This window comes from Pantoea sp. At-9b, assembly GCF_000175935.2.
Classification (GTDB): domain Bacteria; phylum Pseudomonadota; class Gammaproteobacteria; order Enterobacterales; family Enterobacteriaceae; genus Pantoea.
This window is the reverse complement of the sequence record NC_014837.1, coordinates 1,671,979-1,787,321: the sequence shown is the minus strand read 5'-3', so window position 1 is coordinate 1,787,321 and position 115,343 is coordinate 1,671,979. Positions and strand designations below refer to the sequence as shown.

The window sequence follows — 115,343 nt, the reverse complement described above, 5'->3', positions numbered from 1 at the left end:
CGATGTTGGTCATGGTTTCACCCGCGCTTTCTACCAGTACGGAACCGGTATCGACACGGCTTACCGAGTCTTCGATCAAGCCTTTGATCTCTTTGGCCGCCTGGGCACTGCGCTGTGCCAGGCTGCGCACTTCTCCGGCCACCACGGCAAAACCACGGCCCTGTTCACCGGCACGTGCCGCTTCCACTGCGGCGTTGAGCGCGAGGATGTTGGTCTGGAAGGCGATGCCATCAATCACGCTGGTGATATCGGCAATTTTCTTCGAGCTACCGGCAATCTCTTTCATGGTGGTCACGACGCCATCCACCACTTTGCCGCCCTGTTGTGCGGTTTCTGATGCGGTCAGCGCCAGCTGCGACGCCTGACGGGCGTTTTCGGCGTTCTGTTTCACCGTGGCCGTCAACTGCTCCATGCTGGCCGCGGTCTCTTCCAGTGATGCCGCCTGCTGCTCGGTTCGTGAGGAGAGGTCATTGTTGCCCATGGCAATTTCGCTGGCACCGGTATAAATGGCATCAGAGCCATCACGCACGGTACGGACGGTGCGCGCCAGTTCCTGCTGCATATGTTGCAGCGAGCTGAGCAGATCGCCCATCTCGTTGCGGACATTCACCTCGACCTGCTGTGTCAAATCACCGCGTGCAATATGACGGATATGTTCGATACTCTGCTGCAACGGACGGATCAGCGCGGCACGCATCCCGCTCCATACCAGCGCAATCAGCACCAGCGTGACCAGCAGCATGGCGACAATCATCCACACCGACTGGTGATATGCGGCGAGGTTGTCATCAATGCCACGCAGGGCGAGGATTTTGTTGTAGCCCAGCCAGGCGTCATAATCCTTCGCAAATTTGTCCTGGAAGCCTTGGGTTGGCTGGTCGACAAATCCTTTGAAGTTGCCGGTGTTCAGAAAATCGATCAGTTCCTGTAACGCGCCGTGATAAGCGTTGTAGTTCGCCTGCAACGTCAGCACGTTTTCTGCCGTTTTACCCTTTTCCGACAGGTTGGCGTTAAATTCGGCGAAGCCCTGGTCAGCGACTTTCAATTCCTCACTGGCCAGTGCCACCAACTCTTTCACGGTAGCGCCCGAGCCTGCCTGCTGGGTGTCCAGCAGATAGCGGATCCCGGCACGGTTCAGCGTGTTACGCGCCTGAACCAGCGAAACCCATGAGGTGCCCATCGCCCGCTGCAACGTGCTGAGGCGCTGGTTATAGGCAAAATTGTCCTTATCGGCTTTCACCGTTTGAAAAAACATCCCTCCGGAAAACAGCTGCAGTAAGGCAAACAGTGCCAGCACACACAGCAGGCCGGAAACGACACGAATACGACTAAACATAAACACCTCATTGGTTGGCGGATCGCTTCTGTTATCGGCGTAGGGGGAGTGATCTTTATGTTGGAGAGAAGGGGTTGGACCAGCTACGCGTGCCATATCTGCGCGCTGCCGTGGCACATTTCGTAGCGGCGCGATTTATCGCGCAATTCCGAGCACGATGTTGAAAAAATCCGCGCGATAAATCGCGCCGCTACGTATATGCCTGTCAGTCAGCGCGGGGTTAGAACGTTTCCCAGTTACTGTCGCTGACCGGGGCGGTCAGCGCTTTGCGCGGCGTATCCAGTACTTTTGGTGCAATCTGCGGATGGCGCGTCACCCCATCCGCTGCCTGCACACGCGGGATATTAAACACCGATACCGACTGGCTTAAGCGGCTGGCCTGCTCTTCCAGCGAGGCCGCGGCCGCCGCTGACTGTTCCACCAGCGAGGCGTTCTGCTGCGTCACGCGGTCCATCTCGGTCACCGCCTGACCAACCTGATCGATACCGCGGCTCTGCTCGTCTGACGCCGAGGCAATCTCGCCCATGATGTCCGTCACGCGGGTGACCGCATTGACAATATCACTCATGGTTTCTCCGGCGGTGCCCACCAGCTCAGAGCCGGTATTGACGCGATTCACCGAGTCTTCAATCAGACCTTTAATCTCTTTCGCCGCCTGGGCGCTGCGCTGTGCCAGGCTGCGCACCTCACCGGCCACCACCGCGAAACCACGCCCCTGCTCACCGGCACGTGCTGCTTCCACCGCGGCGTTAAGCGCGAGGATATTGGTCTGGAAGGCGATACCGTCGATCACGCTGATAATATCGGCGATCTTCTTCGAACTGCCGGCGATATCCTGCATGGTCCGCACCACGCCATCCACCACCGTGCCACCCTTCTGCGCGGTTTCCGAGGCACTGAGCGCCAGCTGCGACGCCTGGCGCGCATTCTCGGCGTTCTGTTTTACCGTGGCGGTCAGCTGTTCCATGCTGGCAGCGGTCTGCTCCAGCGAAGCGGCCTGTTCTTCCGTGCGCGCCGACAGATCATTGTTTCCGGCAGAGATCTCGCTGGCACCGGTAAAGATGGCGTCAGAGCCGTCGCGCACGTTACTGACGGTACGCACCAGCTCCTGTTGCATCTCCAGCAGACCTTCCGCCAGCTGGCTCATCTCGTTACGCCCTTCCACCTGAATCGTCTGGGTCAAATCGCCCGCAGCAATATGGCGAATGTGCGCCAGCAACTGTTGCAACGGCTGAATCAACACACTACGCAGGCCAAACCAGCACCCGACGATCACCGCAATCACCACCGCCACCATTGTGCCCAACAACCACATCATGGTGGTAAAAGCGCGTTCATTCTGTGCCACCCCAGCGGCGGCCAGTTCACCCTGTTTGGTGCGCCAGGTTTCATACGTCCCTTTCATTGCTACCTGTTTGGCCTCGATGTTCTGCGCAAACATACCTTGCAGATCATCGGCTTTTAACCGCGCCAGCATCGCCTTCAGACCGTTGTTATAGGCGGCATAATCCGCTTCCAAGCGATCACGCAGCTCAACCGGGAACCCCGGTGTGGCCGGTAAATTGTAGTAACGCTGGAAATAGCCATCGGCTGCTTTAAGCTGCTTTTCCGTCTGTGCAATCAGTGCTGCCAACTGGCCGCCATTGGTTTGCGCCGCCATGCTGCCCTGCATACGTAACATCGCCCGGTTCAGCACGGTACGGGTTTGGTTGAGTTCAATCCAGGCATCACTCATCGCCGCAACATTGTTGGTAGACACCTGTGCGACCGCAAATGCCTCCTTATCTTTTTGTAAGGCCGACCAGAACAGGCCGCCCGAAATTAACTGCAAAGCACCAAAGACCAGCAGCACGGCGATCAGGCTGGTCACTACATTGATTCGTTTTAACATGGGTTCTCCAAAAAAGTGATTCGGCTTCCCCTGTTATCGACCGTACCGCTCAGTTTCTGAGGGTGTTTAACTGACTTTACAAATTAAAACTCTGTCTTTTATGTTGATTGCAGAGTTTTATAACTAAAAAAATTAACAACAAAAAAAATGCGCCTTTATCTGGCGCATGTTTTTTTCGTACCGGGATGCGTCTGCAAAAGAATCAGAACGTTTCCCAGTTGCTGTCGCCGACCGGGGCGGTGACCGCTTTGCGCGGCGTAGCCAGCACTTTTGGCGCAATCTGCGGATGACGCGTCACCCCACCTGTCGCCTGGGTACGCGGGATATTAAACACCGATACCGACTGGCTTAAGCGACTGGCCTGCTCTTCCAGCGAGGCTGCGGCCGCCGCTGACTGTTCCACCAGCGAGGCGTTCTGCTGCGTCACGCGGTCCATCTCGGTCACCGCCTGACCGACCTGATCGATACCGCGGCTCTGCTCGTCTGACGCCGAGGCAATTTCGCCCATGATGTCCGTCACGCGGGTGACCGCATTGACGATATCGCTCATGGTTTCCCCCGCCGTACCCACCAGTTCAGAGCCGGTATTGACGCGATTCACCGAGTCTTCAATCAGACCTTTGATCTCTTTCGCCGCCTGGGCGCTGCGCTGTGCCAGGCTGCGCACCTCACCGGCCACCACCGCGAAACCACGCCCCTGCTCACCGGCACGTGCCGCTTCCACCGCGGCGTTGAGCGCGAGGATATTGGTCTGGAAGGCGATACCGTCGATCACGCTGGTAATATCAGCGATTTTCTTCGAACTGCCGGCGATATCCTGCATGGTCCGCACCACGCCATCCACCACCGTGCCGCCTTTCTGCGCAGTTTCCGAGGCGCTGAGCGCCAACTGCGACGCCTGGCGCGCATTCTCGGCGTTCTGTTTTACCGTGGCGGTCAGCTGTTCCATGCTGGCAGCGGTCTGCTCCAGCGAGGCGGCCTGTTCTTCCGTGCGCGCCGACAGATCATTGTTTCCGGCAGAGATCTCGCTGGCACCGGTAAAGATGGCGTCAGAGCCGTCGCGCACGTTACTGACGGTGCGTACCAGCGACTGCTGCATCTCATGCAGGTTGGTCGCCAGTTGGGTCATTTCATTGCGTCCTTCGATGGCGATGGTTTGCGTCAGGTCACCCTGCGCGATGTGCTGAATATGACGGATATTGCTGTTCAGCGGGTTGATCAGCACCTTACGCAGACCAAACCAGCACAGCACAATCACCGCGACCACCACCGCCATCACCAGCCCAAGCAGCCACATCATACGTTTGTAAGCAGTAAGGTTGGCCGCCACTCCGGCTTCAGTCAGGCGATCCTGGTCGGCACGCCACTGCGTGTAATCCAGTAAAAACGCACTCTGGGACGGTGCCACCGGAAGTTGACCGGCTTTCTCAATCTCGTTGGCCTGCAAGGCAGCCTGCATCTGGTTTAACGCACTGGCGTAAGCGGCGTAGGTCTCATCCAGATGTTTGTTCAGTTGTACATCCTGGCCTGGGGTATCCGGCGTGTTTTTGAACAGCTGGTAATTATCTGCGGCTTTATCCTGAAAACCTTTGCTTTGCTGATACAGCGAGGTGAGATCGGCGGTTTCGCCCGACAATTTGCTGTTAGCCATGCGAAGCATAATGCGCGTCAGCAGTACCCGGCTCTGGTTGAGGCTCATATACGCATCATTGATCGCTGCGGTATTTTTGCTCGCCAACTGCGCGACATTGAAACTGGTTTTGTCATCACTCAATGCTTTAAAAAACAGCGAGCCTGACGCGAGCTGCAAAAAGCCAAAGATCAACAACACCAGCAATAAGCTGGTGACAACACGGATTTTCGTAAACATACCTTGCCCTGAAAAGTGAAAAAAATGCAGTGGGGTTATCGGCGTGGTATTGATGAAATTGAGAGCAAAAGGTGAATTAATTGCAAAATTGTTGTTGATTTATAAGGGATTATTTCTATGGGAAATGATAACGGGCCGGACGCGCCGACCCGCTAATTGATCCGGTCTTATACGCTACGCAGCGTATCAACCAGCGCCATCTCTTCGCTGCTCAGCAGCTTTTCGATATCCACCAGAATCAACATGCGCTCACCCAACGCGCCGAGGCCGGTCAGATACTCCGTAGACATGGTCACGGCGAATTCCGGTGCCGGGCGGATTTGATCTTGTGTCAGCGACAGTACGTCAGAGACACCATCCACCACGATACCCACCACGCGATGCTCCAGATTCAGCACGATCACCACGGTGTTCTCGTTGTAATCCACATCCGGCTGGGAAAACTTCACACGCAGATCGATAATCGGCACAATCACGCCGCGCAGGTTGGTCACACCTTTGATAAATTCCGGCGTGTTAGCGATGCGCGTTACCTGATCGTAGCCACGAATTTCCTGCACTTTCAGGATATCGATACCGTACTCTTCATCTCCCAGGGTGAAGACTAAGAACTCCTGGCCCACGGTTTCGCCAGCGATTTTCGTCACGGTTGCCATTCCAGTCATTGTATTTACCTTTTCATTATCGATTACGCTGCGGCACCGGCCACACGTTTTTCACGGTTCAGCGATTGCAGGGCTGAGACATCCACAATCAGCGCCACGCTGCCATCGCCAAGGATGGTGGCGGCTGAAATGCCCGGCACTTTGCGATAGTTACTTTCGAGGTTTTTCACCACCACCTGATGCTGACCAATCAGCTGATCAACCAGCAACGCATAGCGACGGCCTGCGCTTTGCAGGATCACCACAATGCCCTGCGTGGCATCGGTTTTGGCGTGTTGCACATCGAACACATTCCACAACTCCACCAGCGGCAGATACTCGCCACGCACTTCCAGCACGCGCTCGCCACCGGCCAGCGGTTTCAGTTCTTCCGCGCGCGGTTGCAGCGATTCCATCACCGCGTTGAGTGGCAGAATGAAGACTTCATCCGCGACACGTACCGACATCCCGTCGAGGATAGCCAGCGTCAGCGGCAGCAGAATGCGAATGGTGGTGCCTTTGCCCTGCTTCGAGGCGATTTCGACGTGGCCGCCCATCTCCTGAATATTACGTTTCACCACATCCATGCCCACGCCACGGCCCGACACATCGGTAACCTGCTCGGCGGTGGAGAAGCCCGGCGCAAAGATCAGCATGCCGACTTCTTCGTCACTCATGCTTTCACTGACCGGCAGGCCAGACGACATCGCTTTCGCCAGAATGCGTTCGCGGTTAAGGCCTGCGCCATCATCGACCACTTCAATACAGATGTTGCCACCCTGATGTTCCGCAGACAGCGTCAGGTTGCCCACACCGCTTTTGCCCGCCGCCAGGCGTTTTTCCGGCGATTCGATACCGTGGTCAAGGCTGTTACGTACCAGGTGAGTTAACGGATCGATAATACGTTCGATCAGGCTCTTATCCAGTTCGGTCGAACTGCCGAGCAGCGTCAGTTCCACTTCTTTGCCCAGCTTGCTGGCCAGATCGCGCACCAAACGCGGGAAGCGGCTGAAGACATACTCCATCGGCATCATACGGATCGACATCACCGATTCCTGGAGGTCACGTGCGTTACGCTCCAGTTGTCCCATGCTGTTCAGCAGATCGCCATGTGCCACCGGGTCCAGTTCGCCGGAACGCTGTGCCAGCATCGACTGGGTAATCACCAGTTCACCCACCAGGTTAATCAACTGATCAACTTTCTCTACCGCAACGCGGATACTGCTGGATTCGCTGGCTTTGGCCGGTGCCGCGGCACGTTTGGTTTCGCGCTTAGCCGGTGTGATGTCGGTAACGGTAGCGCTGGGTGCCGGTTCAACGGCCACCTCCGGCTCAGCGACTGGCGCGGCAACCGGTGCAGCAGCCCCTTCCGGGAAGCGAATCTGTGCTTCTTCGATCACAAAGCACAGTACGGCGACGATGTCATCTTTACCTACGCCGTCGATGGTGGCTTCCAGCGTGTTAGCGCCTTTTACCACATCGCTCAATGTGCCGAGATTGCCCAGTTCTTCCAGCAACAATTCTGGCTCTTTCTCTTTCAGGTCAACCAGTTGCAGGCGCAGCCCCGCACTGCTGGCAGCCGGTGCGGCAGGCACGTCGTTCACCACCACGGCAGCCACCGCCGGTGCGGCAGGTGCTACCCCTTTGGCTTCCAGCGCCAGCTGACGCAGGGCTTCGCAGATGTAGTTAAAGCTTTCTGCGTTCGGTTCCTGCGCGGTTTTATAGGCATCGAGCTGTTCCTGCATAATATCTTTGGTTTCCAAAAACAGGTTGATGATGTCAGTGCTGAGCGCCATTTCGCCACGACGCGCACCATCCAGAATGTTTTCCAGGATGTGAGTGGTTTCCTGTAAAACGGTAAAGCCGAACGTACCGGCTCCGCCCTTAATCGAGTGGGCGGCGCGGAAGATGGCATTCAACTGTTCGGAATCTGGCTCCTGCGGGTCCAGTCCCAACAGATGTTGCTCCATGTCCGCTAACAGCTCATCGGCCTCATCAAAAAACGTCTGGTAAAAATCGCTGATGTCCATGCTCACGGGATCACCTCGGCTGTGAGGAGTGGTCAGTAGTCACCGCACTTGCGCCCGGATTGGCCGGAGCAGCAGGCGTCGCCGAGGCAGCCGGCGCAGCCGGTGTCGTTGAAGCTGCGGGTGCTGTCGGCGCAGCCGGAACGGCGGGCGCGGTAATATCGGGGATTATCTGTGCCGGGTCGCTAACCTGGACGGCGTCGCTCTCGGCGTTCTCTTTTTCAATTGCTGCTTCAGTGTCGTGGTTCAACACCAACAGGCTAATGCGGCGGTTAACAGCATCATTACCCCCGCGATTTTTCAGTTTCATGGTGTCGGCCATACCGACTACACGCAGCATTTTGCTGCCATCCAGGCCGCCCATCATCAGTTCACGGCGTGACGCGTTGGCGCGATCCGCCGACAGTTCCCAGTTGCTGTACCCACGATCGCCGGTGGCATACTGGAAATCATCGGTATGGCCCGCGAGGCTGATTTTGTTCGGAATATCGTTCAGCACAGGCGCAATCGCGCGCAAAATATCGCGCATGTAGGGCTCCACCTCGGCGCTGCCGGTTTTAAACATCGGTCGGTTCTGGCTATCGATAATCTGAATACGCAGCCCCTCCTCCACCATGTTGATAATCAGATGCGGACGCAGCGCTTTCAAACGCGGATCGGCCTCAATCAACTGGTCAAGTTTTTCACGCAGGCGATTCAGGCGAATATCATCCAGCTGACGTTTCTGCGCATCCATATCAACCACTTTTTTGACTTCACCGTCTTTTTTGGTCGGATCGTCACCGCCGCCAGGAATCGGGCTGTCGCTGTCGCTACTGCGCTGCCCACCGGTCAACGCAACTTTCAACGGCGTTCTGAAGTATTCTGCTATTTGTACCAGCTGCTGCGGGTTTGCAATCGACAGCAGCCACATCACCATAAAGAACGCCATCATCGCCGTCATAAAGTCGGCATAGGCAATCTTCCACGAGCCATGGCCTCCTTCATGTCTTTTATGTTTGCGCCGTTTAATCAGCACAATGGGGCGATTGCCATGCTTCATGAGGCTTCATCCGAGGTCTGTTTGGCCGGGTTTTTCGCGTTACGCACGTGTTCTTCCAGCTCCTGGAATGACGGACGCTCAGTGGAGTACAGGGTTTTACGACCAAACTCCACCGCGATCTGCGGCGCATAACCGTTAAGGCTGGAGAGCAACGTCACCTTAATGCACTGCATCATCTTGGTGGATTCAGCACATTTCTGACGTAACACCGAAGCCAGCGGCGAAATAAAACCGTAAGCCAGCAGGATGCCGAGGAAGGTTCCCACCATCGCATGGGCAACCAACGCGCCCAGCTCGGCCGCCGGACGATCCGCCGACGCCAGTGCGTGTACCACACCCATTACTGCCGCCACGATACCAAAGGCCGGTAAGCCATCGCCGACCGCCGATAAACTTTGAGCTGGCACTTCACACTCGTGTTCATAGGTCTCAATTTCTTCGTCCATCAACGCTTCGATTTCGAACGCGTTCATATTTCCGCTGACCATTAAACGCAAATAATCGGTAATAAAATCCACTAACTGTTTATCGGCCAGAATACGGGGATAGTTAGCGAAAATTTCACTCTGGCTGGGGTCTTCAATATCACGTTCCAGTGACAGCATCCCCTGCTGACGGGATTTCGCCATCAGGCGATACAGCAGAGCCATTAAATCCATGTAAACGGCTTTGTTATATTTCGAGCCGCGCATTAACAAAGGAAATGCTTTTAAGGTCTTTTTAATTGCCTTGCCATTGTTACCGACCAAAAAAGCACCAACAGCGGCACCGCCAATTATCAGCAACTCTGACGGCTGATAAAGCGCGCCCAGATGGCCGCCAACCAACAAGTAGCCGCCTAACACGGACCCGAGGACCACGATATAACCCAGAATAATCAGCACAAAAAAATCCTTACGTCCGTAACGTGTTGGTGGAAGTTAAGCCAGAGAGCCGCAGGTGTTATTCACAAACGTAGCGCAAAAAAAAAGCAGCGGATTAACCGCTGCTGGATGGCTTCCACGATGCGAACAAACTTAAACGGCGTGTTTAACCTGTTCATCCAGCAGTTGTGGAAAGGTATCGGCAGAATCTGCAGAAAGTTTACGTCTTTTTACGGCGCGTGATGGCGGCTGGCACAGGCTGCACACAAAGCTGCCTGCTGGCTGATGTGCATGGTTGATAAAGCTACCGTTGCAGCATTTGCAGTCGGAGAGTTCCAGCATGCCGCTTTCGACAAAGCGTACCAGCGTCCAGGCGCGCGTCAGCGCCAGTAGCGGGCCGTCATCAGATTGTGGGCACTGCTCAAGATAGAGACGATACGCTTTGATCACGGCTTCCACGCCGTTGCTCAACCCGGTTTTCAACAGGAACTGCCAGGCGTTGCAGAACATTGACGCGTGAATGTTTTGTTCCCAGGTCATGAACCAGTCAGTAGAGAATGGCAACATCCCTTTTGGCGGCGGGCTACCACGAAGTTCTTTGTACAGCTTAATCAGACGACCACGGCTCAGCTGCGTTTCGCTTTCCAGCATTTGCAGTCGCGCGCCCAGCGTAATCAACTCCATGGCGAGTTGAATGTCACGCGCTTCCTGAACAATACTTTTTTCGCTCATTATACCGCCCTCTTTTTCGTGCCAACGTCGTCCTTGGACGCGTTACGCAATAAACGGCTGGATAATAAAATACCGGTGTGGATTTGCTGTAAATCATCCACGCGAGATTCTTGTGTCAGGCGATTAATAATGTTGTGGTCAGTAAAGCGGAACTGGCAAACCAGTTGATTGGTTTCCGCTAATTTTACCATCTCAGGTAGAGTTAATTGTGACAATGCATCGGCCATCGACTCATCGATGCCCAAACGAAACATTGCTGAAGCTTTTTCCTGGTTAATTAAACGCTGAGCAAGTAACAAATATGACAAGTTGATGTCATAAATATGTTTTAGTAATTCTGATGTACCCATTTTTTCCATCCTGATAGACGCGACATATATACGGCCACAGAAAGAATATCTCTATGGTTCGGGTTGCTGGTTGGTAAATCTAAAGATGGCAAAAAATATTCAGGCATAAGCCAAACGTGTACTGAACTGTTTCACTTCCCACCGGGACACTGATCAGTAGTAGTCATAACTCCAGGCCAATCTTTTCTTGAGTTCTAACCATCTTCCGTGACGTCTGCTTACAGTTTTTTAAGACTATTCTGAAAACAAGGCAAATCTATATCGTCTGATTTCGACATACAACGTGATAAGTGTGAAATTTTAGATAAAGTGTGATCTACGTCACACTTTTAAGGCAAATTTTTTCTCCAACCCTTCAGCTTTGCTTTTCTGTTGCTCATTTTTTGAGCAAAAATGCATTATTTCGCTAATATTTCCCTGCCGATTCGCTTACAAATCGCTATCGGGTAAATCGCCGCGTTAAAGCGATCTTTTATCTGCCTCATTGCGATTAGGTCATGGTAACGCACCAGGATTAAACCGATAGCCAGCATAAAATGCTAAATTAAGTCGAAATTATTCGCTTTCAAATTAATCACTTACAGGGAATATTGCAGAAAGGCATGAACAACCGGTCGCAAACGTTATGTGAATAGTCGGCGTAGAGCGGCAACGTAGCGTTAACGGTTCGTAGGGAGTGTTTAGTGAACGACAGTGGATGTAACAATGCGTTACATTAGGGATATGAATGAATCGCTGCGCTTACGCATTGATGTATCCAAACTATCGGCAAATGCCTGGGGATCTTTAGGATTGCATCGCGAAAAAAACCGTTTTTACTCTCGAATGCTGCTTTTTTGAGCAAAAATAAGCCAATTGCCTGATATATCGTATATTCGCTGGTTAACGAAAAAGCATCGATTGCGGGGCGTAATAATGAGAGAGGAAAGTGAATGTAAACGCTGTCAGCGTAGCGGCACGATTTATCGCGCGTTTTTTACCGACAGCGCAGCACAGGACGCGATAAATCGCGCCCTGTGCTCTGAGCGTGCATTATGCCAGCTTAGGGAAGGTGGCGACTTTATGCGCCATACCGTGATCCGCACTGCGTGCTGGCAGCGCGTTTAAATCCGCCAGAAAACGCTCACGCCAGTGCGAGATATCATGTTGCCGCAATACCGCCATCATGTCGTTATAGCGCGATATACGCTCGGTACGCGGCATAGTCAGCGCCCGGTCCAGCGCGGCGGCGACTTCATCACGATCATAGGGGTTGACGATCAAGGCCGACGTCAGCTCGTTGGCGGCACCGGCAAACCGCGACAAAATCAGCACCCCAGGATCATCCGGGTCTTGCGCCGCCACGTACTCTTTCGCCACCAGATTCATCCCATCACGCAACGGGGTGATCAGACCGACATCCGTCAGACGGAAAATCTTCATCAACAGTCGACGATCAAAGTGCTGATTGAGGTAATACAGCGGCGTCCAGCCCAGCGTGCCATATTTCCCGTTGATGCGACCGGCTTCGGTCTCCAGCTGATGCCGAATATCCTGGTAAGCCTGTACCTCGCCGCGTGAGGTCGGCGCAATCTGCGAATAACGGATGTTGCCGCGATGCTGCGGGTAGTGCTCCAGCAACGCTTCATAGGCAAGAAAGCGCTCCGGCAATCCTTTGGAATAATCCAGCCGCTCACAGGCGATAATATTTTGCACATCCCCCAGTTCACGCTTCATCGCGGCCATTTTCGGGGGCAACGGCCCTTCCGCCATCTCTTTAATGCTGTCCGGCTCAATACCGATGGGATAGACCTCGGTCATAAAGGTATTGCCGAACGCCCGATGCTTCTTCTCCCCTTTATTCTGTAACTGCGTCAGCTGACTCAGGCTATCGAGGAAAGCCACGCGATCGGATTCTGTCTGGAAACCCAACAAGTCATAATCGCACAGCATCTCCAGCAGCGCCTGATGAGGCGGCAAGGCATTGAAGATTTCCGGCGTCGGGAACGGGATATGCAGAAAGAATCCGATGCGGTTATTAATGCCCTGTTTGCGCAACTCGGCGGCAAAGGGCAGCAGATGATAATCGTGAATCCATAAAATATCGTCCGGTTGTAACAGCGGTTTCAGGCGATTCGCCAACAGGGTATTGACGCGGCAATATCCCTCCCAGGCTTCGCGCTGAAATTGCACCAGATCGAGACGATAGTGAAACGCAGGCCAGATAACGGTATTGGAGAACTGGCAATAATAGAGATCATAATCATTTTGATTCAACGGCATCGCGGCATAGGTGATGCCGTCATACTCGCTGACACTCACCTCATCCTCTTCTTCACCGGAAATCTCGCTGATCTCGCCGTTCCAGCCAAACCATAATCCTCCGGTGGTTTTCAGCGCATCCAGTAACCCAACGGCGAGGCCGCCAGCACTGGCTTTGCTCCCATCAGGAATGGCGATACGGTTAGATACGACTACTAAGCGACTCATAACCTTGACTCCTTACCGACGTTGTCATGCTTTGATTGTAATAGTAATTGTTCCAGCCAGCTCCAGACCGCATCCACACTGCTGAGGCGGTAACGGGCATGGCTTGCCCCTTCTCCGACCTTGACGGAAATCCCACCCAGCGCGTTCACCGCCAGGAAGCCTTGTTCGTCTGTCAGGTCATCACCCACAAATACCGGAATGCGTCCGGCAAAAGGCGCTTCGCGCATAAAGTCACGAATCGCCGCACCTTTATCGATGCCCTGCGGTTTCAGTTCCACCACGCATTTTCCCGGTTGCAGTGCCAACCCCGGAAAACGTGCGACGGCATCCTCCGCCAGCTTGATCACCGCCTGTTCGTACTCCATCGCCCGGCGATAATGCAGCGCAAACGCCATCCCTTTGGCCTCAAGCTGGGTGCCGGGCCATTGATCCAGCGTGTCCTGCAATTCCTGATGCAGCGTTTGCGCAACGTCGGCAGGCAGTGACTGGCGATGAATACGGCCACTGGCATCGCGGCGTTCGGCGCCATGGACGCCTGCCGCTGAGGCTTCCAGCGGCGCAACCAATTCATCCAGTTGCGCAATCGGACGGCCCGATACCAGCGCCAGTGCGCCATGGTTGAGATTGGAGAGTTGTTGCAGATGCTGGCGCACCGATGCGGGTATGGCAACCAACTCGGGCTGCGGCTGAATAGTGGCCAGCGTGCCATCAACATCAAAAAAGAAGGCATAAAGCCCGCCGCTCAACGACGGTAGGGTGCTGTTTTCATGTACCGCTGGGGTCACGTCACTCCTCCTGGGCGAATGGCTGATAGCAATAGCGATGTTCGGAGGCAGGTTGCGTGCAGGAAATGATACGTAGAACGGGGAGGGTTTTCCGACAGGATGGTATTTCGATGGGTAACGCTCCACAAATAAACAAGTTTATTGTCAACACAGTAACCAGACTGCGAACATCATCGCAGTTAAGTGTAGACACGGATGAGGATTTTGCCAAAAACAGCGGGCGGAAGCAGCAATGCTCAGGTGACTAACGCGCAATATTTGCTTGCATTTGCCGGGCAAAAATACATAGAAAAAACAAATACTCAATAAAACGCCGCCCCACGACACGGCTTTCTTCTACTCACCTTTTGCTCACAACGGTAAATTGACGTGATGTGCTCAACTTCCACGGATTAACGTCAATATTATGAAGAAAACAGCCCTTGGTTTTGCCTGCGCCGCCGTCAGTGTTACCCCCTTGTTCGCCGTTGCCGCGCCCTTCCATTGCTCCCCCGCTGATTTCGGTGGCAAGGGCGATGATAGCACGCTGGCTACCCGAGCGATTCAGCAGGCGATTGATCGCTGTGCGCAACAAGGCGGAGGTCACGTCACACTGGGGCCTGGCGTGTGGCTTTCTGGCCCGATCGTGTTAAAGAGCAACGTGACACTCGTGATTCCCGACGGCGTCACGCTGAAGGCCACACCTGATACCGCTCAGTTCGTGGATGCATTTCTTGGCAGGCCCACCCAGCCGAATGAAGCGTTTATCCTCGCCAATGGTGTCAGGCATGTCGCCATTGAGGGCGGCGGAACCATTGATGGCAACGGCGCGCAAGCCTGGTGGCCAGCGGCGATCGCGTTGCGCAACACCGTGAGGTCCGGTCATCCCGAGGCTTTTACGGCAAAATATCAAGGAATACCGCTGGCAAATGGCATGCCCAGGCCCTGGCTGGTAGAAATGAATAATGTGACCTCTTCAGAGATTCATAATATCCGGCTGACCAACTCGCCGATGTGGAACCTGGTACTGAGAAACAGCCAACACCTGAAGATTGATCAGCTGACTGTCGACAACCCCAGCACCGCGCCCAATACCGATGGTATCGATATCGTTTCTTCTTCAGACATCCTGATAAAACACGCCGACATCAGTACCGGTGATGATCATATCGCCATCAAATCCGGGATCAGCGCGGGCAGCGGAGTAAAATCTGAAAATATCGCTATTCAGGATTCGGTGATGAGACAAGGGCATGGGATCTCCCTGGGGAGCGAGACCATCAACGGCATTGGCAAAGTCACCGTTTCACATGTGAGATTTGTCGGGGCGGAAAATGGCCTGCGCGTGAAATCAGGTCGTGACCGGGGTAACAAGATTGGGCCATTGCAGGTTGACCACGTGACGATGACGGATGTTGCCACGCCGCTGCTGGTGACCGACAGCTACTCCGGCCAGGCGGGCGCGGCCGGTCATGCTCTGATTGCGCCGATCGCGGCTGCGCCCGTGACGCCGACCACGCCTGTTATATCGGGTATTGAGGTCAACCACCTTGCGGCGACGGGCGCTAAATACGCCATGATCTTGAGCGGATTGCCGGAAGCCCCGGTCACCGATGTCCGTCTGCGCCATATCGCGATCACCGCTGAATACGGCGTGCAGGCCCGATACGTCAACGCCAGCCTGGATCAGGTGTCCATTACCACCGATAAAGGAAAAGCCCTGGCGGTGGGACCGGCAGTGACCTTGCGGGGAGAAAAACTCGACAATTGATTGATATTTCTACGTTTTACAAAATTATATCGGGATGACGTATTGCGATCTCAGAATTGGCTGATAATAATACTGTATATACATACAGTTTTGTTCTTGAGAATTCGCCATGAAAGTTTATCCCTTTTCTCCCCTGGTGATGCGTCCGATGCCTGGTGCACCGCCGCATCAATTACCTCTCTTTCTTGAGCGGGTACGCTGCGGCTTCCCTTCCCCGGCGGCGGATTATATTGAACGCAAGCTGGATCTGAACGAGCATCTGGTCCCCCATCCCAGCGCCACCTATTTTGTGCGGGTGGAAGGTGATTCGATGCGCGACGCGAATATCAGTGAAGGAGATTTGCTGGTGGTCGACAGTGCGCTGGATGCGAAACACGGTGATATCGTGGTGGCAGCCATTAATGGCGAGTTTACAGTTAAACGGTTACAACAGTTTCCGCGCGTGCAGCTGCTTGCCATGAACCCGCGCTACGCGCCGATTACACCGGGAGAAGAAGAGGAACTGGAGATCTTCGGGGTGGTGACTTTTATTATTTATGCGGCACGTTGAATGAAAACGCCCGGCTCATTGCGCCGGGCGTTTTCAGCGTTACGCTTTGTCTGGCAAGGCGTAAGCAATCAGGTAATCACCCACATCCGGCGAGTGCGCGGCACCGCCTGCGGAGATCACGATGTACTCTTTACCGGTTTTCGCGGACTGATAAATCAGCGGCGAGGCGGTCGCTCCCACCGGCAGACGCACTTTCCACACCTCTTTCCCGGTTTTGCTGTCCAGCGCACGCAGGTAATTATCCTGGCTACCGGCAAAGAACACTAAACCGCTTTTGGTGGTGGTCGGGCCGCCCAGGGTCGGCATGCCCACCGGCATCGGCAGATGCGTTTTCACCCCCAGCGGACCGGTATCTTCCACCGTACCCATTGGCACCTGCCAGACGATCTTCTTACTGTGCAGATCGATGGCCGTCATGGTACCAAACGGCGGGTGCTGACACGGCACTTGCAGGAAGGAGGCAAAGTTATCCATCCGTACCCCAACGTAAGGCCCACTGATCTGCGGACGGATGGTGCCTGCCCATTGTGGGACTTCGTTCAGGGAGATTTTCTGCCCCTGCGCGGCTTCTTTACTCTTCAGCGCCATCAGCATACCCAGACGGATATCATTGACGTAAAGAATGCCGGAAGTTTCATCGATAGACACCCCACCCCAGTTCATGCCCCCCATGGTTGCCGGGAATTCCAGGTAGGTTTTTTCGCTGTTCGGCTGGAAGATGCCGGAATAGAGCGCCGATTTGAACAGAATGCGGCAGTAGAGCTGGTCAAACATGCTGACGCCCCACATTTTCTGCTCGTTCAGTTGCTCCAGGCCGATCGTCGGCATATCCACCGAGAACGGTTGGGTCGGTGACAGATGTTCTTCCTGCGCCGCCGGAGAGGTCGGCACCGCTTTCTCTTCGACTTTGCTCACCGGCTTACCGGTGCGGCGATCCAGTACGAAGATTTCACCCATTTTGCTGGTCTGAATCAGCGCAGGCACCACTTCGCCCTGCTCATTCTTCATGTTGTACATCACCGGCTGCGACGGTAAGTCGTAGTCCCAAATATCGTGATGTACCGTCTGGAAGACCCATTTGGTTTTACCGGTGTTAACGTCAAGCGCAATCACCGATGAACCGAATTTCTCTTTCGCCGCGTTGCGGTTGCCGCCCCAATAGTCCGGCGGACCATTACCGGTGGAGACATACACCAGGCCGAGATCTTTATCATAGGTTGGGATGGCCCAGACATTCGGGGTACTCAGGGTATAGTGATCATCACCCTGCTTCGCCCCTTCGACGTTGCCCACATCCCATGCCCACGCCAGCGAACCGTCACGGACATCGTAGGCACGCAGCACACCTGATGGTTCATCTTCCGTGATATCACGCACCCAGGAACCGAACACCGTCAGGTGGCCCATGATCACTGGCACACTGGTCGGGTGATAACGGCGGCTATCGGCGGTATCTCCCATGCCCTGTTGCAGATTCACCATACCGTTCTGACCGAAGTTCGGACACAACGCGCCGGTATGCGCATCCAATGCAATCAGGCGGGCATCAACGGTGGAAACGATAATACGCTGACGACAGGCGGTATCGGTATACGCCGCTTTCTGCTCCGCGCTCAGGGTTTCGTCGCTGTCATAGTCGTAATAACCGACGCTGCGGCAAGTGACGTGTTCATAGGTACGCGCATGGGGATCGAATTTCCAGATGGGCTTGCCGGTATCGGCATCCACTGCCGCAATCAGGTTTTCCGGCGTACAGGTATAAAGGACGGAGCCAATCTGAATCGGCGTGTTTTCATCGACACCCGCCGCATTACCCGTCAGGCGACGCCCAGTATGATAGGTCCAGGCCACCTGCAAATCTTTAACGTTATCCGCGTTGATCTGATCGAGCGGCACAAAACGGGTGCCGCTGGCGTTACGGCTGATATAGCGCCAGTCTTGACCCGCTTTGGAAGCATCGCTATCGGTTGGCTGCAATGGCTCGGCGGAGACCGCTTCCGGGTTATAGACGGTGTTGTGCGGGAAAAAACCCCCAATAAACGTGGCGATCAGCGCCACAAACACCACCAGGCTAAGTCCACCGGAGAGACGGCGTTGTAGTGACAAGGCACCTTTATCCGTGGCCGTCACCAGCAGGCTCAGCAGGAATAACAGCGCAGGCACCACCAGACGCGGTAACAGATCCCAATAAATGAAGCCCCCCACTTCCGCCAGCGACCAGATAAGCGTCAGCGCAAAGATCAGGCAAGAAAAATAAAAACCCGTGACTGGCTTTTTAAAATAGAGCACCACCAGCACGATATAGGCGATACCGGCAATCAGATAATATGCCGATCCCCCGAGTGAAATAAGTTTCCCGCCGCCAATAATAATGGCGATGGCGGTCGCCAGCGTGAGCAACGCAAAAATAATGCTCAGGACAAATGACAAGCCTGAACGCCGTCCAGACCGTTGTTCCTTAATATCCATACACTCCCCGATTATTTACAATGGTGACATGTTAGTTAAAATCGTAAGGACTGTATGTTTGTGTTAAGCAGATGTCAATAAATGTAAATCCACATATATTTCATCACTACTTGAAAACAAAACAATAACATTTAACACCATAACCAGCATAATGCGCCCCACCTAATTAACTACCGTAATTAATTATCAGGCTGAAAAAGACATCATCCCGTTTATTAATGGTTTAAGAATGAATACCCTGACATTTTACAGGTTAAAATATTTGCGTTTGCTGGTTATTCTCGGGCGGGGATAATTTCAGGAAGTCATTACATCAGGTGGGCTATCGCGGTAAATAACCGCACTTTTTATACTTTCCGTAGCGGTGCAATTGATCACACCGCTACGGCAGCAGCTAACCCGCCATCTCACGTTTAAACACGGCGAGCGTATGCGCTTTCACCCGTACAAATTCCGGGTGGCTCATCATCTCAGCAGTGCGTGGGCGTGGCAGTTCAAACGGGACAATCTCGGCCACGCGCGTAGGCCGCCGCGTCAGTAACAGGATTTCATCCGCCAGAAACACCGCATCCTCCAGATCATGTGAGACGATCAGCATGGTAACACCGGTCGCCAACTGTACCTGCTGTAATTTATCGCGGATGAACAGCGTCATCTCAAAGTCGAGAGCGGAGAACGGCTCATCAAGGAACATCACTTCGGGTTTGGTTGCCAGCGCGCGCATAATACACACCGTTTGCTGTTGTCCGCCGGACAGCTCATACGGATAACGTTGCAGATCGAAGCGAATATCAAACATCTCCGTCAATTCAGTCACGCGTTGTTTAACCGCCGCCGCCTTCATCCCCTGACGTTTTAACGGATAAGCAATATTGTGCCAGGCGGTTAACCAGGGAAAAAGCGCATCACGGTAATTCTGGAACACGTACCCGATATTGGTTTCCGCCAGGGTTTTGCCGTCGAACAGAATTTGCCCACGATCGACCGGAATCAATCCGGCAATCATGTTCATCAACGTCGATTTACCGCAGCCATTGGGACCAAATATCGAGACGATCTTCCCTTTGGGAAAATCGAGGTTGAGATCCTGGTACAACGGCTGTCCGGCGAAGCTTTTATCGAGTCCACGCAGGGTGACATGGGTATTGGGTTGCGGATAATCGGGTTTCTTCATGATTTGCCACTCCAGTGCACACAGCGTTTTTCAATCAGCAGAAAACCCAGGTTCAGCAGATAGCCAAAGGCACCGGTGATCAGAATCGAGGCATACATATCTTTAATGTTGAACAGCTGCTGCGCATCAATAATGCGGTGCCCCAGCCCGGTTTCAGAACCAATAAACATTTCGGCGACGATGACGATCACCAGCGCCATCGACACGCCGGTGCGCAATCCGACAAAGGTTTGCGGCAGGCTTTCCATCAGCATGATGTCTTTGAACACATGCCAGCGAGAAACGCCCATCACCTGCGCTGCCATAATGCGGGTTTTCCTCGCGTTCATCACGCCGTAGGCGCTGTTAAACAGGATCACCAGCACCGCCGCAAAGGCGGCGATGGCGATTTTGTTGGTATCGGTAATGCCGAAGATCAGCATAAACAAGGGGATGAGGGCGGATGAGGGGGTGGAGCGGAAAAAATCCACCAGAAACTCGACGCTGCGATACAAACGTTCACTACTGCCGAGCATAACCCCCAGCGGTACGCCGATAACCGCCGCCACCACAAAGGCCATCAGGGTACGGTAAAGCGTATCGCCGATATCCTGATTCATGCTGCCATCCGCCAGCGCGCTAAACAGATAGCCAAGGGTTTCCCCCGGCGAGGGCAACAGCACCGGGTTAAGCCATTTGGCGCTGACCGCCGTCTGCCAGAGAAGAAATAACAGCAACGGTCCGATCAGTGGCAACAACCTGCGACGCCAACTCTGCATCATGGCACCTCTCCTTATGCGCGATAGATCAGGGGTTCAACCTGCAGTGGCTTGCTGAAAATTTTCCGCTCGGCAAACACATCATAAAACTTCTGGAACCATTGCAGATTGGTGCCGGTTAACTGGTCATACATCACAAAGCCGGGCAACGGCACTTCTTTCACCAGCGCCGCTTCAATACCGGTGTAACCGGCCACATATTGCCGCGCCTCTTCCGGCTGTTGCTGGATAAATTTGACCGCAACACCGTAGGCATCAATCACCTGTTGCGCGCGGGCCTTGTCGGCATTGATAAAACTGCTGGTCAGCGCTGCCGCACCGCCAAACCACGGCGCACTGGCATCGCCCAGCACATATTTAGCAATCACCCCGGTTTCCAGCACTTTGCCCATGCCTTTCATGCGGGCCACCGTGCCGGTCGGTTCCAGCGTGTACACCCCATCAATCTGCCCGGCAGCTAACGATGGCGCATGTTGCCCAACCGGCAGCTCGATCACCTTGGTATCCGTAAAACCATTCTTCTCCAGAATAATTTTCGCCATGGTGACGTTCTGAATACCCGGACCGCTGGCAATGCGTTTACCCTTCAGATCGCTGATCGATTTGGCGCTACTGTTGACCGGCACCAGAAACTCATCCAGTACCATTTTTTCATTGGAAGGATTCGAACAGATAATTTTGAACAGGTCCGGGCTGGTAATCGCCCCCAAGCCCAACGCCCCGGTAGCGGTGCCGTTGGCGCAACCATGGATTCGCCCGGTAATCATCGCTTCCACCACCTGCTGCGGGCTGGCGAATTTGACGGCACGCACCTTCAAACCCGCTTGTTTGAATATCCCTTTCTCAATACCGGCATATAAAGGCAGACCGCCGACAATCGGCCAGTAGCCAATCAGAATCTCATCGTCTGCGGCCATCGCCGCTGGACTGCCCAGCATGCCACTGAGCGCGACACCACCTAATGCCAGCATCGAATATTTCATCATCTGGCGACGCTGAGCGTTAATTTTCTCTTTATCATTGTTGCGCACGGTGATTCCCCCAAGTGGTTGACTGGTATGCGGCCTTGTATACAAGCCACTGGCAACTATGCAGAAGTTGTGCCAGATCACAGAATTACCGTGCGTTAAGGTTTTCTCACTGTAGCTTAATCAATGAGGGAAAGTTAATGGTGCATCCGGCGCACCATCGCGGGACAGTCTTGTTGCGAATCAGAGCTTGACGGATACTGCTAACTTGCAAATACTGTATATAAACACAGTTATCAAGATGTTCACCATGTACGCACTTGTCGACGTCAACTCCTTCTACGCCTCCTGCGAAACCGTGTTCCGCCCGGACCTGCGTGGCAAACCGATTGTGGTGCTGTCCAACAATGACGGCTGCATTATCTCGCTCAGCAAAGAGGCAAAGAAACTCGGTATCAAAATGGGTGCACCTTATTTTAAGCAGCGTGAAGCCTTACAACGCCATCAGGTAGTGGTGTTCTCCTCCAACTATGCGTTGTATGGCGATATGTCGCGACGGGTGATGGAGACGCTGGAACAGATGGCTCCACGCGTTGATGAGTATTCCATCGATGAAGCCTTTGTTGATGTAACCGGTGTCGATAACTGCATGACGCTGGAGGCGTTTGGTCGCCAGATGCGCAATCGTCTGTATAAAGAAACCCATCTGCGCGTCGGCGTCGGCATCGCCCCGACAAAGACGCTGGCGAAACTGGCAAACTGGGCGGCCAAACGCTGGACCCGGGCAGAGGGGGTGCTGGATCTCTCCGCCCCGCTGCGTCAACGTAAGCTGATGGCCATGGTGCCGGTGGACGAAGTCTGGGGCGTCGGGCGGCGGCTGGCGAAACGGCTCAACCTGATGGGCATCGAGCGTGCCTTACAACTGGCCGACACGCCCACGGCATTGATCCGCAAACAGTTTGGCGTGGTGCTGGAACGCACGGTGCGCGAGTTGCGCGGCGAGGCGTGTCTGGCGTTTGAAGAGGTGATCCCGCAGCGGCAAAATATTCTTTGCTCGCGATCCTTTGGCGACCGGGTGACCGAATATGACGATATGCGCGAAGCCATCAGTAACTACGCAGCACGTGCCGCCGAGAAGCTACGCAGCGAGCGCCAGTATTGCCGCCATATCGGCACCTTTATCCGCACCAGCCCACACGATCCACATCATCCTTACTATGCCAACTCCGCCACAACCACCCTGGTGACACCGACCCAGGATAGCCGCGACATCATGCACGCGGCACTCCGCTGTCTGGATAAGATCTGGATCCCCGGCAAACGTTATATGAAAGGCGGCGTGATGCTGGGGGATTTTTTCAGTGATGGCGTAGCGCAGTTTGACCTGTTTGCCGACTATCAGCCACGGCGCAATAGCGAGCAGCTGATGCAGTTAATCGATCAGATGAATGGCCACCAGCGTGGTGCGTTGTGGTTTGCCGGTCAGGGGATGCAGAAAGCCTGGTCGATGAAACGTGAAATGCTGTCGCCCGCCTACACCACCCGATTTTCTGATGTGCCGGTGGTGCGCTAGAGAGGGCGCACTAATGATGGATTACCGTAAACCCTTCATCCGGCTGCGGTGCCACAAAGTAGCTGCTGATCAGCGCAAATTGCGCATCGGTGGCGGCGAAATCATGTTCACCCGTCGCATTGCGCGCATGTAGCCGCGCTTTGCACTCCTCATCGGAAACATCGAGGAAATGGAGCTGGTGTGCCGCATCAGCAGCCTGAATCACCGCTTTCATCCATTGGCGGTTTTGCAGCGTGTTGGCCGGGAAATCCAGCACCACCGAGACACCGCAGCGCAGCAGTGAGATCAGGTGCGGCGTCATCGCATTACGCAGCTTCGCCGCACAGCGCACATAATCCGTCACCTCACGCATTTCATCGGCAAACAGGTGCGCCAGCCAGGCATCCTCGCTAATGATCACCGCCCCGGTTTCCTGGGCCAGCCGATGGGCCAGCGTCGATTTTCCTGCCGCAATTTTGCCGCACAGCAGATGCAAGGTCGCAGGGGATTGTGTTAACGCACGCGCAGACGCCATAGAACCGCTCCTTTTAAGATGACTGCATACCATGCCTGTAATTGGCGCGCAGGTAAAGACCTGCGCAGGTTCGCTACACTTACCACATCCTGCGAGAAAAGGAGCAACGCAATGAGTCAGAATCTCCATAAAATCGATTTTCCGGTCAGCAAAGCGCGGAAATATCTGGAACCCGGGCCGGTGGTGCTGGTCAGCTCGCAATATGAAGGTCAGCACGACATCATGACACTCGGCTGGCATACCATGCTGGAGTTCTCGCCGTCGTTAGTCGGCTGCATGATCGCCAATGGCAACGTGAGCCATGACCTGATCCGCCATAGCGGTCAGTGCGTGATCAACGTGCCCGCCGCCGATTTGATCGACAGTGTGGTGGCGATTGGCAACAGTCACGGTGACAGTATCGACAAGTTCGACGCCTGCAAACTGACCGCAGAACCCGCCAGCAAGGTCAATGCGCCGCTGATTAAGGAGTGCTTCGCCAGTTTTGAATGTCAGTTGTACGACGATACGATGGTGGATAACTACAATCTGTTTATCTTTGAGATCGTTAAAGCGCATGTGGCGGACAAGCCGGAGTTTCCTCCCACCCTGCACTACACCGGGGAAGGACGTTTTACCGTGATGAGCAACCTGCTGCTCGATAAACACCGCGACTTTAAGCCAGAAATGTTAATTTAAGCATGGTTGAATTCCCGAAAGCGCGCCCCCACAGTAACGCTTTCGCCCTGACAGGAGTAAAGACATGGCAATTGAATACGCGGTGATCGCGGGTGGCTGTTTCTGGTGTACCGAAGCAGTGTTTAAAAGTCTGATTGGCGTTGAGTCAGTTGAGAGTGGTTATACTGGCGGCACACGTGCCAATCCGACCTACGAGCAGGTATGCAGCGGTGCCACCGGCCACGCAGAAGCGATCCGCATCGGTTTTGATCCGGCGCAGATCAGCTTTGGCGATCTGCTGGATGTCAGCTTTGTCACCCATGACCCTACCCAACTGAACCGCCAGGGCAACGACATCGGTACCCAGTACCGTTCCGCTATCTTCCCGGCCAATGCCGAGCAGGAAGCCGAAGCTATCGCGGCCATCGCCCGTGCTCAGGAAGAGAACAAAGATCCGATCGTGACCACCATTGAGCCGCTGGGCGAATGGTATCCGGCAGAAGATTATCACCAGGATTACTGGGATGGTGCCGGTCAGCGTAACGGCTACTGCCTGGCGGTGATCCCACCAAAATTGCAGAAGCTGAAGAAAAATTTTGCCAATCGGGTAAAATCGCAGGGCTAATGCGATCCGGGTGCGCGAAATGCGCACCCGTTATAAAAACCCGCGCAATATCTTGCGCCGCGACGATACCAGCCGAATGTCTGAACCCTACTCTCCGCCGGATTCTCCACCGCGTAAGCGGCCAATCAAATTGAATACCCTGGTCACGCTGATGCTCAGCGCGGTGATCGCCTTAGTGCTGCTCAGCGTCCATCTGATCTATTTCTTCCAAATTGGTGCAATGACGCGCATGCAACTGGAAGACAAAGCGATGGCCGTGGCGCGCACCCTGGCGGATTCGCCGGAAATCCAGCGCGCAGTACTCCTGCCGCCTGGCACCCTGCCCATCCAGCCGATCGCTCAGGAGATTCAGCAAAGTAATAACTTGCTGTTCGTGGTGGTCACCAATATGCAGGGTATCCGTTATTCACATCTCAACCCGGAGCTGGTCGGCCAACATTTTATTGGCGACGATATCGAACCGGCCCTGAGGGGTCATGAGAACGTCTCAGTGAATAAAGGCGCGCTGGTCAAAGCACTGCGCGTGTTTACCCCGATCTTTAACGCCCAGCATCAGCAAATTGGCGTGGTGGTGATAGGTATCTCGCTCAGCGCAGTAACCGATCAAATCAACCAGAGCCGCTGGAGTGTGTTGTGGACGGTGCTGATTGGCGCACTGGTCGGCGCACTGGGCACCTTAATCCTGGTGCGTGTACTAAAACGCATTCTGTTTGGTCTCGAACCCTATGAAATCTCGACGCTGTTTGAACAGCGTCAGGCCATTCTCAACTCGGTCAAAGAGGGCGTGGTGGCGGTCGACGATCAGGGTGAAGTGACGCTGGTCAATCAGGCGGCGCAGAAGCTGTTGAATGCCGAGATCGCCACCAGTGCCATCAGTGCCGAACGGATTTACGATGCCTCGGTGATCAATGCCCATTTGCAGGATGTGTTGCAGAGCGGCCGACCACGTCGTGACGAAGAACTGAACGTCAACGGTCACGTACTGCTGAGCAACACCGTGCCGGTACGCAGCCAGGGACGCACTATCGGCGCGGTTTGTACCTTCAGGGATAAAACCGAGATCAGCCAGCTAATGCAGCGCCTGAGCGGCATGGTAAACTATGTCGATGCGCTGCGTGAGCGTTCGCATGAATTTATGAATAAGCTGCACGTGATCCTCGGCCTGCTGCATATGAAAAACTATGCGCAGGTCGAAGCCTATGTGCTGAAGACCGCCAATAACTATCAGACCGAAATTGGCTCGCTGGTGCAGAAAATTAAGTCACCGGTGATTGCCGGGTTCTTGCTCAGTAAGATCAATCGGGCATCCGATCGCGGTCATCGCCTGACTATCAGTGACGCCAGCTTCTTACCCGACAGCGGTAACGAGCAGCAGATGGCGGTATTGATTACCGTGATTGGTAACCTGGTGGAGAATGCGCTGGATGCACTGAGCGAGCAGACGGACGGAGAGATCCATGTGATGTTGCACTACCAGAATGGCTGGCTGGCGTGTGAAGTGAGCGATGATGGCCCCGGCATTGACCCTGACGTGCTACCGACCATTTTTGACAAAGGCTTCTCCACCAAAGGTGACGATCGCGGTGTCGGTCTGTTCCTGCTGAAGCAGCAAACCGAAAGCCTGGGCGGCGACGTCAGCGTGGAATCAGAACCCGGCGTTTATACTCAATTTTTAGTCCAGCTCCCCTGGGATGGAGGAAATCAAACCGCATGATCAACGTGTTAGTCGTCGACGATGATGCCATGGTGGCAGAGCTTAATCGCTGCTATATCGGCCAGGTACCCGGCTTTAGCTGCTGTGGCACCGCCTCAACGTTGCAGCAGGCCAAAGAGAAGATCCTCAACAGTGAACCGCCCGTGGATCTGGTGTTGCTGGATATTTATATGCAACAGGAAAACGGTCTCGATCTGCTGCCGGAGCTGCGCACCGCCAACAGTCCGGTAGAGGTCATTATCATCTCTTCTGCCGCCGATGCCGCGACCATCAAAACCTCGTTGCACTACGGCGTGGTGGATTACCTGATTAAGCCCTTCCAGTTCCCGCGTTTTGAAGAAGCGCTGACCCAATGGCGGCAGAAAAAATCGCTGATGGATAACCAACACTACTATCAGCAATCGGATGTCGACTTACTGATTCACGGCAGCCCGGCAACTCAGCACGATAGCAAACGCCTGCCCAAAGGGCTGACGCCGCAAACCTTGCGCACCCTGTGTCAGTGGATCGATGCCCATCCGGGTATTGAGTTTTCCACCGATGAACTGGCGGCCGAGGTGAATATCTCGCGCGTCTCCTGCCGTAAATATCTGATCTGGCTGGCACAGATCAACATCCTGTTCACCAGTATTCATTACGGTGCCACCGGCCGCCCGGTATACCGCTATCGTCTGCAACCGGAATACCATTCGCTGCTGCAACAATATTGTCAGTAACGCAGTTGCCACGCCGCATCCAGCGGCTCAAAGCTGAAGTGGCGCGCAGAGGAGCAGATAATCTGCCGATCGCGCGTCACAAACACCGCGTCCAGTTCGGGCTGGTCGGCAAGATACGCCAGCCCCTGCTCCACCCCCATGCCATACAGCAAGGTGGTGTAGATATCGCCATCAATCGAACGATCGGAAATCACCGTGATGCTCAGCAGTTCATTGTCGAGCGGATAACCGGTGCGTGGATCAAAGATATGGTGCCAGCAGCGACCTTCGTGCTCAAAGTAGCGTTCGTAGATACCGGAGGTCACCACCGATTTTCCCTGCACGCGCAGCACGCCGATCAGCTCATCCTCCCGGCCAAAGGGCTTTTTCAGGCCAATGCCCCAGCCTGCGGGGTCATGCGGCGGTGCCCCCAGCGTCTGCACATTGCCGCCGAGATTGATCAGCGCCTGCTGCACCCCCTGTTGGCGCAAAAAAGCCTGCACGCGATCGGCGATATAGCCCTTGGCGATGGCACCGAGGTCGATCTCCATCCCCGGCTGTTGCAGAAACACCGAACGTTCGGCCTCATTCAACACCACCTGATGCGGATCGGTCAGGTGCAGCAGCGCCGCGATCTCCGCTGCCGGTGGCACCTCATGGCCCTGAAAACCAATTTTCCAGCGTTTCACCACCGGCCCGATGGTGAAGTTAAAAGCGCTGTGCGGCAGCAGGCTCACCGCATGCGCCACGCTGATCAAGGCAAACACCGGCTCACTGACCACCACCGGATGGCGGCCCGCAGCGTGGTTGATCGCCATCACTTCAGAATCAGCACGATTGACGGTAAACAGATTCTCCTGCTGTTTGATCAGCCGGAACACCTGCGCCGCGAGGGATGCGTTGTCTTCGAAGAGTTTAAGCAGAATGGGCGAACCCATCAGAACGGCGGAATACGCATAGACGCCTGCGTCTGTAGTCATTATCGCCTCGTTCAGTTGTAGCGGCGCGATTTATCGCGCGGTTCTCAAAAGAGCGTGATAAATCACGCCGCTACGAATGGTTTTCCGTTATTTGTTGCTTAGCCTAACGCCAGCGCCGCAGCGTTACGTCCGGCTTTGATACCGAAGATAATGATATCAGCAACCGCGTTACCCCCGATACGGTTCGCACCGTGAATACCACCGACCACTTCACCGGCCGCCCAGGCACCCGGAATCACCTGTTTCTGAGCATCCAGCACCGCCGTGTCGGTGTTGATGGTCACGCCGCCCATGGTATGATGCACCCCGGGAGCGATACGGATCGCGTAGTAAGGACCGTGATTGAGCGGATGACGCAGCGCAGTTTTACGACCAAAATCTTCGTCGTTCTGCTGCTCAACAAACTGGTTGTAACGGTTCAGGGTGGTCTGCAACGTCTCCTGATCCATGTTCAGTTTCACCGCCAGTTCGTGTGGCGTTGGCGCACTGATAACAAAACCTTTGGCGATATACTCATCCGCCGCTTTGTTATTCAGGCGTACCTGCTCATCAAACATGATCCACGCGCTTTTCTCCGGCAGCGCGATAATCTCGGCTGAGACTTTGTCGCGCGTCTCCATCTCATTGAAGAAGCGTTTGCCCGCCTGACTGACCAGGATGGCACCGCCACCACGAATCGCTTCAGAAATCAGGTACGAGGTGGTTTGCTCCACGGTCGGGTGAATCTGGATCTCGCCCATATCGACGGTATCCGCACCAATTTTCTGCAACATGGCGATACCACTACCCGTGGCACCTTTGTGGTTGGTGGTGACGAAACCGTCCAGTTCCGGGCGATATTTCACCACCATCTCACGGTTGGCGCTGAACCCGCCGGTGGCAACAATCACGCTTTTCGCGTTGAGGACACGGCTGTCGTTGTACTCATCCACCACTTTCACGCCGCTGACGGCACCGTCTTCAAACAGGATTTCCGCCACCGAGGTTTCCAGCAGCACTTCGATATTGCGCTGGTTAACGTTTTTCACCAAGCCGCTGATCAGGAAGCCGCCCACCGCTGAACGGTCTTCCGGACGGTGGGTACGGTCAATGCTCATCCCACCGGTGATGGTGATATCGCACAGTTCGATACCTTTGTCGGTCAGCCAGTCGATGGCACCCGGAGCCTGTTCAACAAATTCACGCAACAGCACCGGGTTGTTTTTGAATTTGCCGCCTTTCAGCGTCTCGTCATAAAACAACTCTTTGCTGTCCTCAATGCCTTTCAGACGCTGGTAGCGGGTTTCCGCTGCGTTCATCCCGACCGAGGCTTTGATGGTGTTGCCACCGATGGTCGGCATCTTCTCGATGATCACCACGCGCGCGCCATCATCATGCGCCTGAATCGCCGCCGCCAGACCGGCACCGCCGCTGCCGACCACCACCACATCGTAGCTAACCGGGGCATTCGGGTTGCCGCCCTCTTCAATCACATGCTCCTTGCTGGAGGTAGCCAGCGCACGGGATACCGCTTTTTTCAGCGCCTCACTCTGGGTGGTGGCACCGGTGATGGCATCAACGTGGGGGCTGTTCGCCACCAGAATGCGTGAGCGCAGGCTCTCGAAGGTGCTGGTGAAGTCAACGTCCAGCGTGGCATCCGGCACCAGCGAGATGTCGGTGATACGGTCGGTATCCAGCGTAACGTTGATTTTCAGTTTCAGCGCTTCGGCTTCCACTTTCTCCTGGAACACGCCCGCTTTGTATTTACGGCCGGTGTCGCTCATGTCGCGGATCATCGCGTCCACCAGCGAGAAGCGCCACAAAGGTTCAGGGATGACCAATTCTTCGCGTTTGGTGCTGTCGATAAACAGCTCCATATGTTCGTTGCGGATGATCCGATCAGCCCAATCGGGGTAGGCGATGCAAGCTTTACCAATCGCCACCAGATCAAAACCGTGCTCCAGTGCACTCTCCGCATCTTCTTTATTCACCACGCCACCGACGCCAATCACCGGGACTTTAGCCAGCGTCGGTGAGCGCAGTGCCAGGTATTTGGTGATCAGGGGTGTTGGGTCCTTGGTATCGACAATCGACGGACGCAGCAGTTGTCCGACGGAGAAGTGCACATAGTCGAGACCGCGCGCCGCCAGTTTTTCCAGCAGGTACAGGGTGTCATCAAAACGGATACCCGGCACTTCCAGCTCTTCCGGCGAGAAGCGATACCCGATGATAAAGTCGGCCGCCGCAAAACGGTCTGCCATTTTATGGGTGATTTCCAGCACTTCCATCGGGAAACGGGCGCGGTTGTCGCGGCTGCCGCCCCATTTGTCATCGCGCTGGTTGGAGTTCGGTGAGTAGAACTGCTGAATCAGGTAAGTGTTCGCACCATGGATCTCGACACCATCAAAACCGGCTTTGATGGCACGGTTCACCGCATCACCGAATTTGGTGATCATCACATCCACTTCTTCCGCCGTCAGCGCCTGGGGGGTCGGTGCGCCTTCACGCGGTGCGGCCAGCGCGCTGGGCGCGACCGGCGTTTTGCCGCCAATCAGCGCAGGATCCACCATACGGCCACCGTGGTAGATCTGCAAAATGGCTTTGGAACCCTGCGATTTGATCGCATCCGCAATTTTCGCCAGGCCAGGGATTTTGTTGTCGCTATCGATGGCGATGGCACCTGGGAACGCCGGGCCACGGTTGTCGATAAAGCAGCATTCGACAATGACGGTGCCGATACTCCCCGCGCGAACGCGATAGTAGTCCACGAGGTCGCTGGTGACGCCGCCGTCAAAATAACCGGTACAGGTGGTCATCGGTGCCATCACCAGACGGTTTTTCAATACAGCGCCTTTCGGCAGAGTCAGTGGATTAAGAATCGGGGTGAGCGTATTCATGATAACAACTCCAAAATTTAAAAGTTTCGAATTCTGTCGCAGACGCAGTTATTTCAAATTTATTTAAGAGGTCCGATTTCATGTAAACAATATACCAATTTCTTTAGTTACATAATTAATAAGTTTAGTTTTTTAACTTTTAAATTATTCTGGAAATAAACACTAAGACTGAATATTCGCCACTTAAAATGTTAGCGAAAGGTTGTCAAAAATCAATTTTTTCATTTACATAGAAATTAATTTATGATAAATCATGACGTTATCAGACACATCCCAGACGACAACGCCGCCATCCTTGAGCTTTACGGCGTTCGGGCGGCAACAAAAATGAATTAAGTAAGAGTAAGAATATATGTCAAATACAAAAAGGATTTAATACTGAATCGATTTTTTGATCCAGATCAAAATGGAGTTTTTAATAAATCGCATCATATTTACATTACGCAATCTTCTCTCTTCAACATTGCAATTAAAGAAGCATTAAAAGACGTAACGGCAGCTTAAAAAGTATCATCTGTAGATTTGTCCCGGAACGTTAATCGCATTCTCCATAAACTTGCAGACCAAAACCATGAAAACACAAACTATCCAGAATGAACCCCCAAAAGCGCCGCCTGCCGCGCCGGGGAATAAAAATCGGCTGATAATGCTATTCCTGCCGATCGTTGTCGCGGTACTGTTGTTACTGGTGCCCACGCCTGAAGGACTCGAACCTTATGCCTGGCACTTCTTCGCCGTGTTTGTCGGCGTGATTGTCGGCTTGATCTTCGAACCCCTGCCCGGTGCGGTGATTGGCCTGACCGGCGTAGTGGTGATCGCGTTGTTCAGTCAGTATCTGCTGTTCAGCCCGGCGGAACTGGCCGATCCGAAGTTCAAAATGGCTGGCCAGTCGTTCAAATGGGCGGTGAGCGGCTTCGGCAACTCCACCGTGTGGCTGATCTTCGGTGCCTTTATGTTTGCCGCCGGTTACGATAAAACCCAGTTCGGTCGCCGTCTGGCGCTGATTCTGGTGAAATATCTTGGCCGTCGCAGCCTGACACTCGGCTACGCCATCACCTTCGCTGACCTGTTACTGGCACCTTTCACCCCCTCCAACACTGCACGCAGTGGCGGCACCATCTATCCGATTATCGCCAACCTGCCGCCGCTGTACGGTTCAAAACCTAATGACCCGAGCGCGCGCAAAATTGGTTCTTATCTGATGTGGGTTGCCATCACCGCCACCTGTATCACCAGTTCTATGTTCCTGTCTGCGCTGGCTCCAAACCTGCTGGCTTTAGCGCTGATAAAAAGTGTGGTTGGCTTCGATATCTCCTGGGGCATGTGGTTCCTTGCCTTCCTGCCGCTGGGTGTGTTGCTGATCCTCACCATGCCGTTGCTGGCCTACTGGCTCTATCCGCCAGAAGTGAAACTGAACGATGAAGTGCCTCGCTGGGCCACCGCTGAGCTGGCGAAACTGGGCAAACTGTCGCGCAATGAAATCCTGCTGCTGGTGTTCGTGATTTCTGCGCTGCTGATGTGGATCTTTGCCACCGCCTGGATTGAACCGGCAATGGCCGCCCTGCTGGTGATTGTGCTGATGTTGTGGACCGGCGTCCTTAACTGGAACGATATCACCAGTAATAAAGCCGCCTGGAACACCTTCGCCTGGTTTGCCACCCTGGTGGCACTCGCCGATGGTCTGGCGAAAGTGGGCTTTATCGCCTGGCTGGGTAAAGAAGGCGGACAGTTGCTGCACGGTTATGACCCGCAAGTGTCAGCTGTGGTGTTGTTGATTGCCTTCTACGTTCTGCACTACCTGTTTGCCAGCACCACCGCACACACGACTGCATTGTTACCTGCCATGCTGACCATTGCAGCGGCCATTCCGGGTATCAATATGCCGGTGTTCTGTCTGATGCTGGCAACGTCATTGGGTGTGATGGGCATCATCACCCCTTACGGTACCGGCCCCAGCCCGATCTACTACGGTAGCGGCTATCTGCCAACCAAAGACTACTGGCGTCTGGGCACCATCTTCGGTGCGCTGTTCCTGGTCCTGCTGATGGTGGTTGCGTATCCGTGGATGGTGCTGATGTTCTGATGATGTTGCTTCGATGTTAAAAATCGCAGCCGCGAAAGAATGTTAAAATGCTATGATACTCGCCAGTCAGCCCTGAGCTGGGCTGGCGAGAGAAAAAACCTATAACGAATCGCTAATGATGTTGCCTGTCTTCTCTGTACCAGACAGGCGACACATAACTGAGTGAGCCAACATGTCGAATAAACCCTTCTACTATCAAAACCCCTTTCCTCTCGCCAAAGATGATACTGAGTACTACCTGCTCAGCCGCGATTATGTTTCCGTGGCGAATTTCGATGGTGAGGAAGTATTAAAAGTTGATCCGCAAGCGCTGACCCTGCTGGCACAGCAGTCGTTCCACGACGCCTCTTTTATGCTGCGCGCCGCTCATCAGCAGCAGGTGGCTGCGATTCTGGCGGATGATGAAGCCAGCCAGAATGACAAATACGTCGCCTTGCAGTTCCTGCGCAACTCCGAGATTGCCGCCAAAGGCGTGTTGCCGACCTGTCAGGACACCGGCACCGCCATCATCATGGGCAAAAAAGGCCAGCGTGTATGGACCGGTGGCGGTGACGAAGCCGCGCTGTCTCAGGGGGTGTACAACACCTTTATCGAAGATAACCTGCGCTACTCACAAAACGCCGCGCTGGATATGTATAAAGAGGTCAATACCGGCACTAACCTGCCTGCGCAGATCGACCTCTACAGCGTCGACGGTGATGAGTACAAATTCCTGTGTATCGCCAAGGGTGGTGGCTCCGCCAACAAAACCTACCTCTATCAGGAAACCAAAGCGCTGATCACGCCGGCGAAGCTGAAGAACTACCTGATCGACAAAATGATGTCGCTCGGCACAGCCGCCTGCCCGCCTTACCATATTGCGTTTGTCATCGGCGGCACCTCGGCGGAAAGTACGCTGAAAACGGTGAAACTGGCCTCCACCCATTATTACGATTCGCTGCCGACCGAAGGTAACGAACACGGCCAGGCGTTCCGTGACGTGCAACTGGAGCAGGAATTGCTGGAAGCGTCGCAGAAGCTGGGCCTCGGTGCACAGTTTGGCGGTAAATACTTCGCCCACGATATCCGTGTCGTGCGTCTGCCGCGTCATGGCGCTTCCTGCCCGGTGGGCATGGGGGTTTCCTGCTCGGCTGACCGTAATATCAAGGCGAAGATTAACCGTGAAGGCATCTGGATTGAGCAACTGGAACATAATCCAGGCCGCTTTATCCCGGAAGAACTGCGTCAACAGGGTGAAGGCGAAGTGGTCAACGTGGACCTCAATCGCCCGATGTCCGAGATTCTGGCGCAACTCTCCTCCTACCCGGTATCGACCCGCTTGTCGCTGAACGGCACCATTATCGTGGCGCGTGATATTGCCCACGCCAAGTTGAAAGAACGTATTGATAACGGTGAAGGTCTGCCGCAGTACATCAAAGACCATCCGGTGTATTACGCCGGTCCGGCCAAGACGCCAGAAGGTTATGCGTCAGGTTCACTCGGCCCAACCACCGCAGGCCGTATGGATTCCTACGTTGACCTGTTGCAGGCCAACGGCGGCAGCATGGTGATGTTGGCGAAAGGTAACCGTAGCCAGCAGGTGACAGATGCCTGCCATAAACACGGCGGTTTCTATCTCGGCAGCATCGGTGGCCCGGCGGCGGTACTGGCGCAGCAGAGTATCAAGAGCCTCGAATGCGTGGAGTACGCAGAACTGGGTATGGAAGCGATCTGGAAAATTGAAGTAGAAAACTTCCCGGCGTTTATCCTGGTGGATGACAAAGGTAACGACTTCTTCCAGCAGATCCACAATCAGTGTGCGGCCTGCGTGAAGTAACCCCCAGGGGGCACAGTGATGTGCCCCCACAATACGCAAACCGTAGCGGCGCGATTTATCGCGCGTGTTGGCAACGAGCCACAAATCTTGCGCGATAAATCGCACCGCTACGTCATGGTGCAATCTGCACTGCAACACAACAACCTCACGTCGCTCAACCCCTCGCCCTGCCCGATTTTTAACCTAACCCACTATTAATTAACTGATTAATTTTTACCCTCCTAATGGCACAAAAATTGCTCACTTTTAATTATCTGATTAATTAAATTCGTGGCAACCGCCACATTCACGCCAACACCAGGAGAACGTTATGACGGTCGATGAAGCGATAGCGCTGTTTGACGCGCAGCGCGAAAAGATCTGGTTTGAACAACCGGCAGAAATTGCCGCACTCGGTAAGGGCGAAGTGCCACGCGGCACCGGATCCCGTGGTCAGTACCTCAGTACCATCATTTTCGCCGAAGGGGAAACCCGCACACTGGCTGATGAGATGCTATGGGGATTGATTCGCGTCGGTGAAGATCACCCGGCAGCCGATCTGAAAACCCTGCAACTGCTGATCAAAGAGATCATGGGTTACAAAGCCAACTTCTTTGATTTCGTCAGTCTGCCGGATGCGGCCCGGATGTTACACACCTACGTCGAGGTGGCAGGTGAATGTGAAACCCTGAGCGACCTGGTGCGTCTGTCGCACAGCGCCCTCTCCTGGGCCAACCGCCTGCATATGTGGGTCGATTTCATTCTTCCCTGGGGTCTCGGGGACGGTTTTCGTCGCGTCAACGCCTGATTGGGAGAGAGAAGATCATGAAACTGGCTATGCATGTTGCCGATAAGAAGATTTGTGTGATTGAAGTGTGGGAAGACAAAGTCCCCAACCTGGCGAAAGTGCTGCGCGAAAAGCTGCCGCTGAAAAGCGTGCTGCAACACGGCAAACTGATTGGCGACATGGTGTTTTTCACCCTGCCCATCGTTGCTCCGTGGGAAAACAAGTATCTGACGCAGGATGTCGGCAAACTGCGCCGGGAACAGTACGGCGAAGTGACCGGCGCGGTGTGTTACTACAGCCCACGCCAGCAGATGTGTGTGGTGTACGGTGACGATACCGCTGACGAGCCGCTGCCAATCTCCTATATCGGTCAGGTGATTGAGGGCAAACTGGAACTGCGCGTCACCGGTCTGGAAACCTGGTTTGATCAGGGGCGCACCGTCGAGCTGAGTATCATTGATTAAGGGTTCAGCAGCGCCTGCATGGCGCTGTCGATCTGTGCCGACGCGGCCGCAAATCGGGCGGGCGCGCCGGCACAATGCCCGTAGGGTGAGGCGATGATGCGTAACTCCCCCTGTGCTAATTCCGCCACCTCCAGCGCCGCCTCGGCAACGGTAAAATAACGATCGTTGTCGCATGGCATCACAATGCAACGCGCACTGATGCGCGCCAGGGCCGCACGCCAGTCGCCCTTTGCCAGCACCCCGACATCCGCGTGATACCAGCAGTGCAACGCACACAACAGATCATTGGCATCCAGCGCCTGATGATCCTGCTCCCAATCCACCAGCAGCGCCTCCAGCGAATCGAAGCCAAGATCGCGCCAGCGTTGTTCGCGAAAGAACGCCGCCGAATAGGCCCAACCGGCATAAACACGACCAAACGCCGCCAGCCCGCGCAGCGGTGGCTTGTCATAGTGACCCTCCGCAAACTGTACATCGCAGCGCAGCGCAGCCCGGACTCCCTCAAGGAACACCTGATTATTCGGCCAACAGCGCGCCGAACCACACACCGCCAGCAGAGTCCGCACCTGGTGCGGGCGCGCCACCGCCAGATGCCACGCCTGCATTGCCCCCATCGACCAGCCATATGCCAGCGCAATGCTGCGAATACCGAGATGTTCAAACAGCAGGCTTTCCTGAAGCCGCAGGTTATCCACCAGCGTCACCGTTGGAAAGGCAGCACCTGCCTGCCAACGCGAATTGGAGGGTGAGCTGGACACCCCATTGCCCAGTTTATTCACCAGCACAATAAACCAGCGCGCCGGGTCGAGGGTTTTGCCTGCGCCAATCAGTGGCAGATAACGTTCATGGTTGCCGCTGTAGTAGCTAAAAACCACCACTGCATTGTCGCGTGCGGCGTTAAGCTGCCCGAACGTCTGATAACCCATCGTCGCCTCCCGCAGCGTTTCTCCGCTTGCCAGCGGCAGATCGCCGGGCGTATAAAAAGCGCATAAACCCATGCTGTTCTCCTGACTCAATATGGTAAAGTTAATTAATTAGTTAATTTCATAAGGATGTCGCCATGAAGGAAGCCCCAGCCGCCGAACCCGGCAAGAAATCGCGTAAAACCCAGCGCGACGTCGCCGAGTTGTTGCAATCCTCCGCCTTCGATCTGTTCGCTACCCAGAACTATTCGTCAGTACGGATTAAAGATATCGCCACCGCCACCGGGCTGAATTCGGCGCTGATTTATTACTATTTCGGCTCCAAAGAAGACCTGTTTATCAAGGTGATCGAGTCAGCGGTGGAGCGTGCCTTTGTGCAGTTTGACGACATCAAAGCCAGCGCCAACGGCCCACGTGACCTGATTTTTCTGTGGATCGAGATCCATATTCTCCAGTTCCATCTGTTGCAGAAGCTGGCGAAAATCAGCCTGGACTACTCCAGCACCAACGGGCGTATTGCCAGCATTGATAAGGCGATTAAAAAGTTTTACGAAAAGGAATCGGTGATTCTGAAGAACACCATCAAAGAGGGCATCGCCAGTGGGTTGTTCCGTGAGGTGAATCCAGGCGATATGGCGATGCTGATCTCCACCTACCTTGATGGCGTGCTGTTCCGCAATGTGATGTTCCCCAATTTCAAATACAAACAAGCGATCAACGTGATGCGCAACTTTGTGTTTGAAAAGCTCGATGCCTGAATTGCCGGTTAAACCCGCGCGATAAATCGCGCCGCTACGGACCTGTGCCGACCGGCAACCCCGGATAATAACCACAGACTCATGTAGCGGCGCGATTCATCGCGCAATAGCATGCATGATGCCGATAAAACCATTAAAAAATGGTGCTGTAGCGATCAATTTCCCACTGGCTGACGTGCAGGTGATAGCTGTTCCACTCCTGCAACTTGTAGTGGATGAACTCTTTCTTCAGCGCGTCTCCCAACGTCGCCGCGACAAACGGATCGGCATCGAAGGCTTCCACCGCCTCCAGCAGGTTTTGCGGCAGAAAATCGATGCCCCGGGCGCGGCGCTCCGCTTCGCTGATGGCATACAGATTGTCTTCATTCGGTTGGCGGGGATCGATCTTCTCGCGAATACCTTCCAGCCCGGCAGCCAGGGCCAGCGTGGCCGCGAGATATGGATTGACTGCGCCATCAGCGTTGCGCGATTCACAGCGTCCACCACCGGCCGGAACGCGTACCGCGTTGGTACGGTTATTGGACCCCCAGGAGTTAAATACCGGTGCCCAGGAGAAATAACTCATCGCACCCTGGCGTACCAGGCGTTTATAGCTGTTCACCGTCGGGGCAAACGCGGCGCACAGCGCCCGGCCATGCTTCAGCAATCCACCGATAAAGTGATAGCCGGTATCGCTCAGCCCCAACCCCCAGGGATCGTCAGCACTGGTGGCGTCACGTTTAAACAGATTGTCACCGGTGTTGATGTCATATAACGACATATTGAAATGCGCACCGGTGCCGGTTTTATCGGCAAACGGCTTCGGCATGGTGGTGGCAATCAGCCCACGTTGTTTGGCGTAATGTTTCGCCATAAAGCGGAAGAAAATAAAACGGTCACAGGTGGTCAGCGCATCGGCGTAGTTAAAGTCGAACTCGTACTGCGAGTTGCCATCTTCGTGGTCGAGCGAGTAGAGATCCCAGCCCAGTGCGTTGATGGTGGAAGAAACCTCATCCAGCCAGCCAAACTGATCGACAAAGCCCTGTAAGTCGTAGCAAGGTTTGTTGAGCTTGTTATCCGCTTCCGGCACCACCAAGCGACCGTCCTGTTCCCGCTTGAGTAAATAAATTTCGCATTCAATGCCGAGGTTAAAACCAAACCCCATGGCATTCGCCTGTTTGATCACATTCTGCAACGCCACCCGCGTACTGAGCGCATAGGGTTCGCCCTGGAAGTGGTTATCGGCAGGCATCCACGCAATTTTCGGTTCCCACGGCAGTTGGATGATGTGGTCGAGATCCGGCACAGAAGTCAGTTCATCCTCATGCGGCGACTGACCCAAACCGTCCAGCGCATAGCCGGTATAACGCTCCGATCCCTGCGCCATCTGATCGAGGTGGCCAATCGGCACCACTTTGCCCTTAGGTACGCCGTGAATATCCACATACGCGCCCATGCAGTACTCCACCCCTTTAGCCATCAAGGCCTGTTTGATCTCGGCGATCTGTGCTGCGCTTTTCATTGGTGCCCTGCCTTAGTCATGTTCAACAATAGAATGAGGTATATAGGGAGCGTCGAGCGCTGCGATTTCATCAGCGCTTAACGTCAGATCCAGCGCCGCCAGTGCGTCGCTCAAATGCAGGGGACGGGTGGCCCCAATCACCGCCGCGACCACCGCCGGGCGGCTGTAGAGCCATGCCAGCGCTACCTGTGCCATCGGTACGCCACGCGCCTGTGCCACCTGCTCCACTACGTGGATCACCGCATTGTCGGCCTGTGCGGTGGCGGCATAGAGAAAATCGGTATAGCTGTCGTCTGCCCCCCGGCTACTGGCTTTCGCCGCCGCCACCGGACGCGCCAGCCGCCCGCGCGCCAGCGGGCTCCAGGGCGTCACCGCCACCCCTTCTGCCTGACACAACGCCAGCATTTCGCGCTCTTCTTCGCGATAGATCAGGTTGAGGTGATTCTGCATGGCGATAAATCGGCTCCAGCGTTCGTATTTCTGGATTTGCAGCGCCTTGCTGAACTGCCACGCGAACATTGACGATGCCCCGAGGTAACGCACTTTGCCGGCCTTCACCAGGTCGTGCAGGGCTTCCAGCGTCTCCTCGATCGGTGTGTCATTATCCCAACGGTGGATTTCATACAGGTCGATATAATCGGTGCCCAGACGGCGTAGGCTGTGGTCGCACTCCTGCATAATGGCCTTGCGCGATAAGCCTTTGCTGTTCGGCCCGCTGCGCATCGGGTTGTACAGTTTGCTGGTGATCACCACCTCATCACGTGAGGCGAAATCGTGCAGCGCACGGCCAAGGATCTCTTCACTCGCCCCTTTGGCGTAGATATTGGCGCTGTCGAAAAAGTTAATGCCCTGCTCCAGCGCGGCACGGATCAGCTCGCGGCTGGCGGCTTCGTCCAGTGTCCAGCTCCGGCCACTGCGCGCTGGTGGCGCATAGGTCACCGTACCCAGACAGAGCGCAGAGACCTCCAGGCCGGAGTGTCCCAGCTTCACATAACGCATTGCCTGCTCCTCACTCCGCCATGCGGATTTTCAGGTAATTGGCCAGATGCCAGACGGTGGTTTCGAGATGGCTGAGGCGTCCTGGCCGTGCGAGGCGAGAACGACTGCCGCGCTGCTGCTCGGCGTTGATCCACTGGTCTTCGTCGATAATCACCAGGCTGCCCTGCTTCATCGCGTCCGCAGTCTGGGGAAAATCGTCCCGGGCAGCAGACGCCCGCGACACCAGTACCACGCGGTGCCAGCGGGTGGCGTGCGGTGCCACCGGCAGAATGGCGCTGATGGAGAGACGATCCGGATTCAGGGAAATCAGGCAGTTGGGAAACAGCAGCAGCAATTCACTGAAACGCATCTGTTCGTCGTTCAGGCCATTGAAGGGTTCCAGCCCTGCGGTGAGGATCTCGCTCAGTTCACCGTTTTTACGCAGTGGCTGATGGCAGATGGTCCAGCCGGGTCCCTCATCAATGATCGAGCTGAGGCGGCCAGGAAAGCTATCCTCAAGCGTGGTGCGATGCACCGCCGCATGGTGATAGCACTCCATAAAGGTTTCGATCGCCATTTTCCAGTTGTACGGACAGTCGTAATCCAGCGTGTAAGCGGTCACCAGATCGGCCACGTGGTAGCGCTCAAAACGTTCAGTGAGCGGTGCCAACCGGGGTGCCAGCGGTGCAGCATCGGCGTTGAAGGTGACAAAAATCATGCCGAACACCACCTCATGACGGATCTTCGGCAGGCTGCACTGCTGGCGGTCAAAATCCTGCGCCTGGTTCATGGACGGCGCACCACTTAACTTGCCGTGGGTGTTGTAGGTCCAGTTATGGAACGGGCAGATAAATGAGCGGCTGTTGCCGCTGCCGTGCGCAATCGGTGCCCAGCGGTGCAAGCAGACGTTGGAGAACACCGCAATGCCCTCCTCGTTGCGCAGAATCAGTAACGGTTCGCCGACCACATCCAGGGTGAAAAAATCATTCAGGTTAGCGATTTGCGACTCATGGCCAACAAACAGCCAGTCCTGGCGGAACACCTTGTCCTCTTCGAGACGGAAAAAGCTGTCGCTGTTATAGGCTTCCGGCGGCAGGGTTTCTGAACGGCTGGCATCATGACGTTGCTGCTCCAACATGCGTTGCAAAATGCTGGTGCCGTCATCGAACACCACATCAATTTTCTCGCGATACATTTCACTCTCCTCTGGCGGTACGAAAGGTCAATGGACCAAGCTCTTTTTCCAGCAGCGGCACAACTCGCTCGCCAAACAGCGTCAGCGAACGACGCGCATCGGCGATCGGCATATCGCCAAACTGGAAGAAACAGTTGTAGTGGCTGGGACGAATGGCACGGATTTCCGTCAACATACGTTCGGCGACCGTCTCCGCATCGCCAATCATCAGGTTGTTACTCACCGTCTCCAGTGAGGGTTCATCCGCTAACGCTGGCGCGTGGATAAACGCCTGCTCACTGACGCTGGTGTTTTCACGCAGCGCGGCGATCATGCGCGCGACAAATAGCGCACGTTCCGCGGCGGCATGGGCTTGCTGGCGGTTATCGCAGACATGGATATATTGCTGCACTGCCACCGGCAACGCCGCATCAAGGCCCGCCTGCTGCCAGCCATGGCGCGCATCAGCGACCATTTGCTGCAATTTGTGCGTACCGCGGTAACCGGCGGTAAAAAACGGGGTCGCCTGCCAGCGCTGAAACTGGGCAATCAGTTGCGGATGGGAGGACGTGAGGTACAGCGGCGGCAGCGGTTGCTGTAGGGTGTCGAGCAGAAAATCGGTGCGGAGCGGCTGACCGAAGCGGTCTGGCGAGTGGGTATACCCCTGCGTCAGGGCCGCGCTGATAAACTGCCAGTGCGCCAGTAGCTGCTGCCCACGGGTTTCCACATCCAGCCCGTAACGATCAAACTCCCACGCCTGATAACCGCTGCCAATGCCCAGCACCAGGCGTCCTTCCGTCAGGCGATCAACCAGCGCAATCTCCTGCGCAATGCGCATCGGTTGATAGAGTGGCAACACCACTACTGCCGTTCCCAGGCGGATGCGCCGGGCATAACCGGCCATATGCGCCACCAGCATCAGCGGCGATACGCTGAGCGAGTAGTTGGTGAAGTGATGCTCGGCAAACCACGCGGTATCGAAGCCGATCTCCTCCGCCAGCAGCACCATGCTGCGCATATCCTCAATCACGCCCTGTACGCCGCGCGGGTTATCCTTGTACGACATCAGATTAAACAGACCGAGTTGCATGATTAGCCCCTTGTCCAGCGATAGTGGTGTTCCACCCGCGCCTGCACCAGACTGAGCACGGTGGTGGCGGCGAGATACCAGATACAGGCGACGATCAACAGCGGGATGTTTTCATAGGTGCGTGAGTAGATCGCCTGGGCCGAGTAGAGCAAATCGGACAGCGAAATCACGCTGACCAGCGAGGTGGTTTTCAGCATGCCAATCACCTGATTGCCGGTCGGGGGGATGATGAACGGAATGGCCTGCGGCAGGATCACCCGTTTCAGATACTGGCCGCGCGTCATGCCCAGCGCCCGTGCCGCCTCCTGCTGCCCATCATCCACCGAGGAGATCCCGGCACGGATGATCTCCGCCATATAGGCCGATTCATTCAGCCCGAGGCCGAGAATCGCCGCTGCCAGCGGGGTGATCAGATCGTTGGTGCTGCCACTCCACAGGGTAAACAGGCCGGGTATCCCCAGGCTGACCTGTGGATAGAGCGCCGCGAGGTTGTACCAGAAAATCAGTTGCACCAGCACCGGTGTGCCGCGAAAGAACCAGATCCAGCCACGGCTGAATCCCACCAGTAGCGGGTTACTGGCGAGGCGCATCACGGCCAGCAGTATACTAAGTACGATTGCCAGCACCATGATCACCAACGTCAGCCAGAAGGTGGTCCACAGGCCGAGCAGGATGGTTGGTGAGAACAGGTATTTGCCCACCGTTGCCCAGGCGAAGTTCGGGTTGGTGATCATCGAATGCGCCACCAGCACCAGCAGCACTGCCAGCACCAGTGCGGAGATCCAGCGACCGGGATAACGTTGTGCGACCACATGGCGGCCAGCATCCGCTGGGACGCGCGTCGCGTTCAGCGGGGAAGTCAGGGTTTTATCCGTCATCAGCGTTCTCTTCATCGTTTTAACCGGACAAATTTAATTAACTGATTAATTAAGATCTACAGTTTGCCAGCGCATCTGTCAATCACTCGCTGCTCACCGCCTGTACGCGGGCGAGAAAATCACGGGTACGCGGATGGCGCGGTGCAGCGAAAAAGTGTTTAGATTCCGCCACTTCGATAATGGCTCCGTTGTCCATAAACGCCACCCGATTGGCAACATCGCGTGCAAAACCCATCTCATGGGTGACGATCACCATCGTCATGCCGTCACGCGCCAGATCGCGCATTACCGCCAGCACCTCCCCCACCAATTCCGGATCCAGCGCGCTGGTGGGTTCATCAAACAGCATCAGTGATGGCTTCATCGCCATCGCACGGGCAATTGCCACTCGCTGCTGCTGTCCCCCCGACAGCGCCGCCGGACGCGAATGGTAACGATGGCTCAGCCCGACACGATCGAGCAGCGCTGTGGCTTCTGCCATCGCCTGAGCGCGCGGCACTTTTTTGACCGTCATCGGCGCTTCCATCACGTTTTCCAGCGCCGTCATATGGCCGAACAGGTTGAAGCGCTGAAACACCATGCCGATATTGACGCGATTGCGCGCCACCTCAGCCTCTTTCAGTTCGTACAGTTTTTCCCCCTGTAACCGGTAGCCGACCATGCCGCCATTGACCCACAATTCGCCGCCATCAATCTTTTCCAGATGATTGATACACCGGAGAAAGGTGGATTTGCCGGAACCGGAAGGACCAATCAGGCACACCACCTCGCCCTGTTCGACGCTGAGATCGACCCCTTTGAGGATCTCTACACCGTGAAATGATTTGGTGACCTGTTGTGCATCCACCATCAGCGTTTTACTCATCTCGCCTCCTGTTCGGTCATATACCAGGTATTCAGGCCACCGCTGTCGAGGATCAGCATCTGGCCAGTGAAAGCCGTTGTGGTGGCGAGAAACGCCACGCTGCGTGCCACCTCATCACTGCTGACCGGACGTTGCAGCGGCAAACGCGCAACCTCCTGTGCCAGCAACGGTTCCTGCGTGGCCCAGTCACTGTCCGGGTCACGAATCGGTCCCGGACTGATGCCGCACACCCGGATGCCACGCGACGCCCATTCAATCGACATCTGCGCCGTCAGATTGACAACGCCCGCCTTGGACGGGCCAAAGGCTCCGGCGTTGGGATAGCAGCGATGGGCAGAAGCACCGGCGATATTGATGATCACCCCGCCTGGCGCCATTCTGCGTACCGTTTCCACACTCATCACAAAGGTGCCGGTCAGTTGGGTATGCACCACCTGCTGCCACTGTTCATCACTCAGTTCCAGCAGCGGTGCGGCCGCGCTGGCCCCGGCGTTATTGACCAGCAAACCCGGTGCCCCAAGGGTGTTAACGATCGCGTCGAGCACCGACTGCACCGCACGGCGATCGGTGATATCGACCCGCCAGAACGCCGCGCTGGCTCCTTGCGCAGCCAGTTGACTCACCGCGTGTTGCGCCGCGTCGACATCGTTGCGCACCAGCAGCGCGATGGCATAGCCCTGCCGTGCCAGCTCGTGGGCGATACACAGGCCGACACCACGTGAACCGCCGGTGATCAACGCGGTTTTTACGTTGTGCATAATCTTGCCTCTTCAGTGAATGCCTGATGGCGTGCCAGCAGTGACGAGCCGCAGATATAGCCCCAGGTCAGATTCGGTCCGAGCGTCGTACCGGCACTGACCGCGTTGCTACCAATCGGATTGGCCATCGCCGCCCCGGCGCAATACAGACCCGCCAGCGGCCGGCCATCGCGATGCAGAACATTGCCGCTGGCATCGGTACGTGGTCCGCCTTTGGTGGCCAGGAAGGTGCGGTTGAACGGGATCGCGATAAAAGGGGCATGGCGGATCGCCACCAGCCCGCCCTGCAACCGTCGGTCGGCTTTACCGTGCGCCGTGCTGAGATGACGGGCGAAATCCTCATCCATGCCACGTTCACAACTGTGGTTAAACCGCGCCACGCTGCTTTCCAGCGACCCGGCAGGCAGTGCTAACTGCTGTTCCAGTTGCGCCAGCGTGGCGGCCTGTCGCAGCCAGCCGGGAGTCCGCCAGTGGTAATAGCGCAGTAACGGTGCTCGACGCAGCAGGCGTGCATCGCTGATCAGCCAGACCGGCAAATGGCGCGGCAACCCCTGCGCATCGCGCGCGTCGAGCGCAGCACCGAGATTGAAGACAAATTCATTGGTAAAACGCTGGCCGTGGCGATCGACCAGAATGGCGTTGGGTTCGTAATGGAAGAAGATCGACAAGCCGCTCCACGGCTGCCCCGGCGCGGCGGGAATGCCGCCCCCGATATTGGCCTGATCCATATGTGCCAGTAGCGCGCCCACGGCTTCGGCCATGCGCTGACCATCACCACTGTTGTCGCGCGGGCTGGCGATAAAATCATACGGACCGGGAAAATGCTGCTGGCGACGTTGGGCGTCCCATTCAAAACCACCGCTGGCGATCACCACGCCACAACGTGCCGCAACCTCCCGTTCCTCACCCTGATGCCGGTAACGCACGCCCGTGACCTGATGGCTGCCCTGCATCAGCAACTGCCGGACGTCCGCCTGCGTGATAAACTCGCAACCCGCTGCGTGGCAGCCATCAAGCAGACCGGCCACCAGCGCGGCTCCTTTGGTCAGCTCGCCACGCCACTGTCGCCGCAGCAGACGCGGCAAAGCACGCAGATATGTCCGCAGCGGTTGATGCCAGAGATCGTTCGCCAACAGTTCGTGATAGGAAAACAGGCGCGGCAAGGGCGTCGGACGTAAGCGCCACGGGCGTTGTGGTTGCAAGGGCGTTGGTGCCAGCATGCGCCCCTGCTGTTTGGCCCCCGCCAGCGGCCACAGCGGATCGCTCTCCGGCGTCAGGGTAAAACGCAGCGCGCTGTGCTGCTCAATAAACGCCAGCATCTGCGGTGCCTGTTGCGCCATCGCCTGCCAGAGCGCATCTTCGCTCGCCTGCCAGCCGTCGGGAGCACTGGCACGCAGATAATCAAGTGCCTCTTGCGGTGAATCGGCCAACCCGGCAGCCCGGCCATGGTGGTTGGCCGGTACCCAGGTAGCACCACCGGACATCGCCGTGGTGCCACCCAGCCAGGCGCTTTTCTCCAGCACCAGCACCGACAAACCGCCGACTGCGGCGCGCAGTGCGGCGCTGAGCGCCGCACCACCGGAACCGATCACCAGCACATCACACTGGCGACGCGCACTCATAATGGCTGTGTGCTGGTGAGGTTGATGCCGGGTTTATCCAATTTCATCGCCTCCAGATCCCACTTCTCCATGATCTTGTCGTAGGTGCCGGTTTCGTGCAGCACGTTGAGCGCCTTCAGCAGCACCTGCGCCAGTTGGGTGTTCTCTTTCGCCACCACAATGCCGAGGTAATATTTCGGCATCAGCGGCATTTGCACGGTGCGAATCGGATGCGGGGCTTTTTGCTTGATGTCATCCACCGAGGCGGCATCGTTCAGGACAAAATCCACCCGGCCAGAGTAGAGGCCGAGCAGGACCGCATCCGCCGACGGCAGTGTCACCTGTTGAATCGCCGGTTTGCCGTTTTTGGTGCAGTTCGGCGTGTAGATCTCACTGATGGCTTTTTCAAAGTCGGTGCCAGTCTGTACCCCGACTTTCAGACCACACAGGGTAAGCGGATCGTTCGTGATGGATTTCTCGCTTGCCAGCGTGTACACCTCGCTGGTGGCGTAGGCGTAGTTTACAAATGACACCTGCTTTTCACGTTCGGCGCTGTCGGAGATGCACTCCATCGCCACGTCATAGCGGCCACTTTTCACTCCCGGGATCAGCCCGGCGAAATCGATCGATACCGGTTTGATGTTGACCCCCAGTACCTGACCGATCGCATCCCACAGGTCCGGTTCGAACCCGACCATGGTTTTATTATCTTCCGCGAAAGATTCGCACGGTGGGTAGTGCGCATCGGTGACCAGATTGAGGGTTTTGCTGCTGCGGATTTTTTCGGGTAACTGCGCATGCAGATCGGCATGCATTTTGAGTGGCGCATCGGCGGCCTGCGAGGAAAATTGCGTCAGTGCAGAAACCAACAGCGATGCAGCAACAACCAGACTTTTCATTCTCATGCTTTTAACTCCAGTAGAAAGGCGCGATGCCTGAAGACCCTGATGATTTAAAAAAGCAAAAAAGGAAGACGGTGCGCAGGAAGAATTGCAAGCGCTATGCCAGTTTTTAAATAACTGATTAATTAATCATGAGAGCAGAAAGCACAAGGGATCGCGCCACAGACCACAAGTGATGCGGCCTGGCGCATTGCGCAGAGAATCACCAATGGAGTGCAAAAAGTGAGCTTGTGGTGCAAAAATGCGCAGCAGCGCGATCTCTCACGCTGCTGCCAAGTGGATCAGAAGAAACCGAGCGGTTGGGTGCTGTAGCTCACCAGCAGATTTTTGGTTTGCTGATAATGATCGAGCATCATTTTGTGGGTTTCGCGGCCAATACCCGATTTTTTATAGCCGCCAAACGCCGCATGCGCCGGATAGAGGTGGTAACAGTTGGTCCAGACACGCCCGGCTTTAATCGCGCGGCCCATACGGTAAGCGCGGTTGATGTCGCGAGTCCAGACGCCTGCGCCGAGACCATAAATCGAATCGTTCGCCAACGCGATGGCTTCCGCTTCATCTTTAAAGGTCAGGATGCCGACCACCGGGCCAAAGATTTCTTCCTGGAACACCCGCATGCTGTTGCTGCCTTTCAGCAGCGTCGGCTGAATATAGTAGCCGCTGGCAAACTCCTCGCCGACGCTCTCGATGCCACCACCGTGCAACACCTCAGCCCCCTCGCGCTGGGCAATTTCCAGGTAAGAGAGGATTTTGTCGAACTGCTGCTGTGACGCCTGCGCGCCGATCATGGTTTCGGTATCCAGTGGATTGCCACGTTTGATGGTTTTGATGCGTTTCATCACCGCCGCCATAAACGGCTCAAAAATGGATTCCTGCACCAGCGCGCGTGACGGGCAGGTACAGACTTCACCCTGATTGAGGAAGCCCAGCACCACCCCTTCCGCCGCTTTCTCAATAAAGCTCTCCTCGGCCTGCATAATATCTTCAAAGAAGATATTGGGTGATTTACCGCCCAGTTCGACCGTGGAGGGGATCAGGCTTTTTGCCGCCAGCTCAAGAATGTGGCCGCCGGTCGCGGTGGAACCGGTAAAGGCGATTTTGGCGATGCCCGGATGGGAAGCTAAAGCCTCACCGGCTTCTTTGCCGTAGCCATGCACCACATTGATCACCCCCGGTGGCACCAGGTCTTTGATCAAATCCAGGAACAGGGTGATCGACAGCGGCGTCTGCTCGGCCGGTTTCAGTACCACGCAGTTGCCTGCCCCGAGCGCCGGAGCCAGTTTCCACGCCGCCATCAGCAACGGGAAGTTCCACGGGATAATCTGCCCAACCACACCCAGCGGTTCATGGAAGTGGTAAGAGGCGGTGAACTCATCGATCTCCGAGGCCGTTCCTTCCTGTGCCCGGACGCAACCGGCAAAATAGCGGAAGTGGTCCACCGCCAGCGGCATATCTGCGGCGAGGGTCTCGCGTACCGGTTTACCGTTATCCCAGGTTTCATTAACCGCCAGATATTCGAGGTTTTCCTCCAGCCGATCGGCGATTTTCAACAAAACCAGCGAGCGCGTCTGCGGTGAGGTTTTGCCCCAGGCATCTGCTGCGGCATGGGCGGCGGCGACCGCGTTATCGATGTCCTCACGGTCGGAGCGCGGAAACTCGCCAATTGGTGAGGCATTAATCGGCGAGGTGTTGACGAAGTAGTTACCATTCACCGGTGCCACAAACTCACCGTTGATAAAGTTGCCATAACGTTGTTGTAGTTTGATCAGAGAACCTTGTTCTCCAGGTGCGGCGTAACGCATGATGTTTCTCCTTGCGGGACAGAGGTTGTTTGTAACAACTGCGAAACCTGTTATTAACATTGATCGATCAATGGCACGCTGTCAGATTTGCGGGTGGGAAACTGTGATATCGCGCGATAAATCGCGACACTACGCATCAGCGGGGCGACACCGGTCCGTAGCGGCGCAATTTATTGCGCCCGTTTTATGCCCGGAAAATTCTGACTTTTGCCGGTTATGCAGTAAAAAACGGAACATGTCCGATAAATAGGGTCAATATGAGGCAGGACACTAACCAGGAGAAAGAGATGTTGGCTTCAGCCCTGACGTTAATGCGCGCCAAAGCAAGTTTTGTTCATCAGTTCATTCGCAACCCCCGCAAGATGGGCAGTATCACCCCTTCCTCCGCGGCGCTATGCCGGACCATGACCGATGCGGTTAACTGGGATCGTAGTCTGCGTATTGCTGAACTGGGTGCGGGCGATGGGGTGCTGACACGACAGATTCTGCAACGCATGTCGCCACAGGCCCAACTGGATGTGTTTGAAATCAGCCCGGAACTGGTCAAGACGTTGCGCGCGCTGAATGATGATCGGATGCAGGTACGGGCCTGTTCGGCGGAATATTTGTCCGGCGAATATGATGCGATTTTTTCCGGCCTGCCTTTGCTGTCGCTGCCTGCGGATACCCGGGAAGCCATCTTACAGGCGGTGCATGATGCACTGGGGCCGCGCGGCGTGTTCGTCCAATTTCAGTACACCTCGCTCACGCAGCCCAGCCTGTCCCGTTATTTCACCTGGCAACGCCAGCGGGTGCTAAAAAACGTGCCACCCGCCTGGGTGTATCGTTGCACCCGACATTACGCGCCCTGAGCCTGCACGCGCGGCTGTGGCCGCGTTTGCTGCCAGAAGCGGTGCAGCAGTTCACGCGCCCAGTCTTCTCCCGTCAACTCACTCCCCTCATCTGTCACCCCTGCCGGTAAACAGGCGGTCATGATGTCACGGGTAAATTCGGGGTGAAATTGCACGGATAACGCCTGAGCGGAGTAACGCAGGATCTGGCAGCCATCCTGTTCGGAGGAGGCCAGCACCCGCGCCTGCACCGGCGGGGTCAGCACCGACTGGCGGTGTGACAGCCAGGCATGAAAATCGTCGGGTAGCGCCGCCAGCCAGGGGTCCTGTGCCGCCTGCGGGTGGCGGGTTAATGCTTTCAATCCCCGCTCCCAACCCTGCGGGTTATCCGCGACTTTCCCACCCAGCGCATAGGCCATCAGTTGGTGTCCATAGCAGACCCCAAGTAACGGCAGTTCCGCTTCCAGTGCCGCACGAATCCACGCGGCGGTGCGCTCACTCCACTCTTCATGGTCGGTCACCATCGCCCAGGAACCACTGAGGATCGCGCCACTGACGCGGTCAAACGCGGGCAGCTCATCACCAAGATGTGGACGCACAATCACATAATCGGCGGGCTGAAGGGCCAGCGCCTCAATAAACCAGACGGGTTGTTCACCAATTTGCGCCACAACTGCCGGTGGCGGAACTTCAAGTTGAATCAGGGCAAGGGGTAAAGCGCGGGTCTGTGTCATTCCGAAGACTGTCCTCTGCAAGGTCACGTTTCGGAAAACCAGTCTGACAGTAATTGCCTGCAATGTGTATATTTTTCGCGGTTAAGCGTCGATCGAAAATATTTTCGCCTGCGCTGCACCAACCCCATCGCTTCATGCCATGATTAGCCGGTGAGAACAGAATTTCCGTGAAGGATGACATTGTGGCTGTGCGGCATTTTTTTCTGGTCCTGCTGGTGGTTGCCATCTGGGCCTTCAACAACGTGGCGATAAAGTGGGGATTGCTGGAGCTTCCGCCGCTGTTTCTGACCTGGATGCGTTTTGTGGTCGTAGCGATCATGCTGATCCCTTTTTGCCGCATCACCCGTGAGCAGCTGCCATGGCTGCTGGTACTGGCCTTCACCTTTGGTTTTATGCACTTCTCGCTGCTGTTTGTCGGCATGCGCTACACCGATGCCGGAACCGGCGCGATTGTCGTCCAACTCGGCACACCGATTGCCATGCTGCTGGCGATGTTGGTGTTGAAAGAGAAGCTGCGGCTGGTGCAATTGCTGGGCATTGCGATTTCGCTGAGCGGTGTGGTGGTGCTTTCCGGTAGCCCAACCATTCCTGCCTGGTGGGTGCTGTGTATCCTGCTGTGTAGTGCCACTGGTTGGGCGGTGAGCAATATGATTGTGAAAAAATCGCCGCCGATTAAGCCGCTGACCCTGACCGGCTGGATTTCGTTTCTGGCAGTGCCGATTGTCGGAACCGCCTCCTGGCTCACGGAGTCACAACAATTCTACGCGCTGGGCCATGCCGGTTGGCGCGGTTGGTTCGCGATTCTTTACAGCGCCCTCGCCTCATCGATCATCGCTTATACCCTGTGGTACTCGCTGTTGAAGAAGTACAACGTCAATCTGATCATGCCCTACTCGCTGCTGACGCCGGTGCTGGCGGTGCTGATGGGCGTGGTGGTATTGGGCGATAGCATGAACAGTTTTAAAGTTCTCGGCGCGTCACTGGTGGTACTGGGCACGGCGATTGCGGTGATTAACCTGCGCAATTTGCAGATGCATGCGCGTTTCCCTCGCCTGCGCCGTCGCTAACAACCGCGCGCTTGACCCGGAGGCTTCATATGGATTACTCCCTCGCGGCCGCACTCTGGCAGCAAATGTGGTCAGGATTACGCGGGGCGGATGACGTTCCGCCGCCCCTGGCCTTTTCCCAGCCCGACACGTTCCATTCTGCCTATGCCGTCAGCGAACTGGCCGCCACCAGCATTGGGCTGGCAACCCAGGCGCTGAGCGATCTGCTGGGACGTCCGGCTCCGGTGAGCGTCAATGTTCGCCTGGCCTCGCGCTGGTTTCAGCACAGTTTTATGCCACTTAACCGCCCACCCGCAGCGCTATGGGACCCATTTGCCGGTGACTACGCCACCGCTGATGGCTGGGTCCGCTTGCATACCAACGCCATCCATCATCGTCGGGCGATGGAGCAGGTGCTGGGCGTGCATGTCGATCGCGCCGCGCTGGCGGCAGAAGTACACAACTGGACAGCAGCGGCGCTGGAACAGGCCGTGGTCGATGCCGGAGGCTGTGCGGCACAGATGCGCAGTGTCGGGCAGTGGCAGCAACATCCGCAGGGGATCGCCGTCAGCCAGGAGCCGCTGTTCGCGCAACAGAGCACCGCTGCCGGTAACATCCCCACCTGGCCGCTGAGTGCCGCACGTCCGTTGCGGGGCATTCGGGTACTGGATCTGACACGCATCATCGCCGGTCCGGTCGCCACCCGTTTTCTCGCCAGCCTCGGTGCCGAGGTACTGCGCATCGATCCCCCTGACTGGCAGGAGCCGACGCTGGAAGAGGAGATCACCAGTGGCAAACGCTGTGCACGGCTGGATCTGAAAAGTGCTGCCGGGCTGGCACAGCTCCGTGCTCTGCTCAGTCAGGCGGATGTGCTGGTCCACGGTTATCGTGCCGACGCGCTGGAGAAGCTGGGACTGGATGCCGCCACCCGTCAGCAGCTCGCGCCGGGGCTGGTGGATGTCAGCCTGAATGCCTGGGGCTGGAGCGGACCGTGGCGCAACCGACGCGGCTTCGACAGCCTGGTGCAGATGGGGTGCGGCATTGCGCATCAGGGAATGGTGTGGAGCAAGAGTGCCAAACCGACACCTTTGCCGGTACAGGCGCTGGATCACGCCACCGGTTATCTGCTGGCGGCGGCGGTGCTGGAAGGATTGCGTCAACGCTGCCTGCAGGGTACAGGGTGGCAGGCGCGTCTGTCACTGGCGCGCACGGCCCTGTTGTTGCAGCAGCACGGTGATGCCCCTGGCGGCACGCAAAGCGGCATCACCCCTCATCCTGATGATGTGCAACCGGCGCTGGAGATCACCCACTGGGGGATAGGTACTCGGCTGCGAGCAGCGTCTTACCTGCCCGGCACTGCCCAGCTGTGCGCCACACCGGGCGTGCCGCTCGGCAGTAGCGCAGCACGCTGGTAAGTTACTCGGCGTCGTCTGCTTCTTCCGCCAGTTCGTCGCGCATCGCCTGAATAGCTTCACGGCTTAGCATCGCCAGGGTGCGGTAAAACGCCGTGCTGGCATGCGCTTCGACTTTGCCGAGGAAGGTGCCACACCACGGCAGCAGATAGTCATCAAACAGCGCGATTTGCGCTGCCGACTCATCTTCCGCCGACTGATCTTCCAGCCAGGATGCCGCCAGCAGCAGCACGCCGAAATGATCGGCAGGCGCATCGTTCAGCGGCATGCCACGCGAGCTGAGAAAGGCGCGCACCTCCGCTTCCGGGGCACCATTCGGCCACTGCGACGCATACGGCGGCACACTGCAATCGCTGCCGACAAATAACGCGTTATAGTCGGCGGCCAGCGCCTGCGGGTCGCTGTTCTGCTGCAACCGGGTCAGCAGCTCGTCCTGCTCCAGCGGCCACTGCGCCTGCAATTTACCCTCACGCAGCAGGGTGAACAGTGGCACCAGCAGCGGGTCCTGCGGCTGACGATTGAATAACGAGCCGATGACGCGGCAGAGAATGGAAAACTCATTCATGCAACAGAATTCCTTGAGGCAAAAAGTTTAAAAGTCCGCCAGTTCGGCAATATGCTTGCCGGTACGCTGTTCGAGGAAATCGAGCAGGCGGCGCGGCGTGACATTTAACACGCGATCTTCCGGAAAATCCACCTCACGGGTGATGCGCAGACAATGTTCGAAGTTGCCCAACGTGAAGGCGGTATGAGAATCAGAACCAAACGCCAGACGCCCACCCGCATCGCGCACCGCTTCCGCAATCGCGCGACAATTAGGTTCGCTGCCCGGACGGGAGTGCGTAAAGGACGAGTTGTTGATCTCCAGCGCCACATCATAATGCGCAGCCGCTTCCGCAATCGCACGGATATCCACCGGGAATTTCGGGTTGCCCGGATGGCTGATGATATGCACCAGGCCACTCGCCATGGTAGCGATCATCGCTTCAGTATGATGGGCTTTGTCGCGCGGGGCATACACCGGCTCATGAAAACCAGCGACGATCAGATCCAGCGCATCCAGCATCGGGCCACTGCAATCGATCTCCCCCTGCTGGTTTTTGATATTGGCCTCAATACCACGCAGCACGCCAACACCATCAATCACGCGCGGCCAGATCCGCATGTTCACGAAGTGCCAGTAATGTGGGGCATCAGCCATATCCGGGCCATGATCGGTAATCGCAAACAACTTCAGACCATTTTGTTTGGCCTGCGCCACATAGTCATGCAGCGTGCTGTAGGCATGGGTACTGGCAACGGTGTGCATATGTAAATCAACGGGATACATCGGATTCTCCTGACAAGCCGCCTGCCATGTGCAGGCCGCAACGTAAATTAATAACCGCGCTGACGATCCACCCGTCCGGTGGGCTGCTCTCCCTGCTCCAGCTCAAGTATGGCACCGGCAATATAATCCATCGCCTCATGCGGTAAGGTGATGGCCGCATTATGTGGCGTGATTGTGACATGCGGATGAGACCAGAGCGGATGATTAGCCGGTAACGGCTCAGTCTGAAACACATCCAGCGCCGCCGCTGCCAGTTGGCCGCTGTTGAGTGCCGCCAGCAAATCGTCTTCCACCACGTGAGCACCCCGCGCGATGTTGAGGAAATACGCCCCCTGCGGCAGGCCGCCGAGCAACTGGCGATCGATCAGGTTAGTGGTTTCAGGGGTGGTTGGCAGCAGGTCAATCAAGACCTGGGTGCCGTCGAGAAACGCCGGTAACTGGTCACGGCCATGAAAGGTCGTCACACCGTCGATAGTTTTCGCTGAGCGACTCCAACAACGTACCGGGAAGCCCCACTGGCGCAGACTCTGCGCTACGCTACTGCCCAACACACCGGCACCGAGAATACCCACGGTGAAGTTTTCGCGCGCGTGCGGTTTGAGTTGCTGCCAGTGCGCCTGCTGCTGCTGGCGCTGATAATCGGCGAAACGGCGAAACCAGCCCAGTACGCACCAGGTGGCGTACTCCTGCATCTGGCGTGCCATACCGGTATCTTCCAGCCGGAACAGCGGTACCTCTGCCGCCAGCATTTCCGGGTGCTGGCGCAGCTGCTGCAAAATCTCGTCCACACCTGCACCCATCGCGAACACCGCTTTTAACGCCCGTCCACGCAGCATTTCTACCGGTGGTGAACGGACCACCGCATAATCCGCCGGTGCATGGTCGCCAGGCTGCCAGCGACGTACCTGCGCCTGCGGCAAGCGCTGACGTAACCCACTGAGCCAGCTCTCGGGGTCCATCGACGGGTGATACCAGATAATCTCCATACTGCTCTCCTTTTTTTCTTTCAGCCTCAGGGAAATAGCGCCGCAGGGCAAGTAAAAACCTTAGCGAGAATGCAATTTCTTCCGTGATTAATTCCGGGTGCTTCACATTTCCTGTGCCATAAACAGCCAGGCCGGTCGATTGCGACTAAAGTTGTTTGAGTGGTCAATGCGTTAGCGCACCACCTTTTCGGACAAGGAGAAAAACCGATGATAAAAAATGTCGTATTTACACCAGGACATCTGCGCCTGTTGCTTAGCACCGCCCTGCTGATGGGGAGTGCCGTGGCCCATGCCGAGGATAACGGCCGCATGCTCAACAACCCGCCACAGCCGCCGGATGTCCGTCTCGGACCGCTATTTAACGCCGTACAGCAAGCCAAATTTTATCCGGACCAGAAAACCTTCGCCGATGCGGTGCCCAACTATAACCCTGCGTCGATTCTTGCCGACTGGCAGATGCAAAAAAGCCAGCGCAACTTCGACCTGAAACATTTCGTTGATGCCAACTTCACCCTGCCTAAACAGCAGGATAAATACGTGCCACCGGCGGGCCAGAGCCTGCGCGCGCATATTGATGGCCTGTGGCCGGTGCTGACACGCTCCACCCCGCAGACCAGCCAGTACGACTCTCTGCTGCCGCTACCGAAACCCTATGTGGTGCCCGGTGGCCGTTTCCGCGAGGTGTATTACTGGGACAGCTACTTCACCATGCTCGGCCTGGCAGAGAGCGGCCACTGGGATCGGGTGCAGGATATGGTGGATAACTTCGCCTCGGAACTTGATCGTTACGGTCATATCCCCAACGGCAACCGCAGCTACTACCTGAGCCGCTCACAGCCGCCGTTTTTTAGCCTGATGATCGATTTGCTGGCGACCCACGACGGTGACAGCGTCTACACCCACTATTTGCCGCAGTTGCAGAAGGAGTATGACTACTGGATGGCAGACAGTGACAAAGTCCCGGCCGGCCAGGCCAGCAAGCGGGTGATTAAACTGAGCGACGGCACGCTGCTCAACCGTTACTGGGACGAGCGTGATGTGCCACGGACCGAATCCTGGCTGGATGATGTGAATACCGCGAAGAAAGCGACGCAACGCGACAAGGCGCAGGTGTACCGCGATTTACGTGCCGGGGCGGCCTCTGGCTGGGACTTCAGCTCTCGCTGGTTTAGCGATGCGCACAATCTGGCTACCATCCGCACCACGCAGCTGGCCCCAGTCGATCTGAACAGCCTGCTGTTCCATCTGGAGCAAACCTTAGCCAAAGCCGAGAAGCTGGCCCATCACGACCAACAGGCACAGCAATGGGCTGCCAAAGCAGAAACCCGCCAGGCGGCGATTAATCGTTATCTGTGGAATGCGCAGCAGGGCTGGTACGCCGACTATAACTGGCAGAAAAAGCAGGTGCAGCCACAGCTGACGGCCGCAGCCTTGTTCCCGCTATACATGCAACTCGCCAGCGATAAGCAGGCAGAGCGTACCGCGGCGGCGGTGGAGAAACAGCTGCTGAAACCCGGCGGTCTGGTTACCACTACCGTTAATAACGGCCAGCAGTGGGATGCTCCCAACGGCTGGGCACCGTTGCAGTGGGTCGCAGTGACCGGACTGGAACATTACAAGCAGCCGCAGTTGGCGCAGCAGATTGGTCAGCGCTTCCTGCAAAACGTGCAGATGACCTACGACAAGGAGCACAAGCTGGTTGAAAAATACGTGGTGGAAGGCGCGAAACTGGGCGGTGGCGGCGGCGGTGAATATCCGTTGCAGGATGGTTTCGGCTGGACCAATGGCGTGACCCTGATGCTGCTCGACAAATATTGTCCGAAAGAGAAAACCTGCGCCAGCGCGCACGATATCCCGAACATGCCAACGCTGACCGCAGCACAACCCTGATTCCTCTCTCCTGGCCGGGTCATCCGATCCGGCCGTTTATTTTCCTCATAACCCGCTGGTCATTTATTTACATCTTGAAACGTTCTTGTCGAAAAGATAATAATTCTCACTCTTATACCTATTTCTATTATCAAAAATTGGGCAACCTGCTGCCCTTTTCCGTCGAAGGAACTAAGATGACCTGCCTGTTTACCCTTAATCGTTGCCGCGTGCTGTGCGCACTGGCGCTGGCGTTACCCGGCATCAGTATTGCTGAAGATACGCTGGTGGTGACCGCACAACCGCAAGAGAGTGCCACCTCCCCCACGCAAGGCTATCTGGCGACCCGCAGTAGCGGCGCAAGTAAAACCGACCAACCGCTGATCACCACGCCCCAGTCAATTTCGGTGGTGACGCGTCAGCAGATGGAAGATCAGGGCGCGACCGATCTCAACCAGGCGTTAAATTACACGCCGGGGGTGTTTACCAACTTTGGCGGCGCAGCCACCCGCTACGACACCATCTCGCTGCGCGGTTTCCACGGCGGTGACGTGGATAACACCTTCCTTGATGGCCTGCGCGTAATGAGCGATGGCGGCAGCTTTAATATCCTGCAAGTGGACCCGTGGTTCCTTGATCGTATTGATATCATCAAAGGCCCGTCGTCTGCGTTGTATGGTCAGACGGTGCCCGGTGGCCTGGTGAATATGGTAAGCAAACGGCCGCAATTCGCCGAAGAGGGGCATTTCCGCCTGTCAACCGGGACCAACGCCACCAACAGCGCCGCCTTTGATTACACCAACGCGATTAACGACCAGTGGGCATTTCGCCTCACCGGCATTACCCGCAACAGCGACACCCAATACGATCATACCCGTGAAGAGAAGTACGCCATTTCGCCACAGTTGATGTGGCAACCCAATGACGATACCAGCCTGATCCTGCGCGCCTATCTGCAAAAAGATCCCTCTGGCGGCTATCACGGTTCGGTGCCCGCCGAAGGCACGCTGTACAGCCACAATGGCCGCAAGCTGAGCGACAGTTTCTATGAAGGCGATAGCGCGCTTGACCAGTTCAAGCGTCATGAGCAGATCTACAGCTATGACTTTTCCCATCGTTTCAATGACGTGTGGTCGGTGCACTCCACCGGCAGCTATAGCCACTCGAATGTCGATCTTGATCAGGTCTACCAGATTGGCTGGGATGCGACCAACCCTGATCTGCTGACGCGCTATTATTCAGGCGAACGCTCCTCTCTGTCCGCATGGGCGACCGATAACCAGTTGCAGGCCGATTTCACCACCGGTGCGGTACAACACCGCGTCACCCTGGGGGCCGAATATCATCGTTATAAGAACGATATTCTCAGTGCCAGCGACTACGCCAGCTCCCTCAATCCGTGGACCGGCGCGACAGTCGGCAGCATGCCGGACGTCGACTGGGCGGCAGAGACGCGCCGTTACTACCAGACCGGTTTGTATTTACAGGATGAGCTGCAACTGGACCGCTGGCACCTTGATCTGTCTGGCCGCTACGACCGCATCGTCTCCGAGAATGGCACCAGCCGTCGCCAGGATGATCACGTCAGTGGCCGTGCCGCCCTGCTGTACGCCTTCGATAATGGCTTCTCGCCCTATGTCAGTTGGAGCCAGGCAATTACCCCAGCCTCGTTGACCGATCCCGATGGCAACCAGCTGAAACCCACGACCTCAGAGCAATACGAGGCCGGGGTGAAATATCAGCCGGTGGGCACACGCGATATGTACACGATGGCGGTGTACGACCTGACGCAGAACGATGTCGCCAACCGTGATGTGATTTCCGGCACCTACACGCCATCGGGCAAGGTCCATTCACAGGGGATCGAGCTGGAGGCACGTAACCAAATCACCCCGCGGTTCAGCACCATCGCCGGGTATACGCTGAACCATCTGCGCTTTAAAGATTCTGTCGATGGCAACGACGGCCATACGCCGTATGTCACCCCCAACAGCATGGCATCGTTCTGGGGGCATTATCAGTTCGACTATGGTCTGAGCGCCGGAGCGGGCGTGCGTTACATTGGCAAGCAGTGGGCAGATAACGAGAACACAACGCGTTTGCCTTCGGTGACCTTGTTTGATGCCTCCGTGCGTGCCGATTTGGCCACATGGAATAGCAGCCTGAAAGGGGCATGGTTGCAGGTGAGCGGTAATAACCTGACGGATCGCAAATACCTCGCGGCCTGCTATGGCACCGGCTATTGCTACCGTGGCGCGGAACGCACCGTGACTGCGACCATCGGCTACGATTTCTGATGCCCAGACCGCATCTGCTGACATCCGCAGGTGCGGTCTGAATTAGCGCAATACTCCGGTTGCCAACCGCAGCAAGCGGTCAAACGCGCGGTCAGGTAACCAGCGACGCAGGAAGATCAGCGGCCTGGCACCGAATCCACTGGCATAGCGGGTTTTAGGATGGCGCGCCGCCACCGCTCTGGCAATGGTGTTGGCGATCAGTTCGGGCGGCGACAGACGTTTGCGCCCGGCTTCACCCGCCAATGATTCGGCCATCTGCTTCGCCTGCCCGGCATAAGCCCCGTTACCAGAAACCTCGCGCAGCTTATCAGCAGCAATGCCGCCCCACTCGGTGCGAATACCGCCCGGCTCAATCACCACCACATCAATGCCAAAAGGTTGGACTTCCATGCGCAGACAGTCGCTGATCGCCTCCAGCGCAAACTTGGTGCCATGATACCAGGCCCCAAGTGGCGTGTGCAGCTTACCGCCCATTGAGGTGATATTCACAATCGTGCCCGAATGCTGCGCCCGCATGTAAGGCAGTACCAGTTGGCACAAGCGCGCAGCGCCAAACACATTGACCTCAAACTGCGCCCGCGCTTCATCCAGAGACACGTCTTCCACTGCGCCGTAAGAGCCATAACCGGCATTATTTACCAACACGTCAATACGACCCGATCTGGCGATAATGTCGGTAATGCCCGCCTGCATAGCATCATCATTGGTCACATCCATCGCCAGCACATGCACGCCGCTATCGATCAGATGTTGCATCCGTTCGATACGCCGCGCGGCCGCGTAAACAGTAAAACCCAGGGCTTTGAGACGCTGTACGGTCGCTTCACCGATACCGGAAGAAGCGCCTGTAACCAGAGCAACTTTGGTGGTCATAATCGATTTCCTTAACCGAAAATTCAGGAGCTTAGCAGCCAGGATTAAGCCGCTTTATTAGCGAGAGAGTGTAGATAACGGATGAAGGAATTTCTCTGGCGAAAAGCGCCATCTTGCTGGCAAAAGGTGCCAATCACCCAGCCCTGATAAAGTCACAGCGCAACGTTCAGGTTATTGAATGGACTGCCACCTATTCATTTCGCCCTGAAGAACAAGGGAATGCTGCCGATATTATTTTCTGGACAAGGAAGGAAAACGATAGATGAACGGAAGAGAAGTTAACGTTGCTCTGCCCGCAATGAACAACGTAAAAACAAATACCGCAAGGAAATTAAAATAATGAATCATTTAATGTTCAGGAATGGCATGGGTAAAGCGGTTGCGTTATCTGTGAGTTTATTATTCGCTGGTTGTAGCACGTATTTCCCTAAACCTGCGCTGTATGTTCCTCCGGTGAACACCCCAGATGTCGCTAAAATTCGTTTGATGGGTGCGCCAATGAGCTATGCCTTGTATCAAAAAGACAGTGAAGGTAAGGAAACCGGCGGATGGGTTCAGGAACATAGCGCATACGTTAATATCCTGATGGGAAATACCCGGGATTTAGGGTTTCCCAAACTGAAAAATAAAGATTATAGCGACACCTTTTTCGAAACGACGTTGCTCCCCGATCGTCTGACAACCATTCATCACTCTTTATACGGGGGTTGCAGCGTTAATCTCCGCATCACTCCGAAGAAAAATGCGTTATATGAGATCCATTACAGCTACGGCGATAAGTCCGGGTATTGCGTCATTTATGCCAAAGAAATTAAATACGACGCGGATATGGGTATTTATTACGAGGACGATGTGCAGTGAAAATCACACATTTCCTCTTGCTGGCGTTTACTGCAATGGCGTTGAGCGGCTGTATGGCGAATGTGGACAGAACACATTCCTCTGATTTAAATAATTACTCAGAGAAGGTCATCCGTGAGCGTATCGTCACGGGCAAATCCACCAAAAAAGATGTGCTGTTATTACTCGGCACACCGGCTACGCCGAAAGCGTTTAAAAGCGCCAGCACCTGGATTTACGCCTCAAAGATAGTGGATCGTCGCCTCTATTTCTTTATCCCGATAATCAGGGACAGAGACCAGCTGCTGTTGTTAGAATTTAATGACGCTGGCGTGGTCAGTAAAATGGATTATCGCGAGAAGTGATGCGTCGGCAGGTGTCATGCCTGCCGGATACGACGCACACTATCCGGCGTCTGCCCGGTCCAGCCGTGGAATGCACGATAAAAAGAGTTGGGATCTTCAAAGCCAAGCAAAAAAGCGATCTCCTCACTGGACAGCGTGGTGTGGCCCAGATAGTGACGAGCCAGGCTTTCGCGGGTCGTGTTGACCAGCGCGCGAAAACTCTCACCTTCCTCTTCAAGCCGACGCTGCAAGGTTCGCACACTCATACATAAACGCGCCGCGACATGATCCATGGTCGCCGCATTGCCAGGTAACAGTTCCAGCAGCACCGCGCGCACCCGTTCGGTGGTGCTGGCCGTCATATCGAGTTCACTCAAGCGGCGACGCAAATCAGGCTCGAATACCCGCCACATGCCTTCATTGACGGTCAGAAAAGGACGTAACGCGTCTTCTGCGGCAAAGGTGATCGCCGGATGTGTGCCCTGCTGCACCGCAGTGCCAAAGAAGCGTGCGAAACCGGGGCTGTGATTGCCTGATGGCAGCGTCACGCGCAACGCCCGCACGGGCTCACGGGTCGCCAGCCGGACTAATCGCAGGAAAAAGGCAATTTCCGCCACTTGTAATGAAACCGGGACATCATCGGCCAGCTCCAGCCAACGTGGCGCAACCGTTAGCTCGCCCTGCTGGCCGACCTCCACTACCAGACTCATCGGGGCCACCAGTTGCTTGTACTTTGCGAGACGCTGTATCGCCTGCATCAGGTTGGCGCTGCACAGGGCCGCAAACAGTGGCGGATTAAAAGATTCAGCGGAGACCGCTGCCACGATACGGAGCGGAAACAGCTCGTCACCGGCTTCCGCTGCCAGCGCGCGCCAGAAGCGAAAATATTCATCGGACGTCAGACCGCGCGCCTGATGGGAAAACCGATCTTCCGGCAGTCCGGCACGACGTAGCACATGGCTGACTGAAATCCCCAGATCCCTGAGCAGCGGTTGCCACCCGATATCCAGTGCAAAAGTTTGGTTACGTTTCATGTTCCCAGTATAGCGTTGACCGTACATCGCTGACTCGCAAAACACGCCAATTTCGCTGCCAAAGACGCCAGCGAACGCGGGAAATAAAAAACCCGTCATCTGCTGCCAGATGACGGGTTTCAGGGAAATCGGATGGGTTAACTGCGTACTTTACGATAAATCCACAGCACCACAATGGCACCAATCACCGCCACCACGAAGCTGCCGAAGTTGAATCCGTCCACCTTACCAAAGCCAAACAGGGTACTGATCCAGCCACCGACTACCGCACCCACTATGCCGAGAACCACGGTCATAATGAATCCGCCACCGTCTTTACCCGGCATAATCCATTTAGCGACAATCCCGGCAATCAGACCAAAAATAATCCATGAAAGAATACCCATTTGTTGCTCCTTACTTTATTAATCAAGGTGTTCACAGCGCTAAGTATAGACGGAATTTTTTGACCTGCTGCACAAACGCAACGGGAAATAATAGTTAGCAGGCTAAAGCTTTTTTATCATTTACCGATAACTGACGGAAAGCCGCGCACGCGTGATAGTAACGATCGGAAAGTGGAGCAGGACGTGAAAGAAGCCGATAAAGAACAATATATTAAACGAGGTACATTGGCCGTTCTGAATGTAATGAAGGATCTGTTACGTTTTCAGACCCCGCTAATGGTGAACTTCTCGCGCGGGCAGTTTATCAGTCGCATGCTGGCGGCGGATGAAGATCAGGTGATTTTCGATCTGGGTAGCAACAGTGAGGATAATGCGCTGGCGTTGCGCAGTGGTGAAGTCAACATCGCCGCCGAAACCCAGGGAGCCAAAGTCGAATTCAGTCTTGGCGGTTTGCAGCAGGTAGACCATGAGGGACTGCCAGCCTTTGCCGCCTCCCTGCCCGAGCTGGTGTGGCAGATTCAACGCCGTGAGTTTTTCCGCGTGAATGCTCCGATGGAGCCGGTATTCTGGTGCCACAGTGAGTGGCCGGACGGCAATAAAGCACGCTTTCGCTTGCAGGATCTGTCACTGGGCGGTATTGGGGTGCTGGTGGATGAAAAGCTGCCGGAGGGTCTGAATCGTGGTGATACCTTTAAGAAACTGCGCGTGGAACTCGGCGAATATGGCCAGTTTGAGGTCACCGCCCAGTTGCTGCATATCGGTGAACGCAGCACCATCACCAACAAGAATGAAACCCGCGTAACGCCGCGATTAAGTTTCCGCTTTACCGCCATCGAACCGGTACAGGAACGCCAGCTACAGCAGGTGATCTTTGCCCTGGAACGTCTGGCTCGCGACAAGGCGAATCGCTTTCAGTAACAACATGTGCGATGAAATATACTGAGGCATATTCCGTAGCGGCGCGATTTATCGCGCAATTTTATACGCACTGCCAGTAAAACCCGCGCGATAAATCGCGCCGCTACGGATCGACATTAGCAAGGCTGGTAACGACAGCGTGCCACGGCGTCCAGCCATCCCTGATAATGGTCGTGCATGCTTTGCGCCAGCTCCTCACGCGGATAGACCACGCTGCCTCCCTGTAACGCCGCCATGTCACTGCCCTGCTGCCACCAACCCAGCGAGCGTCCGGCCAGCAGCGCAGCCCCCAGCGCCGAGACTTCCGGCGTTGGAGCTCGTCGGAGCGGACGCTGTAAGACATCGGCCTGCAACTGCATCAGCCAGCTGTTTTCCGTGGCACTGCCGTCGACGCACAACGCCGGTAGCTGCACGCCACTCGCCTGTTCCATGGCGAAAAACACATCGGCAATCTGGCAGGTGATGGATTCGAGCGCCACGCGTGCCAGCACCGCCGGCGTAGCCGCATCGGTTAAGCCGCACAGCATGCCACGCGCTTGCAGATCCCACCAGGGCGCACCCAGTCCCGACAGCGCCGGTACAAAGTAAATGCCCTGATTGCTGTCGGTACTTTGCGCCAGCCGGGTCAACTCACGTGGATCATTGATGCCGATCATCCGCCCCAGCCAGGCCGCACCAGAACCGGTATGGGTGATGTTGCCTTCAAACGCAAAACGTAAGGTGCCGTCATGCCAGGCTACGGTAGTGCTGAGGCCGTTTTCGGTCAGTAACGGCGTCGCCATCGACATCATCAACGAGGAGCCGGTGCCATAGGTGGCTTTCACCACTTCTTCGCTGCCGCTGCGTTGTGCCTGAAGCGCAGCGTGGGAATCACCGATGCGCGCCAGCAACGGCGTACCCGGAGCCAGACCGGGAATATCAGCGATCGCCACCACGCCCTGCGCGCTGGCCGACGGTACAATTGCTGGCAATGCGGCACGCGGAATATGAAACAGCGCCAACAACTCGTCATCCCAGTCACCACGGTGCAGACTATACAATTGGGTACGCGCGGCATTGGCGTGATCGGTGACGAAACATTCGCCGCCGGTCAGTTGCCAGCTAAGCCAGCTATCGACCGTGCCAATACATAATTCGCCCGCGCGGGCGCGTTCCAGCCCTTGCGGTACCGCCGCCAGCATGCCGGTCAGTTTGGCGGCAGGAAACATCGGATCGACCGCCAACCCGGTCAGACCGGTGATACGCGGCGCTTTCCCCGCCTGACGTAAATCACGACAGAACGCTTCCGAACGGCGATCCTGCCAGCTGACCAGCGGCGTTAACGGCTGTCCGTCGCGCCGCTGCCAGATCAGTACCGATTCGCGCTGGTTGCTGATCGCCACCGCCGCCACCGGCTCCCCCTGGCATTGCGCCAGACAGTCGCTGACCGCCTGTTGCACCGCCTGCCAGATGGCGATGGGGTCCTGCTCCGCCAGTCCCGGCTGTGGATGGTTCAGGGTCAACGGCTGGCTACCGCGCGCCACCACCGTGCCATGGCGATCCACGGCGATCGCTTTGGCGTTGGTGGTGCCTTCATCAATCGCCAGTATCAACGGACCTGCCATGTTTACTCTCCTGTGCAGATACGCACCGCGTTGTTCACCACGCTGGCGGCATCGATGCTGTGTCGGGCGCGGGTTGCGGCACGATCACCGGCAATCGCGTATTGCCCATCCGGAATGCCGAGCCGCAGTAACGGGATGCCACATCCCCCTTCGGCCAATACCTCGGCCACCAGACTGCCGACGCCACCGTTGACGTTGTGCTCCTCCACGGTAATCACCGCAGGATAGTGATTTAACAGTTCGCGCAACTGTTGGGTATCACAAGGGCGAATCGATGGAATGGCGATCACACCTGCGTCGATTCCCTGGCTTTGCAGCTGCTCGGCGGCATCGACAATTTCATGCACGGTCGATCCCATCGCCACCAGGGCGATGTCTTTGCCGCTGCGCAACACATCGATGTTGCCGGGACGGAACTGGTAACTGTCATCATGTAGCTGCCGCAGGTCTTTCCCGTCGAGTCGGATATACACCGGCCCCACGTGGTCCAACGCGTAATCGATGATCTGGCGGCACTCCAGTGGGCAGGACGGCGCATAAATCTCGATATTGCCGAAACCGCGCATGATGGCGATGTCATCAATGCTGTGGTGGGTGCTGGCGAGCGGGCCGTAACTGGCCCCGGCATTCAGGCCAAATAATTTGACGTTAGTGTTGTTGTAACAAACGTCGACTTTCACCTGTTCGTTGGCGCGGGAAATCAGGAAGGGAGCCGCGTTACAGGTCACCGCGACTTTGCCACCAATCGCCAGCCCCGCCGCCGTGCCGACCAACGTCTGTTCTGCGATGCCAACGTTGACCAGCCGGTCCGGGAACGCCTTGATAAAAGGAGCGATTTTGGCGGTGGAGGTCGAGTCCGCCACCACCGGCACCAGATCGATACCGCGATTCACCGCATCGATAAAAGCATTGACCATTACATTGGCCAGGTGTTGTGCGTTACTCATCTTTCAGCTCCTCCAGTGCCTGAGCGATCTCTTCTCCCTTCGGCACCCGGTGATGCCACTCAGCCTTGCTTTGAATAAAGGAGATACCAAAACCTTTCTCGGTATCGGCCACCACCACCTGTGGTTTGCCGTTACGCGGCAGGCTTTCCAGCGTTGCGACGACGGCGGCCATATCGTTGCCATGGCATTCGGTCACGTCTAAACCAAACGCCCGCCATTTCTCCGGTAGCGGATCGGTATTCATGATGTCGCGGGTATGCCCGGCCAGCTGCAACTTGTTCTTATCGTTGATGATCACCAGGTTATCGAGACCATAATGGGCCGCAACCAGCGCCGCTTCCCAGTTGCTGCCCTCGGCCAGTTCGCCATCGCCGGTCACCACATACACCATCCGGTTGCTGCCATCTTTTTTGGCGGCCAGCGCGATACCCACCGCCACCGGTAGGCCGTGCCCAAGCGCCCCGGTATTCAGCTCCACACCGGGCGTTTTTTGCCGTACCGGGTGCCCCGGCAGATGAGAGTCGGCATGCTGATAGGTGGGGAGCCAGTCGGTGGGGAAATAGCCCGCTTCGGCCAGCACGCAGTAGTAGCCGCCAACCGCATGGCCTTTTGACTGGATATAGATATCGCGCTGTGGATCGTTGATGCGGTCCGGCGCGCAGTTAAGAATGCGAAAATAGAGGGCCGTCAGGATTTCCACCTGCGACAGGTCAGCCCCGGTATGTCCCCCCGCCGGGCTGCCAGCATTGAGCTGGATAATGCGACGACGCACCGCGCGCGCTTTGGCGGTCAGTTCGTCCACAGAGTATTTGAAAGGATTCATGGTTACCTCTGAATTTTAAATCGATACTGAATATATATTCCTGCATAGCAAAAAAAGGGGGACAGACAAATGCCGCCTGCGCCCCAACCGATTAAAGCTTCGTTCCGCTGCCTCCCTCTTCAATCAGCGCTTTCTGGGCCACCACCGCTGCCTTTTGCTGCATCCGGCTTTGCATCTGGTCGATAATCACCGCGACAATAATGACGATGCCTTTGATCACCATCTGCCAGAACTCGCTGACCCCCATCATGATTAAACCGTCGGCGAGAAAGCCGATCACAAATGCCCCCACCAGCGTACCGAGAATAGTGCCGCGTCCGCCTGCCAGCGAAGTACCGCCCAGTACCACTGCGGCGATAGCATTCATTTCAAATGAGGTCCCGTTGGCCGGATGACTGGCGACCAACTGCGAGGACACCACAATCCCGGCAATCGCCGCACAGAACCCAGACAAGGTATACACCCAGATTTTCACCTGCCTGACCTTCACCCCGGAGAGCTCGGCGGCACGTTCGTTATCACCGATGGCATACACCTGGCGGCCAAAGGGCAGCCGTCGGGCAATATAAGCAATCACCAGCGCCAGCACGATCATCATCCAGATGGCCCAGGGCAAACCGAGAAAATAGCCTGCACCGATTTTGTCAAAGCCGGTGTTACCGAGTAGCGGGTTGCCCTGTAAGCCCGGGAACGTCTCCCCGCCTGACGTCAGCATCGCTGCGCCACGCAGGATGTACATGGTGCCAAGGGTGCAAATAAAGGGGGCAACGTTGTAACGCGTGATAATCCAGCCATTCGCCGCGCCGATTAAAGCCCCGACCAGCAGCACCAGCGGCACAATCACCCAGACGCTGGGAAAAATCGCGATGCCAAACATCGGCAACACAATCCCTTTGGTGATCAGCCAGCCCGCGATCATGCCGCACAGGCCCAGCGTGGCACCGATTGAGAGATCGATACCGGCTGTAATGATGACAAAGGTGATACCCAACGCCAGAAAGGCGTTAATCGCGATATGCTTCACCATGATCACCATGCTGCCGAGCGCGAGGAAATCCGGCACCGTCGCCGAGAAGAAGCCAACAATCAGAAACAGCGCGATAAAAGTGCGCAGTTTTAACAACAGCAGAATCAGACCTTCACGTGAGTTAAAGGCTTTCGCGGGTTGGGCGGCGAACGCCACGGCACTGTTGCTTTTCATCAAGAGAACCCCTGTGCGCTTGCTTTGACCAGTGCCGCTTCTTCCGCCTCAGCACGCGGAAGATCGGCCGTAAGTTTGCCGCCGGACATCACCAGAATGCGATCGGCAACCGCCATGATTTCTTTTAGATCGGAGGTGGAAAACAACACCGCGATGCCCTGTTCTGACAACCGCACCATCATGCGGAACACCTCCGCTTTGGCCCCGACATCAATGCCGCGACTCGGTTCGTCCAGCAGTAACAGGCGGGGATTGGTCAGTAATGACCGACCAATCACCACTTTCTGTTGATTGCCACCGCTCAGCGCGCTGATGGCGACATCCGGCGATGACACCTTGATCGCCAGATTGCCGACCGTGCTGGTCACCGCTTCACGCTCAGCCTGCTGGGCAATCACCATGCGATGCGACAGACGACGCCACAGGCTGGCGATGGTCAGGTTGCTCGCCACCGACGAGATGGGAAAAATACCGGCGCGCTTGCGATCTTCCGGCACCAGGCTCATCCCCATGCGAATGCGTTCAGCGGTGGGCAACCGGGTGGGTAGCGGTTTGCTGTCGAGCCACAATTTGCCAAGATAATTACGTTGGCTGCCGAGCAGGCATTCAAACAATTCGGTGCGACCGGCTCCCATCAGGCCATAGATGCCGACAATTTCCCCGGCGCGTACCTGGAAGCTGACATCGTCCACCAGCGTGTTACCGTTCGGGCTGACGCAGGTGATGTGCTCCGCTTCCAGCACCGCCGCGCCAAATTGCCGATTTGGCGGCAGAAAGTTGCTGACCGGCTCACTGCCGAGCATTTCACGGACAATCCACGGCACATCGATATCGCTCACCTGCGCTTCAGCCTGAAAGCGTCCATCACGCAGGATGGTGATGACATCGCCAATCGCCATCAGCTCCTCCAGCCGGTGCGAAATATAAATGATCGAAACCCCCTGGCGCGTCAGTTCCCGAATCACCCGGAACAGAATTTCCACCTCGGTTTTGCTCAACGCCGAGGTGGGTTCATCGAGGATCAGGATGTCGGCATCCTCCGCCAGCGCCTTGGCAATCTCCACCAGCTGCTGCTGACCCACTTTGAGATTACCGACCTTCTCCTGTGGCGAGATCGGCTGATCGAGGCGCTGCATCAACACGGCGGTGCGACGCGCCTGCTCCGCCTCATTGATCGGACGGATTCCCTGTTGGATCTCGCGACCCAGAAAAATGTTCTCCGCCACGCTGAGGTTTTCAAACAGGTTCAGCTCCTGATGAACCATACCGATACCGTGGCGGGCTGCATCGCGGGTACTGTGGAACACCACCTTCTGGCCGTTAAGCAGCATTTCGCCGGTACTGGGTTGCTGCACCCCTGCGAGAATTTTCATCAGCGTCGATTTACCGGCACCGTTCTCACCGATGATGACGTTGACCTTGCCGCGCCAGACGCGATAATCCACCCGATCCAGCGCCAGGGTGCCAGGAAACAGCATCGAAATATGATTCGCTTGCAGGATAATTTCGTCACTCATCATCCATTCCCCTGTTGCAACTGAATCGCCACCACTTCATCTACGGTGCCCGGCCCGATGGTGACCGCCAGTACCATCTGCACCGGTTTGCCTTGCCAGCTGGCATCCACGGTGGGCAGTTGTTTCACCGCATGACGGTTGAGCGCTTTGGTGAGTTGCGCGTACTGCACCTGATTAGTGAACTCTTCGAAACGGAAACCTGCGGCATCGCGAATAGCATTGCTGCGCAATACCGGACCAATCAGCACGTTGACCGGTTTACCGTTAATGGTGACGGTCAGTACACGCTCACGATCGTTACTGCTATCCAGCGCCGTGACCGTGCCGCCGGCACGCACAAAGACGCTCTCGCTGGTGCCTGCCTTCAACGTATGGCTTTTGGTTTCCATATCGTTCCAGCTCAGCGCCTGTTTCTCCGCCGGTTGCGCCACCCGGCTTTGCCAGCTCTCCTCCGCGATCTGCTGCGGCGTCTGATTGGTGTAGCCGGGTTTGGCGTGGGGATCTTTCGGCATGATGGGATTGCCGTTTGCGTCGAGATCCACCACCGTGCACGCCGTCAACATCAACGCCAGTGCCACCATGATGATTCCGCCTGTCGCTCTGCCCTTCATGCCGTCCCCCCGGTTACTGCGCCAGACGGAAGTTTTTCAGCTTCGCGGCGTTGCTGTCGTCGATCAGCACGCAATCCATCAGCTGTTTCTCTTCCTTCTGCGCTTTGCCATGCGTCAGGTAATAATCCGCCTGCTCCACCGCCATCTGTGCCTGATCCCAGCCCGGCTGGAGCACCGTGGCTTTGATGTTGCCTTTATTCAGGATCGAGTCACGGGTGTAATCGCTGCCATCAAAACCGACCACAATCACGTTGGTTTTGCCTGCCGCTTTCAGCGCCGCTTCCGCCCCGAGCGCCATGGTGTCGTTACCGGAGATCACCCCAACGATATTCGGGTTCTTCTGCAAAATGGTTTCCATGCGGCTGAAGGCTTCGGTCTGACTCCAGTTGGCACTTTGTTGCGCCACCATCTTCATATCGCTGTAGTCATCCAGCACATCGTGGTAGCCCTGCGAGCGCACGCCAGCGTTGGTATCAGACTCTTTACCCAGCAGCTCAACGTAGTCCCCTTTGCCGCCCAGCAATTTGGCGAACTTCTGCGCGCCGAGCTGAGCACCCTGATAGTTGTTGGAGACGATTTGCGCTACCGCCACGCCGGTCTTGTTGATTTCGCGGTCAATCAGGAAGGTGGGGATACCGGCATCTTTGGCTTTCTGCACCGGCCCAACCGTGGCATCGGCCCCGGCGTTATCGAGGATGATCGCTTTGGCTTTGCGCGCGATGGCGGTTTCAATCAACTGGTTTTGTTTGTTGACATCATCATCGTGCGAGGCCACCAGCGTGGTGTAGCCCAGCGCTTTCGCCTTTTCCTGTGCACCATCGGCTTCGGCTTTAAAAAAGGGGTTGTCGTGTGACGGGGTAATAATGGCCAGCAGGCCCTTATCTGCTGCCTGTGAGGCAGCAGACAACGTCAGGAGTGAAGCCAGCAGGGTAACTTTGACGAGGGATGCTTTCATTGGATTTTTTCTCCGCTTGAATATATATTCAAATGCGATTTTATATGCATAATGACTATGCACCCCAACGAGGATGCCGTCCAATGCCGGATCCTGAAAAAGCGAAAACGATCACAAATTGTTCAGCGTTGTTATTTATGACCGGCTGATTAACAATACCAGGCAGATTTGGAGAGGGATAAATCATGGCAAAACAGGATGAACAGCGGCTGATGGTGAAGATTGCCACCCTTTATTATGTGGAAGGGCTGAAACAATCGGACATCGCTCAGCTACTGAAATTGTCGCAATCCTTTGTTTCACGCATTCTTAATCGCAGCGTAAAGGAAGGCGTAGTGAAGATTAGCGTGGTCCCGCCCGCTAACGTGTTTCCTGAGCTGGAGAAAGCCATTGAGCAGACTTACCAGCTACCGCAGGCGATCGTTGTTGATGTGGCAGAACAGGCTTCGGCGTTGCAGATTAAGCAGGCGATCGGCTCTGCGGCTGCACACTATCTGGAAACACGTTTACGCGCCGATGAGTTGATCGGCATCTCCTCATGGAGCGGGACCATCCGGGCGATGGTGGATGCTTTGCATCCGCTCAATGCGCCCTGTCGTGGGGTGATTCAGTTGCTGGGTGGCGTTGGCACCAACGGCAACGTACAGGCCACCATCCTGACACAAAACCTGGCGGCGTTGTTGAATTGTCCGGCATGGCTGCTGCCCTCGCAGTCGATTGAACATTCGGTGCAGGATCGCCAGCGTCTGTCGGTGAACCCCGATGTTGCCGTGGTGCTGGAGAAATTCGAGCAAGTGGATCTGGCGATTGTCGGGATTGGCGATCTGGAGCCGTCAGCGTTGCTACGTAATTCCGGCAACTATTATGACGAAGAGATGCTGCGCACCCTGGCGCAACGCGGTGCGGTGGGTGACATCTGTCTGCATTATTTTGACGCTGACGGGCAGCCGGTACTCAGCACAGCGGAAGATCCGGTGATTGGTATGGAGCTGGCGCAGGTGAAGAATTGCCCGCAGGTGGTGGCGCTGGCAGGTGGTAAAGAGAAAGCGCAGGCGATTCGCGGCGCGTTACGCGGCGGCTATGTGAAGGTGTTGATTGTGGATTATCCCACAGCAAGGTTGCTGGTGGAGGGATAATCAAGCCGTAGCGGCGCGATTAATCGCGCGTCTTTTTCTGACAACGCGCCCGGAATCGCGCCGCTACGAATCAGTGATTAACCGATGGTGCGATACGCCGTGGTCACTTTCCACAGGTAACGCGGAGCCTGGGCGGCCGGATGTTTATTCTGTACGTGTTGATAAAACTCGTCCGGCGTCATGTCATTGATCATGGCAATGGCACGGTCGCGGTCACGTGAGAAGGTTCGCAGCAGCGCACCAGCACCGTTGGCATAGGAGACGATGGTCGCGTAACGCAAGGTCAGCGGATCACGAATGCCCGCCAGTTCGGACTCCTGCAAAATACGGATATAGGCCGCGCCAATATCGATATTCCTTGCCGGATCGCGTAACTCGGATGAGGTCGGCTGGCCCCGACGACCCTGGGCGCGATACACCGCGCGACCCGCCGTGGCGGCTTTAATCTGCATCAAACCAACCGCATTGGAACGGCTGATCACAGTGGGGTTGCCCCCTGATTCGACACTAATAATGGCGCTGATAAGCTTTTCATCAACGCCATAATGACTGGCGGCATCTTCAGTAAACATTGACCAGGCGTCGGTGATTTTTGACGGTGGAGCCTGGGTTAAAGGTGTATTCTTCTCTGGCGTTACCACGGTCTGCGGTTCGCTGGCACAGCCTGCCAACAATAGCGCAGAGAGCATAAGTAGTCGGATTTTCACTGAATTTTGGATTCCGCAATAGATTCGGCGCAACCTATCATACCTGGCTTGCCGTTGGGTTAAATTACCGTTTGTCCTAAATTCGTAAAAAACCTTGCCAGCTCGTGACTTCCGTAACGCATTTCGTCATCATCGGCAAGCCAACCCACACAGGATGAGAGTTATGGTTGCCCCCCGTTCGATACGCCTAATCGCCCCTTCCGGCTATTGCCACAATCAGGATGCTGCCCAACGCGCCGTGACACGTTTGCAGGCGGCAGGCCACCATATTGATAACCAAACCGCCATCGCCCGTCGTTTTCAGCGTTTTGCCGGTAGCGACCAGCAGCGACTGGATGATGTTAATCAACTGGCAGCACTCAGCCCACTGCCGGATATTGTGTTGGCGGTGCGCGGCGGTTATGGCGCGTCGCGCTTGCTGGATGGTGTCGATTATGTCGGCTTACAGCGCCAGTTATTGAACCAACCCGTCGCCTTGTGCGGCCACAGTGACTTCACTGCACTGCAACTGGCGTTGCTGGCACAAACCGGGCTGATCACCTTTAGCGGGCCGATGCTGGCAGGTAATTTTGGCGCAGAGACATTATCTGATTTTACCCTGTCTCACTTTTGGCAAGCGCTTACATCACCTACAGTCAATATAAACTGGCGCAGCGCCAGCCCGGATGAAGGCCGCTGGGAAGGCACCTTATGGGGTGGCAATCTGGCGATGATTTGTTCGCTGATTGGCACCCCTTGGTTACCGCAGATTGAAGACGGTATTCTGGTGATCGAGGATGTGAATGAACATCCGTTCCGCATTGAACGCATGCTGATTCAACTGCACCAAAGTGGCATTCTGGCGCGGCAAAAAGCGATCGTGACCGGCAGCTTCACCAGCACCACCCTCTCGGACTACGATAACGGTTTCGATTTCGAGACGGTCTGGCAACGTGTGCGGGATGAGTATCAGCTACCGGTGATCAGCGATTTGGCCTTTGGTCACGGCTTTGACACCGTCACGCTTCCCCTCGGTGCCAGCGCCTGTTTGCAGATTCAGCACGGAGAAGCCCAGTTCGCCTTTACCGGCCACCCGACATTGCGCTAACGGCATTGCCGCAGGAGACCGACATTGAAGCCGCTCTACGACGACTTGTGGATCTCCACACCCGAATTTCCCGCAGACCATGCGGAAAGCGATCTGATGATGCATGGATTTATGTTGCGTCATCCACGTGGCAACCTGCTGATTGGTCGGGTGGAAAACCCGTTGGATCATGAAGTGCTGGCCGATGCGGGCGGTGTCATTCGCCATTATCTGACCCACTGGCACGAGGCTGCCCCCGGCGCACTGATGATTCAGCAGCGCTTTAACAGCGCATTGTATTGCCACAATCGCGCACTCGGCCCGGTCAGCCGCATCATTGAGCCAGATGATACCTTCAGTCAGCAGGAGGTACACTTTGGCGATTTTCACCTGCTCCCTACCCCCGGACATACCCCTGGCAGCAGCAGCTATCTTTATCACTCGCCGCTGGGCCGCACCTATCTGTTTGTCGGCGATACCCTGACGCGCGAACATCATCGCTGGATTAGCGTGCTGGTGCCGGAAAGTAATCCGGCGGAGTTACTCCAGTCACTCGATCTTTACCGCGCGTTACGTCCGGATGTGGTGTTGATGAGCACCACGCGTGGCCATCTGTCGTGGCAGAAAATGACGTTGCAAAGCTGGCTGGCAGCGATTGATGAAGCGGAACAGGCACCGCTGGATTTACGCCAGCGGCCTGCTTAATCAGAGGGATTTGCTGAGGTAATGGCGCTGATGATGGCGTGGATAGTTATCCAGGCTGAAGCGTAAGCTGTAACCGAGCTTTTCGTAGAAGGGCCGCGCCTGAAAACTGGCGGTATCCACCTGGGCATAGCAGCAGCCGCGCGCACGGGCTTCGTCTTCGGCGGCCCGTATCAATTGACTTCCCACGCCCTGCCCGCGTAGCGCATCACTCACCCATAACATATCAATCCGCAACCAGTTGCCGCTGGTGGAGCCGGTCAGTCCTGCCAGTTTTTTTCCATCAGCGTCGGTAACAAACACACCTATTGATTTGATCTCATCAACATTAATAAAGCGGCTGTTAAAGGCGTTCAGTCCGAGGCGAACCTCATCGAGATCCTGCCAGGTGACGCTTTCCGTGACCTTGAGTTGCATAGTCGACTCCTTGTGGCGGCAATTATGAAGGCGGATGCTGGCTGTCGTCGTAACGTTCCAGCGAGAGGATATCAATATCGCGTTTTTCCGTGCGATTGCAGGGCAACAGCTTATCGCTGTCTGCGTAAACGAAAAAGGTGTCACCATTGTTTTTATTCACCATTAGCTGATCACCATTGCGGAAACGGGTAATCGCCACCGGGTCACCGTCCTGCAAGCGGGTGCGTTGTTCTCCCGCCGCAATCTGGAAATGGTGCGTGGGCCACATCAGCATGCTAAGGCCATATTCGGCACGCGAAACCGTCATCGTCGGACGGCCCGGACAGGTGATCTGGAATTCGCTTTCACTCCAGGCGGGCGCAATCTGGCACGCCAGCAGACCTGCGACAATAGCTATCGCCTTCATTGGATTCTCCGCTGAGGTTAGATGATGATTTCATTAGGGTTTTGCAGAGGGTATCACAAAATGACGTCGTGCGGCGGGGGATGGCCCGCCAGATGCGGGCCGGAACATTCCGTCAGGGAAAAATCAATTGTCGACTGAAGACATGTCTTTGATCTGACTTTGATTTATTTGCTGTTCCTTACCGTAAATATCTTTGTAAGTAATCATGCCAGTATCCTTATCCACCACCGGTTTACCCTCGGTGACGATGGTTTGACCATCATTGGTATGCATCACATGATCAGAAGCACAGCCCGCCAGCAGCAGGCCCAGACTAAAAGTACCAATCAGAAACAGGGTTTTTTTCATCTCATCCTCCTTTTGGACTCATGGTCAGGTTTAGCACAGCCAGCAGGAAACTGAACCAGGATAAGGACTAATGCGCTATGATCGCGCCAGGAGGATGTTATGAGAGATGAAAATGCGCTCTTTGCTCGCCTGGCACAATCGACCTTTCGCAGTCGTTTTCACCTGGGGCCAAAGGAGCGGCAATATTGCCTGGATAAAGGACCGGATATCATCGACCAGCATGCGGCGGATTTTGTTGCACGCCGCCTGGCGGATGCCGAACCGCACAATGACGGGAAACAGACGCCGATGCGGGGCCATCCGGTGTTTATTGCCCAACACGCAACGGCAACCTGTTGTCGTGGCTGTCTGGCAAAATGGCATGGTATCGCGGCCCATCAGCCGCTATCAGCAGACCAGCAGCAATACATCGTCGGTATTATCCACCGCTGGTTAGTGGGAGAGATGAATCGTTAGGGGTTACTCTTCGGCGGCCACTTCTGCCGCCACTAACATCAGCGCCAGACCCGCATCGTCAGAATGATACTGTTGCATCACTGCGCGAATTGCCGCAGCGCAGTGCATCACCTGTTGTTTTTGTTCAGTTTCAAGCTTATCAATCGCGTGTTGAAGAATCATTAGACTTGCTTGTTCTTCTCTCATTCATTTCTCCCGGCCAGGCCTGTCCATCGCGCAATAGTGGCAAGAATACCGTTTATCTGCTAGCAAAGTCACCCCTTAACATTCTCATCGCTTAACGATTACACAAATAGCAAATGGGAAGCGGCGCCAGACCTGCTATGATCAGCATATCGTGGTCATATGATAGATTTTCGTGCCACGGCAAACCAGGGATCGAACCAGGAACAGGACCATGTTGCGAATCACCGTAGTACTCACCTTATTGTTACTGGCTGGCTGTAGTTCCGCCCCCAAAGGAGTGGATTGCCCCGGGCAAGTCGCCACCATTTATGGTCAGGCAATGGGCAACACCGAAGCACGTATTTTCGACCTGGTAACGGCCTTCTCCGTCAGCAAAGACGGCGTGATGGTAAAAAGCGGCCCGCTGCACTCTAATGACCGTTTTCAGTACATCCCCTCGGCGGTGACGCCAGAGGGCTATTACGCCCAGCGTTTGTCGGATAAACAGTTTCGCCTGATTAATCCGTATCAAAACACCATGATCACCTGGACATGTCCGTAAGCCGTGTTTATTGTCAGAAATCGTCACGCTGAGAGGCTGCGTCATGGAAAAGAGTCTGGATAACAACAGCTACATTGCGTTCCCCTTCCCTGCAACCACCAATGCGGATGGTTCCGTTAATCCCTGCGGCATTGATCTCACGCTGGAGACGGATCGTATTGAAGAGATTGCGGTGTGCCAGCACTCCGCCAACTTGCGCCGCCTGCTGGAAGAAGTGAATTTGCAGGAGGGATGGTTTATGACCCTGGCCTGTGACTGGCAACAGCGTGACGATGGAGTATGTGGTTTTATTGATGTCGCCTTCCGGCCAATCTACTCGGCCAATAGCAAAGATGAGGCGCTCAGTCTCGACCAGGCCTTTGAACTGTATCTCACCCGTCAGGAGAAGCAGCACAACATGGCAAGTGGCGCGCTGGTCAATTATGCGCGCGCAGTACTCGACTGGAGTTGGTCGCCACTACAGCAACGCCATCTGCACTATGAAAAAATCACCCTGCGCTATTACTGCCAGCAGGCAGAGGATGCTGAATGGTGTTTTGATCATCTGCGTCATTTCCTCGTGAGCTGGTATCCGGCTTATCGCGGCACACGTTAGTTTTTCCCTTTAATTTTTTCCTCTGACAGGAGCCGCTATGCGACTTGTGGTACGCGTTGTAGTGCTGTTTTTTGCTGTATTTTTGCCTTCACTGGCCTTTGCGGATAACTGCTGGCAAACCCGTGCCGGGATTGATATGGGTTCCGGTGCCACCAAAATAGCCGTGTTCGAGGTGAATATTTGCCAACATCAGTTGGGTAAAGTGCTGTTCGAGGATCAACGCCCGGTGGGTTACAACGATGCACTGGCACGTTCGACTCACAACCAACTGGATGAGACCATCCAGCAGCAAGGTTTAACCGCCCTGCAACAGTTGGTCACCCAGGCGCGGCGCTATCATCCGCAACGCATCAGCGGTGTCGCCACTGCGGTGTTCCGTTCTGCCAGCAACGGCCAGGCGGTGATTGATCGCTTCAACCAGCAAGCCGGCGTGCAGCTGAAAATTATCAGCCAGCAGCAGGAAGCTGAGCTGGGCTTCCGTTCTGCCAAAGCGGCACTGCATGACCCAACCTTACGCGATCAGGATCTGCTGGTGTGGGATATCGGCGGCGGTTCGATGCAGATGACGGCGTGGCGTGACCAGCCTGGTCAGCCGGTTGCTGATGTGTATCAAGGCAAACTTGCCTCGGTCACGCTGAAAAACTTTATTGTCGATGTATTAAAAAATCAGCCCGCGGCGCAATCGCCCAATCCGATCGGTTCCTGGCGTCCTTCCGTGCTGCGTTTCGTCGAGTTTTATGCCCACAACGATGTTCCGCCACAGATCAAACAGGATCTCGCCACGCGTCGGGTGATCGGCATCGGCGGTGTGCATGGTTTCTCGATTAAGAATCAGCTGAAAATTAACGATAATCGTTATGACCTCGCGACACTGGAGCAGGTGGCAAAACAGCAAGTCTGGAAAGGTGACAGCGAACTGACGGGCGATTATCGCGCCACCGATGTCAGCAATTTGCTGCTGGTGGAAGGCTATATGCATGCACTCGGTATAAAGGATGTCACCGTGGTTAAAGCCAGCCTGATTCAGGGGATAGTGCTGGAATAACCGCTAGCGGGCGTCAGCCTGACGCCCGCTCTTTCAGGACGGTTTTACCAGCCGGATAGCGTGTTCCAGCATACGTTGTTCATCGCGTTCATCATGGGCGCGATGCTGACGTGTGCGTTTCAACAAGCTGGCGATCTCTTCCCGTTTGGTTTCGTGCCCACACTCCGCCAGCACAATCACCGCATCTCCGATCACCCGGCAGACTTCGTCGTAATCGTCTTCATTTAATACGTCACGTTTCATCGTGCCTCCTGAGTCAAATACCTTTACCAAGCCTGGTCAGGATTTCACTATCCTGCAAACCCCGGTTGCCGATGACGAATTCACTGACTACGCTGAAATGGCGATTCACAATTATCAGGGAGTCAATTATGACTGGAAAAGCGGAAGCAAAATTGAATGAGGCAGCAGGCGCGGTCGAAGAGAAAGTGGGCGAAGTGACCGGCTCACGCCGCCATCAGTTTAAGGGCGCAGCGCGTCGTTATCCGGCCAAGGCCAGTTATGCTGCCCAGGATGCCGCCGATTGCATGATTAAAAGCGTGCGCGATAATCCTGTCACCGGTTTAGCCGTCGCCGCCAGTGTCGGTATCGTGATCGGTTTTTTGTTGGGACGTAAATAACCGTTTGATTTGCGCAGGGAGGCGCAAAGTTAATTCAGCAACGACAAACACTTCTTTATAATTATCCCACTTTGCCGATGTTCTGTTTATTCCCCTCTCCAATTCTCTTGATCCTGAAGAATTCTCTCAACTTATCCACTGAACAATTTACTTATTATTTTCATCGAACTACATAATGGAGATGTTCAGTGAAGAAGTTATCAATTATTGCCATAGCGACGCTATCGGCTATTTATGGCAGCAATGTATTTGCGGTTGAAGTGACCCCTGAAGAAAGTGGCAAAATCAGTGCCGACCAGCATGGGTCTGCCGGTGACGTTAGCCGTCATCGCGGCAATCGACTGAAAACCAAAATTCAGTGGAAGGCCTGGAGCAATGATATGGAAGGGCTGCATCCACATAGCCCAAAAAACTATCAGGTGTATAAAGTTGAGTACGCCAAGCCCGGTGATATTTACCCCTCTTCGGGTAACAGCAGTAACCTGATTCTTGGCGAAAACGAGAATGGGTTTGCCGCGAATCTGGAGAAAAACGTTCCTTTCCAGCTCAACAGCAACAAGATTGTCGGTATGTATTACGACGAGTGGGCCTACTGGGAACGCTCATTCTCCGCCGATTTAGTCCCGGCGAAAAACCTGACCCACATTTTCTGGAGCTTCCTCGGTCTGTGTGATTTTGGTGCGCAGCGTCCGGGTAGTGTGACCTTGCCTTCGACCGGCAACACCGGCCTGATTGCGGAAGGCAACGAGCGCGGCCAGAAGATCCTGAAAGCGATGTGTGGTCAGGGCAATTTCCCGGTCGAAAATGGCGAGACCGGCTGGCAGGGAACCGATAGCCCGGCTAAACAACAGGGCGATTTCAACATTACCCGTTACGATCCGCAGGCGTCTTATTATGGCCTGAAGACGCTGGAAAGAATGAAGAAAGCCAACCCGAAGCTGAACGTAATGGTCTCCATTGGTGGCTGGTCGATGAGCTCACCGTTCCACGCGATGGTAGAAACCAAAGAAGGCCGCGATATCTTCGTTAACTCGGTGATGAACTTCCTCAGCGAGAATCCGTTCGTGGACGGTATCGATCTGGACTGGGAATTCGTAGGATCCACCGGACCGTCCGCGATGGGCGATCTGGCCATTGATGGCTACCAGAAAGAGAGAGAACGTTATACCGCACTGGTGAAAGAATTGCGCCAGGCTATGGATGCCAAATTTAGCGGTGCCCAGCGTAAACAGTTGAGTGCGGCAGTCAGCGCCTCTCCGGCTAAACTCGCGGCTATCGACTTCAACAGCCTGAAAGATGATTTTGATTTTATCAATATCATGACTTACGACATGTACGGTGCCTTTGCACGTAATCCGGGGCATCAGGCAGCCGTCTATGCCAAACCGATTGCCGGTACCTACTATCAGCAGGGCAGCCAGAATAAAGTTAAAGACGAAGCTGGCAACATCATCATTGATGGCCAGGGCAACGATATGACGGGTGAACAGGCCCAACGCGGATTCAGTACCGAAGGCGCGGTGAAAGCCATTCTCGACAATAACCCGAACTTCCCGTCAGAAAAACTGGTGGTGGGTGCAGCGGCCTACAGCCGTGGCTGGCACAGTGTCAGTGTGAAACCGGAGCACGATAAACTGTTCTGGCATGGTATTGCCAATGGTGAAGAAGTCAGCCGTAAGGGCCTCGGCAGCAACGGCAGCTATGAGCATGGCGTGACCGACTATCGCGAACTGTACGACACCATTATCAGTAAGAAGCAGAACGTTTATTACGATAAGCAGGCGGAAGCCGCGTATATCTGGAAACCGATTGCATCTGTCAATGGTAACCCAACCGCGCAGGTCGAAACCTTTGACTCGCAACGTTCAGTGATCGCCAAAGGCGATCTGGTGAAGAAATACAAACTGGGTGGCATGTTCGCCTGGGCCGCAAGTAACGATAACGGCCTGATTCTGAACAGTATGAACGCCGCAGTGTGTAATAAGCAGGCCAATGGCAGTTACTATAACTTCAGCGAAGACTATAACGGTGTGGTCGACACTAAAGTACTGGATTCACAGAACGGTGTCGCGTCCAAGGTAAACGAAGCGATGTCCGGCCCAGCCACCTATAACTTCAACGGCCAAACCTATTGTGATGCAAGCACCCCGGAAGTGCCGGAAACACCGGAAAGCCAGGTGCCGACAGTTACCCTCGACAGAACCAGCATTAACGTGGTCGGCACCAGCGACTATGGATATGGCTATACCGTCAGCGCTAACAGCAACCAGGACAAGGTGACCTGGAAATGGGAACAGGTTGCGGGTCACAGCTCAATCACGGTGAAAACGTCAGATAAAGCCTCGGCTGAAATCGTGGTACCAAAGAATCTGTTTGATGTTTCGGCGAAATTCCGCGTTACCGCTACCAATGGTGATAACAAGACGGGTGAATCGTTTGTCACCATTAACGTGGCAAAACCGGCAGTAATGATTAGCGGTGCCGACAATATGAGTTCTGTTAACCCGGCTAAATTGCAGGCGGAAGCGAACTTTGAACAGGCAACTTACGCCTGGACGCTGAAGCAAGGCGCGCAGCTGATCGCTAACGGTATTGACCAGAATGGACAGATCAAAGCCGGTCTGGCCGCGGGCGATTACCTTGCTGAAGTTGTCGCCAGCAGCGTCAAAGGGGCACGCTCTGCGACCGGCTCACACGCGGTCAAAGTGACCAGCGAACCGGTGCAGAATAACGACCAGGCATTTATCACCAGCCTGAAGTTATCCCTGCCGTCGCAGGACAAGGGCAGCAGCATGACCTTCACTGGCGGCGTTTCTCACACGACCGCAGCCACCAGCGTGCCAGGTTACGAATGGACCTTGCCATCAGGGGCTCAGGGTGGCAGCAACGGTCAGGCTCAGCAGAGCTTTACCATCGCCAAAACCAACCAGCAGCAGAACCTGAGCGTGACAGTAGAAGTCACCGCAGGCAAAGAGAAACGTACTCTGGTTGAGCAGATCATTGTCCCGGCCTTGTCTGAATCCGCCGGTTACCCTGACTGGGTATACGGCAGCAACTATAAAACCGGTGACGTGGTGAAACACAAAGGCAAACTGTTCGAGTGTGTCGTCGCGGGCTGGTGTAGCCAGACGAACGAGTTCTCTAAGCTCCATTACGAGCCGGAAGTCGGTCTCAACTGGGCTCAGGCGTGGAAATACCACCAGTAAGTGGTAAGCCGTCAACGTTGTAACCCGAGCTGCGGTAGCTTCTACCGCAGCTTTTTTTATTGGTGATACCCCACCTCATCCTGCCGCTCCTGAATATGTTCATCTGGCGTTTCCGCCACATCCGCCATGCCGCTGTTTCCGGCATCCAGATGGCGGCCGCTATGCACATGCAGACTCGTTGGCCCCGGCAAGGGCTGCGCACAAGAACCGAATGACAACAGCAGAAAAAACCAGGCGGCTAGCGGCAACTTCCTCATCATCAACTCACCTGCAAAGTGGTCCAAAGTGCGCTTAGCGTGCCTGATCCTGTGCAAATTAATGTCAGTGCCACGCAAAGCTGCGTGGGGAGCATTGAGCAGATGCGAAAATTATGCCTGCGATTTACGTGCTTTGTAGCGGGCCACCATGGTCATCAGTGCCTGGTAGATCAGTCCGGCATACAGGCTCATCACTACCGCCAAGCCAATCTCCTTGCCCTGCGCCTGCCAGGAGACAAACCACATAAACACGCCCCACAGCAACGAAAACAGCAACCAGCCTTTAACGAACTTCATCACACCCTGCATAGCGCCTCCTTGAATTGAGCGCTGACGATAGCGGTTTGGTGACGGGAAGGCACGAAATGTTCGCTGTGTATGTTACTTGGTTCAAAATTTTGCCGCGTGGGAGAAGGGTGACAGCACAATTTATCGCGTAGAAGAGGTAATGCCCCACCCGGCGCTTATCTCCGGCACTCGCAATGGCTTAGCTCTTGAAGGGGCATCAGAATCATCTCAAAAATTGCCGGTGGAAACTTAACTTTTGTTGCTATGTTTATTATTAGCACGGTAATCATCACCTATGCGCCAAGGGTTCGCTGCTTGTCTATACTGTCCCGTAAAGGCAATGATTAATCATGGGAATGAATAACATGATAGATCCGTCCACGTCATTCGATGCTGAACAGTACAAACAAACACAGCGAGAGCAATGGAATAAAGATGGTGCTGCATGGCATTACTGGCACGCCACTTTGGAACGTTGGTATGGTGAACTGACCCGCCAGATTCTCGACTCAGCCTTTATCCAACCACGGCAGCACGTGCTGGATATCGCCGCAGGAGCAGGTGAACCCGCGTTCAGTGCTGCCGAACGCGTTGGGCTCGAAGGTTATGTATTAGCCACCGATATTTCAGACGGCATTATTGCGTTGGCGCGTCAGGCGGCCAGTGACCGCGGATTAACACAGGTTGCTACCCGAGTCATGGATGGTGAGGTGTTATCTCTGCCGGATGCGTCATTTGATGCCGTAATCTGTCGGCTTGGTCTGATGTATATGCCCCATCCTGGGGCTGCGCTGCGCGAGTGGCATCGGGTATTGAAACCCGGCGGGCATGTTGCGGTGGCGGTTTTTTCAACAGCCGATCGCAACAGTTGGGGGGCAATACCCGCGTCAATTATCCGCAGACGGGCGCAGCTCCCTCCCCCGGTTGCAGGACAACCCGGTCCCTTTAGCCTCGGCTACCCGGAAGTGCTCCAACGCTTGTTTATCCAGGCGGGGTTTAGCAACCTTTCGATCAGCACCGTGCTCGTCCCGCATCGCGCGGCCAGCGCAACGGAGTACGTTAGGGTCGCCCGCGAAGCATTTGGTGGATTCAATGCGATGATGGCGTCCCTTCCCTGCACGGAACGAGAATCCGCCTGGCATGAAATCGAGACGTCATTACATTGCTACGAAACGACGAAGGGGTTCGAGGCACCAGGTGAATGCTATGTGGTGGCTGCGACCAAATGACGTCTGGTTTGACCTGGGTATTTGAATCGAACGCGCATCCAATCTGAAGCAGAATTTCTTACCGACATTGTGAATATTCTCTCCAAACTCAAATTAATTCATAAATTATCAGTATTGTATACATGGCTCCCGATACCGTTGCATCCGCGTTACTGAACGCATAATCTAATGATAACTATTAAATATTTCCAAGGTTTATCTATGGAATGGGGATGCACAAAGTGTGGGGTGGAAATACCTCAGGACAGAGAGTTTTGCGATAAATGTGAAGAAAAACATTTCAGAAAAATTGGGGGGGTTCTGTTTTTACCCCTGATAGGGCTGATAGTCACTGCTGCTTCCTATCTTTTTTCAATGACAGATGCGTTTAAAGTTATGACAGAAAATTATTCGCACCTGAATGCCAATGCAAAAACTTTCTTCATACTCTCTCTTGCTATTTATATTGGACAATTCCTGTTCACAGTCACAGTCCTTTCCTTTTTCTTAAAAAAGAAAAAGATCCTGCCCACGTTTTATATTTTCTTTTTGATATCAGTCGTGGCAACAATGTCATTAAATGTCTATCTGCTTTACATGTTAATCCCCAACGTCAAAATTGGATATAATGAACTTGTCCCTGTTTTCAGAAATGTGATAACGGCTCTTATTTGGATTCCATACTTCATGACATCCGTTCGCGTAAAACGAACCTTTATCCGCTAACTTAACAAATCTGTTTGTAACGAGCCATTGCAGTTTATTTTGAGCGGCTTTGCAGGCAGAAAACTACCCTGATCACCCAACCGGTGATCAGGGTAAAGACACCGCAGGGTGTTACATATTCGCGATAATCGCGTCACCAAACTCTGAACATTTCAGCAGTTTAGCGCCTTCCATCAGACGTTCGAAGTCATAGGTCACGGTTTTGTTGGCGATTGCGCCTTCCATGCCTTTAACAATCAGGTCTGCGGCTTCGAACCACTCCAGATGACGCAGCATCATTTCAGCGGAGAGGATAACGGAACCTGGGTTCACTTTGTCCTGACCTGCGTACTTCGGTGCCGTACCGTGAGTCGCTTCGAACAGTGCACATTCGTCACCGATGTTCGCACCCGGTGCGATACCGATACCGCCAACCTGCGCCGCCAGGGCGTCAGAGATGTAGTCACCGTTCAGGTTCATACAAGCGATAACGTCGTACTCAGCCGGACGCAGCAGGATCTGTTGCAGGAAGGCATCAGCGATCACGTCTTTCACGATGATCTCTTTACCGGTGTTGGGGTTTTTGAACTTCATCCACGGGCCGCCATCGATCAGCTCGCCGCCGAACTCTTCTTTCACCAGCTGGTAACCCCAGTCTTTGAAAGAACCTTCGGTGAACTTCATGATGTTGCCTTTGTGCACCAGCGTCAGGGAGTCACGATCGTTAGTGATGGTGTATTCCACTGCCGCACGTACCAGACGTTTGGTACCTTCTTCTGAACACGGCTTCACGCCAATACCACACTGCTGCGGGAAGCGAATTTTCTTCACACCCATCTCTTCACGCAGGAACTTGATCACTTTGTCCGCTTCCGGCGTACCGGCTTTCCACTCGATACCGGCATAGATATCTTCGGAGTTTTCACGGAAGATCACCATGTCGGTATCTTCAGGACGTTTTACCGGGCTTGGGGTGCCTTTGTAGTAGCGTACCGGACGCAGACACACGTACAGATCCAGCTCCTGACGCAGCGCAACGTTCAGAGAACGAATACCGCCACCAACCGGTGTGGTCAGCGGGCCTTTGATGGCAACGCGATATTCTTTGATTAAATCGAGGGTTTCCTGCGGCAGCCAGACGTCCTGGCCATAGAGTTCTACTGATTTCTCACCGGTGTAAATTTCCATCCAGGAAATTTTTCGCTCGCCGTTGTAGGCTTTCTTCACAGCGGCATCAACCACCTTCAGCATCACGGGGGAAACGTCAACACCGATGCCGTCACCTTCAATGTAGGGGATGATCGGGTTATTTGGTACTACCAGTTTGCCCTGATCCAGGGTGATTTTCTGACCTTCCGCCGGAACAACTACTTTGCTTTCCATTAACCTCTCCTTCGAGCGATTTTTTGTTAATGATTTGTAAGATGCGCGTCAATACTACTTGAATATTTCCGCCGCGCCAATCACCGCAGTTTCGCGTTATAATGCGCTGATTGTCACCGACTGCAAAGCCCATGCGAAAAACTTCCCAACGAATTCACCAGGATAAACGATTCAGCGGCCCGGCGCGTAAGCCTGTCCGCCGCGATGCGCGGCCAAAAGGCCCGTTACGCGTCATACTCTTTAACAAACCTTTCGATGTTTTACCGCAATTTAGCGATGAGGCCGGACGCCGCACCCTGAAGGATTTCGTGCCGGTCACGGACGTCTACGCCGCAGGCCGCCTCGATCGCGACAGTGAAGGGCTGATGGTGTTAACCAACGATGGTGCACTCCAGGCGCGGCTGACACAGCCCGGTAAGCGTACCGGTAAGATCTATTTTGTGCAGGTGGAAGGCGAGCCGCAGGATTCAGATTTATCCCGCCTGCGGAGCGGCGTCACGCTGAATGATGGCCCCACCCTGCCTGCCGGTGTCGAGCGGGTCGCCGCGCCGGAATGGCTGTGGCCACGCCAGCCGCCGATCCGCGAGCGCAAAGCGATCCCGACCTGTTGGCTGAAAATCACCTTATATGAAGGACGTAACCGCCAGGTACGCCGGATGACGGCACATATCGGTTTCCCCACCCTGCGCCTGATTCGTTATGCCATGGGGGAATATCAGTTAGATCATCTGGCACCGGGTGAATGGCGTGATATCAGCGCAGAATTTTCAATAACTTCAGGTTAACAATCCGGGAGAATCGATGTTTAAACCTCATGTCACCGTGGCGTGCATCGTGCAGGCTAAAGGTCAACTGTTGGTGGTGGAAGAACAGGTCAATGGCCGCGCCACCTGGAACCAGCCGGCCGGTCATCTGGAAGCGGATGAAACGTTGCTGGAAGCGGTCCAGCGCGAATTGTATGAAGAGACCGGCATCACGGCCAAACCCGATTATTTTCTCGGCGTACAGCAGTGGATTGCCCCGGATAATACGCCTTTTGTGCGTTTCCTGTTTGGTCTGGACCTGGCAGAAACGGTGGCAACCACCCCGCATGACGATGACATCGATTGCTGCTGGTGGCTCACGCCAGAGCAGATTATCAGCGCAGATAAGCTCCGTTCGCCGCTGGTGGCGGAAAGTGTGCGATTATGGCAACAGGGCGCGCGCTATCCCCTGCAACTGGTTGCCCCGTTCCAGTGGCCATTTCATGAGGGTGCGCACCCGGCTTCCGCGTGCTAGAATACGCCGCCTGTTTTTATCGTAATCAAGAGTGCGTCATGTCTGACAACAGCCAGAAAAAAGTGATCGTCGGTATGTCCGGCGGCGTCGATTCTTCCGTTTCCGCCTGGTTACTGCAACAGCAGGGCTATCAGGTCGAGGGCCTGTTCATGAAGAACTGGGAGGAAGACGACGGCGAGGAGTATTGCACTGCCGCTGACGACCTGGCTGATGCGCAGGCGGTCTGTGACAAACTCGGCATCAAACTGCATAAAGTTAACTTCGCCGCTGAATACTGGGACAATGTTTTTGAGCATTTCCTCGAAGAGTACAAAGCGGGCCGCACGCCGAACCCGGATATTCTGTGCAACAAAGAGATCAAGTTTAAAGCGTTTCTCGAATTTGCCGCCGAAGATCTCGGTGCCGACTTTATCGCGACCGGCCACTATGTGCGTCGTCAGGATATTGACGGTCAAAGCCGCCTGCTGCGCGGCCTCGACGGCAACAAAGATCAGAGCTATTTCCTCTACACCCTCAGCCACGAGCAGGTTGCGCAAAGCCTGTTCCCGGTGGGTGAACTGGAAAAGCCCGAAGTGCGTCGCATTGCCGAGCAGCTTGATCTGATCACCGCGAAGAAAAAAGATTCCACCGGTATCTGCTTTATCGGTGAACGCAAATTCCGCGATTTCCTTGGCCGCTATCTCCCTGCTCAACCGGGCGCGATTGAAACCGTTGACGGTGAAATCGTCGGGGAGCATCAGGGGCTGATGTATCACACCCTCGGTCAGCGCAAAGGGCTGGGTATTGGTGGCCGCAAAGAAAGCAATGACGATCCCTGGTACGTGGTGGATAAAGACGTCGCGCGCAACCGCCTGATTGTGGCCCAGGGCGGCGATCATCCGCGTTTAATGTCGGTGGGTCTGATTGCCCAGCAGCTACATTGGGTGGATCGTCAGCCCATTACCGCGCCGCTGCGCTGCACAGTGAAAACCCGTTACCGCCAGACCGATATCCCGTGCGAAATTATTCCGCACGGCGATGACCGGATTGAAGTCCGTTTTGATGAGCCGGTTGCTGCTGTCACGCCGGGCCAGTCTGCCGTGTTCTACCTGGGCGATGTTTGCCTCGGTGGCGGCATTATTGAACAGCGTCTGCCCTGGGCAGCGGCCTAAGGTCGGCGCTGCCGACGCGTATACAGGAGTAAGCGTGGCTAAAAACTATTATGAGATTACGCTGGCGCTGGCCGGTGTCTGTCAGGCTGCACATCTGGTCCAGCAACTGGCGCATCAGGGCACTTGCAATAATGACGCGCTGAGCGTGTCACTGCGCAGCCTGCTCGATCTCAATCCCGGCTCGACGCTGGCGGTGTATGGCAATGATGAAGCCAATCTGCGCCTTGGGCTGGAAACACTGATGGCGGTGCTGAACAGCAGCAGCCGTCAGGGTGCCGGTGCAGAGTTAACCCGCTATACCCTGAGTCTGATGGTGCTGGAACGTAAACTGCACGGGAACAAACAGGCATTAAACACCCTGGCCCAACGCATCAGCCAGCTCGATCGCCAGTTGGCGCACTACGAACTGGAATCCGACACCATCACCAGCGCGATGGCGGCGATTTACGTTGACGTGATAAGCCCGCTTGGCCCGCGCATTCAGGTGACCGGATCACCGCAGGTGTTACAAAGCTCACAGATTCAGGGCCGCGTGCGTGCCGCGCTACTGGCGGGTATCCGCTCTGCCGTATTATGGCAGCAGGTTGGTGGTGGCCGCCTGCAGCTGATGTTCTCGCGCCAGCGTTTGCTGAGCGAGGCAAAAACCATTTTATCCCGGCTGGGAACGGCGTATTAAGCGTCTTTCCGGCATTACGCTTTGTTAAACGATTCAGGAGTTGCACTGATGGAATTATCCTCTCTGACCGCCGTCTCACCTGTCGATGGTCGTTACGGCGATAAAGTCAGCCCACTGCGCGCGATTTTCAGCGAATACGGTTTGCTGAAATTCCGCGTTGAGGTTGAAGTTCGCTGGTTACAGAAACTGGCCGCGACCGCAGAGATCAAGGAAGTTCCTGCATTTGATGCTGACGCAAACGCTTTCCTTGACGCCATCGTCGCCAATTTCAATGAAACTGACGCAGCGCGCATCAAAACCATCGAGCGCACCACCAACCACGACGTGAAAGCAGTGGAATACTTTCTGAAAGAGAAAGTGGCCGACGTCCCTGCCCTGCACGCGGTATCTGAGTTTATCCACTTCGCCTGCACCTCTGAAGATATCAACAACCTGTCGCATGCTTTGATGCTGGAAACCGCGCGCCGTGACGTGATCCTGCCGTACTGGAGCAAAATCATTGCCGCAGTGAAAGGTCTGGCGCAGGAATATCGTGATATTCCGCTGCTGTCCCGTACCCACGGCCAGCCCGCAACGCCGTCGACCATGGGTAAAGAGATGGCGAACGTCGCTTACCGTATGGAACGTCAGCTGCGTCAGCTGGGTAGCATCGAAGTCCTGGGTAAAATCAATGGCGCGGTCGGTAACTACAACGCGCACATCGCTGCCTACCCGGAAGTGGACTGGCATCAGCTGAGCGAAGCCTTCGTCACCTCGCTGGGCATTACCTGGAACCCCTACACCACGCAGATTGAGCCGCACGACTACATCGCCGAAATGTTCGATTGTATCGCGCGTTTCAACACCATTCTGATCGACTTTGATCGCGATATCTGGGGCTACGTGGCGCTCAACCACTTCAAACAGAAAACCATCGCCGGTGAGATTGGTTCTTCAACCATGCCGCATAAAGTTAACCCGATCGACTTCGAAAACTCCGAAGGCAACCTCGGTCTGGCGAATGCGGTCATGCAGCATCTGGCAAGCAAGCTGCCGGTTTCACGCTGGCAGCGTGATTTGACGGACTCCACCGTACTGCGTAACCTGGGTGTTGGCGTGGGTTATGCCCTGATTGCCTACCAGGCGACGCTGAAAGGCATCTCCAAGCTGGAAGTGAACCGCGATCGTCTGCTTGACGAGCTGGATCACAACTGGGAAGTGCTGGCAGAGCCGATCCAGACGGTGATGCGTCGCTATGGCATCGAGAAGCCGTATGAGAAACTGAAAGAGCTGACGCGCGGTAAACGCGTAGATGCCGCCGGTATGCAGGCATTTATTGATAGCCTTGAGCTGCCGGAAGAGGAAAAAGTGCGTCTGAAACAGATGACGCCAGCAAACTACCTTGGCCGTGCGGTCCAGATGGTTGACGATCTGAAGTAATCGCTATCCGCGCAGGCGCGCCACGGCTCGCCTGCGTTAATCTGCGGTTTAGCTGGCCTGGCATATACTTTTCTCTATCAATATGTTGAAAGTAAGGAAATGCTATGCGTGTTCTGGTTGTGGAAGATAATGCGCTGCTGCGTCATCACCTCGCCGTGCAATTGCGTGAAATGGGCCATCAGGTGGATGCCGCAGAAGATGCGAAAGAAGCCGATTATTTCCTCCAGGAGCATGTACCGGATATCGCACTGGTCGATCTCGGCCTGCCGGGCGAAGATGGTATGTCGCTGATCCGCCGCTGGCGTGGCGATGCCATTCGCCAACCGATTCTGGTACTGACCGCGCGTGAAGGCTGGCAGGCGAAAGTGGAAGCGCTGGAAGCCGGTGCCGACGATTACGTCACCAAACCTTTCCATATCGAAGAAGTGGCGGCACGTTTGCAGGCGCTGATGCGTCGCAATAGCGGCCATGCGTCCCAAATCATTTCAATGTCACCGTTTCAGGTTGATCTCTCGCGGCGCGAGCTGACCATCAATGAAGAACAGGTCAAACTGACAGCGTTTGAATACACCATTGTGGAAACCCTGATCCGCAACGCCGGCAAAGTGGTCAGCAAAGATTCGCTGATGTTGCAGCTTTATCCCGATGCCGAATTGCGTGAAAGTCATACCATCGACGTACTGATGGGGCGTCTGCGTAAAAAAATTCTCGCGCTCTATCCGACGGAAGTGATCAACACGGTACGCGGCCAGGGCTATCGCTTCGATCTCTGATAAATGAACTGGTTGCGCCGACTGCGCCCCTTCTCACTGCGCGCCCGCTTTTTGCTGGCGACCGCAGCCATTGTGTTATTCCTCTCCCTCTCCTACGGCATGGTTGCCGTGGTGGGTTACGTGGTGAGTTTCGACAAAAATACCTACCGGGTGATGCGCGGCGAAAGCAATCTGTTCTTTACGCTCGCCCAATGGCAGGACAACAAGCTGACCATTGCCCAGCCCGAGCGTATGACGCTCAATTTCCCGACGCTGGTGTTTATCTACGATGAACACGGCAAACTGCTGTGGCAGCAGCGCGATGTGCCAGAAATCCGCAAAAAAATTCAGCGCGAGTGGCTACTCAAACCTGATTTCTACGAAATTGACACCAGCAACCGCACCAGCCTGGCGGCGATGGGGAACAACCTGGTCGCACAGAGACGCCTGCACGCCTGGGATACCGACAGCAACGATACCTTCACCCACTCGGTAGCCGTCAATCGCTATGACGCCACCACCAACTTACCGGCGTTGACCATTGTGGTGGTCGATTCGATCCCGCAGGAGTTGCAACATTCGGATGTGGTGTGGTCATGGTTTAGCTATGTACTGGCTGCCAATCTGTTGCTGGTGATCCCGCTGCTGTGGCTGGCCGCGCACTGGAGCCTGCGGCCCATTGGTGACCTCACCTCTCAGGTCCGTGAGCTGGAAACCGGTCATCGCGAAAACCTTGATGATAATCCCCCCCAGGAGCTGAAAAGCCTGGTGCGCAATCTGAATCTGTTGCTTTCCAACGAACGGCAGCGCTATACACGTTATCGCACCACACTTTCCGACCTTACCCACAGCCTGAAAACACCGCTGGCGGTGTTGCAGAGCACGTTGCGCTCACTGCGCAACGGCAAAGAACTGACGGTGGAACAGGCCGAACCGGTGATGCTGGAGCAAATCAGCCGCATCTCGCAGCAAATTGGTTATTACCTGCATCGTGCCACCATGCAGGCCGACCACAACCCGTTGCAGCGCGATCTCCATTCCGTCTCCGCCTTACTCGACAGCCTGTGCTCGGCGTTGAACAAGGTTTATCAACGTAAAGGGGTGGAGATCACCCTCGACATTTCCCCTGAGCTGACCTTTATCGGCGATCAGAACGATTTTATGGAAGTGCTGGGCAACGTACTGGATAACGCCTGCAAATATTGCCTGGAATTTATTGAGGTCACCGCACGTCAGACCGACAAAGCGTTGCATCTGTATATCGACGATGATGGTCCCGGTATCCCCGAAAGTAAGCGCGATTTGATCTTTGTGCGGGGTCAGCGCGCCGATACCTTACGCCCCGGTCAGGGCCTTGGACTGGCCGTGGTGCGCGATATTCTTGAGCAGTATGCCGGTCAGGTGATTGCCACCACCAGCCCGTTAGGGGGTGCCCGCATGGAAGTGATCTTTCAGCGTCAGGAAGTTGAACATCGTCGCGAGTAGAACGGCACGCGGGCTGTTATACTTGCAGGCATTCATGGCCCTAACCGGAACCCTTCTATGGATTATCAGCTCGATCTTAACTGGCCCGATTTTATTCAGCGCTACTGGCAAAAACGCCCGGTGGTGCTTAAACGTGGTTTTAAAAACTTTATTGACCCCATTTCTCCTGATGAGCTGGCCGGACTGGCAATGGAAAACGAGGTGGATAGCCGCCTGGTAAGCCACAACAACGGCAAATGGCAGGTTAGCCACGGCCCGTTTGAAAGCTACGATCATCTCGGTGAAAACAACTGGTCGCTGCTGGTGCAGGCGGTGAACCACTGGCATGAGCCTTCTGCTGCGCTGATGCGCCCGTTCCGCTTCTTACCCGACTGGCGCATTGACGATCTGATGATCTCCTTTGCCGTGCCGGGCGGTGGTGTTGGTCCGCATTTCGACCAGTATGATGTGTTTATTATTCAGGGCACCGGTCGCCGTCGCTGGCGCGTGGGTGAGAAAGTGCCGATGAAACAGCACTGCCCGCATCCGGACCTGCTCCAGGTGGAACCCTTTGACGCCATCATCGATGAAGAGATGGAGCCGGGCGATATTCTCTATATCCCGCCAGGATTCCCGCACGAAGGCTATTCGCTGGAAAACGCCCTCAACTACTCGGTCGGTTTCCGCGCGCCAAGTGGCCGGGAACTGATCAGCGGGTTCGCCGACTATGTGCTGGCGCATGAGCTGGGCAGCTATCGCTATAGCGATCCTGACGTGCCGACACGTGATTGCCCGTCGCAAATCCTGCCGTCAGAAGTCGAGGGGATCCGCGCCGCGATGCTGGATGTCATTAATCAGCCGGAGCAATTTAATCAGTGGTTTGGCGAATTTATTTCCCAGTCACGTCATGAACTGGATATCGCTCCCCCTGAACCGCCTTATCAGCCGGATGAAATCTATGACGCCCTGCAACAGGGAGACACCCTGACGCGTCTCGGCGGCCTGCGTGTATTGACGTTGGGTGATGCGGTGTTTGTTAATGGTGAACGCGTGGCTTGCAGCCACCCGGAAGTGCTGGCGACACTGGCGAATCGCCAGGTGCTGACGCTGGAAGATTTCGGCGACGCACTGGATGACCCGTCACTGCTGGCCCAGTTAGCCGCACTGGTCAACAGTGGTTACTGGTTCTTTGCGGATTAACCGTATGCACTGAACCGTAGCGGCGCGATTCATCGCGCGCCTTTGACATTGAAGTCAGAAAGCGCGATAAATCGCGCCGCTACGGACGTTATTTTTTCTCCGCCACCAGCGCTGCAAGGCGCACAATCACATCCACCGCCTGCGCCATCACGTTCAGTGACGCGAATTCATGTTTGCCGTGGTAGTTGTAGCCACCGGTAAACAGATTCGGGCACGGCAAACCTTTCCACGACAGCGCCGAACCGTCCGTGCCGCCACGAATCGGCTTCACGTTGGGTTCGATACCGCAGTCACGCATCGCCTGCAACGCCAGCTCGATAATATGCGGGTGCGGTTCCACTTTTTCGCGCATGTTACGGTAGCTGTCGCTGATCTCAACTTTTACTGAGCACTCGCCGTGAAGCCCCTTGCTCACCCGACGGCCAATCTCTTCCAGCAATTGCTTACGTTTGGCGTAGTTGTCAGCATCAAAGTCGCGAATGATGTACTGCATCTCGGCATGTTCCACCGTGCCTTTGATGTTGTGCAAATGATAGAAGCCTTCGTAGCCTTCGGTAAATTGCGGTTTCTCCTGCGCCGGCACTTCGGCGTGGAAACGCATTGCCAGCTCCAGCGCATTCACCATCACGCCTTTCGCCGTGCCGGGATGTACGTTGTTACCGACGATTTTAACGAGCGCCGACGCCGCATTGAAGTTCTCGAACTCAAATTCACCCAGATCACTACCATCGACCGTGTAAGCCCAGTCCGCGGCAAAATTCTCAATATCAAAGAACGAGGTGCCACGACCAATTTCTTCATCCGGCGTAAAGGCGACGCGAATCGCGCCGTGCGGGATATCCCCTTTGGCGAGGCGCGCCATGGCCGTCATGATTTCCGCCACCCCGGCTTTATCATCAGCACCCAGCAGGGTTTTCCCATCGGTGGTCACCAGCGTATGACCAATCAATTTATGCAATATCGGGAACATCACCGGCGAAAGAATTTCGTCGCCGTTGCCGAGGGCAATATCACCGCCGCGATAATTTTCAATAATCTGCGGATTCACATTTTTCGCGGTGAAATCCGGCGAGGTATCCATATGCGAGATAAAGCCAATCACCGGGGTCGGCCAGTCAACATTCGCCGGTAAGGTGCCCATGACACAGCAGTGGTCACTGAGGGTCACATCGACAAACCCCAGAGCCAGCAGTTCTTCCTGTAACTGACGTGCCAGCGTCCACTGCCCTTCGCTGCTCGGCACCTGTCTTGCCTGCGGTTTTGATTGGGTTTCAACCGCCACATAACTGAGAAAGCGCTCAAGTAATTGATCCATCTGTCATCCCTCTAAAGAAGCTGCATTATTATCATAGGTCGCTGGTCACGCGATGTTGCGTCAAATCATTATCCATCAGGTTAGTCCTGTCCTGATGATTTGCTTAATCATCAAATGAAGAAAGATCATTTCCCTGCCAGCGTGTGTCCGTACAGCATACTCCGATTTTTTTCAGACTTTTCAAGGTAATTCCACGCTAAAACATGGCATTGACCTATTTTTCAGGTATTATCCCGCCCTTCATCACGGCTGGCCGTTACCAGCGGCTATGCTGTAATCAGATCATTTTCAGACTGAGTGACTAAAATGACGCAAACACGCGCACAACAGGCGCTGGTTACGCTTTCTGGCATCAGTAAAGCTTTCGATGGAAAATCCATCATCTCCGACTTTCAGCTGACTATCCGCCACGGCGAATTTATCACCCTGCTTGGCCCTTCCGGCTGCGGCAAAACGACGATCCTGCGCCTGATTGCCGGACTGGAAGACGCCGATAACGGTCGCATCATCCTTGATGGCAACGATATCACCGACACTCCCGCCGAGCATCGCCATATCAACACCGTGTTTCAGAGCTATGCGCTGTTTCCACATATGTCGGTATTTGAAAACGTCGCCTTTGGCCTGCGGATGCAAAAAACCCCGGCAGCGGACATTACCCGGCGCGTCAATGAGGCGTTGGCGATGGTGCAACTGGAAAGTTTTGCTGAACGACGTCCGCATCAGCTCTCCGGCGGCCAACAGCAGCGCGTGGCGATTGCCCGTGCGGTGGTCAATCGCCCGAAAGTCTTGTTGCTCGACGAGTCGCTGTCGGCGCTGGATTACAAGCTGCGTAAGCAGATGCAAAACGAACTGAAAGCCTTGCAGCGTAAGCTCGGTATCACCTTTGTGTTCGTCACCCATGATCAGGAAGAAGCCCTGACCATGTCGGACCGTATCGTGGTGATGCGCGATGGGCGCATTGAGCAGGACGGCACGCCGCGTGAGATTTATGAAGAACCCGCCAATCTGTTTGTCGCCCGCTTTATCGGTGAAATCAACGTGTTTGATGCCGAGGTACTGAGCAGTGACCACGCGCCCAGTGTACGCGCACGTGTGGAAGGTCGGGAATGTGATATCCACTGCCCTTTCCCGGTGGCACCGGGTGATAAGTTGCATGTTCTGCTGCGCCCGGAAGATTTGCGGGTGGAAGAGATGGCTGACGATAGCCACAGCGAACATTTGATCGGCTACGTGCGGGAACGCAACTATAAAGGCATGACGCTGGAATCTACCGTTGAACTGGAAAACGGTAAATTGCTGACAGTAAGCGAGTTCTTTAATGAAGACGACCCTGATTTTGACCATTCGCTGAACCAAAAAATGGCGGTGAGTTGGGTGCAAAGCTGGGAGGTGGTGCTGCCGTATGAAACTGATGCGTAATCGCCTGCAAAACTGCATTGTGGCGATGATTGTCGGCTGGCTGGCGTTGTTCGTGTTGCTACCCAACCTGATGATCTTCGTCACCAGCTTTCTGACGCGTGACGATGCGCATTTCGTCAGCATGGTGTTTACCCTCAGCAACTACAGCCGTTTGCTCGATCCGTTATATGCCGAAGTACTGCTGCATTCACTGAATATGGCGGTGATGGCCACCCTGTGCTGCCTGCTGCTCGGCTATCCCTTCGCGTGGTGTCTGACCAGGCTGCCACCCCGTCTGCGTCCACTGATGCTGTTTCTGCTGATTGTGCCGTTCTGGACCAACTCGCTGATCCGCATCTATGGCCTGAAAATTTTTCTCAGCACCCGTGGCTGGCTGAACGAGTTTTTGTTGTGGCTCGGGGTGATTGACCAGCCTTTTCGCATTATGTACACGCCGCAGGCGGTGATCCTCGGCCTGATCTATATCCTGCTGCCGTTTATGGTGTTGCCGCTCTATTCCAGCCTGGAAAAGCTGGACAAATCCTGCCTGGAAGCGGCACGCGATCTGGGTGCCAATACGCGGCAACGCTTTATCCGCATCATTTTGCCCCTCACCCTGCCCGGCATTGTCGCCGGATGCTTGCTGGTGCTGATCCCGGCGATGGGTTTGTTTTACGTCTCCGATTTGATGGGCGGCGCGAAGAACCTGTTGATTGGCAACGTAATTAAAAGCCAGTTTCTTAATATTCGTGACTGGCCGTTTGGTGCCGCCACCAGTATCGTGATGACGCTGCTGATGGGGCTGATGTTACTGTTTTACTGGCGTGCAGCACGCCTGCTGAATAACAAAGTGGAGCTGCAATAATGGCCCGCGGGTTACGCGGCGGCTTTATGGCCGTGATTTACGCCTGGTTTTATATTCCGATCATTATCCTGATCGTCAATTCGTTTAATGCGTCGCGCTTCGGCATCAACTGGCAGGGATTCAGCACCCAGTGGTACGGGCTATTGATCAATAACGATAGCCTGTTGCAGGCGGCACAACATTCGCTACTGATGGGGGTGCTTTCCGCCAGCTGCGCCACGATTATCGGTTCCCTGACGGCAGTGGCGTTATATCGTTACCGTTTTCGCGGTAAGCCTTTCGTCAGCGGTATGCTGTTCGTGGTGATGATGTCACCCGACATCGTCATGGCGATCTCGCTGCTGGTGCTGTTTATGCTGCTTGGCATCTCGCTTGGCTTCTGGTCGTTGCTGTTTTCCCACATCACCTTTTGCCTGCCGTTTGTGGTGATCACCGTCTACTCACGCCTGAAAGGTTTTGATGTGCGCATGCTGGAAGCGGCGAAGGATCTGGGGGCCAGTGAAATCACCATTCTGCGCAAGATTTTATTGCCGCTGGCGCTGCCTGCCGTAGCGGCTGGATGGCTGCTGAGCTTTACCTTGTCGATGGACGATGTGGTGGTCTCCTCCTTCGTCACTGGCCCAACCTTTGAAATCTTACCGCTGAAAATTTATTCGATGGTAAAAGTCGGCGTCTCACCCGAGGTGAACGCGCTGGCAACGATTTTGCTGCTACTGTCACTGCTGCTGGTGGCAGCCAGTCAGCTGTTATTGCGCGATAAAACTAAATAGAGGACAACCCATGAACAAATGGTCTCACTGGCTGGCGGCTGGGGCGCTGGCACTGGGCATGCAGAGCGCACAGGCTGACGACAGCAACACGCTCTATTTCTACAACTGGACCGAATATGTGCCGCCGGGGCTGCTGGAGCAGTTCACCAAAGAGACCGGCATCAAGGTGATCTACTCCACCTACGAGTCCAACGAGAGCATGTATGCCAAGCTGAAAACCTGGAAGGATGGCGCATACGATCTGGTGGTGCCCTCGACCTACTTTATCGCCAAAATGCGCAATGAAGGGATGTTGCAGAAGATTGATAAATCCCAACTCAGCAACTTTCACAACCTCGATCCAAACCTGCTGAACAAACCCTTTGATCCCAATAATGATTACTCGATCCCCTATATCTGGGGCGCGACCGCCATTGGTGTTAACAGCGATGCCATCGATCCGAACAGCGTCACCGCCTGGGCCGATTTGTGGAAGCCGGAATATAAGCAGAGCCTGCTGCTGACCGATGATGCGCGTGAAGTGTTCCAGATGGCCCTGCTTAAACTGGGTTATTCGGGCAACACCCGTGACCCGAAACAGATCGAGGCGGCTTATGAAGAACTGAAAAAGCTGATGCCGAATGTGCTGGCCTTCAACTCCGATAATCCGGGCAATCCTTACATGGAAGGGGAAGTTAATCTCGGCATGATCTGGAATGGTTCCGCCTATGTTGCGCGTCAGGCCGGGACACCGTTGCAGGTGATCTGGCCGAAAGAAGGCGGTATTTTTTGGATGGATAACCTGGCGATCCCGGCCAATGCTAAAAACAAGCAAGGGGCGCTGAAGCTGATTAACTTCCTGCTACGCCCGGAAGTGGCGGCAAAAGTGGCAGAAACTATCGGTTATCCGACGCCCAATCTGGCAGCGAAGAAATTATTGCCAAAAGCAGTGGCGGAAGACCCGTCGTTGTACCCTGCCGCAGACGTGATTAACCACGGCGAGTGGCAGAACGATGTCGGCGATGCCAGCGTGCAATACGAGACGTTGTTCCAGAAATTAAAAGCGGGACGGTAAAGCAGCCAACACGCGCGATAAATCGCGCCGCTACGGAACCTGCACGCATTGGTAGCGGCGCGATTTATCGCGCAAATTGTTGTTTATTTATATAGCCCGCGCAGCAAGGTGTGGACAAACGCGGGCACCTCAACGCTTGCCAGGCCATATTGACCTTCAGCAAATTCGTTGCCGACCTGGCTGGGTTCAAGATTCAGTTCCACCGTATGCGCGCCCTGCAATTTCGCCTCATGGACAAAACCGGCGGCCGGGTAGACATGACCCGAGGTGCCAATCGCGATAAACACGTCAGCGTCAGCCAGTGCCTGATAAATCTCTTCCATCCCCAGCGGCATTTCGCCAAACCACACCACATGCGGACGCAGTGCTGAGGGGAACTGACAGCAGGTGCAGCGATCGTCCGGCGTAAGGTCGTCGGTCCAGTCAATCACCTGCCCGCTACTGACACAACGCACCTTCAGCAACTCACCATGCATATGCAGCACGCGCTGACTCCCGGCGCGTTCGTGCAAATCATCGATATTCTGCGTCACCAGCAGGAAGTTATCGCCCAGCACCTGTTCCAGTTCAGCCAGCGCCAGATGCGCCGCATTGGGCTGGATGTCGGGTTGTTGCAGCTGACGCCGACGCGCATTATAAAACGCCTGCACCAGCGCCGGGTCGCGCTGAAAGCCTTCCGGCGTAGCCACGTCCTCCACCCGATGTTCTTCCCACAAACCATCCGCCGCACGAAAGGTGCGAATACCCGATTCTGCGGAGATCCCCGCCCCGGTTAACACCACTACATGGGGTAACGGATGCGCGGCCAGTTCCGCTTTACGATCGCGTTCAAAAATACGCTGACGAAAGCGCTGGTGCACTTTACGCCGCGTTTTTTTATAGCGGGCGAGTCGCAAGCGGCGACGGAGTGTGCGCATAAAGGCTCCTTTATCTGCGCAGCCGCGCTACCGCCGCTGCGCCTGTTTGCGGTTATTGCCCGCTCAGCACGCGGGCCGGGTCGATGCGGCTGGCGCGGCGTGCCGGATACCAACTGGCGAGCAGGCTCAAAATTATAGCCGTGGCCAGCACGGAAATCACATCCAGCCAGTGCAGTTCCGACGGCAGAAAATCGATAAAATAGATGTCCCCGGCCAACAACTGATGTCCGGTCAGATGTTCCAGGCCGCGCATAATTGGCGTCAGGTTCAGCGCCACCAGCACGCCAACCACCACCCCGCTGACACTGCCGAGCAGCCCGGCCAACAAGCCGTACCAGATAAAGATGGCGCGAATCAAACCATCTTTCGCGCCGAGAGTACGCAGCACCGCAATATCCCCACTCTTATCCTTCACCGCCATCACCAGCGTCGAGACGATGTTGAAGCAGGCCACGCCAATCACCAGCACCATCGCCAGATACATAATGGCGCGGATCATCTGAATATCACGGTACATGTAACCGTAAGTGCCAATCCAGCTGCGAATGTAGACATAAGAATGCGTCACTTCACCGGCGTCACGCACCAGCTTTTGCGCTTTAAACGGGTCGCTCATTTTCAGCGCGATACCGCTGACGCTGTCACCCATATCCAGATAGCTTTGCGCATCCGCCAGCGGCACCAACGCCAGGCTGTGATCCAGCATGCCGCTCAGTTGCAGAATCCCGCTCACCTGCAAACGGATACGTTTCGGCTGAAGCAGCTTATTTTCGCCGTCGTTATTGGGGATCATGATAGTGATCCAATCGCCCTGTTTGACGTTCAGCGACGTCGCGATACCGCCACCGAGGATAATCTGTTGTTTTCCCGCCGCAAATTGCGACCAGGCGTCACCGGCAACAAAACGCGGCAGCGCGCTCAGACGCGGCTCCTGTTGCGGGTCCACACCTTTAACCTGCAACGCCTGTAGCTTCGCGCCACTTTCAATCAGCCCGGTAAAGTTGACGTAGGGTGCGGCTGCGGCAATGCCCGGCACCTGTTCAATCGGTGCAATCATCGGTTGCCAGTTACGGAACGGCTGATTAACCGGCTCGATTTCACCGTGTGGCACCACCGCCAGAATACGGTTGTTCAATTCCCGCTCGAAGCCATTCATCGCGCTCAGGCCGATAATCAACACCGCCACGCCGAGGGCGATGCCGACGGTTGAGATAATCGAGATCAGCGACACCATGCCGCCACGCCGACGGCCACGGCTGAAGCGCAGCCCCAGCAGCAGGGATAACGAAGGCGTCATTACAGCGCTCCCAGCGTTAAATGTTCGCTCAACTGGCCGTCGCGCATCTCCATCTGACGGCTGAGACGTTTCGCCAGCTGTAAATCGTGTGTCACCACCAGAAAGGCCGTGCCCTGGCGGGTATTGAGTTCACCCAGCAGTTCAAAGATCGCATCCGCATTGCGGGCGTCGAGGTTACCGGTGGGCTCATCCGCCATCACCAGACGCGGACGATTGACCAGCGCACGGGCAATCGCCACACGCTGCCGTTCACCACCGGACAATTCAGAAGGACGGTGCGCAGCACGTTTTTCCAGCCCCACCGCCGCCAGCATTTCGCGGGCACGCGCTTCGGCTTCGCCTTTGGCGGCTTTGCCAATCAGCAGCGGCATCGCCACGTTTTCCAGCGCGGTGAAGTCCGGCAGCAGATGGTGGAACTGATAGATAAAGCCCAATTCGCGGTTGCGCAGCTCCGCTTTCGCCGAAGAAGACATCGCATTGAGCGATTTGCCGTCAAAAATCACATCACCCGAGGTCGGCGCATCCAGCCCGCCCAGCAGATGCAGCAAGGTGCTTTTACCGGAGCCGGAACTGCCGACAATCGCCGTCAGCTCACCGGGTTGCAGGCTGAAAGCCACGTTGCGCAGCACATCGGTCTGCACGCTGCCTTCCTGATAGCGTTTACACAGGTCACGACACTGCAACAAAGGGGTGTTACTCATAACGTAAGGCCTCAGCGGGTTGCACGGCGGCAGCGCGCCATGACGGATAAAAAGTAGAAAGCAGCGCCACGGCCATCGACACCAGCGCGATGGTGATCACCTGCCAGACATTGATGTCCACCGGCAATGCGGCACCATCAAGGAACAGGCCAATCACCGGCAGCAAATGGTTCAGTTGGCTGGCGAGCAGTACGCCCAGCAATGTGCCAAGCAACGCACCAATAATGCCTGCGCTGGCACCCTGCACCATAAACACCGCCACAATCTGACGTCGGGTTAAACCCTGGGTTTGCAGAATCGCCACTTCGCCCTGCTTTTCCATGATCAGTAAGCCGAGCGAGGTAATGATGTTAAACGCGGCGACGGCGATGATCAGGCTGAGCAGCAGCCCCATCATATTTTTCTCCATCCGCACCGCCTGGAACAGGTCGCCTTTACGCTCACGCCAGTCTTTCCAGACCAGGCCATCCGCCAGTTTCTGCTGGCTGAGCGCATCGACGTTGAGCGGTTTGTCCAGCCACAGACGCCAGCCGGTGATGTTGCCGAGTGGGTAGCGCATCACGCGCGAAGCATCCTGCTGATTGACCAGGATTTGGTAGCCATCCACCTCGCTGTTAGCGGCATAGGTGCCTGCCACGGTAAAGATACGCTGGCTCGGCACGCGGCCTACCGGCGTAAACTGGCTGACCGATGGCACCATCAGACGCAGCTGATCACCGCGTTTGACCCCGAGCTGCCCGGCCAGTTGCTCACCGAGGATCACGTTGTATTGCCCGGCTTGCAGCACGCTTTGCTGCGTATTGACCAGATACGGGGTTAAGGGATCTTTTTCATCTGGATTGATGCCGAGCATCACCCCAACCGACACATTGTGGGCGCTCTGCAGCACCACATCGGCGGTGGTCAGTGGTGCGATACGCGTGACGCCTTGTAAATTAAGGCTTTGCGGCGTGAGCTGTTGCGGATTGATGCTGCCTTTGTCACTGGTCACCAGCGCCTGCGGCATCAGGCCAAGGATGTTGCCCTCCAGCTCGCGCTCAAAACCGTTCATCACCGACAATACGGTAACCAGCGCCAGTACGCCCAGCGTGATGCCAATGGTTGAGAGCCAGGAGACAAAGCGACCAAAGCGGTCTGAGGCACGTCCACGCATGTAGCGCAGGCCAATGAATAACGCGACTGGTTGATACATGAGATCCGTCTTGGCAATAGCCTGAAAATAAGTAGAGGGATGATAAAGGAGCCGCCTGCTTTATGAAACCTCTAACCCTCTGAGTCTGCGGCAAAGTTGCGTCAAAATGCGTCGCATAGCGCACCTAAGCACAAAAAAGCGACAAAATAATGACGTTAATTGTACGTTTCTTAGGCATTCACTGGGGTAGACTACCTGAAGTAGTGATGTTGAGTGTGGGGGTACAACATATGCTCAAGTTTCCCAAAGGCAGTATCGTAAAACACAAATCGGGAGAGATTAAAGGCGAGATCGTGAACGTTTTTGAACAGGGAGATGCGCCAACCGGTTATTACGTGAAGTGGGACGACGGTAATCACAGCTACCATCTGGAACAGGAACTCTCGTGGGCTAACATCGACCGACCGCGTATGCACTATACACAGCAATCGATTAAGTAACGGAAGCGGGAAAAAAGCACTGCGGCAGGTGATCCTCAGGGCGGATTATGGAATGATGACGCCCTGGAATAAAAGGAGAGAATGTCGAGACCCCATGTCCGAACAGAGTCGTTATACCCTGCCAGTTAAAGCCGGAGACCATCGTCAGCTCGGTCAACTGGTCGGTGCCGCCCAGGCGGTTGAGTGCGCCAGCATCACCGAACGTCATCACGGTCCGGTGCTGATGATTACCCCGGATATGCAATCTGCCCTGCGTTTGCAAGAGGAGATTCGCCAGTTCACCGATCTGCCGGTCAGTAACCTCGCCGACTGGGAAACGCTGCCGTATGACAGCTTCTCGCCCCATCAGGACATTATCTCCGCCCGTCTGTCGACCCTGTATCAATTGCCGACCCTGACGCAGGGTATGCTGATCATGCCGGTGAATACGCTGATGCAGCGCGTTTGCCCGCACAGTTTTTTACACGGCCATGCGCTGGTGATGCGCAAAGGGCAGCAGCTCTCGCGTGATGCCCTGCGCGACCAACTGGAACAGGCCGGTTATCGTCACGTCGACCAGGTGATGGAACATGGCGAATACGCTACGCGCGGCGCGCTGCTCGACCTGTTCCCGATGGGCAGCGACCAACCCTATCGTATTGATTTCTTCGATGATGAGATCGACAGCTTGCGCCTGTTTGATGTCGACAGCCAGCGCACGCTGGAAGCGGTCGACGCCATCAACCTGTTACCGGCCCACGAATTCCCGACTGATAAAGCCGCCATTGAACAGTTCCGCAGCCGCTGGCGCGAAACCTTTGATGTGCGCCGCGAAGCGGAACACGTTTATCAGCAGGTGAGCAAAGGCACGCTGCCCGCCGGGATTGAATACTGGCAACCGCTGTTTTTCGAGCAGGCACTGCCCACCTTATTCAGCTATCTGCCAGCCAACACCTTGATTCTCAACAGCGGCGACCTGGAAAGCAGTGCGCAGCGCTTCTGGCAGGACGTCAATGCGCGCTTTGAAAACCGCCGGATTGACCCGATGCGCCCGTTGCTGGAACCGGTGGCGTTGTGGCTGCGCCCGGATGCGTTGTTCAGCGAGCTGAAAGCCTGGCCGCGTATCCAGTTAAGCAGCGAAACGCTGGCCGACAAAGCCGCCAACACCAACCTCGGTTATCAAGCGCTGCCGGAATTGACAGTGCAGGCCCAGGCTAAAGCGCCACTCGACCTGCTGCGTCAGTTTCTGGAACAGTTCACTGGCCCGGTGGTGTTTTCGGTGGAGAGCGAAGGCCGCCGTGAAAGCCTCCAGGAACTGCTGGCACGCATCAAATTGCGTCCACAGCCGCTCTCCCGCCTGAGCGACGCCAGCCAGCAGCCGCACAGCCTGATGATCGGTGCCAGCGAACGCGGTTTTATCGATAGCGCACGCCAGTTGGCCTTTATTTGCGAAAGCGACCTGCTGGGCGAGCGCGTCAGCCGTCGTCGTCAGGACAATCGCCGCACCATCAACCCGGATGTCTTGATCCGCAACCTGGCCGAGCTGCATCCCGGCCAGCCGGTGGTGCATCTGGAACACGGCGTAGGACGGTATATCGGCCTGACCCGCCTGGAAGCCGGTGGCATCGAAGCCGAATACCTGATGCTCTCCTACGCGGGCGACGCCAAACTTTATGTGCCGGTATCGTCGCTGCATTTAATCAGTCGTTACGCCGGGGGCGCTGACGAAAACGCGCCGCTGCACAAGCTGGGTAGCGATGCCTGGTCACGCGCGCGGCAAAAAGCGGCCGAAAAAGTGCGCGACGTGGCAGCGGAGTTGCTGGATATCTATGCCCAGCGTGCGGCCAAAGCCGGTTTCGCCTTTAAGCACGACCGCGACCAATACCAATTGTTCTGCGAAGGCTTCCCGTTTGAAACCACCCCGGACCAGGCCCAGGCGATTAACGCCGTCCTCAGCGATATGTGTCAACCGCTGGCAATGGATCGTCTGGTGTGCGGTGACGTGGGCTTTGGTAAAACTGAGGTGGCGATGCGCGCCGCTTTCCTCGCGGTCGAGAACAGCAAACAGGTGGCGGTGCTGGTGCCCACCACCCTGCTGGCGCAGCAACATTACGATAATTTCCGCGACCGTTTCGCCAACTGGCCGATACGCATTGAGATGCTGTCGCGCTTTCGCAGTGCCAAAGAGCAAAATCAGGTGCTGGAACAGGCCGCAGAGGGCAAAGTCGATATTCTGATTGGCACGCATAAACTGCTGATGAGTGACCTGAAATGGCACGATCTCGGGTTGTTAATCGTCGACGAAGAACACCGCTTTGGCGTGCGTCACAAGGAACGTATCAAAGCGATGCGCGCCGATGTCGATATTCTGACGCTCACCGCGACACCGATCCCGCGCACCCTGAACATGGCGATGAGCGGCATGCGCGATCTGTCGATTATCGCCACGCCTCCGGCGCGTCGTCTGGCGGTGAAAACCTTTGTGCGCGAGTACGATAGCCTGGTGGTACGTGAGGCGATTCTGCGTGAAGTGCTGCGTGGTGGTCAGGTTTACTACCTCTACAACGATGTGGAAAACATCGAGAAGGCCGCCCAGCGTCTGGCAGAACTGGTGCCGGAAGCGCGGATCGCGATTGGTCACGGGCAGATGCGCGAGCGTGATCTGGAACGGGTGATGAACGATTTCCACCACCAGCGCTTCAACGTGCTGGTGTGTACCACCATCATCGAAACCGGTATCGACGTGCCGAGCGCCAACACCATCATCATCGAACGTGCGGACCATTTCGGCCTGGCGCAGTTGCACCAGTTGCGTGGCCGTGTTGGCCGTTCGCACCACCAGGCCTACGCCTGGCTGTTGACCCCGCATCCGAAAGCCATGACGACTGACGCGCAGAAGCGGCTGGAAGCCATCGCCTCGCTGGAAGATCTGGGTGCCGGTTTTGCGCTGGCGACGCACGATCTGGAGATTCGCGGTGCCGGGGAGTTGCTGGGCGAAGATCAGAGCGGCCAGATGGAAACCATCGGTTTCACCCTGTATATGGAACTGCTGGAGAGTGCGGTGGATGCGCTGAAGGCCGGACGCGAACCGTCGCTGGAAGATCTCACCAACAACCAGACCGAAATCGAGCTGCGGATGCCTGCGTTGCTGCCGGATGATTTTATCCCGGATGTGAACACCCGTCTGTCACTGTATAAACGCATCGCCAGCGCTAACGATGACGGCGAACTGGCCGAGCTGAAGGTCGAGATGATCGACCGTTTCGGCACCCTGCCCGATGCAGCGCGTAACCTGCTGGATATCGCCGCCTTGCGTTTAGAGGCACGTCAGTTGGGTGTGCGCCGTATCGAAGCCAGCGAGAAAGGCGGCTTCTTTGAGTTTGCACCGCAGAATCACGTTGATCCCGGCTGGTTGATTGGTTTGCTGCAAAAAGATCCGAAACACTGGAAGCTGGATGGCCCTACCCGCCTGAAATTCACCCGTGATTTAGCTGAACGCAAAACGCGGATGGCGTGGGTGCAGAGTTTCGTCAGCGACCTGATGAAGAATCGGGTGTAACGATCATGCTGGTGCGCAACACTGCGCGCCAGCATAAACAAAATTAATGATTTAATCATCCCGTTGAAAAAGACATAAATTGATTGTCTTTATATATCATAAAATTAAACAACCCCGCCTTTCGTCCCACCGCGTAAAAATATCAACCACGATACTGGATAAGCCCAGGGTTACTGACTATCTTTCTCATCAGTCCATTTACGCGCTGGTGTGTTTATGCTGTTTCGCAAGGAAGTCAGTGAACATTTGCAGTCACGTTACGCCGGACCGATTTTACTCATCACGGGCTGGCCAGTATGGATAACGCTGTGCATCACCCTGCTGTTTCTCGCCGCGCTGCTGCTTTTTCTGTGGCAAGGCAGCTACACGCGCCGGACCAGTGTCAGTGGTGAAGTCATCACCTGGCCCCACACCATCAACCTGTTTGCGCCCGAACAGGGGGTGATTTCCCGTTTGCTGGTCTCTCCAGGTCAACAGGTCAGTGCCGGTACGCCGCTGTATGCGCTGGATATCAGCCGTGTTTCGGCCTCCGGGAACCTCAGCGCCACCACGCGCGCACTGCTGAAAAAACAGCAGCAGCAAATGGGAGAGATGCTGCATCAACTGGAGCAAAACCGCCGTGCCACGCTGGCCAGCATCCAGCAACAACTTGACCAATTGCGCAGCGCGCGCGAAAAAACCCAACAGATGGTGGATTCTGCCACGCAAGGGTTGGACGTGATGCGCAGCAGCATGAATGACTATAACCGTTTCGCCCGCCGGGGGCTGATCACCAGCGACCAGCAAAACAACCAGCGCTATCTTTTTTATCAACAACTTAGTGTCTGGCACAGTCTGAACTCGCAGCGTGTGCAGCAAGATATGCAGATTGCTGAGCTGCTTAGCCAGCAGGTGACCCGTGCTGCGGATTTCGACAGCCAACTGGCGCAATACAACATCCGTCAGGCCGATATTGAGCGGCAGCTCGCTGAAGCGGATGCTGGCAGTGAGCGCCTGATCGCCGCCCCCTCAGCCGGACGCATCTCTTCGCTAAGCGTTACCGCTGGCGAAATGGTCAGTGATGGCGATAGCCTGGCACAGCTGGTGCCCGCCGGAGATGATATCCCCAGCCTGGTGATCTGGTTACCCAACGACAGCATTCCCTATGTCAAACCCGGTGATGTGATTAACGTCAGCTATGCCGCCTATCCGGCAGAGAAATATGGTCAATTCCCGGGCAAAGTGCTGTCGATTTCCTCTGCGCCGGTTCCACTCCGCGAACTCAACAACTATGGCAGCGCCCCCCGTTCGCCAGCAGGACAGATCACCGGGGCCTGGTTTAAAGCCAATGTGGCGCTGAATCATCAGGGGTTACGCTGGCAGGGCAAAGATCTGCCTCTCGCCAGCGGTATGCAGCTACAAGCCACGGTGTTTCTGGAAAAACGTCCGCTGTGGCAATGGATGCTCTCCCCTTACTATTTCCTGAAGAACAGCATCACGGGGCCAGTCAGTGACCAACGGTGAAATGAAAGAACTCTTCTCGCGTCTGCATATCCGCCTGCGGCGACGGATGCCGGTGTTGTTGCAAACCGAAGCGGCTGAATGTGGACTGGTCAGCCTGGCGATGATCGCCAGCTGGTATCAGTTACCGGCAGACTTGCGATTTTTGCGTCAGCAATCCGGCATCTCATCCCGGGGAGCCACCCTGCGTACCGTGATCGATACCGCCGCCGTAGCCGGTCTGAAATCGCGGGCATTGCGGCTGGAGATGGATAATCTGCGGGCGCTGAAGCTGCCCTGCATTCTGCACTGGGACCTTAACCATTTTGTGGTATTGGTGGCGGTGAAGCGCAATCGCGTTGTCATTCATGATCCGGCGGCCGGGCATCGCGTGTTGGGGATGCAGGACGTGTCCCTGCATTTTACCGGCGTCGCGCTGGAGTTATGGCCATCGGGCGAGATGCCAAAAACTCCCCCCGCCCGCCCGCGCATCCCGCTCTGGTCACTGACAGGCCGGATTGCGGGCCTCGGCCGCACGCTGACAAAATTGTTTTGTTACTCGCTGCTGATTGAATCCGTCAGTCTGCTGCTGCCGGTTGGCATGCAGATGGTGCTGGACCATGCCATCCCCGCCAGCGATGCCGGGCTACTCACGCTGATTTGTCTTGGTCTGGTGTTTTTTGTGCTGTTTCGCACCGGGGCCAGTATGCTCAGGGGCTGGACCTCGCTGGTGATGAGCACCCTGATCACGGTCCAGGGTAAAGCCCGTCTGTTTGATCACCTGCTGGCATTGCCAACGGAGTGGTTCGAAAAGCGTAAACTCGGGGATATTCAGTCGCGTTTTACCTCGCTGGAAACCCTGCAAACCACCCTGACCAGCAATGTGGTCAGCGGCATCATGGACAGCATTATGACGATTGGGTTGCTGATCATGATGTTGTTGTATGGCGGCAATTTGCTCTGGGTGGTGCTGGCGTTTACCCTGCTGTGGGTGCTGTTCAGGCTGGGAACCTATCAGGCGTGGCGACAAACCTCAGAAGAACAAATCGTCAGGAATGCCCGTTCCGGTTCTCATTTTATGGAGACGCTGTATGGCATCCATACCATTAAAGCGCTGGGCTTACCGGCGTTGCGGGCGCAGCACTGGTTCACCCTGAATGTCGAAAGCGCCAATACCACCATCCGCAAGACGCGCTTTGAGATGCTATTCACCGGTGGCAATACCCTGATTGCCGCGCTGCAACAAATCACCCTGCTCTGGCTGGGTGCCAACGCGGTCATCGCCGGACACATGACGCTGGGGATGTTTGTCGCCTTCAGTACCTATCGCGGGCAGTTTGCCGAGCGTACCGCCGCGCTGCTGGATAATGTGCTCCAGCTACGCATGTTGTCGCTGCACAAGGAGCGCGTGGCCGATATCATCCTCACCGAGCCTGAAACCACCCCGGGCGAACCGGTCCATCCGTTATTGAATCAGGGAGAACCCGCGGCGTTAGCGGTCAAAGGGCTGACTTTCCGCCACGATCCCTTTAGCCCTCTGCTGTTCAATGCACTGGATCTGGAGATTGCTGCCCGGGAGTGTGTGGCGATCACCGGCCCTTCTGGCCGAGGCAAAACCACGCTGCTCAAAATTATGGCCGGATTACTAAAACCGACGGCTGGGGAAGTGTATGTCAATGGCATCGACATTCGTGCCAGTGGTATCGCCAACTGGCAAGCCTGTATCGCCTGTGTGCTCCAGGAGGATACGTTACTGGCAGGTTCGGTGGCGGAGAACATCTGTAGCTTCGATGGGCAGCCCGACGACGTCTGGATTCAGGAGTGCGCCCGACTCAGCCAAATCCACGACGATATTTTGGCGATGCCGATGGGATATCAAACCTTGATCAGCGAGCTGGGTGGCAGTCTCTCCGGCGGGCAAAAGCAGCGACTGCTGATTGCCAGGGCACTGTATCGCCGTCCACAGGTGTTGTTTCTGGATGAGGCAACCAGTCACCTTGATGTGGAGAATGAAAGCCGGATCAACGCCGCCATCCGGGGACTGAACATTACCCGGGTGATGATTGCCCATCGCCCTTCCACCATCGCATCGGCAGATCGGGTGATAGATATGGCTGAATGGTCATGAAGCATTTAGGACAGAACTGAGCTTATTACGGAATTATTCCTTTCCGTATCGACAGTTATATAACATTATCCGATTCCCTGACGGAGTCTTATTTTCGCCGGTAAAAATAGATAGTCACTTTTAGTGCCAATTATTTTTAGAATTTATCTTTTCATTCACCGAACAGCGTCTATCCTGAATAAGGGCTTGCGAAAAAGAAGGCCCGATTCAAATATTGTTATCTTCCAGTCAACCTTTATTGAAAATCTGGAGTCCGACTATGAATGAATCAATGCGTGAACTGTCTGAACAGGAAATTTCACAGGTTAGCGGCGGCGCACTTTCGCTGCCTGGTGTTGCAGATGTGAGCGGTGTTGTGGGTAATCTCACCTCCACCGTCACCGGCTTGCTCGGTTCAGTGCTATCGACCGTCGGGGGTGTAGTGACAGGTCTTGGCTCAGCATTAAGTGGCCTGACCAACAATTCAGGTGTTTGATTGCTTCTACATTCATTTACCTGAAGTGCGCCTCAAGGATGAGGCGTTAATTAGAAAGTACCGGCCCTAAAAAATAACCCACGAAATATATCAGGCAATGTTAATTTTATTTATAGCGGCGCGATTTATCGCGCTATTTTTATTGTAAAAAATCGCGCGAGATCTGTGGCGTAATAAAAGAATCAGGGGCAGTCGTTGAGAATGCCCCCTGCTGTGATGTGTCTTTGCCCAATCAGGCCTGATTAGAATTCAGGATCAGCTGACCATTACGGTCGAGCGGAATGCGGGTGCCAGGGTCTTTTTCCATACGGATTTTGCCCTGCTGGTCGCCTATTTTATAGGTCACGTCATAACCCAGCATTTTTTCCTGCTTGTCATACACCGTTTTGCAACGTTGTTCCGAGGTCGTGTAGGTATCACGGTCCTGCATACCGGCCTGCACCTGGTTACCGGCGTAGCCACCTGCCAGCGCACCAGCCACGGTCGCGACGCTTCTACCGCGTCCACCACCAAACTGATGACCCAGCACACCACCGGCGACGGCACCCAGTACAGAACCGGTCAGACGGTTCTCATCCTGTACCGGACGGCGATGCGTTAAGGTGACATTGCGACACTCCTGTCGCGGTTGCTTGATACTCTCTTTGATCGGTGTTGCGGAGAGAACCTGAGCATATTGCGGGCCACGGTCAAAGACATCCATGCTGGCAACTGCAGCAACCCCTAATGCGGCCGCTACGCCAATACCGATACCCGCTAACATTGATTTGTTCACAGGAATGTCCTCCTGAAAGTTGTTACCGCGCAATCCTGAAGCTCACAGCATCCTGTGGAGCCGGGACATAACCGGCGTGCGCGACGCGCCGTGTCTGTGAGATAAGTTTTACAGATGGCCCGATTTTGCAACATCAGATTAATGGAGGAAACGCGGTGGCGGGCCGTCAGGGCCAGCTTTTCGGAGAGTTCTTAGTTCAGAATATCGCCAGACGGACCGCCTGGTCGGTGTGAATGTTTTCAATCAGTTAGCAGGATCGGGCGGCCGCAACCGCCCGACATGACTTAGTGCAGCTTGAGGCGCGGGCGCAGCACGCGGTTCAGGCTACCTACCAGCATCATCAGGCCCGTTTTGAAGTAACCGTGCAATGCGATCTGGTGCATACGATACAGAGAGATATAGACGAAACGCGCAATACGCCCTTCGACCATCATGGAACCACGCATCAGGTTACCCATCAGGCTGCCGACGGTACTGAAGCGCGACAGTGACACCAGCGAGCCGTGATCTTTGTAGACGTAGGCTTTCAGCGGCTTGCCTTTACGCTGCGCCAGGATGTTTTCCAGCGCACGTGAGGCCATCTGGTGTGCTGACTGCGCGCGCGGAGGCACGAAGCCACCAGACGGCAGTGCACAGGACGCGCAGTCACCGATAGCATAAATGTCATCATCAAGAGTGGTCTGCAACGTATCCTTCACCACCAGCTGATTGATACGGTTGGTTTCCAGTCCACCGATCTCTTTCATAAAATCAGGTGCCTTGATACCGGCCGCCCACACCATCAGATCGGCGTCGATAAACTCGCCACCTTTGGTGTTCAGGCCGTTGGCGGCAGCGCTGGTGACCATGGTTTGCGTCAGCACGCGCACGCCGAGTTTGGTCAGTTCCTGATGCGCAGCGGCGGAAATCCGCGGCGGCAGCGCAGGCAGAATACGCTCACCGGCTTCCACCAGCGTGACATTCAGCGCGGAGCTGTCGAGACCTTTGTAGCCATAGCTGTGCAACTGCTTCACCGCATTGTGCAGCTCTGCCGACAGCTCAACGCCGGTCGCGCCCGCACCGACAATCGCGATGTTGACTTTATCCAGGCGACCTTCACTGGCCGAGAATTTCAGGAACAGGTTGAGCATTTCATTGTGGAAACGACGCGCCTGATGCGGGTTGTCGAGGAAAATGCAGTGATCTTTCACTCCCGGGGTGCCGAAATCATTCGAGGTACTGCCCAGCGCCATGACCAGGGTGTCATACGCCAGCTCACGCTGCGGCACCAGCACTTCACCCTCAGCATCAAGAATTTCGGCCAGCTCAATGGTTTTGTTTTCACGGTTGATCTGAGTCAGGGAACCCAGCTGGAACTGGAAACCGTGATTACGCGCATGGGCCAGGTAGCTCAGCGCATCAATACCTTCATCCAGCGAACCGGTTGCCACTTCATGCAGCAGCGGTTTCCATAAGTGGCTGTGGTTACGATCAACCAGAATCACCTCGGCTTGCTTTTTCCGGCCCAGCTTATGTCCGAGCTGGGTGGCCAGCTCTAAGCCGCCGGCACCACCGCC

The 115,343-nt window shown here is 55.5% G+C and carries 108 protein-coding genes (2 of these 108 only partly in view); 49 read left to right on the top strand and 59 right to left on the bottom strand.

Annotated features, from left to right (window positions below):
* The 11 genes from PAT9B_RS08150 to otsB form a co-directional block, all read right to left on the bottom strand.
* Positions 1-1,336: the 5' portion of a methyl-accepting chemotaxis protein gene (locus PAT9B_RS08150; RefSeq protein ID WP_013508784.1), read on the bottom strand. Its footprint begins 341 nt before the window's first position; the window shows 1,336 of its 1,677 coding nt (coding positions 1-1,336); its start codon is at positions 1,334-1,336; its stop codon lies off the left edge, out of view.
* A gap of 220 nt (positions 1,337-1,556) precedes the next feature.
* Positions 1,557-3,227 carry a methyl-accepting chemotaxis protein gene (locus PAT9B_RS08145; protein ID WP_013508783.1) on the bottom strand — a complete coding sequence of 557 codons (1,671 nt, stop codon included), beginning with the start codon at positions 3,225-3,227 and terminating at the stop codon, positions 1,557-1,559.
* Positions 3,228-3,429: 202 nt separating this feature from the next.
* On the bottom strand, positions 3,430-5,097 hold the full coding sequence (locus tag PAT9B_RS08140) for a methyl-accepting chemotaxis protein (RefSeq protein WP_013508782.1): 1,668 nt from the start codon (positions 5,095-5,097) through the stop codon (positions 3,430-3,432).
* A 167-nt stretch (positions 5,098-5,264) separates the two neighbouring features.
* Entirely contained in the window at positions 5,265-5,762 is a 498-nt protein-coding gene (gene cheW, locus PAT9B_RS08135; RefSeq protein ID WP_013508781.1) for a chemotaxis protein CheW, read from the bottom strand.
* Positions 5,763-5,785: 23 nt separating this feature from the next.
* The gene (cheA, locus tag PAT9B_RS08130; RefSeq protein ID WP_190274658.1) at positions 5,786-7,771 is read right to left on the bottom strand and encodes a chemotaxis protein CheA; all 1,986 of its coding nucleotides are present in this window, start codon (positions 7,769-7,771) and stop codon (positions 5,786-5,788) included.
* Positions 7,772-7,781: 10 nt separating this feature from the next.
* The gene (gene motB, locus PAT9B_RS08125) at positions 7,782-8,810 is read right to left on the bottom strand and encodes a flagellar motor protein MotB (RefSeq protein WP_013508779.1); all 1,029 of its coding nucleotides are present in this window, start codon (positions 8,808-8,810) and stop codon (positions 7,782-7,784) included.
* Entirely contained in the window at positions 8,807-9,694 is an 888-nt protein-coding gene (motA, locus tag PAT9B_RS08120) for a flagellar motor stator protein MotA (RefSeq protein WP_013508778.1), read from the bottom strand. Before motA ends, motB begins: the two co-directional genes overlap by 4 nt.
* A gap of 132 nt (positions 9,695-9,826) precedes the next feature.
* The gene (gene flhC / locus PAT9B_RS08115) at positions 9,827-10,405 is read right to left on the bottom strand and encodes a flagellar transcriptional regulator FlhC (protein ID WP_013508777.1); all 579 of its coding nucleotides are present in this window, start codon (positions 10,403-10,405) and stop codon (positions 9,827-9,829) included.
* Positions 10,405-10,755 (bottom strand): flagellar transcriptional regulator FlhD, encoded by a 351-nt coding sequence (flhD, locus tag PAT9B_RS08110; RefSeq protein WP_013508776.1) that lies wholly within the window; start codon positions 10,753-10,755, stop codon positions 10,405-10,407. The genes flhC and flhD overlap by 1 nt, the downstream gene beginning before the upstream one ends.
* A gap of 1,032 nt (positions 10,756-11,787) precedes the next feature.
* The gene (otsA, locus tag PAT9B_RS08105) at positions 11,788-13,224 is read right to left on the bottom strand and encodes an alpha,alpha-trehalose-phosphate synthase (RefSeq protein WP_013508775.1); all 1,437 of its coding nucleotides are present in this window, start codon (positions 13,222-13,224) and stop codon (positions 11,788-11,790) included.
* On the bottom strand, positions 13,221-14,009 hold the full coding sequence (gene otsB, locus PAT9B_RS08100; protein ID WP_013508774.1) for a trehalose-phosphatase: 789 nt from the start codon (positions 14,007-14,009) through the stop codon (positions 13,221-13,223). The genes otsA and otsB overlap by 4 nt, the downstream gene beginning before the upstream one ends.
* A 406-nt stretch (positions 14,010-14,415) precedes the next feature.
* Here otsB and PAT9B_RS08095 point away from each other — a divergent pair, with 406 nt between their 5' ends.
* Together PAT9B_RS08095 and umuD are read left to right on the top strand one after the other, a co-directional pair.
* Positions 14,416-15,759: a glycoside hydrolase family 28 protein gene (locus tag PAT9B_RS08095; protein ID WP_013508773.1), complete on the top strand. Its 1,344-nt coding sequence runs from the start codon at positions 14,416-14,418 to the stop codon at positions 15,757-15,759.
* Between the two features lie 109 nt (positions 15,760-15,868).
* Positions 15,869-16,309 carry a translesion error-prone DNA polymerase V autoproteolytic subunit gene (gene umuD / locus PAT9B_RS08090; RefSeq protein WP_013508772.1) on the top strand — a complete coding sequence of 147 codons (441 nt, stop codon included), beginning with the start codon at positions 15,869-15,871 and terminating at the stop codon, positions 16,307-16,309.
* A gap of 39 nt (positions 16,310-16,348) precedes the next feature.
* On the opposite strand, the gene PAT9B_RS08085 is transcribed toward umuD, so the two are convergent.
* The 4 genes from PAT9B_RS08085 to PAT9B_RS08070 form a co-directional block, all read right to left on the bottom strand.
* The gene (locus tag PAT9B_RS08085) at positions 16,349-18,778 is read right to left on the bottom strand and encodes a membrane-bound PQQ-dependent dehydrogenase, glucose/quinate/shikimate family (RefSeq protein WP_013508771.1); all 2,430 of its coding nucleotides are present in this window, start codon (positions 18,776-18,778) and stop codon (positions 16,349-16,351) included.
* A 394-nt stretch (positions 18,779-19,172) separates the two neighbouring features.
* Positions 19,173-19,952 carry an ABC transporter ATP-binding protein gene (locus PAT9B_RS08080; protein WP_013508770.1) on the bottom strand — a complete coding sequence of 260 codons (780 nt, stop codon included), beginning with the start codon at positions 19,950-19,952 and terminating at the stop codon, positions 19,173-19,175.
* The gene (locus tag PAT9B_RS08075) at positions 19,949-20,713 is read right to left on the bottom strand and encodes an ABC transporter permease (RefSeq protein ID WP_013508769.1); all 765 of its coding nucleotides are present in this window, start codon (positions 20,711-20,713) and stop codon (positions 19,949-19,951) included. Before PAT9B_RS08075 ends, PAT9B_RS08080 begins: the two co-directional genes overlap by 4 nt.
* Positions 20,714-20,724: 11 nt before the next feature.
* The gene (locus tag PAT9B_RS08070) at positions 20,725-21,696 is read right to left on the bottom strand and encodes an ABC transporter substrate-binding protein (RefSeq protein WP_049792204.1); all 972 of its coding nucleotides are present in this window, start codon (positions 21,694-21,696) and stop codon (positions 20,725-20,727) included.
* 292 nt (positions 21,697-21,988) lie between these two features.
* On the opposite strand from PAT9B_RS08070, the gene umuC reads away from it, so the two are divergent.
* Complete coding sequence (umuC, locus tag PAT9B_RS08065) at positions 21,989-23,251, top strand: translesion error-prone DNA polymerase V subunit UmuC (protein WP_041525765.1); 1,263 nt, start codon at positions 21,989-21,991, stop codon at positions 23,249-23,251.
* 10 nt (positions 23,252-23,261) lie between these two features.
* On the opposite strand, the gene PAT9B_RS08060 is transcribed toward umuC, so the two are convergent.
* Positions 23,262-23,765 carry an ATP-binding protein gene (locus tag PAT9B_RS08060; protein ID WP_013508766.1) on the bottom strand — a complete coding sequence of 168 codons (504 nt, stop codon included), beginning with the start codon at positions 23,763-23,765 and terminating at the stop codon, positions 23,262-23,264.
* Between the two features lie 111 nt (positions 23,766-23,876).
* On the opposite strand from PAT9B_RS08060, the gene PAT9B_RS08055 reads away from it, so the two are divergent.
* The 4 genes from PAT9B_RS08055 to dcuR all read left to right on the top strand — a co-directional run bounded on the left by PAT9B_RS08055 (position 23,877) and on the right by dcuR (position 27,477).
* Complete coding sequence (locus PAT9B_RS08055) at positions 23,877-24,443, top strand: flavin reductase family protein (protein WP_013508765.1); 567 nt, start codon at positions 23,877-23,879, stop codon at positions 24,441-24,443.
* A 64-nt stretch (positions 24,444-24,507) separates the two neighbouring features.
* Positions 24,508-25,047: a peptide-methionine (S)-S-oxide reductase MsrA gene (gene msrA / locus PAT9B_RS08050; RefSeq protein ID WP_013508764.1), complete on the top strand. Its 540-nt coding sequence runs from the start codon at positions 24,508-24,510 to the stop codon at positions 25,045-25,047.
* A gap of 76 nt (positions 25,048-25,123) precedes the next feature.
* Entirely contained in the window at positions 25,124-26,761 is a 1,638-nt protein-coding gene (locus PAT9B_RS08045; protein ID WP_041525928.1) for a sensor histidine kinase, read from the top strand.
* Entirely contained in the window at positions 26,758-27,477 is a 720-nt protein-coding gene (gene dcuR, locus PAT9B_RS08040; RefSeq protein ID WP_013508762.1) for a two-component system response regulator DcuR, read from the top strand. Before PAT9B_RS08045 ends, dcuR begins: the two co-directional genes overlap by 4 nt.
* On the opposite strand, the gene PAT9B_RS08035 is transcribed toward dcuR, so the two are convergent.
* Positions 27,471-28,436 carry an FAD:protein FMN transferase gene (locus PAT9B_RS08035; RefSeq protein WP_013508761.1) on the bottom strand — a complete coding sequence of 322 codons (966 nt, stop codon included), beginning with the start codon at positions 28,434-28,436 and terminating at the stop codon, positions 27,471-27,473. The genes dcuR and PAT9B_RS08035 overlap by 7 nt on opposite strands.
* A 98-nt stretch (positions 28,437-28,534) precedes the next feature.
* Complete coding sequence (locus PAT9B_RS08030) at positions 28,535-31,312, bottom strand: flavocytochrome c (RefSeq protein WP_013508760.1); 2,778 nt, start codon at positions 31,310-31,312, stop codon at positions 28,535-28,537.
* 571 nt (positions 31,313-31,883) lie between these two features.
* Between PAT9B_RS08030 and PAT9B_RS08025 the strand changes: the two genes are divergently transcribed.
* The 5 genes from PAT9B_RS08025 to PAT9B_RS08010 all read left to right on the top strand — a co-directional run bounded on the left by PAT9B_RS08025 (position 31,884) and on the right by PAT9B_RS08010 (position 36,441).
* Positions 31,884-33,395, top strand: coding sequence for an anion permease (locus PAT9B_RS08025; RefSeq protein WP_013508759.1), 1,512 nt, complete (start codon positions 31,884-31,886; stop codon positions 33,393-33,395).
* A gap of 172 nt (positions 33,396-33,567) precedes the next feature.
* Positions 33,568-35,211, top strand: a complete 1,644-nt coding sequence (fumA, locus tag PAT9B_RS08020) for a class I fumarate hydratase FumA (protein ID WP_013508758.1) — start codon at positions 33,568-33,570, stop codon at positions 35,209-35,211.
* A gap of 18 nt (positions 35,212-35,229) precedes the next feature.
* Entirely contained in the window at positions 35,230-35,409 is a 180-nt protein-coding gene (locus PAT9B_RS30555; RefSeq protein ID WP_013508757.1) for a hypothetical protein, read from the top strand.
* Positions 35,410-35,521: 112 nt separating this feature from the next.
* On the top strand, positions 35,522-35,998 hold the full coding sequence (locus PAT9B_RS08015; RefSeq protein WP_013508756.1) for a hypothetical protein: 477 nt from the start codon (positions 35,522-35,524) through the stop codon (positions 35,996-35,998).
* Positions 35,999-36,015: 17 nt separating this feature from the next.
* The gene (locus PAT9B_RS08010; RefSeq protein ID WP_013508755.1) at positions 36,016-36,441 is read left to right on the top strand and encodes a DUF3830 family protein; all 426 of its coding nucleotides are present in this window, start codon (positions 36,016-36,018) and stop codon (positions 36,439-36,441) included.
* On the opposite strand, the gene PAT9B_RS08005 is transcribed toward PAT9B_RS08010, so the two are convergent.
* A complete protein-coding gene (locus PAT9B_RS08005) occupies positions 36,438-37,439 on the bottom strand; it encodes an alpha/beta fold hydrolase (protein WP_013508754.1) in 1,002 nt (333 codons plus the stop codon). The two genes, PAT9B_RS08010 and PAT9B_RS08005, sit on opposite strands and share 4 nt — an antisense overlap.
* A 62-nt stretch (positions 37,440-37,501) precedes the next feature.
* On the opposite strand from PAT9B_RS08005, the gene PAT9B_RS08000 reads away from it, so the two are divergent.
* Entirely contained in the window at positions 37,502-38,122 is a 621-nt protein-coding gene (locus PAT9B_RS08000; protein WP_013508753.1) for a TetR/AcrR family transcriptional regulator, read from the top strand.
* 133 nt (positions 38,123-38,255) lie between these two features.
* Here the strand turns inward: PAT9B_RS08000 and glnT are convergent, their stop codons facing one another.
* The 10 genes from glnT to PAT9B_RS07950 form a co-directional block, all read right to left on the bottom strand.
* Positions 38,256-39,623 carry a type III glutamate--ammonia ligase gene (glnT, locus tag PAT9B_RS07995; RefSeq protein WP_013508752.1) on the bottom strand — a complete coding sequence of 456 codons (1,368 nt, stop codon included), beginning with the start codon at positions 39,621-39,623 and terminating at the stop codon, positions 38,256-38,258.
* A 12-nt stretch (positions 39,624-39,635) separates the two neighbouring features.
* Positions 39,636-40,622 (bottom strand): aldo/keto reductase, encoded by a 987-nt coding sequence (locus PAT9B_RS07990; protein ID WP_013508751.1) that lies wholly within the window; start codon positions 40,620-40,622, stop codon positions 39,636-39,638.
* Between the two features lie 10 nt (positions 40,623-40,632).
* Entirely contained in the window at positions 40,633-41,796 is a 1,164-nt protein-coding gene (locus PAT9B_RS07985; protein ID WP_013508750.1) for an aromatic ring-hydroxylating dioxygenase subunit alpha, read from the bottom strand.
* A 1-nt stretch (position 41,797) separates the two neighbouring features.
* Positions 41,798-42,865, bottom strand: coding sequence for an LLM class flavin-dependent oxidoreductase (locus PAT9B_RS07980; RefSeq protein WP_013508749.1), 1,068 nt, complete (start codon positions 42,863-42,865; stop codon positions 41,798-41,800).
* Positions 42,866-42,867: 2 nt separating this feature from the next.
* Positions 42,868-43,758 carry an amino acid ABC transporter permease gene (locus PAT9B_RS07975; protein ID WP_150105777.1) on the bottom strand — a complete coding sequence of 297 codons (891 nt, stop codon included), beginning with the start codon at positions 43,756-43,758 and terminating at the stop codon, positions 42,868-42,870.
* 67 nt (positions 43,759-43,825) lie between these two features.
* Positions 43,826-44,608, bottom strand: coding sequence for an amino acid ABC transporter ATP-binding protein (locus tag PAT9B_RS07970; protein WP_013508747.1), 783 nt, complete (start codon positions 44,606-44,608; stop codon positions 43,826-43,828).
* A complete protein-coding gene (locus tag PAT9B_RS07965) occupies positions 44,605-45,366 on the bottom strand; it encodes an SDR family NAD(P)-dependent oxidoreductase (RefSeq protein ID WP_013508746.1) in 762 nt (253 codons plus the stop codon). The genes PAT9B_RS07970 and PAT9B_RS07965 overlap by 4 nt, the downstream gene beginning before the upstream one ends.
* Positions 45,354-46,988 carry an FAD-dependent oxidoreductase gene (locus PAT9B_RS07960; protein WP_013508745.1) on the bottom strand — a complete coding sequence of 545 codons (1,635 nt, stop codon included), beginning with the start codon at positions 46,986-46,988 and terminating at the stop codon, positions 45,354-45,356. Before PAT9B_RS07960 ends, PAT9B_RS07965 begins: the two co-directional genes overlap by 13 nt.
* Complete coding sequence (locus PAT9B_RS07955; RefSeq protein WP_013508744.1) at positions 46,985-47,872, bottom strand: ABC transporter substrate-binding protein; 888 nt, start codon at positions 47,870-47,872, stop codon at positions 46,985-46,987. The genes PAT9B_RS07960 and PAT9B_RS07955 overlap by 4 nt, the downstream gene beginning before the upstream one ends.
* 278 nt (positions 47,873-48,150) lie before the next feature.
* Positions 48,151-49,671: an aldehyde dehydrogenase family protein gene (locus PAT9B_RS07950; RefSeq protein WP_013508743.1), complete on the bottom strand. Its 1,521-nt coding sequence runs from the start codon at positions 49,669-49,671 to the stop codon at positions 48,151-48,153.
* Between the two features lie 287 nt (positions 49,672-49,958).
* Between PAT9B_RS07950 and PAT9B_RS07945 the strand changes: the two genes are divergently transcribed.
* Positions 49,959-50,522 carry a class I SAM-dependent methyltransferase gene (locus tag PAT9B_RS07945; RefSeq protein WP_041525764.1) on the top strand — a complete coding sequence of 188 codons (564 nt, stop codon included), beginning with the start codon at positions 49,959-49,961 and terminating at the stop codon, positions 50,520-50,522.
* On the opposite strand, the gene PAT9B_RS07940 is transcribed toward PAT9B_RS07945, so the two are convergent.
* A complete protein-coding gene (locus tag PAT9B_RS07940) occupies positions 50,510-51,235 on the bottom strand; it encodes a glutamine amidotransferase (RefSeq protein WP_013508741.1) in 726 nt (241 codons plus the stop codon). The two genes, PAT9B_RS07945 and PAT9B_RS07940, sit on opposite strands and share 13 nt — an antisense overlap.
* A gap of 182 nt (positions 51,236-51,417) precedes the next feature.
* Here PAT9B_RS07940 and PAT9B_RS07935 point away from each other — a divergent pair, with 182 nt between their 5' ends.
* Both PAT9B_RS07935 and PAT9B_RS07930 read left to right on the top strand, forming a co-directional pair.
* Positions 51,418-52,302, top strand: coding sequence for a DMT family transporter (locus PAT9B_RS07935; RefSeq protein WP_013508740.1), 885 nt, complete (start codon positions 51,418-51,420; stop codon positions 52,300-52,302).
* Positions 52,303-52,331: 29 nt separating this feature from the next.
* Complete coding sequence (locus PAT9B_RS07930) at positions 52,332-53,696, top strand: CoA transferase (RefSeq protein WP_013508739.1); 1,365 nt, start codon at positions 52,332-52,334, stop codon at positions 53,694-53,696.
* A 1-nt stretch (position 53,697) separates the two neighbouring features.
* Here the strand turns inward: PAT9B_RS07930 and PAT9B_RS07925 are convergent, their stop codons facing one another.
* The 3 genes from PAT9B_RS07925 to ghrA are packed head-to-tail and all read right to left on the bottom strand — an operon-like array spanning position 53,698 to position 56,009.
* On the bottom strand, positions 53,698-54,258 hold the full coding sequence (locus PAT9B_RS07925) for a molecular chaperone (protein WP_013508738.1): 561 nt from the start codon (positions 54,256-54,258) through the stop codon (positions 53,698-53,700).
* Between the two features lie 27 nt (positions 54,259-54,285).
* Positions 54,286-55,023 (bottom strand): phosphatase, encoded by a 738-nt coding sequence (locus tag PAT9B_RS07920; RefSeq protein WP_013508737.1) that lies wholly within the window; start codon positions 55,021-55,023, stop codon positions 54,286-54,288.
* Positions 55,024-55,070: 47 nt separating this feature from the next.
* Positions 55,071-56,009, bottom strand: coding sequence for a glyoxylate/hydroxypyruvate reductase GhrA (gene ghrA, locus PAT9B_RS07915; protein ID WP_013508736.1), 939 nt, complete (start codon positions 56,007-56,009; stop codon positions 55,071-55,073).
* Positions 56,010-56,216: 207 nt separating this feature from the next.
* On the opposite strand from ghrA, the gene treA reads away from it, so the two are divergent.
* Positions 56,217-57,899 carry an alpha,alpha-trehalase TreA gene (gene treA / locus PAT9B_RS07910; RefSeq protein WP_013508735.1) on the top strand — a complete coding sequence of 561 codons (1,683 nt, stop codon included), beginning with the start codon at positions 56,217-56,219 and terminating at the stop codon, positions 57,897-57,899.
* Positions 57,900-58,075: 176 nt separating this feature from the next.
* Entirely contained in the window at positions 58,076-60,175 is a 2,100-nt protein-coding gene (locus tag PAT9B_RS07905; RefSeq protein WP_013508734.1) for a TonB-dependent siderophore receptor, read from the top strand.
* 42 nt (positions 60,176-60,217) lie between these two features.
* On the opposite strand, the gene PAT9B_RS07900 is transcribed toward PAT9B_RS07905, so the two are convergent.
* Positions 60,218-61,048, bottom strand: a complete 831-nt coding sequence (locus tag PAT9B_RS07900) for an oxidoreductase (RefSeq protein ID WP_013508733.1) — start codon at positions 61,046-61,048, stop codon at positions 60,218-60,220.
* Between the two features lie 366 nt (positions 61,049-61,414).
* Between PAT9B_RS07900 and PAT9B_RS07895 the strand changes: the two genes are divergently transcribed.
* Complete coding sequence (locus PAT9B_RS07895) at positions 61,415-61,909, top strand: hypothetical protein (protein ID WP_223300465.1); 495 nt, start codon at positions 61,415-61,417, stop codon at positions 61,907-61,909.
* Positions 61,906-62,253: an outer membrane protein assembly factor BamE gene (bamE, locus tag PAT9B_RS07890; protein WP_013508731.1), complete on the top strand. Its 348-nt coding sequence runs from the start codon at positions 61,906-61,908 to the stop codon at positions 62,251-62,253. Before PAT9B_RS07895 ends, bamE begins: the two co-directional genes overlap by 4 nt.
* 14 nt (positions 62,254-62,267) lie before the next feature.
* Here the strand turns inward: bamE and PAT9B_RS07885 are convergent, their stop codons facing one another.
* The gene (locus PAT9B_RS07885) at positions 62,268-63,266 is read right to left on the bottom strand and encodes an AraC family transcriptional regulator (protein WP_013508730.1); all 999 of its coding nucleotides are present in this window, start codon (positions 63,264-63,266) and stop codon (positions 62,268-62,270) included.
* A gap of 137 nt (positions 63,267-63,403) precedes the next feature.
* Entirely contained in the window at positions 63,404-63,652 is a 249-nt protein-coding gene (locus PAT9B_RS07880) for a GlsB/YeaQ/YmgE family stress response membrane protein (RefSeq protein ID WP_013508729.1), read from the bottom strand.
* A 183-nt stretch (positions 63,653-63,835) separates the two neighbouring features.
* Here PAT9B_RS07880 and PAT9B_RS07875 point away from each other — a divergent pair, with 183 nt between their 5' ends.
* Complete coding sequence (locus PAT9B_RS07875) at positions 63,836-64,570, top strand: flagellar brake protein (RefSeq protein WP_013508728.1); 735 nt, start codon at positions 63,836-63,838, stop codon at positions 64,568-64,570.
* A 116-nt stretch (positions 64,571-64,686) separates the two neighbouring features.
* Here PAT9B_RS07875 and PAT9B_RS07870 read toward each other — a convergent pair whose 3' ends face one another.
* The 7 genes from PAT9B_RS07870 to PAT9B_RS07840 all read right to left on the bottom strand — a co-directional run bounded on the left by PAT9B_RS07870 (position 64,687) and on the right by PAT9B_RS07840 (position 72,228).
* Entirely contained in the window at positions 64,687-66,174 is a 1,488-nt protein-coding gene (locus tag PAT9B_RS07870; RefSeq protein ID WP_013508727.1) for an FGGY family carbohydrate kinase, read from the bottom strand.
* A gap of 2 nt (positions 66,175-66,176) precedes the next feature.
* The gene (locus PAT9B_RS07865; RefSeq protein WP_013508726.1) at positions 66,177-67,121 is read right to left on the bottom strand and encodes a transketolase family protein; all 945 of its coding nucleotides are present in this window, start codon (positions 67,119-67,121) and stop codon (positions 66,177-66,179) included.
* A complete protein-coding gene (locus PAT9B_RS07860) occupies positions 67,114-67,944 on the bottom strand; it encodes a transketolase (protein WP_013508725.1) in 831 nt (276 codons plus the stop codon). The genes PAT9B_RS07865 and PAT9B_RS07860 overlap by 8 nt, the downstream gene beginning before the upstream one ends.
* A 91-nt stretch (positions 67,945-68,035) precedes the next feature.
* On the bottom strand, positions 68,036-69,145 hold the full coding sequence (locus PAT9B_RS07855) for an ABC transporter permease (RefSeq protein WP_013508724.1): 1,110 nt from the start codon (positions 69,143-69,145) through the stop codon (positions 68,036-68,038).
* Positions 69,145-70,662: a sugar ABC transporter ATP-binding protein gene (locus tag PAT9B_RS07850; RefSeq protein ID WP_013508723.1), complete on the bottom strand. Its 1,518-nt coding sequence runs from the start codon at positions 70,660-70,662 to the stop codon at positions 69,145-69,147. Before PAT9B_RS07850 ends, PAT9B_RS07855 begins: the two co-directional genes overlap by 1 nt.
* The gene (locus PAT9B_RS07845; protein WP_041525763.1) at positions 70,662-71,273 is read right to left on the bottom strand and encodes a DUF2291 family protein; all 612 of its coding nucleotides are present in this window, start codon (positions 71,271-71,273) and stop codon (positions 70,662-70,664) included. Before PAT9B_RS07845 ends, PAT9B_RS07850 begins: the two co-directional genes overlap by 1 nt.
* A 13-nt stretch (positions 71,274-71,286) precedes the next feature.
* On the bottom strand, positions 71,287-72,228 hold the full coding sequence (locus PAT9B_RS07840) for a D-ribose ABC transporter substrate-binding protein (RefSeq protein WP_013508721.1): 942 nt from the start codon (positions 72,226-72,228) through the stop codon (positions 71,287-71,289).
* 185 nt (positions 72,229-72,413) lie between these two features.
* On the opposite strand from PAT9B_RS07840, the gene PAT9B_RS07835 reads away from it, so the two are divergent.
* Entirely contained in the window at positions 72,414-73,364 is a 951-nt protein-coding gene (locus PAT9B_RS07835; RefSeq protein WP_013508720.1) for a sugar-binding transcriptional regulator, read from the top strand.
* A 77-nt stretch (positions 73,365-73,441) separates the two neighbouring features.
* Here the strand turns inward: PAT9B_RS07835 and emtA are convergent, their stop codons facing one another.
* Complete coding sequence (gene emtA, locus PAT9B_RS07830) at positions 73,442-74,083, bottom strand: membrane-bound lytic murein transglycosylase EmtA (RefSeq protein ID WP_150105813.1); 642 nt, start codon at positions 74,081-74,083, stop codon at positions 73,442-73,444.
* Between the two features lie 151 nt (positions 74,084-74,234).
* On the opposite strand from emtA, the gene ldcA reads away from it, so the two are divergent.
* Both ldcA and PAT9B_RS07820 read left to right on the top strand, forming a co-directional pair.
* Complete coding sequence (gene ldcA, locus PAT9B_RS07825) at positions 74,235-75,158, top strand: muramoyltetrapeptide carboxypeptidase (protein ID WP_013508718.1); 924 nt, start codon at positions 74,235-74,237, stop codon at positions 75,156-75,158.
* A 24-nt stretch (positions 75,159-75,182) separates the two neighbouring features.
* Complete coding sequence (locus PAT9B_RS07820; RefSeq protein WP_013508717.1) at positions 75,183-75,842, top strand: MBL fold metallo-hydrolase; 660 nt, start codon at positions 75,183-75,185, stop codon at positions 75,840-75,842.
* Here the strand turns inward: PAT9B_RS07820 and PAT9B_RS07815 are convergent, their stop codons facing one another.
* The 3 genes from PAT9B_RS07815 to PAT9B_RS07805 all read right to left on the bottom strand — a co-directional run bounded on the left by PAT9B_RS07815 (position 75,843) and on the right by PAT9B_RS07805 (position 77,010).
* The gene (locus PAT9B_RS07815) at positions 75,843-76,256 is read right to left on the bottom strand and encodes a GNAT family N-acetyltransferase (RefSeq protein ID WP_013508716.1); all 414 of its coding nucleotides are present in this window, start codon (positions 76,254-76,256) and stop codon (positions 75,843-75,845) included.
* A gap of 22 nt (positions 76,257-76,278) precedes the next feature.
* Positions 76,279-76,662, bottom strand: coding sequence for a hypothetical protein (locus PAT9B_RS07810; RefSeq protein ID WP_013508715.1), 384 nt, complete (start codon positions 76,660-76,662; stop codon positions 76,279-76,281).
* 123 nt (positions 76,663-76,785) lie between these two features.
* The gene (locus PAT9B_RS07805) at positions 76,786-77,010 is read right to left on the bottom strand and encodes a YgdI/YgdR family lipoprotein (protein WP_013508714.1); all 225 of its coding nucleotides are present in this window, start codon (positions 77,008-77,010) and stop codon (positions 76,786-76,788) included.
* Between the two features lie 99 nt (positions 77,011-77,109).
* On the opposite strand from PAT9B_RS07805, the gene PAT9B_RS07800 reads away from it, so the two are divergent.
* Entirely contained in the window at positions 77,110-77,466 is a 357-nt protein-coding gene (locus tag PAT9B_RS07800; protein ID WP_013508713.1) for a DUF4186 domain-containing protein, read from the top strand.
* A gap of 3 nt (positions 77,467-77,469) precedes the next feature.
* Here PAT9B_RS07800 and PAT9B_RS07795 read toward each other — a convergent pair whose 3' ends face one another.
* The gene (locus tag PAT9B_RS07795) at positions 77,470-77,652 is read right to left on the bottom strand and encodes a hypothetical protein (RefSeq protein ID WP_013508712.1); all 183 of its coding nucleotides are present in this window, start codon (positions 77,650-77,652) and stop codon (positions 77,470-77,472) included.
* A gap of 211 nt (positions 77,653-77,863) precedes the next feature.
* Between PAT9B_RS07795 and PAT9B_RS07790 the strand changes: the two genes are divergently transcribed.
* From PAT9B_RS07790 to PAT9B_RS07780, 3 genes are read left to right on the top strand one after another with little or no spacing between them, the layout of a single operon-like run.
* Positions 77,864-78,193, top strand: a complete 330-nt coding sequence (locus PAT9B_RS07790) for a hypothetical protein (protein WP_013508711.1) — start codon at positions 77,864-77,866, stop codon at positions 78,191-78,193.
* A gap of 43 nt (positions 78,194-78,236) precedes the next feature.
* Complete coding sequence (locus PAT9B_RS07785) at positions 78,237-78,788, top strand: hypothetical protein (protein WP_013508710.1); 552 nt, start codon at positions 78,237-78,239, stop codon at positions 78,786-78,788.
* 37 nt (positions 78,789-78,825) lie between these two features.
* A complete protein-coding gene (locus tag PAT9B_RS07780) occupies positions 78,826-79,833 on the top strand; it encodes a Ppx/GppA phosphatase family protein (RefSeq protein ID WP_013508709.1) in 1,008 nt (335 codons plus the stop codon).
* A gap of 33 nt (positions 79,834-79,866) precedes the next feature.
* Here the strand turns inward: PAT9B_RS07780 and PAT9B_RS07775 are convergent, their stop codons facing one another.
* Positions 79,867-80,076 carry a DUF2767 family protein gene (locus PAT9B_RS07775; RefSeq protein WP_013508708.1) on the bottom strand — a complete coding sequence of 70 codons (210 nt, stop codon included), beginning with the start codon at positions 80,074-80,076 and terminating at the stop codon, positions 79,867-79,869.
* A gap of 128 nt (positions 80,077-80,204) precedes the next feature.
* Here PAT9B_RS07775 and PAT9B_RS07770 point away from each other — a divergent pair, with 128 nt between their 5' ends.
* Together PAT9B_RS07770 and PAT9B_RS07765 are read left to right on the top strand one after the other, a co-directional pair.
* The gene (locus PAT9B_RS07770; protein ID WP_013508707.1) at positions 80,205-80,453 is read left to right on the top strand and encodes a YqjD family protein; all 249 of its coding nucleotides are present in this window, start codon (positions 80,205-80,207) and stop codon (positions 80,451-80,453) included.
* Positions 80,454-80,641: 188 nt separating this feature from the next.
* Complete coding sequence (locus PAT9B_RS07765) at positions 80,642-83,659, top strand: glycosyl hydrolase family 18 protein (RefSeq protein WP_013508706.1); 3,018 nt, start codon at positions 80,642-80,644, stop codon at positions 83,657-83,659.
* 56 nt (positions 83,660-83,715) lie between these two features.
* Here the strand turns inward: PAT9B_RS07765 and PAT9B_RS07760 are convergent, their stop codons facing one another.
* A complete protein-coding gene (locus tag PAT9B_RS07760) occupies positions 83,716-83,919 on the bottom strand; it encodes a hypothetical protein (protein WP_013508705.1) in 204 nt (67 codons plus the stop codon).
* Positions 83,920-84,027: 108 nt separating this feature from the next.
* Positions 84,028-84,225, bottom strand: a complete 198-nt coding sequence (locus PAT9B_RS07755) for a DUF6404 family protein (RefSeq protein WP_013508704.1) — start codon at positions 84,223-84,225, stop codon at positions 84,028-84,030.
* A gap of 344 nt (positions 84,226-84,569) precedes the next feature.
* Between PAT9B_RS07755 and PAT9B_RS07750 the strand changes: the two genes are divergently transcribed.
* Positions 84,570-85,433: a class I SAM-dependent methyltransferase gene (locus PAT9B_RS07750; RefSeq protein ID WP_013508703.1), complete on the top strand. Its 864-nt coding sequence runs from the start codon at positions 84,570-84,572 to the stop codon at positions 85,431-85,433.
* A gap of 201 nt (positions 85,434-85,634) precedes the next feature.
* Positions 85,635-86,138 carry a DUF2569 family protein gene (locus PAT9B_RS07745; RefSeq protein WP_013508702.1) on the top strand — a complete coding sequence of 168 codons (504 nt, stop codon included), beginning with the start codon at positions 85,635-85,637 and terminating at the stop codon, positions 86,136-86,138.
* Between the two features lie 111 nt (positions 86,139-86,249).
* Here PAT9B_RS07745 and icd read toward each other — a convergent pair whose 3' ends face one another.
* Positions 86,250-87,500, bottom strand: a complete 1,251-nt coding sequence (gene icd, locus PAT9B_RS07740; RefSeq protein ID WP_013508701.1) for an NADP-dependent isocitrate dehydrogenase — start codon at positions 87,498-87,500, stop codon at positions 86,250-86,252.
* Positions 87,501-87,631: 131 nt separating this feature from the next.
* On the opposite strand from icd, the gene rluE reads away from it, so the two are divergent.
* The 8 genes from rluE to PAT9B_RS07700 all read left to right on the top strand — a co-directional run bounded on the left by rluE (position 87,632) and on the right by PAT9B_RS07700 (position 95,440).
* Entirely contained in the window at positions 87,632-88,285 is a 654-nt protein-coding gene (gene rluE, locus PAT9B_RS07735) for a 23S rRNA pseudouridine(2457) synthase RluE (protein ID WP_041525762.1), read from the top strand.
* A 16-nt stretch (positions 88,286-88,301) separates the two neighbouring features.
* Entirely contained in the window at positions 88,302-88,778 is a 477-nt protein-coding gene (locus PAT9B_RS07730; RefSeq protein WP_013508699.1) for an NUDIX domain-containing protein, read from the top strand.
* Positions 88,779-88,816: 38 nt separating this feature from the next.
* Complete coding sequence (gene mnmA, locus PAT9B_RS07725) at positions 88,817-89,929, top strand: tRNA 2-thiouridine(34) synthase MnmA (RefSeq protein WP_013508698.1); 1,113 nt, start codon at positions 88,817-88,819, stop codon at positions 89,927-89,929.
* A 34-nt stretch (positions 89,930-89,963) separates the two neighbouring features.
* Entirely contained in the window at positions 89,964-90,605 is a 642-nt protein-coding gene (hflD, locus tag PAT9B_RS07720; RefSeq protein WP_013508697.1) for a high frequency lysogenization protein HflD, read from the top strand.
* A 48-nt stretch (positions 90,606-90,653) separates the two neighbouring features.
* Positions 90,654-92,024: an adenylosuccinate lyase gene (gene purB / locus PAT9B_RS07715; protein ID WP_013508696.1), complete on the top strand. Its 1,371-nt coding sequence runs from the start codon at positions 90,654-90,656 to the stop codon at positions 92,022-92,024.
* 104 nt (positions 92,025-92,128) lie between these two features.
* Complete coding sequence (gene phoP / locus PAT9B_RS07710) at positions 92,129-92,797, top strand: two-component system response regulator PhoP (protein WP_013508695.1); 669 nt, start codon at positions 92,129-92,131, stop codon at positions 92,795-92,797.
* A gap of 3 nt (positions 92,798-92,800) precedes the next feature.
* Positions 92,801-94,261, top strand: coding sequence for a two-component system sensor histidine kinase PhoQ (gene phoQ / locus PAT9B_RS07705; protein WP_013508694.1), 1,461 nt, complete (start codon positions 92,801-92,803; stop codon positions 94,259-94,261).
* A gap of 57 nt (positions 94,262-94,318) precedes the next feature.
* Positions 94,319-95,440 (top strand): cupin domain-containing protein, encoded by a 1,122-nt coding sequence (locus PAT9B_RS07700; protein ID WP_013508693.1) that lies wholly within the window; start codon positions 94,319-94,321, stop codon positions 95,438-95,440.
* Positions 95,441-95,528: 88 nt separating this feature from the next.
* On the opposite strand, the gene pepT is transcribed toward PAT9B_RS07700, so the two are convergent.
* Complete coding sequence (pepT, locus tag PAT9B_RS07695; RefSeq protein ID WP_013508692.1) at positions 95,529-96,755, bottom strand: peptidase T; 1,227 nt, start codon at positions 96,753-96,755, stop codon at positions 95,529-95,531.
* Between the two features lie 306 nt (positions 96,756-97,061).
* On the opposite strand from pepT, the gene potA reads away from it, so the two are divergent.
* From potA to potD, 4 genes are read left to right on the top strand one after another with little or no spacing between them, the layout of a single operon-like run.
* Positions 97,062-98,177 carry a spermidine/putrescine ABC transporter ATP-binding protein PotA gene (potA, locus tag PAT9B_RS07690; protein ID WP_013508691.1) on the top strand — a complete coding sequence of 372 codons (1,116 nt, stop codon included), beginning with the start codon at positions 97,062-97,064 and terminating at the stop codon, positions 98,175-98,177.
* The gene (gene potB / locus PAT9B_RS07685; protein WP_190274657.1) at positions 98,170-99,021 is read left to right on the top strand and encodes a spermidine/putrescine ABC transporter permease PotB; all 852 of its coding nucleotides are present in this window, start codon (positions 98,170-98,172) and stop codon (positions 99,019-99,021) included. Before potA ends, potB begins: the two co-directional genes overlap by 8 nt.
* A complete protein-coding gene (potC, locus tag PAT9B_RS07680) occupies positions 99,018-99,791 on the top strand; it encodes a spermidine/putrescine ABC transporter permease PotC (RefSeq protein WP_041525761.1) in 774 nt (257 codons plus the stop codon). Before potB ends, potC begins: the two co-directional genes overlap by 4 nt.
* Positions 99,792-99,801: 10 nt before the next feature.
* The gene (gene potD / locus PAT9B_RS07675) at positions 99,802-100,845 is read left to right on the top strand and encodes a spermidine/putrescine ABC transporter substrate-binding protein PotD (RefSeq protein ID WP_013508688.1); all 1,044 of its coding nucleotides are present in this window, start codon (positions 99,802-99,804) and stop codon (positions 100,843-100,845) included.
* Between the two features lie 83 nt (positions 100,846-100,928).
* On the opposite strand, the gene cobB is transcribed toward potD, so the two are convergent.
* From cobB to lolC, 4 genes are read right to left on the bottom strand one after another with little or no spacing between them, the layout of a single operon-like run.
* A complete protein-coding gene (gene cobB, locus PAT9B_RS07670) occupies positions 100,929-101,762 on the bottom strand; it encodes a Sir2 family NAD+-dependent deacetylase (protein WP_013508687.1) in 834 nt (277 codons plus the stop codon).
* Between the two features lie 52 nt (positions 101,763-101,814).
* A complete protein-coding gene (lolE, locus tag PAT9B_RS07665) occupies positions 101,815-103,059 on the bottom strand; it encodes a lipoprotein-releasing ABC transporter permease subunit LolE (protein ID WP_013508686.1) in 1,245 nt (414 codons plus the stop codon).
* Positions 103,059-103,760, bottom strand: a complete 702-nt coding sequence (gene lolD / locus PAT9B_RS07660) for a lipoprotein-releasing ABC transporter ATP-binding protein LolD (RefSeq protein ID WP_013508685.1) — start codon at positions 103,758-103,760, stop codon at positions 103,059-103,061. Before lolD ends, lolE begins: the two co-directional genes overlap by 1 nt.
* Positions 103,753-104,952 (bottom strand): lipoprotein-releasing ABC transporter permease subunit LolC, encoded by a 1,200-nt coding sequence (lolC, locus tag PAT9B_RS07655; RefSeq protein ID WP_013508684.1) that lies wholly within the window; start codon positions 104,950-104,952, stop codon positions 103,753-103,755. The genes lolD and lolC overlap by 8 nt, the downstream gene beginning before the upstream one ends.
* A gap of 230 nt (positions 104,953-105,182) precedes the next feature.
* Here lolC and PAT9B_RS07650 point away from each other — a divergent pair, with 230 nt between their 5' ends.
* The 5 genes from PAT9B_RS07650 (at position 105,183) to PAT9B_RS07630 (ending at position 113,012) form a co-directional block, all read left to right on the top strand.
* Positions 105,183-105,392: a hypothetical protein gene (locus tag PAT9B_RS07650; protein WP_041525926.1), complete on the top strand. Its 210-nt coding sequence runs from the start codon at positions 105,183-105,185 to the stop codon at positions 105,390-105,392.
* Positions 105,393-105,486: 94 nt separating this feature from the next.
* Complete coding sequence (gene mfd, locus PAT9B_RS07645) at positions 105,487-108,930, top strand: transcription-repair coupling factor (RefSeq protein WP_013508682.1); 3,444 nt, start codon at positions 105,487-105,489, stop codon at positions 108,928-108,930.
* A 216-nt stretch (positions 108,931-109,146) separates the two neighbouring features.
* Complete coding sequence (locus tag PAT9B_RS07640; RefSeq protein ID WP_013508681.1) at positions 109,147-110,433, top strand: HlyD family secretion protein; 1,287 nt, start codon at positions 109,147-109,149, stop codon at positions 110,431-110,433.
* The gene (locus PAT9B_RS07635; RefSeq protein ID WP_255360048.1) at positions 110,420-112,537 is read left to right on the top strand and encodes a peptidase domain-containing ABC transporter; all 2,118 of its coding nucleotides are present in this window, start codon (positions 110,420-110,422) and stop codon (positions 112,535-112,537) included. The genes PAT9B_RS07640 and PAT9B_RS07635 overlap by 14 nt, the downstream gene beginning before the upstream one ends.
* A gap of 259 nt (positions 112,538-112,796) precedes the next feature.
* Positions 112,797-113,012, top strand: coding sequence for a hypothetical protein (locus tag PAT9B_RS07630; protein ID WP_013508679.1), 216 nt, complete (start codon positions 112,797-112,799; stop codon positions 113,010-113,012).
* Between the two features lie 232 nt (positions 113,013-113,244).
* Here PAT9B_RS07630 and PAT9B_RS07625 read toward each other — a convergent pair whose 3' ends face one another.
* Positions 113,245-113,787 carry a glycine zipper 2TM domain-containing protein gene (locus PAT9B_RS07625; RefSeq protein ID WP_013508678.1) on the bottom strand — a complete coding sequence of 181 codons (543 nt, stop codon included), beginning with the start codon at positions 113,785-113,787 and terminating at the stop codon, positions 113,245-113,247.
* Between the two features lie 284 nt (positions 113,788-114,071).
* A protein-coding gene (locus PAT9B_RS07620; RefSeq protein ID WP_190274645.1) for an NAD(P)/FAD-dependent oxidoreductase crosses the window boundary here: on the bottom strand, positions 114,072-115,343 show its 3' portion. Its footprint extends 33 nt past the window's final position; the window shows 1,272 of its 1,305 coding nt (coding positions 34-1,305); its start codon lies off the right edge, out of view — the gene reads right to left on this strand; it ends in the stop codon at positions 114,072-114,074.

Excerpts from the sequence above, each read along its gene's own strand:
- PAT9B_RS08145 (WP_013508783.1), bottom strand. The coding sequence starts at position 3,227 with ATGTTAAAACGAATCAATGTAGTGACCAGCCTGATCGCCGTGCTGCTG.
- PAT9B_RS08140 (WP_013508782.1), bottom strand. The coding sequence starts at position 5,097 with ATGTTTACGAAAATCCGTGTTGTCACCAGCTTATTGCTGGTGTTGTTG.
- cheW (WP_013508781.1), bottom strand. The coding sequence starts at position 5,762 with ATGACTGGAATGGCAACCGTGACGAAAATCGCTGGCGAAACCGTGGGC.
- cheA (WP_190274658.1), bottom strand. The coding sequence starts at position 7,771 with ATGGACATCAGCGATTTTTACCAGACGTTTTTTGATGAGGCCGATGAG.
- motB (WP_013508779.1), bottom strand. The coding sequence starts at position 8,810 with ATGAAGCATGGCAATCGCCCCATTGTGCTGATTAAACGGCGCAAACAT.
- flhC (WP_013508777.1), bottom strand. The coding sequence starts at position 10,405 with ATGAGCGAAAAAAGTATTGTTCAGGAAGCGCGTGACATTCAACTCGCC.
- flhD (WP_013508776.1), bottom strand. The coding sequence starts at position 10,755 with ATGGGTACATCAGAATTACTAAAACATATTTATGACATCAACTTGTCA.
- otsA (WP_013508775.1), bottom strand. The coding sequence starts at position 13,224 with ATGAGTCGCTTAGTAGTCGTATCTAACCGTATCGCCATTCCTGATGGG.
- PAT9B_RS08095 (WP_013508773.1), top strand. The coding sequence starts at position 14,416 with ATGAAGAAAACAGCCCTTGGTTTTGCCTGCGCCGCCGTCAGTGTTACC.
- umuD (WP_013508772.1), top strand. The coding sequence starts at position 15,869 with ATGAAAGTTTATCCCTTTTCTCCCCTGGTGATGCGTCCGATGCCTGGT.
- PAT9B_RS08085 (WP_013508771.1), bottom strand. The coding sequence starts at position 18,778 with ATGGATATTAAGGAACAACGGTCTGGACGGCGTTCAGGCTTGTCATTT.
- PAT9B_RS08080 (WP_013508770.1), bottom strand. The coding sequence starts at position 19,952 with ATGAAGAAACCCGATTATCCGCAACCCAATACCCATGTCACCCTGCGT.
- PAT9B_RS08075 (WP_013508769.1), bottom strand. The coding sequence starts at position 20,713 with ATGATGCAGAGTTGGCGTCGCAGGTTGTTGCCACTGATCGGACCGTTG.
- PAT9B_RS08070 (WP_049792204.1), bottom strand. The coding sequence starts at position 21,696 with ATGATGAAATATTCGATGCTGGCATTAGGTGGTGTCGCGCTCAGTGGC.
- umuC (WP_041525765.1), top strand. The coding sequence starts at position 21,989 with ATGTACGCACTTGTCGACGTCAACTCCTTCTACGCCTCCTGCGAAACC.
- PAT9B_RS08060 (WP_013508766.1), bottom strand. The coding sequence starts at position 23,765 with ATGGCGTCTGCGCGTGCGTTAACACAATCCCCTGCGACCTTGCATCTG.
- PAT9B_RS08055 (WP_013508765.1), top strand. The coding sequence starts at position 23,877 with ATGAGTCAGAATCTCCATAAAATCGATTTTCCGGTCAGCAAAGCGCGG.
- msrA (WP_013508764.1), top strand. The coding sequence starts at position 24,508 with ATGGCAATTGAATACGCGGTGATCGCGGGTGGCTGTTTCTGGTGTACC.
- PAT9B_RS08045 (WP_041525928.1), top strand. The coding sequence starts at position 25,124 with ATGTCTGAACCCTACTCTCCGCCGGATTCTCCACCGCGTAAGCGGCCA.
- dcuR (WP_013508762.1), top strand. The coding sequence starts at position 26,758 with ATGATCAACGTGTTAGTCGTCGACGATGATGCCATGGTGGCAGAGCTT.
- PAT9B_RS08035 (WP_013508761.1), bottom strand. The coding sequence starts at position 28,436 with ATGACTACAGACGCAGGCGTCTATGCGTATTCCGCCGTTCTGATGGGT.
- PAT9B_RS08030 (WP_013508760.1), bottom strand. The coding sequence starts at position 31,312 with ATGAATACGCTCACCCCGATTCTTAATCCACTGACTCTGCCGAAAGGC.
- PAT9B_RS08025 (WP_013508759.1), top strand. The coding sequence starts at position 31,884 with ATGAAAACACAAACTATCCAGAATGAACCCCCAAAAGCGCCGCCTGCC.
- fumA (WP_013508758.1), top strand. The coding sequence starts at position 33,568 with ATGTCGAATAAACCCTTCTACTATCAAAACCCCTTTCCTCTCGCCAAA.
- PAT9B_RS30555 (WP_013508757.1), top strand. The coding sequence starts at position 35,230 with ATGTGCCCCCACAATACGCAAACCGTAGCGGCGCGATTTATCGCGCGT.
- PAT9B_RS08015 (WP_013508756.1), top strand. The coding sequence starts at position 35,522 with ATGACGGTCGATGAAGCGATAGCGCTGTTTGACGCGCAGCGCGAAAAG.
- PAT9B_RS08010 (WP_013508755.1), top strand. The coding sequence starts at position 36,016 with ATGAAACTGGCTATGCATGTTGCCGATAAGAAGATTTGTGTGATTGAA.
- PAT9B_RS08005 (WP_013508754.1), bottom strand. The coding sequence starts at position 37,439 with ATGGGTTTATGCGCTTTTTATACGCCCGGCGATCTGCCGCTGGCAAGC.
- PAT9B_RS08000 (WP_013508753.1), top strand. The coding sequence starts at position 37,502 with ATGAAGGAAGCCCCAGCCGCCGAACCCGGCAAGAAATCGCGTAAAACC.
- glnT (WP_013508752.1), bottom strand. The coding sequence starts at position 39,623 with ATGAAAAGCGCAGCACAGATCGCCGAGATCAAACAGGCCTTGATGGCT.
- PAT9B_RS07990 (WP_013508751.1), bottom strand. The coding sequence starts at position 40,622 with ATGCGTTATGTGAAGCTGGGACACTCCGGCCTGGAGGTCTCTGCGCTC.
- PAT9B_RS07985 (WP_013508750.1), bottom strand. The coding sequence starts at position 41,796 with ATGTATCGCGAGAAAATTGATGTGGTGTTCGATGACGGCACCAGCATT.
- PAT9B_RS07980 (WP_013508749.1), bottom strand. The coding sequence starts at position 42,865 with ATGCAACTCGGTCTGTTTAATCTGATGTCGTACAAGGATAACCCGCGC.
- PAT9B_RS07975 (WP_150105777.1), bottom strand. The coding sequence starts at position 43,758 with ATGAAGAGAACGCTGATGACGGATAAAACCCTGACTTCCCCGCTGAAC.
- PAT9B_RS07970 (WP_013508747.1), bottom strand. The coding sequence starts at position 44,608 with ATGAGTAAAACGCTGATGGTGGATGCACAACAGGTCACCAAATCATTT.
- PAT9B_RS07965 (WP_013508746.1), bottom strand. The coding sequence starts at position 45,366 with ATGCACAACGTAAAAACCGCGTTGATCACCGGCGGTTCACGTGGTGTC.
- PAT9B_RS07960 (WP_013508745.1), bottom strand. The coding sequence starts at position 46,988 with ATGAGTGCGCGTCGCCAGTGTGATGTGCTGGTGATCGGTTCCGGTGGT.
- PAT9B_RS07955 (WP_013508744.1), bottom strand. The coding sequence starts at position 47,872 with ATGAGAATGAAAAGTCTGGTTGTTGCTGCATCGCTGTTGGTTTCTGCA.
- PAT9B_RS07950 (WP_013508743.1), bottom strand. The coding sequence starts at position 49,671 with ATGCGTTACGCCGCACCTGGAGAACAAGGTTCTCTGATCAAACTACAA.
- PAT9B_RS07945 (WP_041525764.1), top strand. The coding sequence starts at position 49,959 with ATGTTGGCTTCAGCCCTGACGTTAATGCGCGCCAAAGCAAGTTTTGTT.
- PAT9B_RS07940 (WP_013508741.1), bottom strand. The coding sequence starts at position 51,235 with ATGACACAGACCCGCGCTTTACCCCTTGCCCTGATTCAACTTGAAGTT.
- PAT9B_RS07930 (WP_013508739.1), top strand. The coding sequence starts at position 52,332 with ATGGATTACTCCCTCGCGGCCGCACTCTGGCAGCAAATGTGGTCAGGA.
- PAT9B_RS07925 (WP_013508738.1), bottom strand. The coding sequence starts at position 54,258 with ATGAATGAGTTTTCCATTCTCTGCCGCGTCATCGGCTCGTTATTCAAT.
- PAT9B_RS07920 (WP_013508737.1), bottom strand. The coding sequence starts at position 55,023 with ATGTATCCCGTTGATTTACATATGCACACCGTTGCCAGTACCCATGCC.
- ghrA (WP_013508736.1), bottom strand. The coding sequence starts at position 56,009 with ATGGAGATTATCTGGTATCACCCGTCGATGGACCCCGAGAGCTGGCTC.
- treA (WP_013508735.1), top strand. The coding sequence starts at position 56,217 with ATGATAAAAAATGTCGTATTTACACCAGGACATCTGCGCCTGTTGCTT.
- PAT9B_RS07905 (WP_013508734.1), top strand. The coding sequence starts at position 58,076 with ATGACCTGCCTGTTTACCCTTAATCGTTGCCGCGTGCTGTGCGCACTG.
- PAT9B_RS07900 (WP_013508733.1), bottom strand. The coding sequence starts at position 61,048 with ATGACCACCAAAGTTGCTCTGGTTACAGGCGCTTCTTCCGGTATCGGT.
- PAT9B_RS07895 (WP_223300465.1), top strand. The coding sequence starts at position 61,415 with ATGGGTAAAGCGGTTGCGTTATCTGTGAGTTTATTATTCGCTGGTTGT.
- PAT9B_RS07885 (WP_013508730.1), bottom strand. The coding sequence starts at position 63,266 with ATGAAACGTAACCAAACTTTTGCACTGGATATCGGGTGGCAACCGCTG.
- PAT9B_RS07880 (WP_013508729.1), bottom strand. The coding sequence starts at position 63,652 with ATGGGTATTCTTTCATGGATTATTTTTGGTCTGATTGCCGGGATTGTC.
- PAT9B_RS07870 (WP_013508727.1), bottom strand. The coding sequence starts at position 66,174 with ATGGCAGGTCCGTTGATACTGGCGATTGATGAAGGCACCACCAACGCC.
- PAT9B_RS07865 (WP_013508726.1), bottom strand. The coding sequence starts at position 67,121 with ATGAGTAACGCACAACACCTGGCCAATGTAATGGTCAATGCTTTTATC.
- PAT9B_RS07860 (WP_013508725.1), bottom strand. The coding sequence starts at position 67,944 with ATGAATCCTTTCAAATACTCTGTGGACGAACTGACCGCCAAAGCGCGC.
- PAT9B_RS07855 (WP_013508724.1), bottom strand. The coding sequence starts at position 69,145 with ATGAAAAGCAACAGTGCCGTGGCGTTCGCCGCCCAACCCGCGAAAGCC.
- PAT9B_RS07850 (WP_013508723.1), bottom strand. The coding sequence starts at position 70,662 with ATGAGTGACGAAATTATCCTGCAAGCGAATCATATTTCGATGCTGTTT.
- PAT9B_RS07845 (WP_041525763.1), bottom strand. The coding sequence starts at position 71,273 with ATGAAGGGCAGAGCGACAGGCGGAATCATCATGGTGGCACTGGCGTTG.
- PAT9B_RS07840 (WP_013508721.1), bottom strand. The coding sequence starts at position 72,228 with ATGAAAGCATCCCTCGTCAAAGTTACCCTGCTGGCTTCACTCCTGACG.
- PAT9B_RS07835 (WP_013508720.1), top strand. The coding sequence starts at position 72,414 with ATGGCAAAACAGGATGAACAGCGGCTGATGGTGAAGATTGCCACCCTT.
- ldcA (WP_013508718.1), top strand. The coding sequence starts at position 74,235 with ATGGTTGCCCCCCGTTCGATACGCCTAATCGCCCCTTCCGGCTATTGC.
- PAT9B_RS07815 (WP_013508716.1), bottom strand. The coding sequence starts at position 76,256 with ATGCAACTCAAGGTCACGGAAAGCGTCACCTGGCAGGATCTCGATGAG.
- PAT9B_RS07810 (WP_013508715.1), bottom strand. The coding sequence starts at position 76,662 with ATGAAGGCGATAGCTATTGTCGCAGGTCTGCTGGCGTGCCAGATTGCG.
- PAT9B_RS07805 (WP_013508714.1), bottom strand. The coding sequence starts at position 77,010 with ATGAAAAAAACCCTGTTTCTGATTGGTACTTTTAGTCTGGGCCTGCTG.
- PAT9B_RS07800 (WP_013508713.1), top strand. The coding sequence starts at position 77,110 with ATGAGAGATGAAAATGCGCTCTTTGCTCGCCTGGCACAATCGACCTTT.
- PAT9B_RS07795 (WP_013508712.1), bottom strand. The coding sequence starts at position 77,652 with ATGAGAGAAGAACAAGCAAGTCTAATGATTCTTCAACACGCGATTGAT.
- PAT9B_RS07790 (WP_013508711.1), top strand. The coding sequence starts at position 77,864 with ATGTTGCGAATCACCGTAGTACTCACCTTATTGTTACTGGCTGGCTGT.
- PAT9B_RS07785 (WP_013508710.1), top strand. The coding sequence starts at position 78,237 with ATGGAAAAGAGTCTGGATAACAACAGCTACATTGCGTTCCCCTTCCCT.
- PAT9B_RS07780 (WP_013508709.1), top strand. The coding sequence starts at position 78,826 with ATGCGACTTGTGGTACGCGTTGTAGTGCTGTTTTTTGCTGTATTTTTG.
- PAT9B_RS07775 (WP_013508708.1), bottom strand. The coding sequence starts at position 80,076 with ATGAAACGTGACGTATTAAATGAAGACGATTACGACGAAGTCTGCCGG.
- PAT9B_RS07770 (WP_013508707.1), top strand. The coding sequence starts at position 80,205 with ATGACTGGAAAAGCGGAAGCAAAATTGAATGAGGCAGCAGGCGCGGTC.
- PAT9B_RS07760 (WP_013508705.1), bottom strand. The coding sequence starts at position 83,919 with ATGATGAGGAAGTTGCCGCTAGCCGCCTGGTTTTTTCTGCTGTTGTCA.
- PAT9B_RS07755 (WP_013508704.1), bottom strand. The coding sequence starts at position 84,225 with ATGCAGGGTGTGATGAAGTTCGTTAAAGGCTGGTTGCTGTTTTCGTTG.
- PAT9B_RS07750 (WP_013508703.1), top strand. The coding sequence starts at position 84,570 with ATGATAGATCCGTCCACGTCATTCGATGCTGAACAGTACAAACAAACA.
- PAT9B_RS07745 (WP_013508702.1), top strand. The coding sequence starts at position 85,635 with ATGGAATGGGGATGCACAAAGTGTGGGGTGGAAATACCTCAGGACAGA.
- icd (WP_013508701.1), bottom strand. The coding sequence starts at position 87,500 with ATGGAAAGCAAAGTAGTTGTTCCGGCGGAAGGTCAGAAAATCACCCTG.
- rluE (WP_041525762.1), top strand. The coding sequence starts at position 87,632 with ATGCGAAAAACTTCCCAACGAATTCACCAGGATAAACGATTCAGCGGC.
- PAT9B_RS07730 (WP_013508699.1), top strand. The coding sequence starts at position 88,302 with ATGTTTAAACCTCATGTCACCGTGGCGTGCATCGTGCAGGCTAAAGGT.
- mnmA (WP_013508698.1), top strand. The coding sequence starts at position 88,817 with ATGTCTGACAACAGCCAGAAAAAAGTGATCGTCGGTATGTCCGGCGGC.
- purB (WP_013508696.1), top strand. The coding sequence starts at position 90,654 with ATGGAATTATCCTCTCTGACCGCCGTCTCACCTGTCGATGGTCGTTAC.
- phoP (WP_013508695.1), top strand. The coding sequence starts at position 92,129 with ATGCGTGTTCTGGTTGTGGAAGATAATGCGCTGCTGCGTCATCACCTC.
- phoQ (WP_013508694.1), top strand. The coding sequence starts at position 92,801 with ATGAACTGGTTGCGCCGACTGCGCCCCTTCTCACTGCGCGCCCGCTTT.
- PAT9B_RS07700 (WP_013508693.1), top strand. The coding sequence starts at position 94,319 with ATGGATTATCAGCTCGATCTTAACTGGCCCGATTTTATTCAGCGCTAC.
- pepT (WP_013508692.1), bottom strand. The coding sequence starts at position 96,755 with ATGGATCAATTACTTGAGCGCTTTCTCAGTTATGTGGCGGTTGAAACC.
- potA (WP_013508691.1), top strand. The coding sequence starts at position 97,062 with ATGACGCAAACACGCGCACAACAGGCGCTGGTTACGCTTTCTGGCATC.
- potB (WP_190274657.1), top strand. The coding sequence starts at position 98,170 with ATGCGTAATCGCCTGCAAAACTGCATTGTGGCGATGATTGTCGGCTGG.
- potD (WP_013508688.1), top strand. The coding sequence starts at position 99,802 with ATGAACAAATGGTCTCACTGGCTGGCGGCTGGGGCGCTGGCACTGGGC.
- cobB (WP_013508687.1), bottom strand. The coding sequence starts at position 101,762 with ATGCGCACACTCCGTCGCCGCTTGCGACTCGCCCGCTATAAAAAAACG.
- lolE (WP_013508686.1), bottom strand. The coding sequence starts at position 103,059 with ATGACGCCTTCGTTATCCCTGCTGCTGGGGCTGCGCTTCAGCCGTGGC.
- lolD (WP_013508685.1), bottom strand. The coding sequence starts at position 103,760 with ATGAGTAACACCCCTTTGTTGCAGTGTCGTGACCTGTGTAAACGCTAT.
- lolC (WP_013508684.1), bottom strand. The coding sequence starts at position 104,952 with ATGTATCAACCAGTCGCGTTATTCATTGGCCTGCGCTACATGCGTGGA.
- PAT9B_RS07650 (WP_041525926.1), top strand. The coding sequence starts at position 105,183 with ATGCTCAAGTTTCCCAAAGGCAGTATCGTAAAACACAAATCGGGAGAG.
- mfd (WP_013508682.1), top strand. The coding sequence starts at position 105,487 with ATGTCCGAACAGAGTCGTTATACCCTGCCAGTTAAAGCCGGAGACCAT.
- PAT9B_RS07640 (WP_013508681.1), top strand. The coding sequence starts at position 109,147 with ATGCTGTTTCGCAAGGAAGTCAGTGAACATTTGCAGTCACGTTACGCC.
- PAT9B_RS07630 (WP_013508679.1), top strand. The coding sequence starts at position 112,797 with ATGAATGAATCAATGCGTGAACTGTCTGAACAGGAAATTTCACAGGTT.